Source organism: Mesorhizobium sp. M3A.F.Ca.ET.080.04.2.1 (assembly GCF_003952525.1).
GTDB lineage: Bacteria > Pseudomonadota > Alphaproteobacteria > Rhizobiales > Rhizobiaceae > Mesorhizobium.
The window spans coordinates 6,037,317-6,149,099 of record NZ_CP034451.1 but is presented as its reverse complement, the minus strand read 5'-3'; the positions used below and the strand labels follow the sequence as shown (position 1 = coordinate 6,149,099).

The following is a 111,783-nucleotide window of genomic DNA, read 5'->3' as shown; positions in this document are numbered from 1 at the left end:
AGTGGGAGAATGACAATGGCCAGCCAAGGAAAGATCCGCGCCGGCATGGGCGGCTGGACCTTCGAGCCCTGGGATACGTCTTTCTACCCGGAGAAGCTCGCCAAAGCCAAGCAACTGCATTATGCGAGCCGCCAGGTACCGACGATCGAAGTGAACGGCACCTTTTACTCCAGTTTCAAGGAGCCGACCTTCGTGAAGTGGGCGCAAGAGGCGCCTGATGGCTTCGTCTACTCTCTGAAGGGCAACCGCTTCGTCACCAACCGCCGCGTGCTCGGCGAGGCTGGCGAATCGATGATGCGTTTCCTCGGTTCGGGCGTTGCCGCGCTCGGCGAAAAGCTCGGGCCGATCCTGTGGCAGTTCGCGCCGACGAAGAAATTCGATGCGGATGATTTCGAGGCTTTCCTGAAATTGCTGCCGGAAAAGCAGGATGGTGTCGCGCTTCGCCACGCAGTCGAAGTCAGGCATGACAGCTTCGTGGTGCCGGAATTCCCCGCATTGGCGCGCAAGTACAATGCCGCGATCGTCTATGCCGACCATGCCAAATATCCGGCCATTGCCGACATCACCGGCGACTTCGTGTATGCGCGGCTGCAGACCGGCAGCGACGACAATCCGGACTGCTACACGCCGAGGGCTCTCGACGAATGGGCGGCACGCGTGAAAACCTGGGCTGAGGGCAAACAGCCGTCCGACCTGCCGCGCGTCGATTCCGAGACCGACGCGCCGGCGAAGCCGCGCGACGTGTTCGTCTACTTCATCACCGAAGGCAAGGTGCGTGCGCCCTTCGGCGCCATGGCACTAATGAAGCGGGTGACTTGAAGCGGCGAGCCTTCACTGCGCAACCGGAAGCCTTCTTGGGTGGACACACTTTGCGTAGCTCCGTCGGAACTTGCCGGGCAGCTGGACCGTTTTGCCTATTCGCCAGGGGCCGGTTTTCATAGCGGCTGGGCTTAGCAGAACGCTGCCAAGGGCCGCGGCATCGGGAGACCCGGAGAAAGCGAGGTGATATGACTGTCATCCTCATCGGGGCGGTGCTTACTGTCGCCGGGGTTGTGTATATGGCGGGTGCAGTCCTCTGGCGCGGGCAACTTAGCGATCCGGCACCTGCAGCTTCGGATCGCCCCAAGCCACCCCTCGCAACGCCTGGCCCAACGCTCGAGCCCCGACGGCGCGGCCTGCGCTTCCTCGGCCTTTCACAGAATTGGCCGGGCCTGCTGATGATGGCGATCGGCTTTGTGCTGCTATTGTCGGTAATGATCCTATAACGCAGGTTGCGAAGGTCGAGCTTCGACAAGGTGCCCAGCGCCGCCGACAAAGCGCTTGCGCTGCCAAAGAGCGCGGCCGTAACCGCGCGTTCGACCGTCGTCGCACCGACTGAGCCGCAGCTCTGGCTTCGGGGTCAGTGCCGTCCGAGCACCTCGTTGTAGGCGTCGAGGTCGACGTAAAAAACCTTGGTCATTTCCCCGATCAGTTCATGCTCTTCGTAGCCTTGCGACATCAGGATGCTGATCGCCGTCATGATGTCGACGCGTTCGGTGAGGCGTCGCTTCTGATAGTCCTCGACAAAACGTTCCATCGCCGTCCCCTGGCAAGTCGTGGTTGGACGCATTGACCGACAATCACTGTTTTGGAAGGCTAGGCAGGCTTGCTTGCGTGGAGCTTGCCGGCTGAGCGCACGCGCTCCCCCTCATTCGCGACTGGTACGGAAAGCGGCCGACTCACCAAGGCCGGGAAAAGACTAGCACGCGGCCCTCGACGCGCCAGAGTTTGCCCTCTCGCGCGGCCGGGACGATTTTCGTCTGTCTGCAAATTGATGCCCGGCCGGGTGCGGTCGTTCGCCGTGCTCCGGCCGGGCGCCTTCCCCTCGAAGGCAACGCTTGTGTCGGTCTGCCACTTGCGGCCGCCGATCGGTCCTTACGGATCGCCGCGTCATTGGGCGACAAGACCAATGCGCAATAAGCCTTGCAATCGACATGCCAAACCGCGGGCCGCCGCTTGGATGCCAGGATAATCCATATTTTCAATTGGTTACCGCTAAACCGCCAAGCAGCGGAGAACCCGGTCGCACCCAGATACTGACGAAACTTTGCGCAGGACTGCCTGGATTTCACCCAGTGACTCGGCTTGCCAAATATGGATCCGGGCTGCAGCAGCGGAACTCGGCGGCGGTTGCGATGCAACCGCAAAATAGGGCAAGGTCGCCGCGCAAACGAGCGACGTCATGATCCTGCGAATTGTCCTGAGCTTCCTGTTTTTCTTGTCTGCCGCGAGCGGCGCCCGCGCCGGCTTCGCCGAAGGCAAGATGCCGGACGGCGTTTACCATTGCGAAGTCTACCTGCTCGGCATGTTCCTCAACCTCGGCGACATCACCATCAAGGGCGATCTCTACAGCGGCCCGGTCAGCTTCGGCGGCGCACCGCAGGCTTACAATTACCAGATTAACCCCAACGGCGAGATCAGCTGGCTCGGTCCGCTCGGCGGCTACACCAGCGGCGGCAACTCGATTTCCTTGACGCAGGCGACGCTCGATGACCCGGCCGGCCCGTCCTTCGACATCATCATGAAGCAGCCCGACGGCGCCTTCACCGCCTCGACCTGCACCAAGAGATAGCTGAAGTCGTTTGCGCAGCGCTCGTCCGAGGGGTCAGCGCTTCATCAAACGCTCAACCGCTAGCTTTCCGCCGCCACTTCGAGTGCCAGCCGCGTCATGTCGGTGAACAGTGCCTGGCGTTCGGAATACTCGGTCTGCTCGCCGGTGACGACATGGTCGACCACCGTCAGCAGCGACAGGGCGCGCGCGCCAAACTGTGCCGAGATACGGTAGAGCGCGCTGGTTTCCATATCGACCGCCAGCGCGCCCAGAGTGCGTGCTTCGTCAAATCGGTCGCGGCCTTGCGGGTGATAGAATATGTCGCTGCACACCGTCAGCCCCGCGCTGCAGGTGATGCCGAGATCGGCAGCGCGCCGTACCGCCAGCGCATGCAGCGCCGGATCCGGCCCCGCCGGCTCGTAAAGCCCGAACACGTCTCCGCTGATCGGGCCTTCGGCGCGGACGGCGCCCGAAATGACGACGCCCCGCAGCGCCACGGCTTCGGCAAGGGCACCGCACGTGCCGGTGCGGATCAGCGTCTTCACGCCGTGATAGTCCAGCAGCTCGTGGGCGTAGATCAGGAAGGACGAACCGCCGATCCCGGTCGACTGGATGCTGACCGCCTTGCCGCGGAACCGGCCGGTGAAACCGAGAGCGCCGCGGCGGCGATTGACGCAGCGCGGCCTTTCCAGGAAGGTTTCGGCCATCCACTGCGCGCGCTCGGGATCGCCGGGCAGAAGCACCGTCTCGGCGAAATCCCCCCTCTCCGCGTCGTTGTGCGGCGTCACGCGCTACCACCCCCATGATTGGTCCCATTTACCATCATGACAGTCTCGCGCAACGCAAGCAACTTGTCAGGATTCCAGCACTTCCTTGACGATCGTCGCCAGTTGCTTCAGCGAGAACGGTTTCGGCAGGAAGCCGAAATGCGCGTCGGCCGGCAGGTTCTTGGCGAAGGCGTCCTCGGCATAGCCTGAAACGAAGACGAATTTGATGTCGTGCTGCCGCTTGCGCAATTCGCCGAGCAGCGTCGGCCCGTCCATTTCGGGCATCACCACGTCGGAGACGACGATGTCGACCTTGCCGCCAAGGGCTTCGAACACTTCCAGGGCCTCGACTCCGGAGGACGCTTCGTGGACGGTGTAGCCGCGCGAGGTCAGCGCCCGCACACCCCCCATGCGCACCGCGTCCTCATCCTCCACCAGAAGCACGGTGGCCGAGCCGGACAGATCCCTGGCCGCCTCGGGCGGCTTTGCCGGCGCCGCCGCGGCCGCAGCCTCGCCGGACTCGCTCGCCTTCTTCACCTCGGCGACATGACGCGGCAGGAATATCCGGAAGACCGAACCCTTGCCGACCTCGGAATCGCAATAGATGAAGCCGCCGGTCTGCTTGATGATGCCGTACACCATCGAGAGGCCGAGGCCTGTGCCTTTGCCGACCTCCTTGGTGGTGAAGAACGGTTCGAAGATCTTCTTCAGCACTTCGGGCGCAATGCCGCTGCCGGTATCCTCGACCTCAACCAGCACATAGTCGGCCGGCGTGAGCTCGCGATAGGGGAAGGACTTGCATTCGTCGCTCATGACGTTGCGGGTGCGCACCGTCAGGTCGCCCCCGCCAGGCATGGCGTCGCGCGCGTTGACGGCGAGGTTGACCACCACCTGCTCGAACTGGCCGATATCAACCTTGATTGGCCACAGGTCCCGGCCGTGGTCGATCTTGAGCTTTATGTCATTGCCCACGAGGCGCGCAAGCAGCATCCGCAGGTCCGCCAGAACATCGGTCAGGTTGAGCACTTCCGGCCGCAGCGTCTGCTTGCGCGAGAAGGCGAGCAATTGCCTGACCAGCGATGCCGCGCGGTTGGCGTTCTGCTTGATGTTCATGATGTCGGGGAAGGACGGATCCGACGGCCGGTGGTTGGTGAGCAGAAGATCGGATGCCATGATGATGGCGGTGAGCACATTGTTGAAATCGTGCGCGATGCCGCCGGCGAGCTGGCCGACCGCCTGCATCTTCTGGCTCTGCGCCATCTGGCCTTCGAGCGCCTTCTGCTCGGTCGTCTCGACGGCATAGACGATGGCCGATTCCTCCGCCCCCTCGCCGCCGGTACCGTCGGCGACGGCGTTGACGTAGAAGCGCACGTGCCTGTTCTCGTTGCCCGGCAGCACGGTATCGATCGGGTCTATGTCGGCTTGGCGCTGGCGCGCCTTCTCGAAGGCGACGGCGAAAGCGGGGCGGTCGCGTTCGTGGACGACAGTGTCCAGCCGCACCCGGCGGTCGACGGCATCGCGGTCGACGACGGAGGAGAACAGTGACAGGAACGGCGCGTTGGTACGCAGGATGCGGCCGCTGGCATCGACGCCGGCAATTGCCATCGGCGTCGAATTGAAGAAGCGGGTGAAGCGGACTTCCGATGCGCGCAGGTCCGCGGATGCGTCTTCGCCCTGGGTGCGGTTGAGCACGATGGTGCGGGTCGGGCCGTTGACGCCCTCGCGGCTCGCCGAAACGCGGTGCATGAAGCGGACCGGCAAGGCTTGACCGCTCATCGTCGTCAGGTCGAGGTCGATGACGGCATTGCGCGTCGTGCCGGGATCGGCCTTGACCGAACGGACCAGCGCCATACCGTCGCCGGCGACGACTTCCGGCAGCGTGATGGCTCCCGGAGTGAAGCTGGCAAGGTCGATGCCGAGCCATTCGGCAAGGGTGGCATTGATATAGGTGACGCGACCCTCCTGGTCGGCCGAGAAGAAACCGGCCGGCGCGTGATCCAGATGATCGATGGCTTTCTGCAGATCGAGGAAGAAGCGCTCCTGCTCGGCCCGCTCCTGCGAGATGTCGGCGAGCTGCCAGGCGAGCATCGGCAGGCGTTGGCCGGGCACGCTGAAGGCTCGCGCCCGGGCGCGATACCAGCGCGCCCCGGGCTCCGCGCCCGGCTTGATGGATTGCGCCAGCCGGAACTCACCATCGCCGGACTGGCCGTCGCGCAGGCCGGAAGCGAGCCGGTAGATGGTCATCGAGGCCTCGGGAACATCCGAGAGCAGGCCCTCTACGGTCTTCAGGTCGGTCGCCGATGCCGCCCCCGTCATGTCGGCATAGGCCCGGTTTGCATAGATGACGCGGCCCTTGGTGTCGGTGACCAGAAGTCCCTGTGACATCGAATCCACGAAGGCCTTCGACAGTTCGTCGCTGGTCGAGCGTGGCGCGATCTGCACGAAGCCGATGGCCGTGGCGAACAGGAAGCCGACGCCGATCATGGCGAGCACACCGAGCATCCCGAGCAGGAAGGGGTCGCCCAGACGCTCGCGGAAAAGTCCGAAGACGATGGCCGCACCGGTCAGGACGACGATGAAGACAATGAGCCTGGCGACAGCACCCGGACGCGTGTTCTGGTCGACGATTGGTACCGGATAGAAATCGCCGCGCGTTTCCTTGGCCATGTGCCCCCTGCTCGTGATTCCGATGCCCGACACCCGCGGACGGCCGGTTGAATCATATTCTCCTGTAGCGGAAAAGGCCCCGCCGGCAAATGTCAGATAAAAATGGGCAAGGGCCACGAATTCGTGTCTCAAACTGTTCACGAAGCGTGATGCCAACTTGCGGCGGCTAGTCCCAAAGGTCTACTGTCGCGTCACTTCAAGAGGCGATTGGGTGCACCGATGCTGCAGTGGCTGGATAGCGTGGCGGGTCCGGGTTATGTCGCTGCAATCCTGTGGACGTTTGCAGCGCTCATCCTGCTTATCGTCGTCCTGCTCGTCATAAAAGTCGTTCGCAACCTCACTTTTGGTACTTTCGTCGCCGGTGGCAGGAACCGCAAGACGCGCCTCGCCGTCATGGACGCCACCGCCGTCGACAGCCACCGCCGCTTGGTGCTGGTACGACGCGACGACATCGAACACCTGATCCTGATCGGCGGGCCGACGGATGTCGTCGTGGAGCGCGACATAAGGCTGGCCGCGCCGCGCCGCCCGGCGCTGACCGCCGATGGCGGGCAACAGCAGACGGCCGCGCAACGTCCACGCGCCCCTCAGCCGGCGCCGGCGCCAGCGAGGCAGCCACCGACAACGACCCCGGCTCCAGGTGCGGAGCCTGCGCGTCCCCGCTCTGCCAGCCCTGCGTCCGGGCCGGCGGCGCCAAGCCTGCCAAGCGCGAAAGTCATGCCCCTTCCCGCCTATGGCTCGAACGGCAGCGCCCGGCATGCTCCGCCGCCGCCCTCCAACGATTCGATCGACGATACGCTGATGCACGACCTGGAGGCGTCGCTGGAGGAGTCGCACCCCAAGCCGGCAAGCAACAAGCCGCCAGCGGCCAAGCCGTCGCTCGACGACGAGATGACCAAGCTGCTCGGCGAGCTTGCCAGTCACAAGCGCTGAACGGCCAGCGGTTCTCGGCGCTACAGGCAAACCGCCTCTTTGCACCTAAAACAAAAAATGGCCGGGAATCTCCGGCCATTCTTCAGTCCATGCCTGTCCGGCGCGTATCAGTCGTCGCGATAGACCTTCTCGCGGCGCTCGTGCCGCTCCTGCGCCTCGATCGACAGCGTTGCGATCGGGCGGGCGTCGAGCCGCTTCAGCGCGATCGGCTCGCCCGTCTCCTCGCAATAGCCGTAAGTGCCTTCGTCGATGCGCTGCAGCGCGGAATCGATTTTGGAGATCAGCTTGCGCTGGCGATCACGGGCACGCAGTTCGATGGCGCGGTCGGTTTCGGACGAGGCGCGATCGGCCAGATCGGGATGGTTGGCGTTTTCCTGCTGCAGGATTTCGAGAGTTTCGCGGGCTTCGCGGAGAATGTCGTTCTTCCAGGTTATAAGCTTTTGGCGGAAGTACGATTTTTGCCGTTCGTTCATGAACGGTTCGTCTTCGGAGGGTACGTAATCGGCGGTAACGATATCGCTCATTCGACTCACCCAACAACCCCAAATGTGGCGCCTATATATTCGCGGACAAGTCCCTGCACAAGCGCATTCGGCGACAGTTTCACGCATTTGTTAGTCTGAACGGCGCTACGCCCTTTGTTGAATGACCGGCGGCGAATTCATCCATGATTCGTTGTGGTTGGGGGGTGCCGGCCATTGTGCGCGGCGACTTTCTGGTGACTAATCGCGAAACGCTTGCCCATGCGCATGATGGGGGTCCGGTTGAGCAGACTTTATCTGTTTAGGCATGCAAAGGCCGGTTGGGCGCTGCCCGGGGTGCGCGACTTCGACCGTCCGCTCGACGAATCCGGTATCGCCGATGCCGAGGCGATGGGCGACGCCATGCGCACCCGCAACTACGTGCCCGATGTCACGCTTTGCTCCAATGCCAAGCGGGCCAGGCAGACGCTAGAAGGACTTGCGGGCCGGACCGACCTCGGCCGGGTGCTGTTCTTCGACACGCTCTACAGCGAGGACGCGGCTGGCTATCTCGACATCATCCGCAAGAACGGGAGCGCCGGCTCGCTTCTGGTGATCGGACACAACCCGATGACGGAAGACCTCGCCATCGCGGTTTCGGGCGACGGCGAGGAGGCCGCGCGCGGGCTGCTCAACTACGGTTTTCCTACCTCCGGCTTGGCCGTGGTGCGCTTTCCAGGCAATCTCGCCGAAGCAGACCGGGGCAGCGGCTTTCTCGAAGCCTTTCTGACGCCTGCCGATCTCTGAGGCCATTCCAAACGACGGCTCCAGCGCCTATATCGGGGCCTGACTATGGCAAATTCCAGGAAAACTGCGCAGCGGTTTTCCACCCGCAATTGCGTGAAAACAAATACTTGGAGCGTATCTGCGATCCTGGCCGCTCCAAGTCCAGGGATCTGTTTTTGGCATCATCGCTGACCACTCTTGCCGACGAGGCGAAAATTGCGCTCGACACGCTGTCGGGCCGTGCCGCGGGGCTCTTCTCTCCCTCGCTGCGCCTGGGCGTCACCGGGCTTTCCCGTGCCGGCAAAACCGTGTTCATCTCCGCGCTGGTCCACAACCTCATCCATGGCGGACGGCTGCCGCTGTTCGAGGCACAGAAGTCGGGCCGCATCGCCCGCGCCTTCCTCGAGCAACAGCCGGACGATGCCGTTCCCCGCTTCCAATACGAGGACCATGTCGCGGCTCTCGTCAAAGATCGCGTCTGGCCGGCCTCGACGCGCGCCATCTCCGAACTCAGGCTCACCATCGAGTATGAGTCGGCCTCCGGCTGGAATCGCCTGTTTTCGGCCGGAAAATTGTCGCTCGATATCGTCGACTATCCCGGCGAGTGGCTGCTCGATCTGCCGCTGCTCGGCAAATCCTTCGCCGAGTTTTCGCGTGAGGCGGTGGAACTGGCCACCCTTCCGGTCCGCGCCGACCTTTCGCAGGCCTGGCGCGAGCTGGCCTCGACGATCGACCCCGACGCCGATGCCGACGAGATGACAGCGCGCCGGCTTGCGGAGAGCTTCGCCGCTTACCTCAAGGCCTGCAAGCTCGACGAGCGTGCGCTGTCGACGCTTCCGCCCGGCCGTTTCCTGATGCCCGGCGATTTGGAAGGCTCGCCGGCGCTCACCTTCGCGCCGCTGATGAAGCTGTCCGATCGGCGGCCGCGTTCCGGATCGCTGCTGGCGATGATGGAGCGTCGCTACGAGGCTTACAAGACGCATGTCGTAAAGCCGTTCTTTCGCGAGCACATCACCCGCCTCGACCGACAGATCGTGCTGATCGACGCCCTGCAGGCGCTGAATGCCGGTCCCGCCGCGATGGCTGACCTCGAACGCGCGGTTACCGAAATCCTGTCCTGTTTCCGGCCTGGCCGGGGCAACTTCGTCACCGACCTGTTTTCAAGGCGCATCGACCGCATCCTGGTGGCGGCGACCAAGGCCGACCACCTGCATCACGAAAGCCATGACCGGCTGCAGGCGATCGTGCGCCGTTTGGCCGACCGGGCGGTGGCGCGCGCGAATTTCAGCGGCGCTGAAGTCGACGTAGCCGCCATGGCGGCGATACGCTCGACCGGAGAAGGAACGGTCAAGCAGGGGCGCGAAACACTCCCGGTAATCATCGGCACGCCGCTGAAAGGGGAAAAAATCAACGGCGAGATATTCGACGGGAAGACCGAAACCGCCATATTTCCAGGCGATTTGCCGGAGAAAGTCGACACGGTGTTCGACCTCTCCGGACCGCATGCCGAAAGCAACGAACCAGCGATTCGCTTCGTGCGCTTTCGGCCGCCAAAGCTGGAACGTACGGCCGAAGGCGCGACGCTTTCGCTGCCGCATATCCGTCTCGACCGCGCGCTGCAGTTTCTGATCGGAGATCATCTGGCATGACCGCGCCCCGCAAACCCGCGGCCTTCCGTATCGAGCCCGAGGCAGCACCAACACAGGCGCCGCCGCAGAAGCATCGCGCCGAGGAGCAGCCGGCACGCAGGCCGCGCACCGCCAGGCCGGATGTCGCGGTGGTCATTCCTTCCGAAACCGACGTGTTCGACGAGCCCGATATCCAGCAGGCCGCGCCACCGCCGGCAACTGGGCCAAGAAAACGGTCCCTGCTCGCTCGCCTGTTCTTCGGTGCCTTCGGCGTGCTGGTCTCGCTCGCGGTCGGCTTGTGGACCGACCGCCTCATCCGTGACTTGTTCGCACGCGCTGAATGGCTTGGATGGCTGGCGGCCGGCACGGCGGCTATCGCGCTTCTGTCGCTGCTCGTGATCCTTATTCGCGAATTCATGGCCATCGCGCGTCTCGCCGAGGTTGAGAAGCTGCAGAAGCGCGCCCTCGACGCCGTCGCGCGCGACGACCCCAAGGCTGCGCGCGCTTTGGTCGACGAACTCTCGGCCTTTGTGGCAGCGAAGCCCGAGACCGCGGCCGGCCGTCGCTCGCTTGCCGAATTGCGCGGCGAAATCATCGACGGCGGCAATCTGGTGCGGCTCGCCGAGACCGAGATTTTGGCGCCGCTCGACGCCCGCGCCAAGGTGATGATCCTCGAAGCCGCCAAGCGCGTGTCGCTTGTGACGGCTGTCAGCCCCCGCGCCCTCGTCGATGTCGCCTATGTCGTGTTCGAGGCGGGGCGATTGATACGGCGCCTGTCCGAACTCTATGGCGGCCGCCCTGGCACGCTCGGCTTCTTTCGGCTGGCGCGCGGCGTTCTGGCCCATCTCGCGGTCACGGGATCGATCGCCGTCGGCGACAGTTTCGTGCAGCAGATCGTCGGCCACGGGCTTGCAGCAAAACTCTCGGCAAAGCTTGGCGAAGGTGTCGTCAACGGCATGATGACGGCGCGCATCGGCATCGCGGCAATGGAGACGGCGCGTCCGCTGCCGTTCATCGCGGCGAAACGACCTGGGCTTGGCGATTTCGTTTCGGCGCTCACTTCATTTGCGTCGCGAAGGGACAGTCAGGTAGAGCCATAGGGTAAATGCGAAAACCGTCGACAGTGACGAAGCATTAACCAATCTTCTTCATGGTCGTTTCTGTTCCAAGAACAGACTCTGTCGTGCCGGGTGTCGTCCATGAAAAGCGTAATCTTGTCTTGCATCCTGCCCGCGATGGTTGCGCTCGCCGCGCCACTCGGCATAGCCGGAAAGGCTTTCGGGGCAGAGCCGGACAAGCAGTTTTTCCGCTCGGTCGAAGGCAAATGGGTCGGCCCGGGCGAGATCATCGCCGGCAAGTACAAGGGCACCAAATTCACCTGCAATTTCAACGGCTCGACGCCTGACGGCAAGGTCGGCATGACGCTCGACGGCGACTGTCGGGTCGGCGTCTTCACCCAAAAGATGTCGGCGACCGTCGAGCGCAGGGGCCGCGAAGGCTACAAGGGCAACTTCATGGGCGGCTCGTCCGGGAACGGGCTCGACATCATCGGCGGCAACGTCGTCGATCCGCAGAAGGTCGTCTTCACCATCAACCGCAATCAGTTGAATGGCGTCATGCAGGCCCGTATCCCCGGCGACAACTCGATGACCGTGACGGTGGCGGTACGCGTCAACAAGCAACTGGTCCCGGTCATCGGCATGAGCCTGAAGCGGGTCGATGCGATCGAAGTGGGTTCGATCGCGAAGAACTGACCCAAGTCGACGAGGCACAATAAAGGCGGCAGCCGTCGACTACCGCCTTCTTCAGTTCCAGAGAGCTGCGCTCAACCCTTGATGGCGGCAGTCACTTCGTCATAGGCCTTGCAGGCTTCATCGAGCGTCGTGGCGCCCTGGTATTTCGTGGTCACGGCCTGCACCTTGGCCGTAAGGTCGGCTGCCTTGGTCGGATCCTTGGTGATCGCTTCCTGAAGCGCTGCGGCCATGTCCTGCGCCTTCTTGGTGGCCATCTCCTGCGTGCATTCGGGTCCCTCCGAGCAGGCCGAGCCCGCAAGCGCCGCAACACCAACGACGACGAGCAAAAACTTCTTCATGTCAGTCATCTCCTCAAAAAAGCAACAACCTGATCGTCGCTGCCTCCAACGGCCGAAGCCGCAGGTCCCTTAGCCGCTGATTCTGGCAATACGCAACGAGACGATTGCATAAACTTGTGTAACGCCCGGCAATACAGCGGCGCCGCGGATTCTGCATTGTTCTGGCGCTACCGAGCCCCTGCCCTTGCTTCACGCTCCCGCGGCATGCAAGGAGTGATTCATGTGTGGACGGCCCCCGTTGAGCAAGAAGATTCTGACAATGGCAATACTGAAGCGGTCAGGTTCATTCATGTGTTCGGCCTGTTTTTGTGCGGCCTCAGGCCGCTGGCCATGATGGTGTCGGTGGATCGGGCCCTCATCAAGCTGCCGCGCTGCGATGCGCGTTGAATCACTCAGGTTCTCCCGATCCCCGGCTTGACCGGATCTGCATCACTGATGTCGTTCTCTCCTGCCCAAACTGGATGTCATTTCGCGCGACCGTCGTTACCCTCGAGCCATTGACGGCGTCGCGCGGTAGTTTTCCTCACGCGCCATCACCGCCCAGGCGATCCGCGCTACCTTGTTGGCGACAGCGACTGTGACCAGCCGTGCCGGCTTACGCTCGAGCAACTGGTTCGCCCAGGTACTGACGGTCGTCGCTTTTCGCCGCGTGTATCGGATGACCGCCGTGGCGCCGACGACGAGGAGATGCCGTAAATAGCGATCTCCCATCTTCGAGATTCCTCCCATTCTGTCTTTGCCACCGGAGGAATGTTGTTTTGGAACAAGGCCGAGCCAAGCAGCGAATTGACGACCGGAGCGGAAGACTTTTGCGTCGACGACGGTGGCAGCGAGGGCGGTCGCCGTGATGAAGCCGATTCCGGGAATGGTTGAAAGCCGCCGGCAGACCTGGTTCGTGCGATACCACGCCAGAAGCTCGATCTCGATCTTCCGGATTTGTGCGCCAAGCCCTTCGATCGTTCGGGCGAGGAGGATAAGAACCTGTCGCGCCATCGCGGGGAGCGGCCCATCGCCCTTGTCAAGAGCTTCGATTAGACCACGGACATGGGCCCGGCCCTTCGGTGCGACGACGCCATACTCGGCCAGATGCGCCCGCATCGCGCTGATTTGCGCTGTGCGCTGCCGAACCAAGAGGTGGCGAGCCCGATGAAGCATCAGAATGCTCTGGGCATCCGCCGATTTGACAGCCACGAACCGCATTGTCGGTCGCGTCACCGCCTCGCAGATCGCTTCCGCGTCGGCCGCATCGTTCTTGTTGCGCTTGACGTAGGCCTTTACGTAAGCCGGCGGCATCAACTTGACCACATGCCCGAGTGCAATCAGCTCCCGCGCCCAATGGTGCGCCGTCGCGCAGGCCTCCATGCCGATGAGGCACGGCTGCATATCGCGAAGCAACGGAATAAGCTGATCGCGCCGAACTTTTCGACGGAGCACCGCGTTTCCTGCATTATCGACGCCGTGAACTTGAAAGACGTTCTTGGCGATATCCAATCCGATCGTGATAACTTGCATGCGGACGGTTCCTTCCCTCTGATGGTCCTTTGACAACGCCATCTTGGCACATTGCGATGCCGCTGGGTCGGGGGCCGTCCACCCCATCAAGCTAACAAGGTGACGAGCATGGCGGCAGAAGGATCGGGCAGCGATCTCGTACAGGTTGTGGCGCTGCTCGCCGCCGGCGTGGTTGCCGTGCCGATCTTCAAGCGAATGGGGCTGGGCTCCATCCTGGGCTATCTCGCTGCCGGCGTGGTCATCGGCCCGTTCGGCCTTGGCGTCTTTGCAGAATCGGAGGCCATCCTGCACGTCGCCGAGCTAGGCGTCGTCATGTTCCTGTTCATCATCGGCCTCGAAATGCAGCCGTCGCGGCTCTGGGGCTTGCGGCGCGAGATCTTCGGCCTCGGCGCGCTGCAGGTCGGCGTCTGCGCCGTGCTCTTGACCGGGGTCGGCCTGGCCGGAGGCTTTCCGATCGCGCAGTCCTTCGTCGCCGGCGCCGGCTTCGTGCTGACCTCGACCGCAATCGTCATGCAACTGCTCGAGGAACGCGGCGAGATCGCCACACCCAAGGGCCAGCGCATCGTCTCGATCCTGTTGCTCGAAGACCTGATGATCGTGCCGTTGCTGGCGCTGGTTGCGTTCCTGGCGCCTGGCGGCGCCGAGACCAGCCTGTCCGAACGGCTCACCGAGGTCGGCATCGGCATCGCCGCGATCATCGGATTGGTCGTCGCCGGGCGCTATTTGCTCAACCCGCTCTTCCGTGTCCTGGCGGATGCCCGCGCCCGCGAAGTCATGACCGCCGCCGCGCTGCTGGTGGTCCTTGGATCGGCGCTGGCCATGCAGCTTTCCGGCCTGTCCATGGCGATGGGCGCCTTCCTCGCGGGCGTGCTCCTGTCGGAGTCGACCTTCCGCCATCAGCTCGAAGCTGACATCGAGCCGTTCCGCGGCATCCTGCTCGGCCTGTTCTTCCTCGCCGTCGGCATGTCGCTCGACCTCAACATCGTAGCGCAGAACTGGCGGCTGGTGGCCATCTACGTCGTCGCCTACATGGTGATGAAGGCGGCCGGCATCTACGTCGTCGCCCGCATGCTCAGGACCAGCCATCGCGAAGCGGTCGAACGGGCCGTCTTCATGGCGCAGGGCGGCGAGTTCGCCTTCGTCCTCTACTCCGCCGCGGCCGGCGTCGGCATCATCGACGGCAACGCCAATGCCACACTGACGGCCATCATCATCATCTCGATGGTGCTCACCCCATTGGCGATCGTGGCGCTGCGCTACCTCACGCCGCGCGACGAGCAGTCGTTGGAGGGCGTCGATATCGCCGATGGGCTGACCGGCAGCGTGCTGATCATCGGCTTCGGCCGTTTCGGCCAGATCGCCAGCCAGCCGCTGCTTTTGCGCGGCCTCGACGTCTCGATCATCGACAACGAGGTCGAGATGATCCAGGCGGCAGCCGACTTCGGCTTCAAGGTCTATTACGGCGACGGCACGCGGCTGGATATCCTGCATGCCGCAGGCGCCGGCAGGGCGCGTGCCGTGCTGATCTGCGTCGACAAGCCGGACGCCGCCGTGCGGATCGCGCAATTGATCAAGTCGGAATTCCCGTTCGTCACCCTGCTGGCGCGCGCCTTCGACCGCGGAACCGCGCTGCAGCTCATCCGCGCCGGTGTCGACTACCAGTTGCGCGAGACTTTCGAATCGGCGCTCGTCTTTGGCGGCTCGGCATTGGAAGCGCTGGGTGTCGACCCGGAAGAGGTCGCCGAGGTCATCGAGGATGTGCGCCGCCGCGACAGCGCCCGCTTCGAGATGCAACTCGCCGAAGGCGTCCGCGCCGGCCAGCGCTTCCTGAAGGGCAATACCGGCACGCCGATCCCGACGCCGCTCGCCCAGCCCCGCCGCACTGGCCAGGCGCTGAACGAAGAGACGGCCGGGATGCTCAACAAGGCAGAGACGAAGAGCTGAGGAGCTACGCATGGCAGAACGCGATACGAGAGCGCTATCGGTCACCCAATTCTGGCGCGATGCCGGCGAGAACGCCTGGTTCGAGAAGAACGATGCTTTCGACACCGGTTTCCGCAATCGGTTCCTCGATCTTCACCACGCCGCCGCCCGGCGCGAATGCGATGACTGGAGCGACTATGCCGAAGGCTCGCTGGCGCTGATGATTCTGCTCGATCAGTTTCCGCGCAACTGCTTCCGCGGTACCGGGCATATGTACGCGACGGATCCGCTCGCCCGGCATTTTGCCGACAAGGCGATAGCCGCCGGGCATGATCTGGAGCTCGAGGTGGCGCTGCGCGTCTTCCTGTACCTGCCCTTGGAGCATTCGGAACTGCTTGCCGATCAGGAGCGAGCCGTACAGTTCACCGCCGCCAGGGCACCAGACTATCTCAAATATGCGGAAGAGCACCGCGATATCATCCAGCGCTTCGGCCGCTTCCCGCACCGAAACCGGATGCTCGGCCGCGAGACGACGGCGGAAGAGAAGGCGTTTCTCGACGGCGGTGGTTTTTCGGGCTGACTTACCGGTGTCAGCCCAGCCACCACTCCCGGCCCGATGGCAGGCGCTCGATCCCTGAGGCATCGACGCCGGCGAGCCGCTCGGAAACACTCCTGCCTCCAGCGGCAAGGTCGGGCGCGATCTCGGCTAGTGGCGCCAGCACGAAGGCACGCTCCAGCATGCGCGGATGCGGGACCTCGAGCCCGGTTTCATGGATGATTCGATCGCCGAACATCAGGATGTCGATGTCGATCAGGCGCGGACCCCAGCGCTCCTCGCGCACCCGTTTCAGCCGCCTTTCGACATCGAGGCAAAGGTCGAGCAGGGCGCGCGGCGCAAGCGTCGTCTCGATCGCGGCCGCCGCATTGAGGAAGTCCGGTTGATCGAGCTTTCCCCAAGGCGGCGTGCGATAGAGCGACGAGACGGCCATCACGCGCGTCGCCTCATCGCCATCCAACATGCGCAACGCGGCAGCCATGGATTTCGCGGGGTCGCCGAGATTGCCGCCAAGGCTGAGATAGACCGTGTTACTCGGGCCAGACAACGGTCACCTCGACATAATCCAGGACGCCCGGCACCGGGGCGTTCGGCTTGCGCACCGTGATCTCGGCTTTCCTGATCTGCGGAAACCGCGCCGTCAGCGCTTTCGCCACTTCCAGCGCCAGCGACTCGATCAGGAAACGCCGGTGCCCGGTGACGATCTTCTCGATGACCGCAAAGGCGATGCCGTAATTGACGGTGTCCTCGATGGAGTCTTCCTCGAGCCGGCGGCCGGGCTCGACCGTGAGCTCGGCGTCGACATAAAAGCGCTGGCCGAGCGTCTCCTCCTCGTCCAGCACACCATGCCGGGCAAAGAAGGCGCAGTTCTTCATGCGGATGATGTACATCGTCAATGTCCGGGCGGGTCGATTTCTCTGGCCAACATAGCATCGACGACGGCCAGCGCGTCCACGTTGATTGCGACATCGTGGACCCGAAACAGGTCGGCACCCTTCAGCCGAAGGATGACGCTGGTGGCCGCGGTGCCTACCGCCCGCTGGGCGGGTTCCCGGCCCGTGACCGTCCCGATGAAACGCTTGCGAGACGTCCCGGCCATCAGCGGAAAGCCGAGCTCCCGAAGTGCGGAAAACCGCGCCATCAGATCGAGGTTCTCTTCTGCTGTCTCCTTGGCGAAGCCGAAGCCGGGGTCGAGCACGATCTGGCCATCGCCGACACCGCAGGCCCGCGCGATCTCCAGCGATCTTCGCAGGAACAGGAACTGGTCTTCGATCACGTCGGGCAGTTTCTGCCGCTCGCGCCCGGTGTGCATGATGACGAGCCCGGCACCGGTCTGCGCCGCGATGCGCGCGATGCCCTCTTCGCGCTGCAAGCCCCAGACGTCGTTGACGATATGCGCGCCGGCGGCGACGGCACGCCGGGCGGTGTCCTCGCGATAGGTATCGATCGAAATCAGCGCCTCGCCGGACGCGGCGAGCGCCTCGATGACCGGCAGCACGCGCGCCTGCTCCTCCTCGGCCGTCACCGGGGCAAAACCAGGCCGTGTCGACTCTCCGCCGACATCGATGATCGACGCGCCCTCCTCCACCATGCGGCGCGCTTGGGCTAGCGCGTTCTTCGGATCGATGAAGAGACCGCCATCGGAGAAGCTGTCAGGCGTCACGTTGAGGATTCCGACGATGACCGCTTTCGGGCCAAGGTCGAGATGGCGTCCATGCGCCAGCTGCCACCGCCTCGTCGTCATTGTCCATCAACCATTCATGATCCGCGGAAAATCCGTTGCGCTGGCAACGGCCGTAAAGCAAGGTGGACCAAGAGGCAACCTGATGAACCGATCCCTGCTCTGCGCCCTGGTGCTGACACTCGCCGCCATGCCGGCCGACGCGGCGAACCTGGTCAAGACGTACAGCTATTTCAGCGTCCGCGGCCGCACTCTGGACGACATCGCAAGCCAGCTGTCGAAAAACGGGCCCGAGGTGAAAAGCACCGGATCGCGACATCCCGGCGCGACCCAGATGGCGTTCACCACGCGCGTCAGCTACGCGCAGACGGCGAATTCCTGCCGGATCGCCAACGCACAGGTCACCATAAGGGTCAAGGTTATCCTTCCTGAGTGGCGACGCCCCCGTAGGGTACAGCCCGACGTCAGGCTGTTCTGGGATACGCTCTCGGCCGACATCAAGCGGCACGAGGAGCGCCATGTCGAGATCGCCAAGAACCATGCCCGGGAACTCGAGGATGCGTTGAAGGCGACTTATCCGCAGCGGACCTGCGATGCAGCAAAGGCCCAAGCCGCCCAAATCACTGCGAGTGTCCTAGCCAGGCACGATCGCGCCCAGGTCCAGTTCGATCGCGTCGAAGGCGTCAATTTCGAAAGCCGCATCCTGCGGCTGCTGCACTATCGCTTGCAGCGCATCCAGAGCGGCCGGTTGGCGCCGGACTGAACGAGGACAGGCAGGCCGGCGCAGGCCAAACATGCCCAAGCATAGTGCCAGATGTGAAAAACTTTCGAGTGGCGGTCGAAATCGGCCTAAATCGAACGACATAAGTCTGGTTCGCAAGCCCGCGAACGCAAGCACGGAACATTCATTTAGGCTGCACACACAGCGGGCCGACCGCCCAGGCCCGGCACTTCCTGGCGGAATGCGCACCAGCCTTGAAAGAACAAGCCATGGATCAGGCCATCGACAACCGCACCGCGATGGGAGCAACCGCCTCGCCGATGAGCGAGAGCGAGAAGAACGCCATTATCGGCGGCGTTCTTCTGTCGATGCTGCTGGCGGCGCTTGACCAGACAATCGTTGCCCCCGCTTTGCCGACGATCGCGCATGCGCTGGGACATGCCGAGTATCTGCCTTGGATCGTCACCGGCTATCTTCTGACGGCAACCGCGATGGCGCCGCTCTATGGCAAGATTTCCGACGTCTACGGACGCCGGCCGGTCATCTACGCGGCCGTGCTGATCTTCCTGCTGGGCTCGCTGGTCAGCGCGCTTGCCCCCAACATGCTGGTCCTGGTCATCGGCCGCGCGGTTCAGGGCGCCGGCGGCGGCGGCCTGTTCGCCCTGACGCAGACCGTGATCGGCGACCTCGTGCCGCCGCGGGAGCGGGCACGCTATGCAGCCTGGATCTCCGGCACCTGGGCAGTCGCGAGCGTCGCTGGCCCCCTGCTTGGCGGCGTCTTCGCGGAGCACCTGCACTGGTCGCTCATTTTCTGGATCAATCTGCCGATCGGCTTCCTCGCAATGGCGATCATCAACAAGCCGCTTAGGAAGCTGCCGATCGCCGCCAAGCACCACCGCATCGATGGGCTTGGCGCGGTATTGCTGGTCATTGCCACGGCGCTCCTGCTTCTGGCCCTCAACTGGGGCGGCAGCGCCTATCCCTGGCTCTCCGCCGAAATCCTTGGGCTGGTAGCCTGTTCGGCTGTGTTCTGGGCCTTTTTCGCGTGGCGCCTGCTCAGGGCGGTGGAACCGTTGATCTCGCTCGAGGTGCTAAGCAATCCGATCGTGCTCGCCGGCACGCTGTCGATGTTCCTGCTGCAGGCGGCAAACATCGGCGCCTCCGTCTACCTGCCGGTCTATCTGCAGTCGGTCGTCGGGCTTCCGAATCCGGCACGGCCATGCTCGGGCTCCTGCTTGGCACGGTCGCCGGCGCAACCTTCAGCGGCCGCATGATACCGCGCCTTGTCCATTACAAGCGCATTGCCATGTTCGGCATCGTGTTGGCCATCATCTGCATCGGGGTGCTCAGCGCCATTGCCCCACACGCCTCGCTGCTTGAGGTGGAGATCCTGACCACCCTCATCGGCTTGGGCAGCGGAACGACGTTTCCGGTCAGCACCGTGTCCGTCCAGAATGCCGTCGACCGGGCGCATCTTGGTGTCGCCACCGGCGTGCTGACTTTCCTGCGGTCGCTGGGCGGCGCACTTGGCGTCGCCATGCTTGGCGCCGTCGCGCTCGGCTACGGGCTGCCGCTCGCCGCCGAGGGCTCGCTCAGCCATATCGAGTTGACGTCGGCAATGCCCTTCGTGATGATCTTCCTGACGGCGGGCATCACGCTGGTGCTGGCGCTGGTCGCGCTGGCTTTGATGCCGGAAAAACCGCTTCGCGGCCACCCCGAGCAGGCGGCGCCGGCCCTCTCGGAATAGCGCCTGCGGCTTTGCCAGGCGCTAGTCGTGCACGCCGAGCTTCTTCTGCAGGCTTGTCGATGAGGTCGTGTACTGGAAGACGATGCGCTCGCCGGGGCTTACGATCCGCTTGGCCGCTTGCGCCATCAGGGCGACTTCGTGGAATCCGGACAGGATCAGCTTCAGCTTGCCCGGATACCAGTTGATGTCGCCGACGGCGAAGATGCCGGCAACCGAGGTCTGAAACTTGTCGGTGTCGACGGGGATCACGTTCTCATGCAGGTTGAGCCCCCATTCGGCGATCGGGCCGAGCTTCATGGTGAGACCGAAGAAGGGCAGCATGCGGGTGCACGGCACCTCGACATCGCCGTCCGGGCCTCCCTTGACGGTCGCTGACGAGAGCTGGCCATCCGCGCCCGTCAGGCCGCTCACCTGGCCGACACGGAATGACAGATGCTTCATCTCCTGCAGCGCGTACATCTTGTTGACGCTGTCGGGCGCCGCCCGGAATTCCGGACGCCGATGCACGAGGGTAACGCTCTTCGCGATCGGCTGCAGGTTGAGCGTCCAGTCGAGAGCGGAATCGCCACCGCCGACCACGACGAGATCGTGGCCCCGGAAATCCTCCATGCGCCTGACGGAATAGAAGACGCTCTTGCCTTCATAGTCCTCGATGCCCGGAATGGGGGGACGCTTGGGCTGGAACGAACCGCCGCCGGCGGCGATCACCACCACCTTGGCCTCGAACACCTCGTTCTCGTCCGTGGTGACGCGGAAGCTGCCGTCCTCGAGCTTTTCGAGGCTTGAGACCATCCGGTTGAAGGTGAACCCCGGCTTGAACGGATGTATCTGCTCGAGCAATTTGTCGACCAGACCCTGCGCCGTGATGATCGGCCAGCCGGGAATGTCGTAGATCGGCTTTTCCGGATAGAGTTCGGCGCATTGCCCGCCGGGACGGTCGAGAATATCGATCAGATGGCACTTCATGTCGAAGAGGCCAAGCTCGAACACGGCGAACAGGCCCACCGGCCCCGCCCCGACGATGAGTACGTCCGTCTTGATCGTATCGTTCATCAGTTCCGCCCCGTTTTGGGAATGGGATGGGACACTGCATGAGCGATGGGCTGCTGCCAAGCAGCGACGGGAAAAGAAAATCCGAAAGTCGGCTTAGCCCTGGCGTTCCGGCACGCGGACGACAAGCCCGTCGAGCGCGTCGCGCACCTTGATCTGGCAGGACAATCGCGAGTTCGGCTGGACGTCATAGGCAAAGTCCAGCATGTCCTCCTCCATCGCCTCCGGCTCGCCGACCTCCGCCGTCCAGGCGTCGTCGACATAGACATGGCACGTCGCGCAGGCGCAGGCGCCGCCGCATTCCGCTTCGATGCCGGGCACCGCGTGGCGGATCGCGTTTTCCATGACGGTCGAGCCGTTCTCGGCGTCCACGTCGAATTGAGTGCCGTCATTGGCGATGAAAGTCAGCTTGGTCATTTGTCACCTGAAGGAGTCGCAGCCGAGATAATCACTCCGCCGGACAAGTCAACTGCGGCGCGAAAGCGCCACCGAATGACGTTTTTCAGAAGGCGCGCTTTGCCTGGTCAGCGGCTGATGGCGGCGATGAACTCGCGCACTTCCTCGATCAGAGCGCCGAGCCTCTTGAGGACTCGGGCATCGTCGGGTTGCTTTTCGATCGCCTCGGCACATTCAGCAACGCCGAAGGCGCCAATGCCGCGCGCGGAGCCCTTCAGGCCATGCGCAAGCAGAATCCGATCCTTGGGATCGGCATCGAGGATCTTGTCGCGCACCGAAAGCGCCTGTTGCACGAACAGGGCCAGAACTTCCTGCTCGAGCGCGCGATCGTCCATTGTCTGCCGCGCCAGATGGGCTAAATCCACAGGCCGCGACCCTGCTGTCCCCGACGCATCGCCACCGGGCATGGAAAACGCAATACCAATCTCGCCACGCATGCTCGCTGCAACTCCAAAACTGCGCTCGGCCGCGGGAAAATAGGCGGATTCCCGTCGCCAGCGGGTTAACGCTTGCCCTGAAAAAATGTTGTCAGAGAGGCCACCAAATCACGCTTGCGTTAACCCTATATTTAAAGTTTTACGTATCGCCCGGAATGCATGTTTTCTTTACCCCCGTGTGTCATTACGATACGAGGGGTCCACTTTTCAGCCTCCTGCATGGGACCAGACAAGCCAGAATCAGGCCAAAACCATAAGTCCCGCGGCAGCTAGTACAGGGTAGCGAAGGCATGGCGAAGAAGCCAACGACGACGAAGTCTCTTGAGAGCGATGTAGCGGCAGAGCTTGAAAAGGCCCTGGACTTCGATTTCACCGACGACGGCGGTCTCGATATGGCGGCCTCGATGGAGGACCTGGAAGCGCAGATATCGCAGGCCGCGGATGAGCTCGCGCGCGAAGGACGCAACCAGAAGGCCGAGTCAGCTCAAATCCCTGCTTCGAAAGCGGCGTCTCAGGCCAAATCGGCAGAGTTGCGGCCGGTCGAATCGCGCAATGGCGCGCAGCCCACGGGCTTCACTCCGGCTCCCACGGGCTTCACCCCAGCCAATGACGACCGCCAGAAGGACTACCGCACGCTTTTGCACGGCCTCAACCGGCGTGCGTCAAGCACGGTGTACTGGGTCGTGGCGTTCATTTCGGTGGCCTGGATCGCCGGCGCCGGCGGACTCGCCAACCTGCTTTTCGGGTCGGACATCTGGAAGGTCCGCAGCTTCGACCAGCTCTTCGCTCGTCCTGAACTGATCGGCCTTGCGATTGCCGCGATCGTTCCGGTCATTCTGTTCTGGGCCTTTGCCGCGATGGTCCGGCGGGCCCAGGAAATGCGCATTGCCGCGCAATCCATGACCGAAGTGGCGTTCCGCCTGGCCGAGCCGGAAAACCTGGCCCAGGATCGCGTCATGATGATCGGCCAGGCCGTTCGCCGCGAGGTCGCGGCGATGGGCGAAGGCATCGAACGCACGCTGGCGCGTGCGGTGGAGCTCGAAACGCTGGTCCACAGCGAGGTCAACCAGCTCGAGCGTTCCTACTCCGAAAACGAGGTTCGCATCCGCTCGCTGGTCGATGGTCTCGGCAGCGAGCGCGAGGCCGTCGTCTCGCATGCCGAGCGCGTGCGCGCTTCCATCGCCGGCGCCCATGAAACGCTGCGCGACGAGATCGGCGCCGCCAGCGACATCATCCGTGACTCGATCCTCAATGCTTCGACCAAGCTGTCGATGACGATCAACAATTCCGGCGACACGCTGATCGATCGCATCAACGAAAGCTCGATGTCGATCTTCGATTCCGTCGAAACCCGGCTGGATACGATCACCGACCGCCTGTCGACCTCTGGCGAGGCCTTCGCCAGCCTCCTCGACACGCGCATCGCCAAGCTGACCGACACCACCGACGGCCTCACCCGCTCCTTGACGGACCTGCTCGACGACCGCACCAACGGCATGGTTTCCTTGCTTGGCGGCGCCGCGCGCACCCTGAACTCGGAGTTCGAGGCCAGCCTGAGCGGCATCGAGCGGACGCTGGCCGAACGCGGGCAGGCGCTGATCAGCGAATTCCAGACCCGCGCCGAAGCGCTGGATACGGGCACACAGAAGCTCAACGCCGCGCTCGAGGCCCGTGCCCGCCAGATCAACGAGACGCTGGTCGAGCGTGCGCGCGATATCGCCAACACCTTCGCGGAGAGCAAGGACTCGCTGTCGGCCATGATCGATCAGGGCAAGACCCAGATCGGCGCCGACATGGCCGATATCATCTCGTCGACCTCGTCCATGCTCGAGGCCCGCGCCACCGATTTCGCCGGACGCATGGAAGCCGCCCGCCACGTCGTGTCGCGTTCCTTCGACGCCGACCTCCAGCGGCTCGCCAGCGCCCGTGCCGGCATTGACGAGGCGATCGAGGACCACAGCCGCAAGCTCTCCGAAAGCAGCGACCGCATGGCCGCCACGCTGCAGGCGGACCTGGCAAAATTCGCCGAAAGCCGCGCCGATATCGACGCCGCCGTGGCCAACCAGGTGGAGAAGCTCGCCGAGGGCCGCAGCCTGGTGTCGCGCGCGCTGGAAGAGGATCTGCGCAAGGTCAACGAGTCGCACGCGGCCATCGACGCCTCGCTCGGCGCCCATCTCGAGCAGCTCGAAGAGGGTCGCAACCGTCTGTCCCAGGCTCTCAACGAAGACTCCGGCAGATTGGTCCAAGCCCGTACGATGATTGATGAAATGGTCGCCGGCCATGTCGGGAAACTGGCCGAAGGCCGCAGCATTCTGGCGCGCGCGCTGGAGGCTGATCTCGCCAAGTTGGCCGACAATCGCGCCAGCATCGATGGGCTGGTCGCAGGCCAGGTGGAGAAGATCGCCGAGGGCCGCGCGGTGCTGGCCAAGGCGCTCGAGACCGACATCGTTGGCATCAGAAAGCTGATCGAGACCCATTCAGCCAAGATCGCTGAGGATAGGGGTGAGTTGAGCCGCGCGCTGGAAGGCGACCTGAGCGGCATCCGCGACCTCATCGACAGCCACGCCGGCAAGCTCGCCGAGGATCGCAGCCTGCTGTCGCAGACGCTCGAATCCGACCTCGCCAAGCTCGCCGAAAGCCGCGCCAGCATCGACGGCCTCGTCGCCGGCCAGGTCGAGAAGCTCGCTGAAGGCCGCGATATCCTCAAGCGCGCCTTGGAGGCAGACCTCAACACGATCAGGGATACCATCGCAGGACACTCCGACAGGGTGCAGGAAGAGCGCGCGCAGCTGTCGAGGGCCCTCGAGGCCGACCTGCAGGTGGTCGGCGGCGCAATCGCCGACCACCAGAACAGGCTGGTCGAGGATCGGTCGGTGCTGACGAAGTCGCTCGAGGACGATCTGGCCAAGCTCGCCGAAAGCCGCTCCAGCATCGACGGCCTGGTCGCCGGGCAGGTCGAGAAGCTTGCCGAGGGCCGCGACATCCTCAAGCGAGCCTTGGAAGCGGACCTCAACACCATCCAGGGAGCCATTGTCGATCATTCGCAGAAGATCGCCGATCATCGCGCCGAGCTTTCCCGCGTCCTCGATGCCGATATGGCCAATGCGAGCGGCCTCATGCAGAGCCACGCAGACAGGCTTGTCGAGGACCGCGCGACGTTGTCCAAGGCCTTGGAGGACGACCTCGCCAAGCTGGCCGAAAGCCGCTCGAGCATAGACGGACTGGTCGCCGGGCAGGTCGAGAAGCTCGCCGAAGGCCGCGACATCCTCAAGCGCGCCCTCGAAGCAGACCTCGCCAAGCTGGCCGAAAGCCGCTCTAGCATCGACGGTCTCGTCGCCGGCCAGGTCGAAAAACTTGCCGAAGGTCGCGATATCCTCACCCGGGCGCTCGAAAACGACCTGCAGAAGCTCGCCGAGGGCCGCAGCGAAATCGACGGCATCATTGCCGGCCATGTCGGCAAGCTGTCGGAAGGCCGCGACCTCCTCGCCCGCGCTCTGGAGGACGATCTGGCCAAGCTCTCCGAGACCCGCCGGAACATCGACCATTCGGTGTCCGGCCACATCGACCAGATCGCCGCCAAGAGCAGCGACATCTCGGCGGCGATCGCCGCCGATGTCGAAAAGATCGAGCAGGCCTTCAGCCGCCAGACGGGCATCATCGAAGAGCGTGCCGGCACCATGGAGCGGGCCCTCTCGAACGGGGTGGACAATGTCCGCGGCGTTCTCGAAAAGACGGCCGTCTTCGTTGCCGGCGCCTTGCGCGACAAGGTCATGGAAATCACCAGCGCCCTGCATGAGCAGGCCGGTGCCGCCTTCAGCGATGCCGATCGCAAGATCGCCGAGCGCGCCGAGCAGACTTCCGCCGCCTTGCTTGCCAGGGCCGAGGATATTGCCCACGCCTTCGAGGAGGCGGACCGCCGCCTGCACGAGCGCGCCCAGGACACGTCCAGCATGCTCATGGCCCGCGCCGATGAAGCCTCCAACTCGCTGATGGCTCGCGCCGAGGAAACCGCCGACAAGCTGAATGCACGCGTCAGCGACATCGCCGGCACGTTCGACGCCGCCGACCAGAAGCTGGTTGCACGCGCGGTCGAAACCGCGCAGTCGCTGGCGGCACGCGCCGGCGACATCCTGCGCAACTTCGAAGGCGCCGACGAGCGGCTGAGCATGCGCATCACCGAGTCGGCCGAAGCGCTGGCCGCGCGCGCCGCCGATCTTGGCCGCATCTTCGACGCCGCCGACCAGCATCTGATCAATCGCATCGCCGAGGGTTCGGAAGCGCTCTCGTCGCGGGCGTCCGAGATTGCCCGCATCTTCGACGACGCCGATCAGCGGCTGGTGTCGCGGATCTCCGACAGCAGTTCGGCCATCGGCCAGCATACCGAAACCATTGTCGGAGCGTTCGCCACCACCGAGCAGCGCGTCGCCGACCGTGCCCGCCAGACCGGCCAGGAACTTGCCGTTCACGCCCGCGAGATCGAGCAGGCGCTGGCAGGCGCCGACGAGCGGCTGGCTTCGAGTGCAGCCGCGGTCGCCGCCCGCGTCGAGGAGCAGGTCGCGAGCGTCGAAAGCCGTCTCGCGTCCACAGCCGAGACAATGGGCAAGAAGCTCGACGAGCAGGTCTCCGGGGCCGAGGCGCAGCTTATCTCGCGCGCCAACGTCATCGCCGAAACCTTTACGGCGGTCGGACAGCATATCGGCCAGAGCACCAACGAGGCGGCAAAGACCATCGGCGCCAACACCCGCGAGCTCAACACCATGCTGGCCGCGCGCTCCGCCGAAATGTCCAAGATCCTCGACGAGAAGGCCCGGCCGCTGGTCGAGCGTTTCGCCCAGGGCGGCTCGGAGCTGCACAAGAGCATGGAAGAGGTCACGGCCCGCGCGACCGAGAAGCTGCGCAGCGAGAATGCGGCTCTCGTCAACGCGCTTGCCAGCCGCACGGCCGAGACGCTTTCGGCCGTCGAGGGCGCGCGCTCGACATTGGCAGACAGTGTGACCGACCTCATCGGCCGCATGTCCGACTCCAGCGCACAACTCGGTCAGTTGATCGAGCAGGCGGCAGCCAACCTCGGTCACGTCGAGGAACGTCTCACCGGCAGCACGCAGAGCTTCGCGGTGACGACCGAAAAGGCGGCGCAGACCTTCGCCAGTTCGGCGCGTCTCGTCGACACCAACACGACGCGGCTCACCGATCTGTCGTCGGCGACGTTGCGCGAGGTTGCCGCCATCGCGACCAAATTCGACGAGCACAGCCGGCTGCTGTCGAGCGCTTCGACCTTGTTGAGCTCGGCGCAGAGCAATCTCGAGCACACGCTCGAGCGGCAGTCCTCGCTGGAAGACCTTGCTGTCGGCCTGGTCAAGAAGTCGGAAGACCTCGAGAAGGTCATGCGCTCGTTCGAAGACCTCGTCGGCAAGACGATGCAGAACGCCGAGGGCCGCACGAGGGAGTCGGCGGAGAAGATCCGCACGGCAATCGCCGACGTCGTCGATTCGGCAACGCAACGCTTCGCCGACGCCACCGAGGAGATGCGGCGCACCGCCGGCTCGATCAAGAGTGAGCTGGACCTGACCCGCGCCGAACTCAAGAAGGGCGTCATCGAGATGCCCGAGGAAGCCAAGGAATCGACCTCGGCCATCCGCCGCGCCGTCGCCGAGCAGATCAGCGCGCTCAAGGAACTGTCTGACATCGTTGCGAAATCCGGCCGCAGCGGCAGCAGCGAAGGCGCCGAGCCGCGGAGCCTCCGTCCCGCCCCGCAGGCGCCTGTTGCCCGTCCCGCCGAGCAGTCGCTGCGCCGTCCGCCGGCGCCTCAGCCTCAGCCGGAGAGCCGGGCCCCGCAGGCACCGCTCGCCGAAGCAAGCCTGCGCGGCACGCTCGATCTCGAGCGCCCGGCGGAGGCGACCCGCCGCGATCCCAATGGAAAGACGGCGCAGGGCGGCTGGGTGCGTGATCTCCTGACCAATGCTTCGCGCGATGAAGAGCTGAAGCCGGCGGCGCCGGCGGAAGCGCCGCGTGCGGCTCCTGCCCAGCGCTCGCCATTGCACGTCATGGAGTCGCTCAACTCGCTGTCCGTCGACATCGCGCGCGCCATTGACCACGACGCCTCGATCGAGCTGTGGAACCGCTACAGGCGCGGCGAGCGCGACGTGTTCACCCGGCGCCTCTACACGCTGAAGGGCCAGCAGACCTTCGACGAGATCCGTCGCAAATACCAGGCCGAGGCGGAGTTCCGCGCCGCGGTCGACCGCTACTGCGACGATTTCGAGAAGCTGCTCAAGGACGTGTCGCGCAACGACCGCGACAACATCATGGCGCAGACCTATCTGACGTCGGACACCGGCAAGGTCTACACCATGCTTGCCCACGCCAGCGGCCGGCTGCAGTAGTCAGGCCGCGCCGAGAACAAAAAAGGCGGGCAAGTCCCGCCTTTTTGATGTCCTCGGCCGCACCTTCGGCTCGTCGGAGCGCTTGGGACGATTCCCGCTCAGATCACCGAATCCGTCCAGCGGACGATGTCCTTCGCCGCTTGGCCGAAGGCGCTGTCCAGCGCGCCGACATAGGCGGCGTTGCCGCTGCCGGATACCGGCGCGCTCGCGCTGAAGCTCTTGGCAGCGCGCACCTCGCCATTGCGATCGTTGAGGATACGCACGAACAGATCGACCTCGGCATGCTCGCCGCCATTGACGCGAACTTCGAAGGTTCGCACCTCGGCGATGATCCGATAGTCGATCGCCAGCCCCTCGCCCGGCTTGCCGACGCCGGCAAAGCTGCCGGACCGCTGGAAGGTTTCGGCGAGCCTGGCCTGCACGATGAGCGGCAGGCGGTCCGCCCATTGCGCGCCCTTGAGATACTGGATCGACAGATCGGATGGCCTGATCACGATGTTCTGGCTGTCCAGCGCCTTGAGCGCCGACGGCTGGGTGATCAGGATCTGGCGGCGGCTGTGGCCATGCGCGTCGACCATCGGCGCCGACAATTCGAATGTGTCGAGCGGCGCCGGCTTGCCGCCCAGCGCCGCGCAGCCGGCGACCGAGAGCGCAAGCAGCAGCGCGGCCGATTTCACTCCGCCCGATCTGACAGTCGACTTCACGCGAGATCCCCGTTGTCCCCGGATCGTAAGATCAACCCGCAATTGCGGCCCTTGTTCTTGCGGTGGGCGAAGGCCGAAGTCAACGCCGCACCCTGCCGTCATATTGCCGGACCTCGCCCTCGCCGCCCGTCAGGATCCGCTGCGGATTGCGGCTGAGGTCGGTCACTGCTTCCTCGATGCGGTTGATCGACCTGCGGCTGTCCTGGACCAGCGCCTCGACATTCTGCAGGCCCTGGCCGGAGAAGCGGGCCAGATTGTCGGTGATGGTGCCGAGCCGCGCGTTCAGCGTATCGGCGACCTCCTTGAACGATTTCAGCGTCGCCCTGGCGTCGGCCATCACGCCATTGGCCTCGCCGGAGCCAAGCAGGTTGTCGACCTTGACCAGGATGCCGTCGACGCGCACCGAAGCGTCGTTGAGTCGCTGCGCAAGCTGTTTGGCGTCCTTGATCGTCTGGTCGATATCGTCGGCCCGGTTGGCGAATTTGTTCGTCACCTTGGCGATGTCGGCGGCGGCCTGATTGGCGTTGTCGCTGGCCTTCTGGATGTTGGCCAATGCGGTGCGCACCTCCGCCGGATCGATGCCGTCCAGCACGCCATTGACCTTGTCAAGCGTGCCTTGCGTCTTCTGCGCGAAGTCGTTGATCGAGCCGACCGCCGTGTTGACGTTGTTGATGACGGTGTCGAACTGCTTCGAAGTCTCCTTCAGATTGCCGGTCACCGTGTTGACGTTGGCGACAATGCTCTTGATCTGGTCCTTGTCGACGGAATTGAGCAGCCCTTCGGCGGCCTTCAAAGTGCCGTCGAGCTTGCCCGAAACACCCTTCAGCTCGTCGGAGAGCGCGCTGACGCTGGACAGGAACTTGTCGATGCCGTCGGAATTCTTGGCCAGCGCGTCGGAGAAGGTCTGCACGTTCCGGACGGTCTGGGTCAGCGGACCGCGGACGTCCCTGGTAAAGCCTTCCAGCTCGGACAGCACCTTGTCGGCGCGCGTGAAGATATCCTGCGCCGTCTGCAACAGATTGGTCACGGCGGACGGGTTGGCGACGATCTCGGCGACCTTGCCTTCCTTTTCCGCCTGGTCGAGCAGCTTCACCTCCTTGGGATCGGCCCCCTTGAGCTCGATATTGGCCTGGCCGGTGAGGCCGGCGAGCCCGATATCGGCCTGTGTCGACTTGGTGATCGGCGTCATGCGGTCGATTTCGGTGTCGGCGATGGCGACCGTCGGGTTGTCGACGTCGATATAGACGCGCTTGACGTCGCCCACCTTGACGCCGTTGAAGAGCACGAAGCTGCCGCGGCCGAGGCCTGAAGCAGAACCCGGGATGCGCACGCGCAACAGCGTCGTCTCGCCCCTGTCGCCGATCGCGGCCGTCCAATAGACGAAGGCGAAGGCCGCAAGGATCGCGGCCAGCGTGAAGATGCCGACAATGATGTAGTTGGCTCTGGTTTCCATTGCCTCACTTATGGCTATGCGCGGGCCGCGAGATCAAGTTGGCGAGCACGTTTTCCGCGGAAATACGATTTCACCCACGGCTCCTCGCTCTTCAGCATGTCGTCGATCGTGCCTTCGACCAGCACCTTCTTCTTGCCGAGCACCGCCACGTGGTCGCAGGCGGTGAACAGCGTGTCGAGGTCGTGCGTGACCATGTAGACCGTCAGGTCCATCGTATCGCGCAGCTTGACCACCAGCTCGTCGAACTCGGCGGCGCTGATCGGATCGAGGCCGGATGTCGGTTCGTCGAGGAAGACGATATCGGGATCGAGCGCCAGCGCGCGCGCCAGTGCCGCGCGCTTGATCATGCCGCCGGAGAGCTCGGACGGAAACTTCTGCGCCGCGTCCGGCGGCAGGCCGACCAGCTCGATCTTGAGCATGGCGAGTTCGTCCATCAGCTTCTTCGGCAGGTCGAGATATTCGCGCATCGGCACCTGAACGTTCTCCAGCACCGTCAGCGCCGAAAACAGCGCGCCATGCTGGAACAGGACTCCGAGCCGCATGTCGATGCGCAGGCGATCGGCTTCGCTTGCCTTGTCGACGTCGACGTTGAACAGCTTGATCGTGCCTGACTGCTTGGGCATCAGGCCCAGAATGGTGCGCAGCAGCACAGACTTGCCGGCGCCCGAAGCACCGACGAACCCCAGGATCTCGCCGCGCTTGATGTCGAGCGACAGCTTGTCGAGGATGACCTTGTCGCCAAAGGCGACGGTCACGTCGCGCACGGAAAGCACGACTTCGCTGTCGTCCTTGTCCTGCGCTGGCTTGGGTCCGTTCGCGATCGCCATGTCAGAACTCGATCGCCGCATAGAACATGGCGAACAGCCCGTCGAGGATGATAACGACGAAGATCGACTTCACCACCGAGGCGGTGACGTGCTGGCCCAGCGATTCGGCGCTGCCGCCCACCTTCATGCCTTCGACCGAGGCGATGATGCCGATGATCATGGCCATGAAGGGTGCCTTGATCAGCCCGGCAAAAATCGTGCTGATGTCGATGGCGACACGCAGCCGGTCGAGGAATGCGGCCGGCGGAATATCGGAGTAGAGCCAGGCAGCAACGATGCCGCCGGCAAGGGCGGCGAAATTGGCGACGATCGTCAGACATGGCAGCGCGATCACCAATGCCACCAGCCGCGGAAAGACGAGCACGCCGATGGGGTTGAGCCCGATCACCTTCAGCGCGTCGACTTCCTCGCGCATTTTCATCGAGCCGATCTCGGCGGTGATGGCGCTTCCCGAGCGGCCCGCCAGCATGATCGCCGTCATCAGCACGCCGAGTTCGCGCAGGATCAGCACGCCGACGAGATCCACGACGAAAATGTCGGCCCCGAAATAGCTCAGCTGATAGGCGCCCTGCTGCGCCACGATGGCGCCGACGATGGCCGACATCAGCACCACCACGGGGATGGCGCCGACGCCCATGCGATCGATCTGGTTGAAGATGGCGGCCGGATTGACGGCATGGCCGCGGCCGAGCTTCATCTGCGCGCCCCGGATGGTGGCACCAAGGATGTTCATCGACGCGAAAAAGTCGTCGCGCATCTCGAAGACGCGTCGGCCGACCAGTTCCAGCGCGCGCAAGATGATGTTGGGCGGGCCGGCCGGGCCTGATTCGCGCTCGCGGCGGACCGCATCGCCAACCGCGCCGAGCAGGATCGAAGCGACTTCGCTCTGCCCCTGCAGGTGGACTTCGACACCCTTCTTCTCGAAGGCGCTGGCGAGACGGTCGATCAGCCAGGCGCCGGCGGTGTCGATCTTCTCGATCTTGGAAAGATCGAGGATCAGGCTTTTTGCGCCGCTGCGCTTCTCGACCTTGCGCATATCCGCGTCGATCAGCGCTACGGTGCGCGTGGTCCAGACGCCGGAGAACGCACAGCCGAGAACGCCGTCCTCCTCGCCCACGGCGACGCGCGGCTGGTGATTGGCTTCACCGGAGGCCGTGCGGCTTGCGTCGCGTTTGCGGATGTTCAACATGGCGTCCTGTTTAGCGTGGCGGAACTGGCGTGTCGATTTGCCGGCAGACCCGGGCCGCATAGCCGGAGAAGAAAAATATGGCGCGTGTCATTTCGGTCGAGCCGGAGCGCTTTCCCATCGCCGGCGCCTTCACCATCTCGCGCGGCTCGAAGACCGAGGCAGAGGTCATCACAGTCACAATCGCTCACGAAGGTCATATAGGGCGCGGCGAATGCGTCCCCTACAGGCGCTACGGCGAGACCATGGAAGGCGTGCGCGAGGCGATCGAGGCAATGCGTCCGCGCCTTGCAGGCGGGATGGACCGAGCCGCCCTGCTCACGGCCATGCCGGCCGGCGCCGCGCGCAACGCCATCGATTGCGCGCTGTGGGATCTGGAGGCCAAGCTGAGCGGCAGGCCAGTGGCAACCCGGATCTGCGCTGCCCAACCGCACGCGCTTGAAACTGCCTACACGCTCTCGCTCGGTGAGCCGGAAGCCATGGCCGCCCAGGCCCGCGCCAACGCCACGCGGCCTTTGCTCAAGGTCAAGATCGGCGGCGACAACGACTTGGCCCGCATTCGCGCGGTGACCGAGGCCGCTCCGCGGAGCCGGATCATTCTCGATGCCAATGAGGGCTGGACGGACGGCAACATCGAAGCCAATCTGGCCTTCGCCGCCCAACTCGGGATCGCGCTGATCGAGCAGCCTCTGCCCGCCGGCCGCGACGGCATCCTGCGCGAGATCGCTCATCCGGTGCCGATCTGCGCCGACGAAAGCGTGCATGAGGCAAAGGACCTCGATTCGCTGGTCGGCCTCTACGACGCGGTCAACATCAAGCTCGACAAGTCAGGCGGTCTGACGGAGGCGGTCAAGCTTAACGAACGCGCCCGTGAGCTGGGATTCGGCATCATGGTGGGCTGCATGGTCGGCACCTCGCTCGCCATGGCGCCGGCCGTCCTGCTTGCTCAGGACGCCGATTTCGTGGATCTCGACGGTCCGCTGCTGCTGGCCCGCGATCGCGAGCCAGGCCTGGTCTACCAGGGATCGCTGGTATCACCGCCGGACCGGGGACTGTGGGGCTGAACGCGCGGCAAGCCCGATCAGCGCAAGACCGGCAATCGCGATCGGGATCATCACCAGAAACCCGTCGACGCCGAGACGTTCATAGAGCGGCCCGGACGCGAGCGTCACCGCAGCCATGAAGAAGCCGTTGAAGAAATAGGCAATGCCTTGCGCGGCACCCGTACGTTCTTCGGACACCGTTTCTCCGATCATCTTCTGCAGGCCGATCAGCACCATCGCCACCGACACCGAATGCAGCGTCTGGACGCCGAAGAATCCGGCAACACCCAGTCCGAGCGGCCAGACCATCGGAAAGGCGATCCAGCGCAAGATGGCGCCGAAGCCCGCGATCATCATGACCCTGGTCACCGAGACGGAAGCGAAAATGCGGTTGAAGAACAGAAACATGCCGACTTCCGACACCACGCCCCAAGCCCAAAGCAGGCCAACGACCGAGTCGCCGATGCCGATCGACTTCCAATAGATCGACACAAAGCCGTAAAGGAATGCGTGGCTGGCGGTGATGATGCCGACGCCAAGGGTGAAATAGAGAAAATAGGCGTTGAACAGGCTCGGCGCCGAATGCTGCAGATCGGCCGCCGACAGCGGCGACGCCTTGCGTGGCCTTCCCATGCGCGGCGCCAACAAGCCCGCAATCAGCGCGGCCGCGAGCGCAACGAAGAGGATCGCCGGCACGGCTTTGGCTCCGGTTTGCGCGAGGATGAAGCCGCCCACGACATTGGCGCAGAGATAGGAGACGGAGCCCCATTTGCGCATGCCGGTGTATTTGGAGCCGAATCGGCGCACGCCGGACAGCGCCAGCGAATCGGCCATCGGCGAATGCGGCGTCCAGGCGATCGTCAAAAGCAGCGATATGGCCAGCACGATCGCGTAGGTGGCCGGCAGGAAATAGCCGGCCGAAATGATCATCGATGCCGCGACCAGCGCGATGTAGACGTTGGCACGGTCCTTCGCCCGGTCGGCAAAGGCGGTCAGCATGGGTGTCGTCACCACTCGCAGAAACATCGGCGCCGCCAGGATGACGGCGATCTGCTCGGCATGGAAACCCTTGGCCTGCAACCAGAGCGGAAAATAGGGCAGATGGATGCCAAGCGACACGAACAATGTCGCGAAGATCAGGCTCATGCGCAGTTCGAAATGGCTCGGTTTGACGAGTTGCTCGGGCGAAAGTGGCGGCAGCGACATGAATCGATCCAATTACGTTGCGTGGGACGGCCTGCAACGCGTTGCGTTCCCTAACATGAGGCAGCACACGGCGGAACTGCCTGGACCAACCGATCAGGCTGAAACTGTTGAGACGAATTCTCCGGCCCATCGCGGAAGGCGGCCGCGGCTCGCGTCGTGATCGACAATTGGAGGGGTCAGGCGGCCTTGGCCGCCCTGCCCTGGATGCCGACGATATCGACGGGCACGAGCACGTCCTTTCCGGCCGGCGCCTGCGGCTGCACATGCGCCCAGGTCAGGATCTCCATGCGGCCGTCGAAATGCTCGACCACCGCCGTGCAGCTTTCCACCCAGTCACCCGTGTTGATGTACTGGACCTCGCCATAGTTCTCGATCGCCGCGTGGTGGATGTGGCCGCAGATGACGCCGTCGACATGGGAGCGTCGCGCTTCCTCGGAGAGCACCGTCTGGAACGAGCCGATGAAGTTGACGGCCTTCTTGACCTTGACCTTGGCCCAGGACGAGAACGACCAGTAAGGCAGGCCGAGCATGTGGCGCAGCTTCGTCACGACCCGGTTGACCATCATCGCCGCGTCATAGGCGTAGTCGCCAAGATAGGCGAGCCAGCGCCGGTTGTGCACAATGGTGTCGAACTGGTCGCCATGGATGACGAGCATCCGCCTGCCGTCGGCGGTCACGTGGATGGCGCGGTCGGCAACGACGATGCCGCCGAAATGCACGCCCTGGAACTGGCGGGCGAACTCGTCATGGTTGCCGGCAATGTAGGTGATGCTGGCGCCCTTGCGCGCCTTGCGCAGCAGTTTTTGCACCACGTCATTGTGGCTCTGCGGCCAGTGCCAGTTGCGCCGCAGGCGCCAGCCATCGACGATATCGCCGACCAGATAGATGATGTCGGCCTCATGGTGGCGCAGGAAGTCGATCAGGAAGTCGGCCTTGGCCGCCTTGGAACCGAGATGCACGTCCGAAATGAACATGCTGCGGAAAGTGCGGGGCTCTGGACCGGACATCGCTTGTCACCGTTGCTTTCGCGACAGCCTATGCCCCGATTCATGCAACAACCGTATGACGGTTGCGATTGGTCCAGCCCAGGCGCTAGCCTGCCGGACCTATCAACGGAGAAAACCGCCATGGATCTCGGCATTCGCGGAAAGAAGGCCATCGTCTGCGCTTCCAGCAAGGGACTGGGGCGCGGCTGCGCGGTCGCGCTTGCGGAGGCAGGCTGTGATCTCGTCGTCAACGGCCGCAACGCCGAGCTTTTGGCCAAGACCGCACAGGACATTCGCGAAAGATTCGGGGTCGGAGTAATCGAAGTGGCAGGCGATGTCTCGAAACCGGAGGTGCAGAAGGCGCTGCTTGCCGCCTGTCCGGACCCCGACATCCTGGTCAACAACAATGGCGGCCCGCCGCTGCGCGATTTCCGCGAGCTTGACCGCGCCAAGATCCTCGAGGGCGTGACGCAGAACATGGTGACGCCGATCGAACTCATCCAGGCGGTGATCGACGGCATGGCCAAGCGCGGCTTCGGCCGCATCGTCAACATCACCTCGCTGTCGGTCTATGTGCCGATACCCGGCCTCGACCTGTCCTCGGGCGCCCGCGCCGGCCTGACATCGTTCCTCGCCGGCGTGGCGCGCACGGTGATCGACCGCAACGTCACGATCAACAGCCTGTTGCCCGGCAAGCTCGACACCGACCGGCTGCGCGGTCCGCACGAGGCCGGCACGCCGGAGGAGCCGGCCGCGGCCGCCGCGCGCAAGGCCCGCATCAGCGCCGATGTGCCGGCCAAACGCCTCGGCACGCCGGAAGAGTTCGGGCAGATCTGCGCCTTCCTCTGCTCGGTCCATGCCGGCTATCTCACCGGCCAGAACATTCCGGTCGACGGCGGCCTTTACGTCAGCGCCTTCTGATCGCGTGGACTACCCGGCAGCGTCACGGCCACAGAGTCTTCCTGTAACAATCTGAAATAACTTGGCATTTTGCGCTTCGGTAACACGAATGCCAAAATCGTGATTTGGCGTCGCGAAGAATCTTCGCCGCATGCTAAAAGGCTCGAACGCAGCAAGCACAGGGAGGGGCGCAATGGACGGCGAGAGCAAACAAACGGCCAGGTCGGATCTCGATGAGGCCGCGCTCTTCTTCCATAAGCATCCCACCCCGGGAAAACTGGAAATTCAGGCTACCAAGCCGCTCGGCAACCAGCGCGACCTGGCGCTCGCTTATTCGCCCGGCGTCGCCGCACCATGCCTTGAAATCCGTGACGATCCGGCAGCGGCTGCCGATTACACGGCGCGCGCCAATTTGGTCGGCGTGGTCTCCAACGGCTCCGCGGTTCTTGGCCTCGGCAATATCGGCCCGCTCGCCTCCAAGCCGGTGATGGAAGGCAAGGCCGTGCTGTTCAAGAAGTTTGCCGGCATCGATGTCTTCGACATCGAGATCGACGCGCCGGAAATCGAGCGCATGGTCGAGACGGTGGCAGCCCTCGAGCCGACCTTCGGCGGTATCAACCTCGAGGACATCAAGGCCCCGGAATGTTTCGAGGTCGAGGAGCAGTTAAAGGCGCGCATGCGCATTCCGGTCTTCCATGACGACCAGCATGGCACAGCGATCATCGTCGCCGCCGCGGTGCTGAACGGACTGGAATTCGCCGGCAAGAAGATCGCCGACATCAAGATCGTAACCTCCGGCGCGGGTGCTGCAGCGCTTGCCTGCCTCAACCTTTTGGTCTCGCTCGGCGCCAGGGTCGAAAACATCTGGGTCACCGATCGGTTCGGCGTCGCCCATAAGGGCCGCATCGAAGAGATGGATCGCTGGAAAGACCCCTATGTGAAGGACACGCCGGCGCGCACGCTGGCCGATGTCATTCCCGGTGCCGATGTCTTCCTGGGCCTCTCCGCCGCCGGCGTGCTGAAACCCGAACTCTTGCAGGACATGGCGCCGAAGCCGCTGATCCTGGCGCTTGCCAATCCGACTCCGGAAATCATGCCGGAAGTGGCAAGGGCGGCTCGGCCGGACGCCATGATCTGCACCGGGCGTTCCGACTTTCCCAATCAAGTCAATAACGTGCTCTGCTTTCCTTACATTTTCCGCGGCGCGCTCGACTGCGGCGCCAGCGCCATCAACGAGGAGATGAAGATGGCCGCCGTGCGGGCGATCGCCGCACTTGCGCGCGAAGAGCCGTCCGACGTTGCGGCGCGCGCCTATTCAGGCGAGACGCCGATCTTCGGCCCCGATTTCCTCATCCCCTCGCCCTTCGACCCACGCCTCATCCTGCGCATTGCGCCGGCGGTGGCCAAGGCCGCCTGCGAGACCGGCGTGGCAACGCGGCCGATCACCGATTTTGCCGCCTATATCGACAAGCTCAACCGCTTCGTCTTCCGCTCCGGGCTGGTGATGAAGCCGGTGTTCTCCTCGGCCAAGGCCTCGAGCGCCAAGCGCGTCATCTACGCCGACGGCGAAGACGAGCGCGTGCTGCGCGCCGCGCAGGTGGTGCTGGAAGAAGGCATTGCCGAGCCGATCCTGATCGGCCGTCCTGCTGTCGTCGACGTGCGGCTGAAGCGCTACGGGCTGCGGATCCGGCCGGGCGTCGACTTCGGCTTGATCAATCCGGAGGACGATCCGCGCTACCGCAACTATGTCGATCTCTTGATCGAACTCGCCGGACGGCGCGGCGTGACCACCGAGGCCGCTCGCACCATGGTGCGCACCGACAACACGGTGATCGCCGCCCTGGCGCTGAAGCGCGGCGACGCGGACGCCATGGTCTGCGGCCTCGAAGGCCGCTTCGAACGCCATCTGCGCAACGTGACGCTGATCATAGGGGCCCGCCCGGGCATCAAGGACCAGGATCTGTCGACACTGTCGATGCTGATTTCGCAGCGCGGCATCATCTTCCTCACCGACACCCACGTCTCGGTCGACCCGACGGCGGAGGAGATCGCCGAAATGACCGTGCTGGCGGCGGAGGAAATCCAGCGCTTCGGCATCGAGCCCAAAGCTGCGCTGCTGTCGCATTCGGATTTCGGCTCGCGCGATTCGCCGAGCGCACTGAAGATGCGCCAGGCGGCCATGATTCTTGCCCGCATCGCGCCCGAGTTGCAGTGCGACGGCGAGATGCATGCCGACTCGGCGCTGTCGGAGCACCTGCGCCAGCGCGTTTATCCGCATTCGCGTCTGAAGGGCGAAGCAAACCTGCTGGTGTTCCCGAACCTCGATTCCGCCAACATCACGCTGACGGCGCTGCGCGCCATGATGGATGCGCTGCATGTCGGGCCGATCCTGCTCGGCACCGACAAGCCGGCGCATATTCTGACGCCGTCGGTGACATCACGCGGCGTCGTCAACATGACGGCGCTGGCAGTCGTGGAGGCGGCGCACAAGGCCCAGGCTCTCGTGGATCTAAGCTGAGCGTCTCAAGCTGGCGCGAAGCGGAAATGCCCGGTCTGCCGGAAAGCGTATAGCGTGTCCTCCTCGCGGACGCCCTGCCCGATATTGTGAATGAGCAGCGCCCTTTCCGGCGCCGCCGGCGAGCGACTGGACGAGACAATGGCGATATGCGCCAGATTGCCGGGCAGCATCTGGGTGACGAGATCGCCGGGCCGGTAGTCGGCGGGATCCTCGCTGATGGGCAACGCCCCGCCGTCCGAAAAAGGCTGCAAGATTAGGGACCCGGCGATGATCTATGTTGCGGTCGGGCGATTTGAGGCCCCAATCTTTCGGATAGGCGGCGAAATTGGCCAGCATGTCCTCATGCACGAGCTTCTGCAGGTCGAGACCGAAGGCACGGCGATAGGCGCGAACCACGACATCCGTGCACACCCCACGGTCCTGCGCGACGTCGCCGCCGGGATAAGCCAGGCGGACATAGGTCGGATCATAGAGCCTGGTGACGCCGATCTGCTGACGCGCCGCATCGACCAATCTGGTCCGCCAATCCGACGCGGCGGGTGTCGCCTCAGCCATGGCGACGGGTGTCGCCAGGCACATAAGACCGAGTTGCAATGCGGTTCGACGGGTAAGGACAGCCACGCTTCGCCCTCGCTCGAGTGCCCTGATTGGAGAACTGGTCCAGTGCGAAAACGTCTTTTTTAGGCTCTCGACTCGGGCATAGTCGGTTAACCGAGGAAGCGTAGCTTCGGACGGAGAGGCAATCGGGGTTTCGAATGAGAGGCGCGGGGTTGAAGCTGAGCCGCGTTGCGACGCTGCTTGCCGCGCTCGCGGCGTCGGTGTTTGCGGTGACCGAGCCGCATGCCGCCTCCTCCATGTGCCGCCAGCTCGAAGCCGAACTCGCCGCCACGCGCGGCGGCGGTGGGGCCAGCCTGATCGCCAAATATGACGACGCCATCACGCGGCAGCGCGAGCAATTGGCAAAAGCACGAAGCCGCGCCAACGCTGCCAGCTGCGGCTTCACGCTGTTTGCGCGCAATGTCAGCCAATGCGCCGCGATCAATGCCTCGATCGAGCGCATGAGTGCCAATCTCGACGCTCTGCAGGCCAAACGTGAGCGGCTGGCCAGTGGTGGCTCGAGCCGTGATCGCCGCCGCATTCTGGCGGCTCTAGACGCCAATGGCTGCCGCGGCGCCGATGAGCTCGCGCAACGACGCATGCCGGCTGAAGAAGTTGCCCGCGACGACGGCAACCTGTTCGCACAGCTTTTTGGGCAACAGAACCGGGAGATCGGGACTCTCGATACGCCTGCAGAGCCCGGCATCCCCCCGGACGACCCCAGCGAGCGCTATACGCGCCGCGTCATCAACCAGCCGGAGGGCATGGACCTGCCGGGAGCGGATGACGAATTCCGTACGGTGTGTGTGCGCACCTGCGATGGCTATTTCTTCCCGATGTCGAACGCCGCCTCCTATGGCGACTTCGAGCGCGACCAGAAGAATTGCGAGTCGAGCTGCCCCGGCACCGACATGCGGGTCTTCTACACCCGCGGCATGAACCACGATCCCGGCTCGATGACCTCGACGGCGACCGGCCGCCCCTATAGCGAGCTGCCGACAGCCTATCTCTACAAGAGGGCCAATTTCTCGCGGCCGCCGGCCTGCGGCTGCAACGCAAAGCCCGAAAACTTCGCGATTGTTGGCGGCAACGCACCCAATCCGCAAGAGTCGCAGCCGGTAGGCGAGAGCCAATCCTTCATCCGGGTTCCGGCCACCAAGCCGGACCCGGCGGTCGATCGTGAAACCGCCGCCAACCAGCAAGGCGGGCTCGACCATGATACGATCAAGCGGCAGACCTCCAAGACGCCAGCCTCGGCGCTGCCGCCGGATCAGCGCAAGGTCAGGGTCGTCGGGCCAGCGTTCCTTCCCGACCCATCAGCGGCAATAGATCTGCAAGCTCCGGCCCGGAAGAGCGGCCAGTAAGGGCGAGCCTCAGCGGCATGAAGAGCGGCTTGCCCTTGCGGCCCGTGGATTCCCTGATCCTGCCGGTCCAGTCCTTCCACACGGTGCCGTTCCACGGCTCTTCCGGCAGAAGGTCGAAGGCCTGGTGGAGGAAATCGCGGTCCTCGCCGGTAAATTCGGCCCGCTCCTGCGGACCATCGCTGAGGATGCGCCACCAGACGACGGCGTCCGACAGGCGGTCGAGGTTGCCGCGCACCGCCATCCAGAAGGGCTCGGCCTTTTCGCCGGAAATGCCAAGCACGATCAGCCGGTCGCGCGCCTCCTCGAACGACATGTGATGCATGAGCGTCCGGTTGAGCACGAAGAGTTCGTCGGGATCGAACTTTGCCGCGGACTTCGACGTCGCGGCCGGGTCGAAATGCTCGGCGAGCTCATTGAGATCGTGCGCGGCCGTGACATTCTCCGACGTGCCGACCAGCACGGCAAGCGAGGCAACGGCCATCGGCTCGATACCGTCCTCGCGCAGGCTCTCGATCGACAGCGCGCCGGTGCGCTTCGACAGCCCCTCGCCCGTGGTCGTGGTCAACAGATTGTGGTGGCCGAAGGCTGGCGGCTCGGCGCCGAGCGCCTTGAAGAGAGCGATCTGCACGCCGGTGTTGGTGACATGATCGTCGCCGCGGATGACATGGGTGACGCCCATATCGATGTCGTCGACCACCGAAGGCAGCGTGTAGAGATAGGTGCCGTCCTCGCGCACCAGCACCGGGTCGGAGAGCGAGGCAAGATCGACCGTCTCGTCGCCGCGCACCACGTCGTTCCAGTGCACCTCGGTGCGTTCCGGCTGCAACGGGTCGCTGGTGAAATTCGGCAATAGAAAGCGCCAGTGCGGCCGGCGCCCGTCGGATTCGTATTCGGCGACCTGCTCCGGCGTCAGCGTCAGCGCCTCGCGGCCATAGACCGGCGGCAGCCCGCGCGTGCGGCGCACCTTGCGGCGGAGGTCCAGTTCCTCCGGCGTCTCGTAGCAGGCATAAAGCACACGCGCCGCCTTCAGCCGCTCTACCGCCGCATCGTAGATCTCGAAGCGCCGCGACTGATATTCGGTGACGTCCGGGAAAATGCCCAGCCAATGCAGGTCGTAGAGGATGGAATCGGCAAATTCCTGTTTCGAGCGGCCGATGTCGGTGTCATCGAAACGCTGGATGTAGCGGCCCTTGTTGTTCACGGCGAACAGCCAGTTGAACAGCGCGGTGCGCGCATTGCCGATATGGATACGGCCGGTCGGCGATGGGGCAAAACGGACGGTAACTGTCATGAGCGGGGCGTAGCGGATGCGTTTGAGCTTGACAAGACGCGCCCCCGCGCGAAGGCAACAGATAGTGCAAGCCAGCTAAAATGAAAAGGCAGGGTTGGTCGGCATCGCCCCAAGACGACTGACCAAGCCGGTCAAGGAAGCACGAATCCGAAGTCGCCAAGCCGCATCGCTGTCCCCGTTATCCACACATGTGACACACAACATGTTGGGGTCACAAAACCTACAAAAACGAATCCTTGACGGTTCAAAACGAGTCGCTCTTTATAGGCCATGCGCTCCTGTTGAGGGCGTGACCGGAGAGTTCAGAGGCCGGTCTTTTTTCCCGGATTTTGTGCGTTTGGCCCACATTTCCGCCTGTTCACGAGGCTGGCGGAAGCGTTGGGATTGTTGGGGCTTGGCTGGGCGAAAGGGAGAATTGTCGGCCTGGAAAAAATGATCTGTTAACACTATATTTAGTGTTTGCAGGCAGGCTGAACCCTAGATAGTGTGGACCTCCCTCTTCCGAGGGAATCGACAAAAAAGTTTCAGTTTTGAGGGACCCGCGGGTCGGCCGGCAACCTGGGTGAACGCCTGGAAGGGCGTTTGCTTGTCTGCATGGCGGCCCCGCGACGAGGAGAATGCCGGCGTCCCTGCGATGCCGGCAAATGGCGGACTGCGCTTATCGGCTTTGGGACAGCAATCCCACAGGAAAAGCGCTATATATAGACAAAAGGGATCGGACCAATGCGCATCGAGCGTCGCTTCACCAAACCAGAGCAGTCGGCCTATGCGGAGATCGAATTCCGCAAGGCGCTGTCGGAGATCAAGAATCCCGACGGCTCGGTGGTGTTTCGCCTCGACAACATCGATGTGCCGGCCCAGTTCAGCCAGGTCGCGGCCGACATCCTGGCGCAGAAGTACTTCCGCAAGGCCGGCGTGCCGGCGCGGCTGAAGAAGGTCGAGGAGAACGATGTCCCCTCCTTCCTGTGGCGCTCGGTTGCCGACGAGGCCGAACTCGCCAAGCTGCCGGAGGCTGAGCGCTATGGTTCCGAGACCGATGCCCGTCAGGTCTTCGACCGGCTGTCCGGCACCTGGACGTATTGGGGCTGGAAGGGCGGCTACTTCAAGTCGGAAGAGGACGCGCGCGCTTTCCGCGATGAACTCGCCTATATGCTGGCCACCCAGCGCGTCGCGCCGAACTCGCCGCAATGGTTCAACACCGGCCTGCACTGGGCCTATGGCATCGACGGTCCGAGCCAGGGCCATTTCTATGTCGACCCCTTCACCGGCAAGCTGACCAAGTCGAAGTCCGCCTACGAGCATCCGCAGCCGCATGCCTGCTTCATCCAGAGCGTGCAGGACGACCTCGTCAACGAGGGCGGCATTATGGATCTGTGGGTGCGTGAGGCGCGCCTGTTCAAATACGGCTCAGGCACCGGCTCGAACTTCTCGATGCTGCGCGGCGAAGGCGAGAAGCTTTCCGGCGGCGGCCGTTCGTCCGGCCTGATGAGCTTCCTCAAGATCGGCGACCGCGCGGCCGGCGCCATCAAGTCGGGCGGCACGACGCGCCGCGCCGCCAAGATGGTCATCGTCGACGCCGACCATCCCGATATCGAGGAATTCATCGATTGGAAGGTCAATGAGGAGCAGAAGGTTGCCTCGTTGGTGACCGGCTCGAAGATCGTCAAGAAGCATCTCGAAGCGATCATGAAGGCCTGCGTCAATTGTGAGGGCAATGACGGCGACTGTTTCGACCCGGCTTTGAACACCGCGCTGAAGCGCGAGATCAAGGCGGCCAAGAAGGACGCCGTACCGGAGAACTACATCTACCGCGTCATCCAGTTCGCCCGCCAGGGCTACACTTCGATGTCGTTCAAGACCTACGACACCGACTGGGATTCCGACGCCTACCTCACTGTCTCCGGCCAGAACTCCAACAACTCGGTGTCGCTGAAGGACAATTTCCTGCGCGCCGTCGAGGCCGATGGTGACTGGCAGCTCACCGCCCGCAAGGACGGCAAGGTGCTGAAGACGCTGAAGGCCAAGGAGCTGTGGGAAAAGATCGGCTACGCCGCCTGGGCGTCGGCCGATCCCGGCCTGCACTTCAACACGACGATGAACGACTGGCACACCTGCGCTTCCGCCGGTGCGATCCGGGCCTCCAATCCGTGCTCGGAATACATGTTCCTCGACGACACGGCCTGCAATCTCGCCTCGATCAACTTGCTGCCCTACCGCAAGGATGACGGGACGATCGACATCGCCGCCTTCGAGCACACCGTGCGGCTGTGGACCGTCGTGCTGGAAATCTCGGTGATGATGGCGCAGTTCCCGTCGAAGGAGATCGCCAAGCTCTCCTACGAATACCGCACGCTCGGCCTCGGCTACGCCAATATCGGCGGCCTGCTGATGACGTCCGGCATTCCCTATGACTCCGACGAGGGCCGCGCCATCTGCGCATCGCTCACCGCGATCATGACCGGCGTCGCCTATTCGACCTCGGCCGAGATGGCTTCCGAGCTCGGCGCCTTCCCGGACTATGACCGCAATGCGCAGAACATGCTGCGCGTCATGCGCAACCACCGCCGCGCCGCTTACGGAGACAAGGACGGCTACGAGAAGCTCGCCGTCAATCCGGTGCCGCTGATCGCCTCCGACCTCAAGCAGCAGGACCTGGCCGAGCATGCCCGCGCCGCCTGGGACCGCGCAATTGAGCTCGGCGAGGAGCACGGCTATCGCAACGCGCAGGCGACCGTGATCGCGCCGACCGGCACGATCGGCCTGGTCATGGATTGCGACACCACCGGCATCGAGCCCGACTTCGCGCTGGTGAAGTTCAAGAAGCTCGCCGGCGGCGGCTACTTCAAGATCATCAACCGCGCCGTGCCGGAAGCCCTGCGCACGCTCGGCTATTCCGAAAGCCAGATCGCCGAGATCGAGGCCTATGCGGTCGGCCACGGCAACCTCAACCAGGCGCCGGGCATCAACCCGTCCTCGCTCAAGGCCAAGGGCTTCACCGACGAGAAGATCGCGGCGCTGAACGCGGCGCTGAAGTCGGCCTTCGACATCAAGTTCGTGTTCAACCAGTGGACGCTCGGCGCCGACTGGGTGAAGGAGACGCTCGGCTTCACCGACGAGCAGCTCGGCGACTTCGCCTTCGAGATGCTGCCGGCCCTGGGCTTCTCCAGGAAGGACATCGACGCCGCCAACATCCATGTCTGCGGTGCCATGACGCTGGAAGGCGCGCCCTTCCTCAAGGCCGAACACCTCTCGGTGTTCGACTGCGCCAGCCCCTGCGGCAAGATCGGCAAGCGCTCGCTGTCGATCCAGAGCCACATCCTGATGATGGCTGCCGCGCAGCCCTTCATCTCGGGCGCCATTTCCAAGACCATCAACATGCCGAACGAGGCGACGGTCGAGGACGCCAAGAACGCCTACATGCTGTCCTGGAAGCTGGCGCTGAAGGCCAACGCGCTCTATCGCGACGGCTCGAAGCTGTCGCAGCCGCTCAATGCCTCGCTGCTCGCCGACGGCGATGAGGACGAGGACGAGGCGGTCGAGCAGCTGATCGCGGCGCCCGCCGCGCAGCGCGCCGTGCAGGTGACCGAAAAGATCGTCGAGCGCGTCATCGAGCGCCTCTACCGCGACCGCGAAAAACTGCCGAACCGCCGCAAGGGCTACACGCAGAAGGCGGTCGTCGGCGGCCACAAGGTGTATCTGCGCACCGGCGAGTTCGACGACGGCCGCCTCGGCGAGATCTTCATCGACATGCACAAGGAAGGCGCCGCCTTCCGCGCCATGATGAACAACTTCGCCATCGCCATCTCGCTCGGCCTGCAATATGGCGTGCCGCTCGACGAATATGTCGAGGCCTTCACCTTCACCAAGTTCGAGCCGGCCGGCATGGTGCAGGGCAACGACGCGATCAAGAACGCGACGTCGATCCTCGATTACGTGTTCCGCGAGCTTGCCGTCTCCTATCTCGGCCGCCACGACCTCGCCCATGTCGACCAGTCGGACTTCGACAAGACCTCGCTCGGCCGCGGCATCACCGAAGGCAAGGCGACACCCTTCTCCAAGGGCCTCTATCGCGGCGCCTCGCCGAGGCTGGTCGGTGCCAGCGAGCCGAAGGGTTTTGGCGGCGCGGCCCCGACGACCACCCCTGCCCGCGCAGCGCCCACCGCCTTCGCCGGCTCCAACGTGCTGGCGCTGAAGCCGGCGAGCGACGAGGCACTCGCCTACAAGCGCGACTATGAGGAGCGCGCCAGGGAACTGGCCGAGGAGATCGTCGAAGAGGAAGCCGCCGGCGCCGAAGCCCTCTTCACCGACGCCGCTGCCAACGAGGCGGCCGAGGCCAAGAAGCTCGCTGCCACCCGCCGCCAGCAGTCGCTGCTGCAAGGCTACACCGGCAACGAATGCTCCGAGTGCCACAACTTCACCATGGTGCGGAACGGCACCTGCGAGAAGTGCGATACATGTGGAAGCACGAGCGGGTGCAGCTGAGATCTAGATGCCACCTCGATTGACTGTTCGCGAGGTTATTCGTTTGCTGGAAGTCGATGGCTGGTACCTGGTTGCAACCAAGGGCAGCCATCGCCAATATAAGCATGAAATCAAAGCCGGTCGCGTCACCGTGGCCGGCAAGCCGTCTGAAGAGGTTGCCCCAGGAACATTGAACAGCATCCTCAAGCAGTCCGGTCTAAAGGAGCGCTGACATGCGTTACGCGGTGGTAATCGAGAAAGCCGGAAACAACTTTTCCGCTTATGTGCCGGACCTACCCGGCTGCATCGCCACCGGCGCGACAGTGCCTGAGGTGGAAAATGAAATTCGCGACGCAATACGCTTCCACATCGAAGGCCTGCGTGCCGACGGGCTCGATGTCCCAAAAGGCGTCAGTTTAGCGGAGTACGTGGAGGCGTAGGCACCATGGACCATGCCTCCATCGACGATGAGACGCGCTTGCTGGTCGCTATCCTCCAGGACACATCGCGATCGACCACATCACCATCGAAGTGAGCGATCACGACAAGAGCAGGCTCTTCTACGAACAGGCCTTTTCGCCGCTGGGCTATCGCCCGTCCTTCGGCAAGGAGAGCGTGTTCTGGGCCTTCGATGTCGGCAATGGCTGCCTGTTCGAGATCCAGAGCACCGACGAGAAGCCGCCGCTCACCCATCTGCATGTCGCCTTCCGGGCGAAGAGCAATCCGAGGTCGATGCGTTCCATCGGACAGCACTCGAGGCCGGTGCGAAAGACAATGGCGCGCCCGGCCCGCGTCCGAATTATGCGGAGAATTACTACGCCTGCCTCGTGCTCGATCCCGATGGCTACAACATCGAGGCGATGATCAACGAGGCGTAGCGGGCGACCCCTCCACTTCGTCATTCGAAGGAGCGAAGCGACGCGCGCAAACCCTAGGATCCATGCCGCTACATCAAGGCGTTGCGGCGGTTCCAGAATTCTGCGCTGTTGCGCCCTACGCAATGGTTACGCATGGATCCTTGGGTCAAAAGCCCGAGGATGACGACGGCGCGGGGAATGGCCCGCTCCTTCTCCCCTTGTAATGGGATAGGCGAGGAAGCGTTCTGCCGATTCTCATGGAACTCGAGACCGAGAACGCAGTTCACTAGTGCGTGGAATCGCAGGGACTTCAAATTTGACGGTCGCGAGGACCCGAAAGCGAATGAACGCGGTGCCGCCGAAGGAAATGGACGTCGTCCTGCAGCAGCTCCCGCTGAGGATCGGCGCCTATGTGCCCGACGATCTGCTGGAGGATTGGTTCGCGCCGGGAACGGGCATGCGTCCCGTCAGCGCGGCAGCGCTTGCCGCCGCCGCCAGCTACGCACGACGGTTCGAATGTGAGTTCAAATACTATCCCGAGAGGATGGAAGGAGTGTTCTGGAAATGGGTTCCTGCGATCTGATTTGGACATCTCCGTGGAGCGACGACGACACGCTTTAGCGGCGTCAGGTGAGGAGCATCGATGAAGGTTGCGGTGTTCGGCGGGACCGGGTTCCTCGGCCGCAGGATCGTCGAGCGGCTCCTGGACAAGGGCTTTGAAGTGCGGGCGGTGTCCCGTCACGCGCGGGCAGCGGTCGGCTCGGCAGCGAAGGCGTCCGACCAGGTCAAAGCGGATATTCTGGACAGATCATCGATCGGCCCCGCGATTGCCGGATCGGATGCGGTGGTGAACGCGGTTAGCCTCTATATCGAGCATGGCGACTTGACCTTCGAAAGAATGCACGTGGCGGCAGCAGCCGATTTGGCGAGCGCCGCGCGGGAAGCCGGGGTCAAGCGGCTCGCCCATATCTCTGGGATAGGCGCGGACCCGAGATCCCGATCGAGATACATCAAGGCACGCGGGCGCGGAGAAGACGCGGTCAGGAACTCGTTTCCCGACACGATCATTTTGCGCTCGGCCGTCATGATCGGGCCGGACGACGCTTTTCTCACGACGCTCATTCGACTGGTTCGGCTGCTGCCCATCTATCCGCTGTTCGGGCAGGGAGCAACGCGGCTTCAACCCGTCTATGTTGGCGACGTCGCTGAAGCGGTGAGCCGATTGCTCGCCGGTCCTATCCAGAATGCGCCTACGTTCGAGGTCGGCGGCCCTCGTATTTTGCGTTACAGCGAGTTGGTTCGCGAAATCGCCCGAATGTTCGGCGCTCGTCCGATCCTTGTGCCCATGCCGTTTGCCGCCTGGAGCGCCCTGGCTGGCGCGGCGGAATTTCTCCCGACGCCGGCCCTCACGCGCAACCAGGTCGATCTCATGCGTCGGGACAACGTGGCGACAGGCGGCATGCCGGGGCTGCCGGAACTCGGTATCGAGCCACGGGATATCGGGCAGGTCGTCCGAATGATTGAAGAACGCGACATCAAAGCAAGGGCTTGAAGCGCGCCGTCTGAATCCGTTCGTCGCGACGCGCTTCAATGCCACCGCTGCGCGCGGAACTCTTCTGCCGTCGGCCTGGGAAATGTCGGCTCCAGCGGCGGAAACTCAGGTGGCGCGTCCGGCGGGATGTCAGGAGGTCCCCTCCCCGGTCCCGGGATGGGATCGGGTGAAGGCGGAGGAACGCCTGGCGGTTCGCCGGGCGGGTTTTCCGGCGGAGCTGGAGGCTGGGACGGCTCGGGACCGGGATCGCCCGGCAACGGTTGGGGATTGTTCGGGTCAGGATTGTTCATTGCGGGCTCCCCAATGATACGGCCTGCCCGACGGGGAAAAGCCTTTGCGGCTCAGGCGGCATGTTCGTATGTGCCCACGAGTTCCGCTGCCTCGATGGCGTGACGCCGGGCCTCCTTCCAGATTTCCTTGACGCCGGTCTGGCCGGGAATGCCGAGGCTCGGCACGTCGAGAGCCGCCAGCCGGAAATGGTAGTGGTGAACTCCGTGCCCAGCCGGCGGGTCCGGGCCATCGTAGGAGGCGTGGCCGAAGTCGTTCTTCCCCTGCTGAAGCGCTTCGGTTCCCGGCTTTCCGTCTTCCCCTTCGGCGAGGTGCTCGACGTCGGGCGATATGTTGAACACCGCCCAGTGTCCGAACGTCCCGCGCGGTGCGTCGGGGTCGTCCACGACGAGAACCAAGCTTCTCGTCCCGTCAGGGATCCCAGACCATTTCAGAGGCGGAGAAATATTTTCGCCATCGCGCGTGAAACGTTCAGGGATCGGATCGCCGTCGGCGAACGCAGGACTGGTCAGTGTCAGTGGCATGTCAGTTCCTTCCGCTTTTGACGCCACTCCCCGGACCAGCTTCGACCGGAACCGGGTCCCGTTCCTTCCGGATGGACAACACGTGCGGTTTGGTCATCGCCTGATTTTGGGAGAGCGTCTGCCTCTAGCCGCACGACGTCCCTGGTCAGTCCAACGAATGCAGTGCCCGATCGTTCCGCCGCGCCAGCAAGTTGCCGCGGGCGTGCAATTGTCGTTGTCCTGTGGGGGTATCGCGAGGTGGGCGCATTGCCGCTCAAGCGTTGACCTACGTCAAAGCCACACTGTCCACGATTCTTATGATGCCTCGGGCTATCCGAAAGCGGGTCAATCCGCGTCGGCGACCATCTGCCGGCCGCCCCCGGCCCAGGCGCGCCACTGCCGCTCGTCGCCGCCGAACACGTTGAGGTCTATGCGGCCGCTTACGCCGTGCGACAGGCCGGAACCGGAGTACTGCCAGAACAGCCACCGGCGGCCCGGATAGACTTTTGACGGGTGTGCCGCGACCGCGCGCAGCCAGAACGGATAGTCGAGGAAGGCGCCGCGCAGATTGTCGCGATAGAAGTCGGGGCTGGTGTAGATGATGGGCCGCTGGCCGTAATGGCGCTCCAGCTTGTCCATGAACACCTGCATCTTCTCCAGCACCTTTTCGCGGGAGGGCCTGCGCTTGCAGGAGGACTCGCCGTTCCACTCGACGTCGATCACCGGCGGCAGCGCGCCCTGGACCCTTGGCACGTTGCGGATGAACCAGTCGGCCTGCTCGCCGGCGGTCCGGCACCAGTAGAAGAAGTGGTAGGCGCCGCGCTTCAAGCCGGCGGCATCGGCGCCGCGCCAGTTCTTCATGAACATCGGGTCGAGATGGTCGCCGCCGTCGGTCGCCTTGATATAGGCGAAGTTGGCGCCCTGGGCGCGTAGCTTGCCCCAGTTGATGTTGCCCTGCCAGCGCGAGACGTCGACGCCGTGCACGGCAAGATGGCGGGGCGAGGCACGGCCGAAATTGATCGGCTTGGCATCGCGGAACCGATAGCGGGTGACGGGGCCGGCCAGCATGGCGGGAGCCGCCCGCGACAGCCGCTTCGGCGGCGAGACCAGCGCTGCGGCCTCGACCTGCGGCTCGGCACTGTCCTGCTGGTCGAGCGCGGGGAACGCTGCCGCCTCTTCCTCGGCGAGGCCGAAGGGCCGCGGATTCTCCTCGTCGGAACCCACATTCCCGTCGGGCAACGGCGCCGGCGGTTCGAAGCGGGTGGCGCCTGTCATCGAGGCGGTCTCCACCGTGGTCTCGGTATCCCTCGTGGCGACGGCCCTGGTCACAGGCGCGCTTGGCCGCACCACGGAGCTCGTCGTTTCGTTGGAAGGCATCTGCAAGGCATCGACGCTCGACGTGGACGAGCAGCCGGCAAGGCAAAGCGAAGCGAGCACGAAACTGACGACGCCAAAAGTCCGCATCTTTGACCTGTACGCAAAACCAAACAGACCGAAGGCAGGAACGACGCCGCCGGAAGCCCCTTTCCTAATGAGAAATTACCAACAAAGTTTGAATCAAAATTTACTTTTGGCCCGTCGGCTCGATTCGCGGCCGTTCCCACCGCCTGAACACGCCGATCATCGGCCCGAGATTCCAGTAGTCGTCGTTGCGGCCGATGGCCGGCGCGTAGAGGCTCGATATGGTGCCGTCGAGGAAAAGTGCGTTCGGGCAGCCGAGCTCGTCGCGGAACAGGCGGGCGAATTCGTGGAATGTCACGACGTCGTTCGAGATGGCGAAGACCGCGACGCCGTCGGCGCGCACGCCCACCCCGTTGCGGATTTTTCGCGAGGCGCTGTCGGGCTGGAATTTCGGATGCAGCTTGCCGTCGATGACCAGCATCGGCCCTGACTGGGTGGCGTAATCCACCCGCGGCGGACGTTTCACAAAATCCCTGGTCGCGCGCACGCCGGCCTTGCCCCCGCTGAGATAGAAGATGCCGTTCGGCTGCATGGAGAAATTGCCTGAGCCGGAGCCGGTCTTCGCCGGCGTCACCTGCCGACCCTCTTCGACATAGAGACCGACCGGCGCAAGATTGGGATGGTACATGCCGGCATTGATGCCGAAGAGCATAGTGCGCCCGGCGGCCTGCTGGGCAGTGCGGAGGTTATGCAGCGACTGGTAGAGCTTGCCGTCTTCGTCCTTCCAGAACAGCTCGATCGAGAAATGCTTCGGATCGGTCTCGCAGACGAGATAGGTCGCGGTTTCGAAGCTGAGATTGCGGCAGGGCGGCAGCGCCGCCAGCCAATGGCCGGCACTCAAGCCCGCGCCGACCGCGGCCGGCAGCGCCGATTTCACCAGCGTCGCCAGCAAAGGCAGTGAGTGCAGAAGCGTTGCCAGATCCATCAGCGCACCCGAAGCTCATGCATGTCGCCCAGAAGTGTGCAGCGGTTCTGGGACAACGACATGCATCAAAAAAGACCTAAAAGCGCGTCGCCAGAATCCGATTCGGCTTGATGCGCTTTAAGGTTCAGGTGTCGATATAGCGGATTCGGAGCAAGCCTCTAACTGAGCCAGCCGACGGCGACACCGATCAGCAGCACAACGCCGAGCAGGCCGCGATAGACGACGAAGGGCCAGGCGGAAAAGCGCTCGAGCACCCGCATCAGCCCCCATATGGCGAAGAAGGCCGAGATCGAGGCGACGACGAGGCCGACGGCCAGGATCGACCAGCCATGCGCGTCGAGATGCGCCTTGTGCAGTTCCCACAGCTCCTTGAGGCCGGCGAGCGCGATCGCCGGCAGACCGAGCAGGAAGGAGAGCCGCGCCGCCTCCGGCCGGGCGTAGCCCAGCCCAAGCGCTGCCGTCAGTGTCGATCCCGAGCGCGAGACGCCGGGAATGAGGGCGCCGACCTGGGCAACGCCGACGAGCAGGGCGTCGAGCACGGAGACCTTGTTGAGGGTCAGCCTGTGGCTGGCATAGATTTCGGAGAGCGCCAGCAACACGGCCATGACGATGCAGGCCCAGCCGATCACGGCCAGCCCTCGCAGCGGTGAATTGCAGGCGTTGAGCACGCTGGAAAGCGCAAGGCCGGCGATAACGATCGGGATGGTTGCGAGCACGATGCCGATCGCCAGCCTGAACTGGCGGTTGGCAAAATCGCGCTGCGCAAGCGCCGCCAGCGATCCCATCGCAACATGCTTCACATCGCTCCAGAAATAGCTGACAACCGCGGCAAGCGCCGCAAGCTGCATGGCCGCCGAGAAGGCAGAGCCGGGATCCTGCCAGCCGAGCACGGCCGGCACGACGCGCATATGCGCCGTCGACGAGATCGGCAGCAGCTCGGTGATGCCTTGCACGATGCCGAGAAAAGCCACCTTGGCATAGCCCAGGCCGACAAAGCCGGTGTCCAGTCCCTGCGTGCAGACGTCGGTCATCCCAGTCCTTTTCCGGTCAAAGTGAATGGTCGTTCGAAAGCCCAGGGACAGGCTTAGCCGCGTCACACCGGAAATCCAATTCACGGATTTGTAAGGTGCCGCTGATCCTGCTTGACAAGGCGAGCAGTCATATTATTCTCCACTAATCTTACACTGTAAGGTGAACTGGAGGAGGATCATGCACAGCGCCGCCCTCTCGGACCTGCAGCCGCTCGTCCCGCCGCATCCACCGGAAATCGCGATCGAGGCGGTCCAGCGTGATATGAGCCGTGCCATCGAGCGCGCCGAGGTCAATGCCTGGCTCGACCTCTACGACGCCGCGCCCGCCGGTTTTGCCGCGCGGCATGGCCTCTCCATCGCGCGTGACGGCGATCTCGTCTGGACCACCTGCACGACGATCCCGTTCATCCATTTCAACTCCGTCAAGAACCTCGGGGTCGACGGTCCGGCCTGCGAGGACCAGGTCGACGCATTGCTTGCGCATTATCGTGCGGCCGGCATCTTGCGACCCTGGTTTTATACGAACCCGCACACCGAACCGTCGCGGCTGCGATGCTGGCTGGAAGCCCGCGGTCTGCAGCATCAGGGCGGCTGGGAACGCATCTTTCGCGATGGGACGCCGTTGCCCGTCGAACCGCTCTTCCCGGCTGAAAATGTTTCTGTCGAGGAGGTCACGCCGCCGACGGCGAGCGAATGGGCGTCTTTCATCGATGGCAAGTACAGGCTGCCCACCTCGCCTTGGCTCGTGGCGCTGGTTGGCCGCCAGGGCTGGCATCACTATATGCTGAAACGTGACGGCGCGGTCGCCGCCGTGCGCTCATTGTACATCGGCCCCGACGGTGCCGCCTGGAGCGGCATCGACGCGCCGGTGCCCGGCATCATGGCGCCGAGCTTCGATCTCGACGCGGTGCTTGGCGAGAGGATCGTTCGCGACGGCATCATCGCCGGCGCGAAACTGTTCGTCGCCGACATCGAAGCGCCGAGCCCCGACCGCGACGGACCGGCCTGTCGCAACTATGATCGGCTCGGCTTCAGAATTGCGTATTTTCGCGACCACTACAGCTACCTGCCGGCGCATTCGAGCTGACGGAGGGCAAGGCTTTAGCGGTACAGCCATTGCTTCAGGCAGCTCCTGGCCACGACATGCGCAGGGGGCACGACCGCTTGATCGATGCGCGAATCGTCGGCAGCCCTGTCGCGAGCCCTCTCCAGCAGCCTGCGAAGCTCCGCCGGCTTCACATGATCGCGTTCCATCACGAGTTGAATGATCGGGTCGTTCAAAAGCTCGTCCAGGGTGTTGATGCGCTCGCTCATCCGTCGCCTCCTCGATGCCTCCGCGTGAGCGCTTAGATAGGCAGGCAATGATGGCCCGCCAATGACGCTTTGCCGGCTATCTCGTGAATCGAAGATGAAATTTTTGTGCAGGCCTGCGGCGAAATGAGTCAGGCCGGCGGCGGCCCTGCGTGTTGCGGCAGGCCGTCGTCCAGCCGCACCCAGGGTTGCATGGAAGCGGTCCAGAAATGCATGTCGGGCTTGAACAGGGAGGGGTCGTCGAGCGAGCCGGAGGTGATGCCGAGGATGCCTTTGGAGTCGCGCCGCGAGAACATCGTCGTGCCGCAGGCCGGGCAAAAGCCGCGAAGGAGATCCGGCGAGGAATTGACCGTTGCCACCGGTCCCTCGATGGTCACGTCATCGATGCGGAACAGCAGTCGCGCGTTGAAGGCCGCACCGATCGCCTTCTGGCAGAGCCGGCAATGACAGATGCGCTCGTTGATCGGCGAGGCCTCCGCGCGATAGCGCACCGCGCCGCACAGGCATCCGCCCTGGTATTTCGTCATCGCAAACACTCGCTTCGTGAGAATGCCGGCACGGTAGCGGCCGGCGATACAGCGTCAATTGAAAAGCGTTGATGCGATGCGATCGCCTGCGTTGATGCAGACGGGACATGGCGACAAGGTCAACGCCGCCGTGCGTGGACGAAATAGGCGTCGATCGTCGTCTCGCCCAGCCATTTGGCGGCTTCGAGCCGATGCAGCCCTTCGATCAGAACATGCCGCTTGCCGTCATGGCGCACCTGGATCGGCATCTTCATGCCGTTCTCGAGAATGTCCTCGGCGAGTTGGCGCACGGTCTCGGGGTGCAGGGTCTTGCGCCGCGCCGCAGGCACGTAGATGTCGTCGACCTTGATCCTTTGCACGCGCAGCATCTCGGCTCCCGATACTGAACATCCCTCAGCATGAGATAATCCCTTTGCCGCCAATGGCCAAGCGCTGGCTGGCCCGATCGTTTCCATTTGACGCTTGGCCGGCCAATGGTCTCAATGACGGCATGTTGGTTTCAGGTGTCCATTGACGCGACTGCCCACCGAGTTTCCCGATTTCGGGCTGACGCCCGAGCAGCGCCGAGAGTCGGTGCGCGGCCACTATTACGAATGGCCGGGAATGGATGGCTCGAGCGGCGAGATCTGGTGCTATAGCGACCGTTTTTCCTATCGCCCAGGCGAGACGGTGAGCCTGCATGTCAGCTCGACGGCGTCGGATTTTAGCATCGTTGTCACCCGCGACGGCGGCGGCGAGACCAAGCTCCTCGCGAAGACCAGCTTGACGGCACGCTGGCAGGACACGCCGGACCAATGCTCGGTCGAGGGTTGCGGCTGGGAACCTTCCTTCGAATTCCGCATCGACGACGACTGGCCATCCGGCGCCTATCGCGTCACGGTCTCGGCCGTCGGACGCGGCGGCAAGCCGATCCGGAGCCATCACCTCTTCATCGTAGCACCCCTGCCCGGCCGCAAGCCCGGCCGCTTGCTGCAGGTGGCCGCGACCGGCACCTGGCTTGCCTACAACACCTGGGGCGGCTCCAACCACTACCAGGGCATCACCGGTCCGGACCGGGACCAATATGCCACGACGGTGTCGACGCAGCGCCCCTGGTGCCGCGGCTTCGTCGTGCTGCCCAAGGATGCGCCGCGCGTGCCGCTGGAAGTCGCGGTGCCGCCCAAGACCGTGCCGCGCTATCCACATATGGAATGGGCTTACGCCACCGGCCATTCGAAGAAATACGCCTCTTCAGGATGGGCGAGCTACGACAGCCATTTCTTCCGCTTCGCCGAGCGCGCCGGCTATGCAATCGATCTCGCCAGCCAGCACGAATTGCATTTCTCGCCTGAGATTCTCGACGGCTACGATTGCGTCGTCTTCGTCGGTCATGACGAATACTGGACCTGGGAGATGCGCGACGCGGTCGATGACTATGTCGAGTGCGGCGGTCATGCGGCGCGCTTTGCCGGCAATTTCATGTGGCAGACCAGGCTGGAGGACGAAGGCCGCCGCCAGGTCTGCTACAAGTACAAGGCCCGCGCCGAGGACCCGGCCTATCGCGGAAGCGATGTCAGACGCGCCACCAATTCCTGGGAGGCGCCGGAGATCGGCCGACCGGGCAGCGCCACATTCGGCCTCAATGCAACGCGAGGGGTCTATGCCGGCTGGGGCGGCTGTGCGCCGCGCGGCGCGCGCGGCTTCCCCGTCTACAGGCCGGAGCACTGGGCCTTCGCCGGCACCGGCATCTATTATGGCGACCTGCTGGGCGCCGACAGCCACGTCTATGGCTATGAGGTCGATGGGCTCGATTTCGAGATCCGCGGCGGCCTGCCCTACCCGACCGCCGCCAGCGGCGCGCCGGACGGTTTGCAGGTGCTGGCCGTCGGCATGGCGAGCCAGGTCGAGGAGAGCGCCGACATCCCGATCGAGGACCAGTTCCTCACCGACGAGGATGGCCGCTTCACTGCCGAGACTTTGTTCGGCGAGGCGAGCGACGCCAATCTCGACAAGGTAAAGCGCGGCAACGGCATGATCGTCAACTTCCCGCGCGGCAAGGGCGAGGTTTTCCATGCCGGAAGCTGCGAATGGGTCGCCGGCCTGCTGCGGCAAGACGCGATGGTCGAACGCGTAACGAAAAATGTCCTCGACCGCTATCTTGGCCTCGACAAGAGAGGTGAATGAGCGCCGTGCAGTCCGTTGAAACCAACCGCCGACCGAACCTTTTCCATTTTACCCGGCGGCCCCAGCCGACGGTCGACCGAGCCGAAGGCATCTACTTGTGGGACAAGATCGGCCGTCGCTACATCGACGGATCGAGCGGCGCAGTGAACGTCAATGTCGGTCACGCTAACCGCAACGTCATCGAGGCGATGAAGCGGCAGTTGGATCGCGTCAGCTTCGCCTACATCTTCCAGTTTGAGAATGAACCAGCGATCGAACTCGCCCGGGCGCTGGCCGACCGGCTGCCGAACGGGCTCGACCGCATCTATTTCGTGTCTGGCGGTTCTGAAGCGGTCGAGGCCTGCCTCAAGCTCGCGCGCCAATGGGCTGTGGCGACGGGCCAGGACAAACGCTGGAAAGTCATCGGGCGTATGCCCTCCTATCATGGCATCACGCTCGGCACGCTCGCCGTCACTGGCGATGACGTCCTCACCAAGACATTCGACCCGGTCGGCCGGCCCATGCCGTTGGTGCCGGCCCCCTATGCGCACCGCGACCTCGACAACCTGTCGATGGATCAGCGAGGCATCCGCTATGCGGACATGCTTGAGCAGAAAATCTTGGAGGAAGGGCCGCAAAGCGTGCTCGCTTTCATCATGGAGCCGATTGGCGGCGCCGCGACCGCGGCGCTCGTCCCGCCCGACAGTTATTTTCCGCGCATCCGCGAAATCTGCGATCGCTACGGCATCCTGCTTATCCATGACGAGGTGATGACCGGCATCGGACGCACCGGCAAATTCCTGGGCGGTGATCACTGGTCCTGCCGGCCGGATATCGTCGCGCTGTCGAAAGGGCTGAGCTCAGGCTATGCGCCACTCGGTGCGCTTGCGGCGACGCAGAGGATCGTCGGGCCGATCGTTGAAAAAGGCGGGTTCCTGCATGGCCATACCTATGGCGGCAACCCTGTCGCTTGCGCGGCCGGCGTTGCCGTCCTTGACGAAGTCGACCGCCTGGGCCTGATCGAGAATTCCGCCGCCATGGGCGAGGTGCTGAGGGGCGAGCTCGAAGCGCTGTCCGGCCGCTTTCCTTTCATAGCCGACGTGCGAGGCAAGGGTCTGTTCATGGGTGCGGAACTCTACGCCGACCCCGTGGCCAAGACGCCGCTCGCCCAAAGTCTCAACGCCAATTTGCGGCTCATCGATCTGGCGTTCGATCGCGGACTGATCATCTACTCACGGCGCGTGCGTGGCGGGCCGGTGAGCGACAATTTCATGGTTTGCCCGCCATTGATCACGACCCGCGACCAGATCGGTGAGATTATCGCCATCCTCTCCGACGCGCTGGAAGCACTTGCCATCGAACTTGATCTGCCAGTCAATCGCTGAGGCGCAAGGAAATGCCAGGAAAAGTCATCATCACCTGCGCGGTAACCGGTTCGGTGCACACGCCGTCGATGTCGCCGCATCTGCCGGTGACGCCGGACCAGATAGCGAAAGATGCGATCGCCGCCGCCGAGGCCGGCGCCTCGATCCTGCACCTGCATGCCCGCGACCCGAAGGACGGCCGCCCGACCGCCGATCCGGACGTATTCATGCAGTTCCTGCCGCGCATCAAGCAGGCGACAGCGGCGGTGATCAACATCACCACCGGCGGCTCGTCGCTGATGACGCTCGAACAGCGCCTGGCGGCCCCGTTGCGAGCGCAGCCCGAAATGTGTTCGCTCAACATGGGCTCGATGAATTTCGGTCTGTTTCCAATGCTGGAGCGGCCGCGTGAATGGCAGCACGAATGGGAGCCGAAGCTGCTCGAGGCGACGCGCGACGCGATCTTCAAGAACACTTTTGCCGACATGGAAATGATCCTGGAGAAGCTCGGCAAGGGCTGCGGCACGCGCTTCGAATTCGAGTGCTACGATGTCGGCCACCTCTATTCGCTGGCGCATCTGCGCGACCGCGGTCTGGTGTCAGGGCCGCTGTTCCTGCAGTTCGTGCTCGGCATTCTCGGCGGCATCGGCGCCGATCCGGACAACCTCATTCACATGAAGCGCATAGCCGACAAACTCTTCGGCGACACCTATCAGTTCTCGGTGCTGGCCGCCGGCCGTCATCAGATGCCGCTGATCTCGATCGCAGCCGCCATGGGCGGCAATGTTCGGGTCGGGCTGGAGGACAGCCTCTATGACGGAAGGCAATTGGCGAAATCGAACGCCGACCAGGTCCGCCGCATCCGCGGCATTTTGGAGGGCCTGTCGCTGGAGGTGGCCACGCCTGCCGAAGCGCGCGAAATGCTTGCGCTCAAGGGCGGCGACCGCGTGGCGTTTTGAGGATGGTTGAGATGACGGCGCCCAGCATCACCCCCCTCTGGTCTGCCGACCATCTTGAGGGGGAGATGTCCGGCAGACCAGAGGGGGGTGCCTGGGCGCCCTACCTATCGTGAGCAAAGCAGTTCTCCTCCGCCCGGGCCGCATCGATGACGTCGACACCATCCACACAGCCCTGCTCCGCATGAGCACCCATATCGGCGCACATCAGGAGATCAAATCCACGCCGGAAGACCTCAGCCGCTACGGCTTTGGCGACCAACCCGCCTTCTCGACCCTGATCGCAGAGGTACACGGCGAATTTGCAGGGCTCTGCCTGCATTTCCCGATCTTCTCGACCTGGATGGGGAGGCCCGGTGTCTATGTGCAGGACCTCTATGTCGAGGACCGCTTCCGTGGCCGGCGGATCGGCGAAAAACTGCTGCGGCGCGTGGCCAGGGAGTGCCGCGCCGCCGGCGGCGTCTATCTCAGGCTCTCCGTCGACACCGACAACGACACTGCCAAGGCCTTCTATGAGCGGTTGGGCATTGGCTGGGCGAACTATGAACAGGTTCACAAGATCGTCGGCGACGCGTTCTGCGCCTTTGCCGACGCGCCGGAGGAATGATGATGAAAGTATTCTATGCCGAGGAACAGAAGCATCACGACCCGAAGGCCTTTCTCTCCAGCGGCGCCCAGCAGCCAAATCCCGAGAAGCCGGAACGTATCGAAAGATTGTTGGCCGGTGCAAAAGCCGCTGGCCTGGCGATTGAACGTCCAAGAGACTTTGGCCTCGCCCCGATCGCCGCGGTGCATTCGCCCGAATACCTCGACTTTCTGGAGCACATTTTCGAGCGCTGGCAGCGCATCGAAGGCGCCTCGGCGGAGGTCATCCCGAACATCCACCCGATAGCCCGCAATGGCTCTTATCCGGCCTCTGCGGTCGGCCAGGCGGGCTATCACATGGCCGACACCGCCTGCCCGATCTCGGCAGAGACCTGGAACGCCGCGCTGTGGAGCGCCTGGAGCGCGGTGGAGGCGGCGGAAGCCGTGCTGGCGGGAGCACCTTCGGCCTATGCGCTCTGCCGTCCGCCGGGGCATCACGCCTTCGTTGATGTCGCCGGCGGCTTCTGCTTTATCAACAATTCGGCGGTCGCCGCGCAGGTGCTGCGCGGACAAGCGGCGCGTGTCGCGATCCTGGACGTCGACTTGCATCACGGCAACGGCACGCAAGGCATCTTCTACGCCAGGCCCGACGTGCTGACGGTCTCGCTGCATGCCGATCCGGTGCGCTTCTATCCCTTCTTCTGGGGCCACGCCGACGAGCGCGGCGAAGGCGCCGGCCTCGGCTACAATTTCAACCTGCCGCTGCCGCGCAAATCCGGCGACGCGGCATTCCTGGAAGCGCTGGCTGCGGCCTTCCAGCGCATCCGCGCCTTTGCGCCCGAAGCGCTGGTGGTGGCGCTCGGCCTGGATGCATTCGAGGGCGATCCGTTCGGCGGCCTTTCCGTGACCACGCCCGGCTTCTCGCGCATCGGCGAGGCGATTGCCGGGCTCGGTCTGCCGACGGTGATCGTCCAGGAAGGCGGCTACCTCTGCGATGCACTCGGCGAGAACCTTACTGCCTTCTTGACCGGCTTCGGCGGCAGGCGGAGCTGAGTCAGGAACGCTCCTGCCGCAGCATCGCGACAACGCGGTGCACGCTTTCCAGCGCCTCTTCGATCTCGGCCGCTGTGTTGTAATGCGCAATGCCGATGCGCACGACGCCCTGCTCGGCCGGGATGCCAAGCTGGTGAACGATCTCCCACGCATAATTGTGGCCTGACCACAGGAAGATGTTGTCGGCGTTCATCTGACGCACGATCGTCTCCGGCGCGATCCCTTCAACGGTGAAGGAAACTGTCGGCACCCGGTGGCCGACGCGTCCCGGGTCGGTGATGCCGCGGATGCTCAAGCCCTCGATTTCGGACAATCCTTCGATCAATTGCCGGACCAACCCATTCTCGTGAGCGATGGACAGTTCGAACGCCTTGGCGATCCGTTGCCGCCGCGAACCGCCCTCGCCGGCCGCCGCGCCGAGATCCGCGAAATAGTCCACCGCTGCGGTCAGCCCGGCCATCAGCTCGATCTGCGGCGTGCCGAGTTCGAACCGCTCCGGCAAGCCGTTGGAGGAGCAGCGGCATTTGTAGGGTTTCAGCGCATCGATCATGTCGCGGCGGCCCCACAATATGCCCAAATGCGGCCCGAAGAACTTGTAGGCCGAGCAGACCAGGAAATCGCAGCCGAGCGCCTGCACGTCGATCAACCCGTGCGGCGCGAACTGCACGGCATCGACGTAGACCAACGCGCCGGCCTGTCTGGCGACGGCCGTCAGCGCCTTGACGCGATTGATCGAGCCGGTGAGATTCGAGGCGTAGTTCAGCGCCACAAGCCGCGTCTTCTGCGAAACCAGCGCCTGCAAGGCGGCCTCCTCGATCTGCCAGCTCTGCTCGTCGAATGGCAGGAAGCGCACGACGAGGCCGAGATCCTCGGCAAGCTGCAGCCACGGCGAGACGTTGCCCTCATGATCCATGCGCGTGACGATGATCTCGTCACCCGTCTTCATGGTCCGGCCGAGCGTGCGCGACATGTGATAGGTGAGCGTCGTCATGTTGGCGCCGATGATGATTTCCTCGGCGCTGGCCGCACCGAGGAAATCGGCCATAGCCGCATGGGCGTCGTCGGCCACCTGTTGCGCCGCGATCGTCGTCTCGAAGAACCCGCCGAGATTGGCATTCGTCGTGAGCAGGCAGCGCGACACCGCATCGGCCACCGCCTGCGGCACCTGCGTGCCGGCAGGATTGTCGAGATAGATTCGGCGGCGGCCTTTGTCGGTCAGTGAAAGTGCCGGAAATTTGCCGCGCACGGCCTCGATCGGAAAGCTCGCCATAGACCTCCCCCTAAATTGCCGTTACGGGCAAGGATTGCCGACGCGCTGATGGATGGCGTCGACCGCTTTCTGCATATCCTCGGTCCAGGTCACCTCGACCGAGGACAGCGCCATATCGAGCTGCGCGACACTGGTGGCGCCGACGATGTTCGAGGTCACGAACGGCCGGCTCGCCACATAGGCGTTGGCGAACAGCGCCGGCTCCATTCCGAAGGAGCGCGCCAGCTCGCTGTATTCGAGCTGCGCTTCAGCCGCGTTCGGCGTCTCGTAACGCTGGCCGCGATTGAAGAGCTGCGAGCGCGAACCTGGCGGCCGCGCGCCGTGATCGTATTTGCCGGTCAGATAGCCCTGCGCCAGCGGAGAGTACGGAAGAAAGGCAATCTGCTCGCGCTCGCAGACCTCGGCCAGGTTAACCTCGAAGGTGCGGTTGACGAGATTGTAGGCGTTCTGCAGCGACGCCACGCGCGGCCCGACGCCCTTGTCGGACTCGGTGACGTAGCGCATGACGCCCCAGGAGCTCTCGTTCGACAAACCGAAGTGGCGAATCTTGCCGGCCTTGGCCAGCTCTTCGAAAACGGCGAGCGTCTCGGCAATCGGCGTCTCGCCTGCCGGAGCCTCTGCGGCATCGGCGCGTCGCGGCGCGCCGACCCGCGTGGGATTCGAGCCCCAGGGAATATCCCGGTCCGGCCAATGGATCTGGTAGAGATCGATGTAATCGGTGCCGAGCTTGGCAAGCGACTTGTCGATCGCATCGAAAATATCGCCGCGGACCAGCTTCGAAGGCCGTTCGCCGCGAAACCAGCTATTGGCCGTGCGACCGACCACTTTCGAGGCGATGACAACCTTGTCGCGGTTGCCCTTCGCCTTGATCCAGCTGCCGATGATCTTCTCGGTCCGCCCCTGCGTCTCTGCCTTGGGCGGGATCGGATAAAGCTCGGCCGTGTCGATGAAATTCACGCCGCGCGAGAAAGCCAGATCCATCTGCGCATGACCTTCCGCTTCGGTGTTTTGCTGACCCCAGGTCATCGAGCCCAGGCAGATTTGCGAAACAAGGAGATCGGTCCGACCGAGGCGGCGTTTGTGCATTGAATGTCTCCGGCGGGATGGTTTGCGCGACTGCGCTGGGAGGAAATCCAAGCATAAAGCAAAGGCCGGAGGTTCTCCAACCCCGCCGGCGCCGACTTTTGCGTGAACGCCGAGTGTCTTCTGCATGTCGCGCAAAAGTGTGCAGCGGTTTTGCGAGACGACGTGCATAGAGACAAATATCTAGCGCGTCGCCTGGATCCGTTTCAGCGCGATGTGCTTTAGCGCCGCGCTGCTGCCAAGGCTCGCCGCTTGGCCTCGTCGATCAGCATATTGGCCACCTGCATTCGGATCATGGCGCGCTGGCGCAGATGAGGGGCGACGCGGTCGGGATGGTTGGCGAAGGCGAAATTGCGCCGGATACGGCCAAAATCCGGAGCCTTGCCCGGACGGTCGAGGCCGAGCTCGCCAGCAATCGATTCGGGATCGATCGGCGGCAGTTGTTCTTCCGGCCGGTGCTCTTCTGCGGCGAGCGTCAGCCTTGCCTGATCGAGAAGCGCCCCGAATTCGGCGGCAAGATCAGCACCGGCCTCGCGATATTCGGCGGCAAAGCTCTCGCCGGAAACCTTGATGCGTCCGGAGTGAAGCTCATCCGCCACCGATAGATAGTCGAACGGAATAGACGGCCGGGCGCCCTCTTCCTCGCCCTTCTCGGAGGCGACGAACAGGTCGTCGAGCAACGAAGCGAAATCCCGCTTGCTCCCGGTGCCGATCTCAGCCTCCTTTGTCGCGGCCGCGTGCGCTGTCGGTTCGAGAGCTTAGGGCCGTCTCGTTAAGAATGCATGCCGCCGATATTAAGAATTGTCTTGCCCTGCGAGGCCAAGGGCACATGGTCAAAAGGGCCGGACTGCATCTGCTGCAGCCCGGCAGGGTCGCCAGGAGTGGCGAGGAAAAGCCGGCCCAATGCCAGCACCGTGGGCTACGTTCCAGCTTCCGTAAAAGTTTCAGAAAAAATTCGATTGTGACGAAAAAAAACCTCTGGGCATGGCAGCCATGCAATTGCTGCACTGCACAAACAACGCAAATCACCTATCCTTGGGCCGTGGAGGATCAACTAGGGGCCTGAGGAATGGGGTTCTTCACTGAAATGTTCGCCCGGCCGCGGCCGGCGGAGCAGCAGCGTTACCGCGCGGCACTCGCGCTTCTGCACGCGATGAGCAACGCCGATCGAGCCGATATCGGCATCAAGCCGGCGGATTTTCCGCGTATCGCTCGCGAAATGTCAGTGCGCTGAAAGCGCGCCGGAGCGGTTCCGGCAAGTGCCGCCCTGTCGGGCGGCATCGCGCAAAGTTTCGAGCAAAAGAGAGGTTCACGGCGACATCTGGGAACCGCCGATGTCCGCTCACCGGTTTCCAAGGAAGACCTGCTTACCGAGCGGAACGCCATTGTGCCGCAGGATGTCGTAAGCCGTCGTGATGTGGAAATAGAAATTCGGCATGGCCGCGTTGAGCAAGTAGTGCATGCCCTGCATCGTGACTTCCCGTCCGCCTAGCCGCAGTTTGATCGTCCGCTCTTCCGAGCCATCCAGGTCACCCGCCGAGAATGTCGCCAGATGATCGAGCGTCTTGGCGATGCGCGCCTGCAGGTCGGGGAAGTTGGCTTCATTGTCTTCGTATTTCGGCACCTCGCGGCCCGCAAGCCGCGACGGCGCGCCCTTGGCGTGATCGGTGGCGATCTGCACCTGCCGGATCAGCGCGAACATGTCCGGCGCAAGCCTTGCCGTCAGGAACACATGCGGGTCGATCTTTCGCTCGGTAGCGTTCTGCTCTGCCAGGGACAGGACATTGGACAGCGCCTTCAACCGCGCCGAAAAGACCGGCACGCATATGTCGTACATCGATATGGTCACGTGAGTATCTCTCCAGTCGGCCCCAGCGCCGCGGTCCATGAGCTAGCGCTTCGCGGCCCGATTCTTCAAGCAGCCCTTCCCGAAGCGTCACCGCATCGCCGCAATCGACGTGGTAGTGTTTTCGTTATCGAGCGGAGATTCCCGATGAGACGCGTCCCTCTGGCAGCGACTGCCCTGCTCTCCCTTGCCAGCATCGGCCAGTTGGCGAACGCCGCCGAGGCACCTTATCTCGACGACCGGTCGGACGCGGCAGCCGTCATCCGCTCGCTCTACAGCGCGATCAACCGGCATGAGTTCGCCCGCGCCTGGGGATATTACGGCGACACAAAGCCGGCCAAGGATTTCAACACTTTCGTCAAGGGTTATGACGGCACCGACACCGTCGAGGTCAAGACCGGTGCGGTATCGGATGAAGGTACCGCCGGCAGCATCTATTACAATGTTCCGGTTGCCATCCAGGCGACCGACAATAAGGGCGAGGCCAAGGTCTTCGCCGGCTGCTACACGCTGCGCCAGGTCAACACGCAGATCCAGGAGCCTCCCTTCCAGCCGATCTTCATCGACAAAGGCGCACTCAAGCCGTCGAGCGAGGACTTCGACCATGCTGTGCCGGCAAGCTGCGGGGACGGCCCACCGCCGCCGAAGAAGGATGAAGCACTAGAGCAGGCCAGGAAGGCCTTTGTCGCGACCTATGGCGACCAGTGCGACAAGCAGACGCCGGACGGCAAGCCGGTCGCCGAGCCCTCCGCCTACTCCATCCATTACAAGGACAAGGACGCGGGGGCCGACGAGCCGGAGCGCGAGACGCGGCTGTTCCGCTTCTTCTGCTCGATGGCCGCCTACAATGAGAGCGCGGTCTACTACATCTCTGACGATGTGTCCGGCGTCAGGCAGTTGCAGTTCGCCGCGCCGGAGCTCGACATCCGCTACGAGAACAACAACAGCGAGGGCAAGGTCGAGTCGATCCACATCATCGGCTTCCAGACTGACGATCAACTGGTCAATTCGGACTATGACGACAAGACCCAGACGATCACCGCGATGAGCAAATGGCGCGGGGTCGGCGATGCCTCGTCGAGTGGCACTTACCTGTTCCGCAACGGCAATTTCTCGCTGGTGCAGTATGACGTCGATGCGTCCTACGACGGCGAGATCAATCCCGAAACGGTTCTGGATTACAACACGCCGCCCTGAGCGACGCTGTCAGGCCTAAGGCGCCTTGGTCAGCATCCAGTTCAGCGTGCCGCGCCAATCGACCATGCGGATCGGCGTGCCATGCGTGCCGGTCTCGAAACGTACGAAGCGGGTCGGATAGGGATAGGCTTTCGATCTGGCGATGATGGAGCGGAAGAAGGCTTCCTGCTTCTCGATGGGAAACACCGGGTCCTTGCTGCCCTGGCCGAAGAAGACCGGGACGTGGCGCCTGAAGGCGGGGCTCACGAGGAAACTCTCGTCCCACAGCGAGCCGAGCAGCAACAGCCCGTTGATGCGCCGGCCGGTGTCGTTGCGGGCAGCAAGCTTCCAGCACAGCGATCCGCCCATCGAGCCGCAGGCGACGAAGATTTTGGCGCTGGGCGATTTCTCGGCATAGTGATCGATCAGCGCCGCCACCTGCGCTGCGCCCTTGTCGCCGAAATCGGAAAAATCCGGTGACAGATAGAGGCCGCTATTTTCCGCCATCAGATTTTTGATGCGGTTGAAATTGCCGCCGAAGGTGAAGTCGTCGACGCCCTGCTTGCGGCTGCCGCCCTGCCCGTGCAGGTAAAGCACGATGATGGCGGCGCCCTCGGTTTTGCCGACCGCCACATGCCGGACATCGCCGGCATCGGTCTTGAGCATCATATCCTGCTGCGTCTTGCGCACGCCGGGATCGGTATATTCCGCATGCACGCGCTTTTCCGGCACCTCGTCGCGCTGGTTGATATCGCGCATCTCGCGATAATCGAGCACCATGTAGGCGCCATTGTCGCCGGTCGACAGCGTCGCCGGATAGGCGAAAAGATCGTCCTTGAAAGGTTTCAACGAAAACGTGTCGGCGTTGGCGGCCGTGGAAAACAAGAAAAGCATTCCTGCGAGAACAGCGCGGCACGCCCCCCTCTGGCCAGAGGGGGGTAAGCACGGACGGGACGTCAAATGGAGAACCATAAGTCGAGCCATGCGAAATTTGGCTTCGGTTTGTCAATCCTGCAGGACGCCGCCCGCCCTTTCCAGCGCTTCGCGCGTGTCGACGTCGATCGAGGCGCCCTGCCCGATCTCGACATCGATGACGTCGAGCCCCTCGACCTCGACCAGATGGCGCGCGCCGGTATCGCCCTCGAGATGCGCGACCGCGGAAAACAGCGAACGCGGCAGCAGCACCGGATTGCCGCGCTTGCCCTGGTGCGCGGCGCGTACCACGGCGCGGCCGCCAGATTTGGCGAATGCGTCTATCAGGCTGTCGATATCCTTCGACGAAACCCCCGGCATGTCGCCAAGCACGATCATGGCACCGGCGGCGTCAGGCGCGACCCGCGCTATGCCCGCCTTCAACGACGAAGCCAAGCCATCGGCGAAATCCGGATTATCCACGAGCGTCAAGTCGAGACCGGCAAGCGCGGAACGTACGCGCTCCCGCTGGTGGCCCGTGACGACGATGGTGCTGACGGCCTTCGATCCCAGCGTCCGCTCGGCGGTACGGCGCACCAGCGGCTCGCCGTCGAACAGCGCCAGGAGCTTGTTCGGCCCACCCATGCGGCTGGAGCGCCCGGCGGCGAGAAGAACAATATCGACCCTCGGCTCCGATCCTGCCGATTGTGAGACCGGCAACGGCTCGCGCGGCTGCGGCCTTGTCGGGATTTCCATCAGCAATCCGCCGACGCCCATGCCGGCAATGTCGCGGGCCGTCACATCGAGCCCTGCGATCAGTCGGTCAAGCACCCAGTCGAAGCCATTCTCCTTGGGGCTCCGGGCGCACCCCGGAGCGCCGATGACGCGCTTGCCGGCTAGCGTGCCCAGCACCAGCAGATTACCGGGATCAACCGGCATGCCGGCGCGGACAACGGTTCCGCCGGCCTTCTCGATCGCGGCCGGCACGACATCGGCAAAATCGCTCATGGCCGAAGCGCCGAAGATCACCACCATGTCGTTGTCGCGCGCCAGCGCGGTCGCTGCTTCCGCCACCGGCGCGACCTCATGCGGCGTGCGGCGTTCCGCGGTCAGCCGGCCGCCGGAGCGCGCCAGCCGCGCGTCGGTGACGCGCAGCGTCTTGTCGAGCACGCTCGACTTGATGCCGGGCAGCACTGTCTGGATGACGCCGACATTGACCGGTCGATAGGCGTGGACGGCGAAGATTTCGCCGCCGGCGCAGATCTTCACCGCCGCATCGACCAGGCTCGCCGCGACGGCAAAAGGAATGATCTTCACCGTCGCCACCATCTGGCCCTTCTCGACCGGCGCATGCTGCGCCAGCGTCGCGATGGTGATTGCCGGATCGACTTCATTGATGGCGTCGATCATCTTGGGATCGACGGTGAAGACGCCGGCGGTTCCGGCATGCAGGTTGACCCGCCCCGTCGCTGCCGGCTTCACTTCGACGTTGCGGTGGTTCATCGCGGCGGCGATTTTTTCGGCTGCCGCATCCTCGCCGAGATCATCGGCGGACAGGACCGCGGCAACGACTTCCCTGACGCCGGCCGCCTTCAGCGCCGCGACATCGTTGCCGCTCAACCTGTGCGCCTTGCGCAAACGCCGCCCGCCAGCCGCCGTCGCGTGGGCAAGCACGGCGCCCTCCGCCTCATCGATCGGGACCGCACCGAACTTCACGCCACGGCGCCTTTCGCTTCCAGGCCGCGCGAGCGGAATGCACCGATCGTCTGCGCAAGGATGGCGACGGCGATCTCGCCCGGACTGGCGGCGCCGATGTCGAGCCCGATCGGCGCGTGGATGCGGGCGATCTGATCGGCGCCGGCGCCCAGTGCCAGCAGGCGCTCGACGCGCTTGGCATGGGTCTTTCGGCTGCCGAGCGCCCCGACATAGAAGCAGCCGGCATCGAGCGCTGCCTTCAGCGCGAAATCGTCGATCTTCGGATCATGCGTCACCGCGACAAGCGCGGTGTAGCTGTCGAGCGGCTCACGCTTCAGCACGTCCTGCGGCCATTCGGCATATAGTGCGACATCCGGGAAGCGCTCGGGCGTGGCAAAGGCCGTGCGCGGATCGATGATCTCGACCGGATAGCCGGCGATCCTGGCCATCGGCGCCAGCGCTTGGCTGATATGCACTGCGCCGATCACAACGAGGCGCGGCTGCGGCAGATGCGCATTGAGAAAGAAGCTGCGGCCTTCCACTTCGACGGATGCGGAATTGCCGGTGCGGAATGCCGTGGCGACCGCTGCCCCGAGATCGCCTGCCACGTGATCGCCCTCGCGCACGACGCGGTCGCGGCCGTCACCGAGATCGGTGACCAGCACCGCGGCACGCCGGGCGCGGCGTTCTTCGTTCAAGGTTTTCAGGACATAGGGGTCCATGAATGATCAGCCCAGCCGCTCGACATAGACCTTGATGCGGCCGCCGCAGGACAGGCCGACCTGCCAGGCGGTCTCGTCGGCGACCCCAAACTCCAACATTCTTGCCTTGCCCGAGCCGATGACGTCGATCGCCTCCGTCACCACCGCGCCCTCGACGCAACCGCCGGAGACGGAGCCGTGGAAATTGCCTTCGGCGTCGATGACCAGATGACTGCCGATCGGACGCGGCGCCGAGCCCCAGGTCTCGACCACGGTCGCGATGGCGACATCCTTGCCGTCCTTCATCCAGCCTTCCGCGATAATTAAGGGATCGCGGGCCTCATCGAGATAAATGCTCTTGGCCATCGTCGCTTCTCGCAAAATCTGTTTCTCTCGCCGCGCTCCCGGCAAACATATGGCTACTCCGCGCGCTTCCCGCCAGTTCTGAGCCAGCGGCGCGGGTCGACTGAAAAGGCCGGGCGCTGGTCGAGCGAAGCGCAGAGGTCTGCGAGCGCATCGAGATTGTGAACCGCTCGGAACTCGTCGACATGCGGCAGCATCGCCTTGACGCCCCGGGCGCCCGCCTCAGCGAGCGGTCGGCGACACACTCCGCGCCGGTCAAAAGGTCGAGCGTTTCGTCGATCGATTCCGGCGCGAGGCGCGGCGCGGTCATCTTGTCTCCGTGGATGCCGCCTGCCCGCTTCACAGAACGTGATAGCCGCGGTTGTGATAGATCAGCGGCCGCAAATTATCGCCGATGCGCAGACCTGTCACCTTGCCAAAAAGCACACGGTGGGTGGCGAGATCCTTGGTGTCGATGATCTCGCAATCGAAGACGGCAAGCGCCCCTTTCAGCGTCGGTGCGCCGGTCGAGATCACATCCCATTCGCCGAGGGCAAAGCGCTCTTCCGGCGGTAGGCCGGTCATGCCGGAAAAGCCGGCTGAAAGCGCCTCCTGGTCCGACGCAAGCGTGTTGAGGGCGAAGTTGCCGTTCTTGATGAAAGGCTCGTTCTTGGGGTTTTCGCGGTTGAGGCAGACCAACACGGTTGGCGGCGTGTCGGACACCGAGCAGGCCGCGATCACCGTCGCGCCCCGCCGGCCAGCGGGACCATCGGTGGTCACCACGTGAACATGGCCGGCAAAATGCGCCATCGCATCGCGATACGCCTGCGGCCCTATATCATTGATCTTCAGCACCTGATGACCACCTGTCAAAAACCAGCTCGTTATATATGGCGGCATATCGCATGCCACAAGCGAAGTGCTTGACCGCAATCCGCAAATTCGCGTGTTGCGCCCGGCTTAGCCAGCCTTTAGGTCTTTGCTGGAATAGTGTCGGACTATAGCTTCGGCACAGAGGAATTTTTCGCCCGAATGCGCCATATCACGACGACATTGGCCGCGCTGTTCTGGCTCTCGCTGGCCGCCAGCGCCCATGCCGACGGTCTGGTCGGCGTCGCGGCACCGCTCTCCGGTCCCTCCGCAGTCCTTGGCAAGCAGATCGAGAACGGCGCCAGCCCGGCGGCGCAGGCGAATGGCCTTGCCCTCAAGATCGTCGACGACGCTTGCACCGCCGATGGCGGGACAGCGGCCGCTCGGCAATTCGTGGACGCCAAGGTCGATGTCGTGGTCGGCTTTCTCTGCACCGAGGCGATCGAGGCAGCGCTTCCGATCCTCAAGGATGCCAATATCCCGGTCATCACGGTTGGGGTGCGCACCGAAAGCCTGACCGACAGGCGCGCCAAGACCGGCTGGCCGGTCTACCGGCTTGGCCCGCGCGGCGATGACGAACGCAATGCGGCGGCTACGATCCTCACCCGGCTCTGGAAGGACGATTTGTTCGCCATTGTCGATGACGGAACGATCTACGGCCGCGAGATGGCCGAGACATTGCGCGCAGCCGCGGAGCAGGCGGCGCTGAAGCCGGTCTTCGTCGACACGTTTCGGCCCCAACTGGACAACCAGATCGCGTTGATCGGGCGGCTGAAGAGGGCCGGCGCCACGAAGGTGTTCGCCGGGGGCGATGGCGACGACATCGCCATCATGGGCCGCGATGCCGGCTCTCTCAATGCAGGCATCACTTTTGCCGGCGGTGAAAATCTGCGCACGCCGCCGGGCGAGGTGCCTTTTGCTCCCGGCACGCTGATGATCGCGCCACCCGAATGGGCTGAGATCGCCGATCAGACGGTGGTGCAGGCCTTTGCTGCCAGCAAGATCGTTCCGGAAGGGTATACGCTGCCCGCTTATGCGGCGGTCGAGATCGCCAAGGCCGCACTCGCGGACGCGCAGAGCACCGGCAAAACGCTCGCCGAGACGTTGACCGGGCATGACTTCGAAACCGCGATCGGCACCATCCGCTTCGACGAAAAGGGCGACCTAACCCAGAACCCATTTCGCGTCTACCGCTTCGACGGCACGCATTTCGTGCCGCTGGAGGTGGAGTGATGTTCCGCGCCGGGCCGCGCAACCTGATCACCGACGTCGCCGGACTGAGCGTCGGCAATGCCGCCGATGCCCAGTTGAAATCAGGCGTCACGGTCGTCCTGTGCGATGAGCCGGCGGTGGCCGGAGTGCAGGTGCTGGGCGGCGCGCCGGGAACGCGCGAGACCGACCTGCTCGAACCGCACAACACCATCGAAACCGTCCACGCCATTGTGCTTTCGGGCGGTTCGGCCTTTGGCCTGGATGCGGCCTCAGGCGTTCAGGCTGCGTTGCGCGAAAGAAACATCGGCGTCGAGGTGGGCGGCTTTCGCGTGCCCATCGTGCCGGCAGCGATCCTGTTCGATCTCCGCAATGCCGGCGACAAGGATTGGGGCCGCTATCCACCCTACCGCGAACTCGGCTATGCGGCGGTGCAGGCGGCAGCGGTCGATTTCCCCATCGGCACGGCCGGCGCTGGAACCGGCGCGCTCACCTCTGGGCTTAAAGGCGGGCTCGGTTCGGCCTCCACGCTGCTCGACAGCGGCATCACCATCGGCGCGCTCGCCGCCGTCAACCCGATCGGCTCGGTGACGGTCGGGCGCAGCCGCCATTTCTGGGCCGCTCCCTTCGAGATCGGCGAGGAATTCGGCGCGCTGGGCTATCCCGATCCAATGCCGGAAGACGCCCGGCGCATCCTGTTGAAATTCCGCGACCGCCGTTTCGGGGCGCAGGCGGTGGAGGGTGGCAACACCACCATTGCCGTTATCGCAACGGACGCCGTGCTCTCCAAGTCAGCCGCCAAGCGGCTGGCGATCGCGGCGCATGACGGCTTCGTGCGTGCCATTTGGCCGACGCACACGCCGGCCGATGGCGATCTGGTCTTTGCGCTCGCCACCGGCCGCAGCGGCATCGAACTCAGCGCCGACGCCGCGATCGACCTCTATACGGCGGCGGGCGCCACCATGGCGCGCGCCATCGCCCGAGGCGTCTTTGCCGCGACACCCGCCGAAGGAGATATTTTCCCGGTTTGGTCGTCGCGCTAGTCTGGAGCCTTGAGGACGCCCATGGCGGCCTTGCGTCCGGAACTGCGGCAAGACGCTCCGAGAGCGCCGATCAGGTCGGATCGGATTTTTCCTCCTCGAAGGATACCGCGACATCCGAGTTCGCCGACAGCCGGACCTTTTGCCCATCGATCTCGGCCACCAGGCTCAGCGGAATGTAGTGGTGATGGCCCTTGTGGGAACCCATGCCGCTGTCGGCCTTGGTCAGCTTGATGCGCCGGCCATCGACCCTGTCGACGGTGCCGATATGGACGCCGTCGGCGCCGATTACTTCCATATGCTCGCGAATTTCGCTGGCGTCGGTCATGGTGGATCTCCCTTGACGTTGTCCACAACAACAGACGGCGAAGATATTGGATGCGTGCCTGAAGCGGCAGAATGACGTTTTCACCCTCCCGTACAGGGAAGTGATGAAATTGGGAGGTGAAACGCAGTCCGATGGGGCATCTCTGCCCTGCTTGCCGCCAGTCCGCTTGGGTTCGCAGCACCAATCGCGCCAGCATCTGGTTTGCGCCAGCGACGTTGAGCATTGGACCGGCCTCTGTTAGGACGCGGCCAAAACCTCTCCCAGGCAGGACCCGTACGATGATCCCTCGCTATTCCCGGCCCGAAATGGTCGCCATCTGGTCGCCCGAAACCCGCTTCCGCATCTGGTTCGAAATCGAGGCGCATGCCTGCGACGCGCTGGCCGAGTTGGGCGTCATCCCGAAAGAGGCCGCGAAAACCATCTGGGAAAAGGGCGGCGCCGCCAAATTCGACGTCGACAAGATCGACGAGATCGAACGCGTCACCAAGCACGACGTCATCGCCTTCCTCACCCACCTTGCCGAATTCGTCGGACCCGATGCCCGATTTATCCACCAGGGCATGACCTCCTCGGACGTGCTCGACACCTGCCTTGCCGTGCAGTTGACGCGCGCCAGCGACATCCTGATTGCCGATCTTGACGCATTGCTTGCGGCGCTGAAGCGCCGCGCCTTCGAGCATAAGAACACCGTCACCATCGGCCGCAGCCACGGCATCCATGCCGAGCCGACCACCTTCGGCGTCAAGCTGGCCTTGGCCTATGCCGAGTTCTCGCGCTGCCTGGAGCGGCTGGTGCATGCACGCCAAGATATCGCCACCTGTGCGATTTCCGGTGCCGTCGGCACCTTCGCCAACATCGATCCCTATGTCGAGGAGCATGTGGCGAAGAAGCTGGGACTGCAGCCGGAGCCGGTGTCGACCCAGGTTATCCCACGCGACCGCCACGCCATGTTCTTCGCCACGCTCGGCGTCATCGCCTCGTCGGTCGAACGCCTCGCCACTGAGATCCGCCATTTGCAGCGCACCGAGGTGCTGGAGGCGGAAGAATATTTCTCGCCGGGGCAGAAGGGCTCGTCGGCGATGCCGCACAAGCGGAATCCGGTGCTGACCGAGAATCTCACCGGTCTCGCCCGCATGGTGCGCTCCTTCGCCATGCCTGCCATGGAGAATGTGGCGCTCTGGCACGAACGCGACATCTCGCATTCCTCGGTCGAACGCATGATCGGGCCGGATGCGACGGTCACTCTCGACTTCGCGCTGTCGCGTCTCACCGGCGTCATCGACAAGCTGCTCGTCTATCCCGACAACATGCTGAAGAATATGAACAAGTTCCGCGGCCTGGTGCATTCGCAGCGCGTGCTTCTGGCATTGACACAGGCCGGCGTGTCACGCGAGGACGCTTATCGGCTGGTGCAGCGCAACGCCATGAAGGTGTGGGAACAGGGCGCTGATTTCCTTGAGGAACTGCTTGCCGACAAGGAAGTGACCGCGGCACTCCCCGAAGCCGATATCCGCGAGAAATTCGACCTCGGCTACCACACCAAGCATGTCGACACGATCTTCAAGCGGGTGTTTGGAGAGGCTTGACCTTTCCTTCTCCCCGTTCACAGGGAGAAGGTGCCCGAACGGTGGATAAGGGGCGGCGCTGGCCTCGGCTTGAAGTGGATCAAGCCTTGCCAGGCACCGTCCTGATCACCGTGCCCCACGGATCTTCCTGTGTCCTCTCGGCGTTCACATTGTCCGAACGCATTTCGACCCAGGCGAGCCCTGAGCGGAACGGATCGCGACGGCCGGCGCCGGCGCTGCGCCAGGCATTGGCACCGATATGATGGTGATAGTGCCCGGACGACAGGAACACCGCTTGGCCGCCATATTTGGCCACCGTGTCGAAACCGAACTCGTCATGCCACCAGGCCTCGGCGTCTTCTGGACGTCCGACGCGAAGATGAACATGGCCGACGATGGTGTTTTCCGGGGCGCCCTGCCAGCCGGCATCGCCTGCCGGCACGCTGGCAACAACCGCCGGCAGGTTCAGCCGCTCGGTCGACATGGCTATTCTGTCACCGTTCCATTTCCAGTCCTGCGGACGCCGGTCGGCATAGATTTCGATGCCGTTGCCCTCGGGATCGGTGAGATAAAGCGCCTCGCTGACCAGATGGTCGGATGCTCCTTCGATGGCGATCCGCTTGGCGGCGGCGTGGCTGATCCAGCGGCCGAGATCGGCGCGTGACGGCACCAGAAAGGCCGTGTGGAACAGACCGGCACTGTGCGGATCGTCGGGTTTCGCCGAGGCGTCCTGCTCCAGGACCAGCAGCGGACGATTGGCGGCGCCAAGCGTGATCGCGCCGTCGGCGCGGCCCAGCTCCTGCAGGCCGACAACGGCGCGGTAATAGGCGGCCAGACTTTCCGCGTCACGCGCCTTCAATCCGACCCGCGAGACGCTGACCGGTGTGGTCGCGGCAAAAGGCAATTCACTCATCGAACTCTCCATTGGGCTGCAGCCACTCCAATGGGAAGTGCGTAACCCGGTTTGTTGTCCTCGTCTTCTCCCTTCAGATCGTCCACTGCGATCGTTCACACAAGTCGGAAAGAATCGAACAGGTTGTTCACAATTGTGATGTGCCACCTCCGCCGTCATGGTTGCACGAGACAAGGCCGCTCGCTACATGCGCGCCATGAAAGTCAAGGATGCAGATATTCTCATCGTGCCGGGCTACACCAATTCCGGACCGGAGCACTGGCAGACGCGGTGGCAGTCGAAGCTGTCGACGGCGCGTCGCGTCGAGCAGGCCGAATGGACGAAGCCGGTGCGCGAGGATTGGACGGCGAGCGTGGCGAACGCCGTCAACGAGGCCGAGCGCCCGGTCGTGATCGTCGCCCATTCGCTTGGCGTGGCGGCGGCGGTGCAGGCCATTCCGCAGTTCAAGAAGCCGGTCGCCGGCGCCTTTTTCGTGGCGCCTCCGGACGTTGCCAATCCGGAGATCAGGCCGAGGCATCTGATGACCTTCGGCCCCTATCTGCGCGATCCCCTGCCCTTTCCGTCGATCGTGATCGCCAGCCGCAACGATCCGTTCTGCGCCTTCGAGGTTGCCGAAGACATTGCCGCCGCCTGGGGATCGCTGTTCATCGACGCCGGCGAGGCCGGCCACCTCAACCAGGATGCCGGCTTTGGCCCGTGGCCGGAAGGCTCGATGACGTTCGCCAAGTTCATGACCGAGCTCAAAGAACCTTGAGCGGGCGCAAGGCGCTCAGGAGCCGATCGAATCCCGCATGCTTTTCAAAAGCGTCTTGGCGCCGAGCGAAATCAGCGTGTGGTCGGAACCCATGGCGAGCAGCCGATAACCCATCGACACGACACGGCCGGCGACTGCCGGTTCAATGACGTAGATCGCCGCGTGCTTGCCGGCCTTGCGCGTGCGCTCGGCGATTGAAGCCACGGTTTCCATCATGCTTTCCAGTGTCGAATTGACGGTCGTGCCGCTCGACCAGGCGATCGAGAAATCCGACGGGCCGACAAAGATGCCGTCGATGCCGGGCGTGTCCAGGATGCCGTCGAGCGCCTCGAAGGCTGCGCGTGTCTCGACCATGGCGAAAGCCATGGTGCGCTGGTTGCTGTCGCGCAGCCATTCGGCATGGTCGCCTCTGCCATGGCGCGGGAAGGCATAGGTGGGTCCCCATGAACGCTCGCCCAGCGGCGGATATTTCATCGCCGCGGCGAACTGCCTGGCGTCGGCCACCGAATTCACCATCGGCGCGATCACAGCCTCGGCGCCGAAATCGAGCGCCCGGCTCGCCATGTCGAAGCGACCGACGGGAATGCGCACCAGCGCCGGCTTGTTCGCGGCGAGCACCGGCACCAGGCCGCGCAGCACGCTGTCTTCGTGGTGGCCGCCATGCTGCATGTCGAGGGTGACGGCATCAAAACCCTGCTTGGCGATGATCTCGACCGTCAGCGCGTCCGGAACTCCCGACCATGCGGTGAACAGGGTTTCATCGGCAGCCAGGCGGGACTTGAGCGACATCGGAACTTCCTTGTTGACGGCGCGCAGTTCATCCGGAAACGGCAGCAAAGGCAAAGAAAAACCGCCCGGCGAGGCCGGGCGGTCGATTGGTCCAGCTAGAGCATGATGCCGAAACCTGTGGAGCGGCTGTCGGGCGACATCATGCTCATCTCCAGCGTCAGCTGTTTTTGATCTGCTCGATCGCCTCCGCCATCAACTCGTCCATGGTGCGGCGGATCTGATGGTCCGACTGGTGGACGCCGGCTGCGTCGAAATCCGTGCGGATCTTGCGGAAGACATCGTGGTCGCCGGCTTCCTCGATGTCGGAAACGACGACCTGCTTGGCATAGGCCTCGGCGTCGGCGCCGCTCTTGCCCAGTTTTTCGGCGGCCCACAGGCCGAGCGCCTTGTTGCGGCGTGCCGAAGCCTTGAAGCGAAGCTCCTCGTCGAAGACGAACTTGCGCTCGAAGCCCTCTTCGCGGTCTTTCATGCTGCTCATGACGTCCCTCCGGTCAATCCGATCCGCTAGGCCTGCAATATGTGTGCTGACCCAGCACAAACCAAAAGGTCGCGACCCGGTCAATATGCTTGATCGAATGCTGCGCTGCGGCATTCGGTCCGGAAACTGGTTGATTGGCAGGATTTGCCGATTGAGCAAACATTACGATTGCGATAGACACCGGCATTGAACGCCACCGTCGCCACAACTAATTTAGGCAGACGGACAGGAACTGGTCGCTTGCCGCCTGCCCGCCAATCCAGAGAAAAAATCAGATGAAAAATCGCCGCCGCATTTATGAAGGCAAGGCCAAGATCCTCTATGAGGGCCCTGAGCCGGGTACGCTTATCCAGTTCTTCAAGGATGACGCCACCGCCTTCAACAAGAAGAAACATGAGGTGGTCGATGGCAAAGGTGTGCTCAACAACCGCATTTCCGAGCACATCTTCAACCATTTGAACCGTATGGGCATCCCGACCCATTTCATCCGCCGCCTCAACATGCGCGAGCAGTTGATCAAGGAAGTCGAGATCATCCCGCTCGAAGTGGTGGTGCGCAATGTCGCCGCCGGCTCGCTGGCCAAACGCCTCGGCATCGAGGAAGGCACGGTGCTGCCGCGCTCGATCATCGAATTCTATTACAAGGCGGACGCGCTCGACGACCCGATGGTTTCGGAAGAGCACATCACTGCCTTCGGCTGGGCAAGCCCGCAGGAAATCGACGACATCATGGCGCTGGCCATCCGCGTCAACGACTTCCTTTCCGGCCTGTTCCTGGGCGTCGGCATCCAGCTCGTCGATTTCAAGATCGAGTGCGGACGCCTGTTCGAGGGCGACATGATGCGCATCGTCGTGGCCGACGAGATCTCGCCGGATTCCTGCCGGCTGTGGGATGTCGCCACGCAGGACAAACTCGACAAGGACCGTTTCCGCCGCGACATGGGCGGCCTGGTCGAGGCCTATCAGGAAGTCGCCCGCCGCCTCGGCATCATGAACGAGAACGAGCCGCCGCGCCCCACCGGCCCGGTGCTCGTCGCCTCCTCCGAGCCGTCGAAGGGCACGAAGCACTGATTAGCGACCTGCCGCAACAGCAGGTCCGCCAGCACCACCGATCACTCAGGAGTACCGATGAAAGCCCGCATCACCGTCACTCTTAAGAACGGCGTTCTCGACCCGCAGGGCAAGGCGATCGAGCATGCGCTGTCGGGCCTGGGCTTCGACGGCGTCGGCCAGGTGCGCCAAGGCAAGGTCTTCGATGTCGAGCTTGCCGGCACCGACAAGGCCAAGGCCGAGGCCGACCTCAAGGCCATGTGCGACAAGCTTCTGGCCAACACGGTGATCGAGAATTACGCGGTGGAGATCGCCTGACCATGAAATCAGCCGTCGTCCTCCTGCCTGGCCTCAACCGCGACCGCGACATGATCGCGGCGCTGACCAAGATTTCCGGTCAGGCGCCGGTGACCGTCTGGCAGACCGACACCGAGATCCCGGACGTCGACCTGATTGCCATCCCCGGTGGCTTTTCCTTCGGCGACTATCTGCGCTGCGGCGCGATCGCCGCGCGCATGCCGGTGATGCGGGCGGTGGCCGAGAAGGCAGCCAAGGGCGTCACAGTGATCGGCGTCTGCAACGGCTTCCAGATCCTGGTCGAGGCCGGGCTGCTGCCCGGCGCCCTGATGCGCAATGCATCGCTGAAGTTCGTCTGCCGGCACGTCAAGCTCGAGATTGCCAACGCCAACACCATGTTCACGCGCCGCTACAAGCCCGGACAGATCATCCGCTCGCCGGTGGCGCATCACGACGGCAACTATTTCGCCGATGCCGAGACGCTCGCCCGCCTCGAAGGAGAAGGCCAGGTGGTGTTCCGCTATGCCGAAGGCACCAATCCCAACGGCTCGATCAACGACATCGCCGGCATCGTCAACGAGAACGGCAATGTGCTCGGCCTGATGCCGCATCCGGAGAACCTGATCGAGGCCGCGCATGGCGGCAGCGATGGCCGCGCGCTGTTCGAAAGCGCGCTCGGCGTCGCCGCTTGATCCTTTCAGACATTCCTTGCAGACCGCAGCGGCGAGGCCTGACCATGAGACTGACGATTGCTCGCCTTGCTCTGCTGGCCGCCGCCGGCGTTTCGCTGGCCTCCTGCCAGTCCGCTCCGAAGACCGCGCCGGTGTCGTCAGGCAAGAGCGCCTCGCTGCTTGCCATGGAGCAGGTGGCGATCGCCGCGCATAAATGCTGGATCGCCAGCAAGGATCCGGCCTTCAAGTCCTACCAGATGGCCAATGAACTCAATTCCTACAGCGGCACGCCGCGCTTCCTGCTGGTGCCGGCCAAGCATTACGGTGGCAAACCGCTGCTGGTCGTGCAGGCACAGGGCAATTCCAGCAAGGTCGACGTGTTCGGGCCGCTGATGGCCGAACCGCTGGGCGCCCGCATCGGCGCCGACATCGCCCGCTGGCAGGCCGGCAATCCATCCTGCGCCGCTGCCACGTGAGGCAGCGGAGAACGGCGGCGCCAGCGTCGCGATGCGGCGCCGGCCGCCACTGTTTTCTGGGGCTATTGCTGCTCGCCATGTTTGTCGATGACGGCATCGCCCGCCTGCGGTAGTGAGCCGCAGGCCCGGTCGGGATCGCCCGAAAGCGATCAATCCCAGAATGCCCTGATGCCTTCGCGATGCGCATCGCAGCGCGAGATGCCGATATCCTTGAGCTGCTCGTCCGTCATCTCCAGCAGCGCAAGGCGTCCGCGCCGGCGCTGCAGCATGCGGTCGATCTGCATGACGACGGAACGGAACACGAGCGCCACGCGACCTGCAAAACCGCGGCGGGCCAAGGGCTCGGTCTGCGCGCGCAGCGCCGGGCCAGCGTAGTCAATTGTCTCGATTGTATCCATTGCCGTCCTGCCTTGTCTCGATTGCACCCTGACAATCGCCCCTTCGATATGCATTGACTCATCAGCCGGTGCAATATAGAAAATTGTCACCATGACAAATTGGCTCCCCGATCTCTCCGTTGGCTCCGGCCCTCTGTATCAGCGCCTTGCTGACAGCATTGAGTCAGATATCGACAAGGGCGTCATCGATGCCGGTGCGAAACTGCCGCCGCAGCGCGATCTCGCCTACGACATCGGAACAACGGTCGGCACCATCGGCCGGGCCTACCAGCTGCTGCGCGAACGCGGACTGGTGAGCGGCGAGGTCGGGCGCGGCACCTATGTGCTCGCTCAAAGCGCCGGAGACTCGAAGCCGGACCTGGAGCCTGCCGTACACGGCACACGCCCCATCGATGCGCCGGCGGGCAAGCTGCGCTTCGACAGCACCGCCGCGCCCGATATCGGCCAGGACACGATCATCGCCGAGATGCTGGCGCGAACGGCGCGGGACCATCCGCATGAGATTTCGAGCTACACGAGGGATTTCCCCGAACGCTGGTTTGAGGCGGGCAGCCGCTGGCTGGCGCGCAATTCCTTCCGCCCCTCGCCGGATTCCATCGTGCCGACGCTCGGCACGCATGCGGCGGTGATGGCGGCGATCGCCGCGCTGACCATGCCGGGCGACTATGTCGTCTTCGAGCACCTCACCTATTCACAGATCGCGCGCAGCGCCGGGCTGATCGGACGGCGAACCGCATTGGTCTTATCGGACGATGAAGGCATCGACCCCGACGATTTCGAGCGGGTCTGCGCACAGAAGCACCCGAAGGTCATGTTCCTGATGCCGACGGCGAAGAACCCGACCCTGGTGACGATGCCGGCGGAGCGGCGCCAGGCGATCGCGCGCGTCGCCCGCGAATATAATGTCGTGCTGGTCGAGGACGATCTCTATGGCGACCTGACCGACGACCCGACGCCGCTGCTTGCCGAATATGCGCCGGAGCGCACGATCGTCGCCGGTGGCCTGTCGAAGTCGGTCGCGGCCGGCGTGCGCGGCGGCTGGCTGTCCTGCCCGCCGGCCTTTCGTCATCGCATCCGCGTCGCCCACAAGATGATGACCGGCGGGTTGCCCTTCCTGCTGGCCGAGGTCGGCTCGAGGCTGGTGATGTCCGGCGAGGCAAGCGATATCCGCATGCGCTGCGTCGCCGAGATCCAGACCCGCGTCGTCACTGTCCGCGAGATGCTCGCCGGGTTCGATTTCAGAACAAGGGACAATGTGCCGTTCGTCTGGCTGACCTTGCCCGACCCTTGGCTCTCCGGCACTTTCAAGAATGCCTGCCTGGCGCAGGGGGTGCTCCTCGACGATGAGGACGAGTTCAAGGCCGGCCGTTCCGAGCAGGTCTTCCACGGTGTTCGTTTCGGCGTATCGCAGCCCCGGCAGAACCAGGATGTGGCCGGCGGCGTCGCAGTCATTCGACGGCTGCTGGACGAGGGCCGCGCCGGCTACGACAGTTTTTCCTGAGCGCCCGGCGGGCGGACGGGCTGGCTTTCATCGGCGAGGCGGTTTCCGGCGTTTTTCGTGATCCGGAGGGGTGTATCGCGCGAAAGCTTGCGATAAGAGGAGACTCAAAAATCCCCTCTCCCACGGACATAAATCGCCGCTCATGACCATTTCCAATTCCGTGCCGATTACCCCGGAACTCGTCGCCGCGCATGGGCTGAAGCCGGACGAATACCAGCGCATCCTCGACCTGGTCGGACGCGAGCCGAGCTTCACCGAGCTCGGCATCTTCTCGGCGATGTGGAACGAGCACTGCTCCTACAAGTCGTCCAAGAAATGGCTGCGCACGCTGCCGACCAGCGGCCCGCAGGTGATCCAGGGGCCGGGCGAGAATGCCGGCGTGGTCGACATCGGTGACGGCGACTGCGTCGTCTTCAAGATGGAGAGCCACAACCACCCTTCCTATATTGAGCCATACCAGGGCGCGGCGACCGGCGTCGGCGGCATCCTGCGCGACGTCTTCACCATGGGCGCGCGGCCGATCGCGGCCATGAATGCGTTGCGCTTCGGCGCGCCGGATCATCCCAAGACCCGGCATCTGGTGGCCGGCGTCGTCTCCGGCGTCGGCGGCTACGGCAACTCCTTCGGCGTGCCGACGGTCGGCGGTGAGGTCAATTTCGACCCGCGCTACAACGGCAACATCCTGGTCAACGCCTTTGCCGCCGGCCTGGCCAAGACCAACGCCATCTTCCTGTCGCAGGCCAAGGGCGTCGGCTTGCCCGTGGTCTATCTCGGCGCCAAGACCGGACGCGACGGCGTCGGCGGCGCCACCATGGCTTCTGCCGAGTTCGACGACAAGATCGAGGAGAAGCGCCCGACCGTGCAGGTCGGCGACCCCTTCACCGAGAAATGCCTGCTGGAGGCCTGCCTCGAACTGATGGCTTCCGGCGCCGTCATCGCCATCCAGGACATGGGTGCCGCCGGCCTCACCTGCTCGGCGGTCGAGATGGGCGCCAAGGGCGATCTCGGCATCGAGCTCGATCTCGACAAGGTGCCGGTGCGCGAGGAGCGCATGAGCGCCTATGAGATGATGCTGTCGGAAAGTCAGGAGCGCATGCTGATGGTGCTGCGCCCCGAAAAGGAGAAGGAAGCCGAGGCGATCTTCCGCAAATGGGACCTCGACTTCGCCATTGTCGGCAGGACGACCGACGACCTTCGCTTTCGCGTGCTGCATCAGGGCGACGAGGCCGCCAATCTGCCGATCAAGGAACTTGGCGATCAGGCGCCGGAATATGACCGCCCGTGGGTCGAAGCGAAAAAGCCGTCGCCGCTGGCCGCCGGCGATGCGCCCAAGGCCGATGTCGCCGACGCGCTGCTCAAGCTGCTCGGCGGGCCGGATCTTTCCTCGCGCCGCTGGGTGTGGGAGCAGTACGACACGCTGATCCAGGGCAACTCGCTGCAGCTTCCCGGCGGCGATGCCGGCGTGGTCCGCGTCGAGGGCCATCCGACCAAGGCTCTCGCCTTCTCCTCCGACGTGACCCCGCGCTATTGCGAGGCCGATCCGTATGAAGGCGGCAAGCAGGCAGTGGCCGAATGCTGGCGCAATCTGACCGCCACCGGCGCCTTGCCGCTCGCGGCGACCGACAACCTCAATTTCGGCAATCCGGAACGCCCCGAGATCATGGGCCAGCTGGTCGGCGCGGTGAAAGGCATCGGCGATGCCTGCCGCGCGCTCGGCTTCCCGATCGTCTCCGGCAATGTCTCGCTCTACAACGAAACCAATGGTCGTGGCATTCTGCCGACGCCGACCATCGGCGGCGTCGGCCTGATCGCCGACTGGTCGAAGATGGCGCGCATCGGTTTTGCCGCCGAGGGCCAGATGATCGTGCTGGTCGGCGCTCCGTCGAGCTGGGGCAGCCATCTCGGCCAGTCCGTCTATATGCGCGACATTCATGGCCGTGCCGACGGCCCGCCGCCGCCGGTCGACCTCGCGCATGAAAAGCGCGTCGGCGACCATGTGCGCGCGCTGATCGCGTCCGGCGTGGTGACCGCGGCGCACGACGTTTCCGATGGCGGCCTGGCCGTGGCACTGGCCGAAATGGCGATGGCCTCCGGCATCGGCGCCACCGTCCCCGGGCTTAACGGCGCCGACCCGATCCCGGTCTGGTTCGGCGAGGATCAGGGGCGTTATCTCCTGACCCTCTCGATCGACCCGCAAGGCAGCGACTGGGAAAGGATCCGCGAGGAGCAGAGCAGGCTCGGCATCTTCGCGCCGTGGATCGGCACCACCGGCGGCAGCGCGCTGAAGCTCGGCGACACGCGTGCGATACCGGTCAGCGAATTGACCGCCGTCCACGAGGGCTGGTTCCCGCGCTTCATGGACCAGGCCATTTGAACAGCCTCGCCGCCCGGGCGCTGCTGGCAGTCGTCTTCTGGCCGTCGCTGTTCTTCTTCTGGTTTCTCGGCCCGTTCGTCTTCTTCCTGCTGTCGACGACCTCGAGCGAGGTGTGCCCGCGGCTGGAAACGCGGGCCGAGTTCCTTGCCGCTGCCAACGGCACGCTGCCGATGCTCGCTGTGCAGACCCTGATCTATGCGGTTCCGATCGTCTGCCTGCTGCTATGGGACCGGCTATCGCCAGACCCGGCGCGAGCAAGGCATGTCGCCACCTGCACCAAGCTGTTTGCAGTTGCCGCAGCGATCAGCGTGTTGTGGCAGTATGGCTCGTCGCTTGCCTGCGACGGCTACGGCCAGCCCTTCTTCTTGGCGCTGTGGCGGATGACAAGCTATCTTCCAACGGTCGGTCTGGCCATCAACATCCCACTCTATGTGCTGACCTTCAGCCTCGGCCGCTCATTTTCGACCCGCGACGATATCGGCGAGAACGGTGCGGTCCATCCTCGGCAGGACAACGCATAGAGCTCTGTGGACGCAACGGCTTCAATCCGGACCAGAAAGGTTCTAGGCTTGCTTACGACTCTTATCGTACGGGCTGCACTGCGCTCGAAAACAGGATTTTGACATGGCAATGGACGCGCACGACATCGAACGGCTGATCAAGGAAGGCATTCCCGACGCCAAGGTGACGATTCGCGATCTGGCCGGCGACGGCGACCACTACGCTGCCGAAGTGGTGGCGGAGAGCTTCCGCGGCAAAAGCCGGGTCCAGCAGCACCAGATGGTCTATGACGCCCTGAAGGGCAATATGGGCGGCGTTCTGCATGCGCTGGCCCTGCAGACCAGCGTTCCGGACTAGATGCATGTCGCCCAGAAGTCTGCAGCGGTTCTGGGACAACGACATGCATCGAAACAAAAAAGGCATTGCCACTTAAGGCTTGGCACAAATCGCGCCATCTCTTGCGCCATTACCGAGGCGTCGCGGCTAACGTCTTGTTTCGGCCAACCTATGGGTTTATCTGATGGGCATGCTTCGAGCCTGGTTGTCACAGGCGTGAAAGGATCGTCCATGAGCGGCATCAACGACTACATCGACAATGAAGTGAAGAGCAACGACGTCGTGCTCTTCATGAAAGGCACGCCCGGCTTCCCGCAGTGCGGTTTTTCGGGCCAGGTGGTGCAAATCCTCGACTATATCGGCGCCGACTACAAAGGTGTGAACGTCCTGGATTCGGCGGAACTGCGCCAAGGGATCAAGGACTATTCCAACTGGCCGACTATCCCGCAGCTCTACGTCAAGGGCGAGTTCGTCGGCGGTTGCGACATCGTGCGGGAGATGTTCCAGGCCGGCGAACTGCAGGATTTCCTGGTCGAAAAGGGCGTCAGCGTCAAAGGCGCCGCCTGATTTGAGTTCGCTCCGGCCGGCTTAGCCGGCCAAAGCATTCCTGGAGCAGTGCGCAGCGGCTTTCCGTCGGAATGGCGCCAACCAACTGCTGGAACGGTTCGGCCTTCATCGAAGCCGATCGTCCCAGCGCAAATTCCGAGGCCGCCCCCACCTCGTCACGATGGTTCCCGGACAGGGAACGAGCGAAGCTGCGCCGGCCTCCCGACGCATGTTCGTTTGAAGATCGGACTTTGCCGTGGACAAGCAGGTAGAAGCGCAGCAACGGGCAAGCAGCTTGCCTATTCCGCGCTGGGAATTCATTGCGCTCTGCGCAGCGCTTATGGCGCTCAACTCGCTGGCCATCGACATCATGCTGCCGGCTCTGCAGCAGATCGGCGCCTCGCTCGGGGTCGAGAACGAGAACCATCGCCAATATGTGATCACCGCTTATATTTTGGGCTTTGGCAGCGGGCAGCTTTTCTTCGGCCCGGTCTCCGACCGGTTCGGGCGCCGCGCGCCGCTTGTCGTTGGGCTGGTCATTTATGTGGCGGCCGCTGCCGCGGCTACGGTTGCGCCGAGCTTCGCCATTCTGCTCGCTTGCCGGCTCGTGCAGGGAATCGGCGCCGCGGCGACCCGCGTCATCGCGGTCTCGATCGTGCGCGATACATTCGAAGGCCGCCGCATGGCCGAAGTCATGTCGTTGATCTTCATGGTCTTCATGGCGATCCCGGTCGTCGCGCCCGGCATTGGCCAATTCATCATGCTGTTCGCCACCTGGCACTGGATCTTCGTCACCATGGCCGTCGGCGCGCTGATCGTCTCGGCGTGGTCGCTGCTGCGCTTGCCGGAAACGCTGCACCCGGAATACCGCCGCCCGCTAACGATGCAATCCATAGTCGGCGGGTTCCGTATCGTGCTCACCAACCGCATCGCGCTTTGCTATGCCTTCGCCAGCACCTTCATCTTCGGCGCGATGTTCGGGTTCATCAATTCGGCGCAGCAGATCTATCTCGACGTCTTCCATGTCGGCGAGTTGTTCCCGCTTATCTTCGCCGGCGTTGCCGGTGTGCTTGCCTTCTCGAACTTCCTCAACGCGCGGCTCGTCGGCAAGATCGGCATGCGCCGCCTCTCGCAAAGCGCGCTGCTGCTGTTTCTCACCATCAGCCTAGTCTGGCTCGTCGTCTCGCTGGAGATGCGGATGCCGCTCTGGCTGTTCGTCGGCTTCTTTGCCGCCGCCATGCTGCCGTTCGGCGGGCTTGGCGCGAATTTCAACGCTTTGGCCATGGAGCCGCTCGGCGAACTCGCCGGCACGGCCTCATCGATCCTCGGCTTCATGCAGACCTTTCTCGGCGGCATCCTCGGCACGCTGATCGGCCAGGCTTTCAACGGCACGGTCACGCCGCTGGCCGCCGGCTTCTGCACCGTCTCATTCGCCGCCCTGCTGATGATCCTTTTTGCCGAGCGCGGACGGCTGTTCCAACCGCACAACCCGCCAGTGTGATCTGGCGGTTTAGTCGGCCCAAAGTTCGCGGCGCAACTCGTCCCAGCTATTCCTGTCCGGCGCTACGAGCAGACCGCCGCCGACATGAGACGGCAAATAGGCGCTGCCGTCGATGCGGGCGGCGTAGCCGCCAGCTTCCTGGTGGATCAGGACGCCGGCAAGATGATCCCACGGCATCAGCTTGTTGTAGACGACGAAATGCGCATGGCCGCTCGCCAGCAGCCGATATTCGTGCGCCGCGCAACGATAGCCGAATTGCGACAGCGCCTTGGTCTGGTTGCGGGCGAGCCGCGAACGCTCCGGCTCCTTCAGATACTGCCAGGATACGGCGCCCGTCATCTGTGAGATCGCCACCGGTGCGGCGACACGCACCTTCTCCAGCGCGCCATGCGCATGACGGATATGGCTGCCCGCCCCCCTGGCGCCGATAAGCCAGTCCTTCCCGACCGGATCATGGATGATGCCGGCGACCGTCTCGCCCTTGACCACGACGCCCAGCATGACGCCGAACAGCGGCACGCCCGACGCAAAGTTGAAGGTGCCGTCGACCGGATCGATGACGAAGGCAAGAGCTGCCTCGCCGAGCCCGGCCAGCAAGGCTGGATTGTCCTCGCAGGCCTCTTCGCCGATCACCAGGGCATCGGGGTAGCGTTCGCGCAGCCGTGCGGTAATCAGCCTTTCGGCATTGACATCGGCCTCGGTCACGAGGTCGGCAGCCGACGTCTTCTGGCGGATATCGCCTTCGCCCAGCCGGCGGAAGCGCGGCATGATTTCGATCCTGGCGGCGTCGGCGAGGAGATCGGCCAGCCAGTCGATCGCTTCATCGTCAAATGTCATCGGAAATGCCTTGCCCTGTGGTGAAGCGCGCATCGAGCGCGGCGAAGTCGAAGATTTTTCGGTCGAGCAGATGCGACGGCCGCACATTCGTCATGGCGCGGATCATGGTGTCCTTCCGGCCGGGCATGCGCTTCTCGATATCGTCCAGCATCGCCTTCATGGCATTGCGCTGGAGACCTTCCTGGCTGCCGCAGAGGTCGCACGGAATGATCGGGAACTTCATCGCTCCGGCGAATTTCTCGAGATCGATCTCGGCGCAATAGGCGAGCGGGCGCAGAACCATGACGTCGCCCTCGTCGTTGATGAGCTTCGGCGGCATGGCGGCGAGACGCCCGCCATGGAAGAGGTTCATGAAAAGGTCTCGAGGATGTCCTCGCGATGGTGGCCGAGCACCAGCGCCGCGCAGCCCTCCTCGCGCGCGATGCGGTAGAGATGGCCGCGCCGCAGCCGTGAGCACAGCGAGCAATAGGTGCTGCCCTCGGGCAACTTGTCGGTCACCACCGAATAGGTGTCCTGATACTCGATGCGATGCGCGATGCCGTTGGCGTTCAGATAGTCCGGCAGGATGTGTTTTGGAAAATTGGGCTGGCCCTGGTCGAGATTGCAGGCGAGCAGTTCGACCGGCAGCAGCCCGCGCCATTTGAGGTCGAGCAGCAAGGCGAGCAGGCCGTAAGAATCCTTGCCGCCGGAGAGCGCCACCAGCCAGCGCTCGCCGGGCTTCACCATCGCGAAGTCTTCAATGGCCTGGCGCGTCAGTCTCAGCAGCCGCTTGCGCAGCTTGTTGAACTCGACCGAGGACGGCGCATCGCGAAACAGCGGATGGCAGCCGTCGCCGCCCATCGGCTCCAGGGATTTGGCGTCTGGCAGCATGTTCATGGCGCTGAGGCCCCACGGTTCTGTTGCGCACGGATTAGCGGACGCGGCCGACAAAGAAAAGGCCGCCTCGATGGGCGGCCTTCGATCGTGAGGCTGACGGCCTGCTATCAGCGCGAATAGAATTCAACGACCAGGTTCGGTTCCATCTGCACGGCAAACGGAACGTCCGACAGGCCGGGGACGCGGTTGTAGGTCGCGGTCATCTTGTTGTGGTCGGCTTCGATGTAGTCCGGCACGTCGCGCTCGGCCAGGCCGACGGACTCCAGCACGATGACGAGCTGCTTCGACTTCTCGCGCACCTCGATGACGTCGCCCGGCTTGCAGCGATACGAGCCGATGTTGACGCGCCTGCCGTTGACGTTCACGTGGCCGTGGTTGACGAACTGGCGGGCGGCGAAGATGGTCGGCACGAACTTGGCGCGATAGACGATCGCATCGAGGCGCGACTCGAGCAGGCCGATCAGGTTCTCGGAGGTGTCGCCCTTGCGGCGGTTGGCCTCTTCATAAACCTTGCGGAACTGCTTTTCCGAGACGTCGCCATAGTGGCCCTTCAGTTTCTGCTTGGCGCGCAGCTGCAGGCCGAAGTCGGAAAGCTTGCCCTTGCGGCGCTGGCCATGCTGGCCGGGGCCGTATTCACGCTTGTTGACCGGGGACTTCGGGCGGCCCCAGATGTTTTCGCCAAGACGGCGGTCGATCTTGTATTTCGCGGATTCGCGCTTGCTCATCGCATTCCCTTTCAAAACGATATACCCGGAAACCCCATGGCCCCGGGTGAAGGAAACGCGCCCTCCTCTGGCCTCCGTTTTCGAGACCTGACAGGGTTTTCCACGCAACGCGACGGAAGACCCACGGGACACGTCAATTCGAGCAAGACCACCGATAGGCTGGCGTCGGTCTCGCCCATGCAAAAGAAACCACCGGGCGTTGCCACCCGGTGTTGGCAGGGTCGTTAAACGGAGATTTGAGCGCTGTCAAGCTTCTGACTGGCGCAGCCGGCACCCATCCGGACGCGCCGATCATCCAAGCTTCTTGCGGCGGAGGACTGAAGGCCGCGCCTTTCGGGCCGCTCAGCTGTCCTTCTTCTTCGGCAGGTCCTTGCGCTTGGTTTCGGCGAACTCCTCGAGCTGCTTCTCGCTCATCGATTCATACATTTCGCGCGAAGCGCCTTTGAGCTCGCTCTTCTTGGTCTCGCCGCGCTTTGCCGAAAGCGCGGCGCCGGCAGCCTTCTGCTGGGCTTGCGATCTGGCGGGCATGGCGGTTTCTCCTCTTGCTTGAGGAGAATCAACGCGGCGCTGCCGGCGCAGTTCCAGGCTCAAGCCGCGGTCAGCCCAAAGCCTTGAATGAGACGCCTGATGGCGAAATCGGCCTTGCCGGAGGTGAAGACGGCGATGTCGGCCTCGTTCTCGCCCGACGCTGCGCCACTGGGATCGAGCAGCGACAGGGCGCGGCGCGCGATCGCTTCGGCCGGATCGATCCAGTCCACCGGCCAGGGCGCGGTCTTGCGCATGCGATTGGCAAGAAACGGATAATGCGTGCAGGCAAGCACCACGATATCGGTGCGCTGCCCGTCATGCTCGATGAAGCACGGCGCGATCTCGGCGCGCACGGCCTCCTCGTCGACAAAGCCCTCGCGCATGTAGATCTCGGCCAGTCCCGCCAGCCGGTCGCTGCCGACCAGGCGGACATGGCACTTCTGCGCCCATTTGCTGATCAGGTCACGCGTGTACTGGCGTTTCACCGTGCCGGGCGTCGCCAGCACTGAAACGAGGCCCGAACGAGTGCGCTCGGCCGCCGGTTTGATCGCCGGCACCGTGCCGACGAAGGGATGGCCGGGGAATTTCTCGCGCAGCGCTTCGATCACCAGGGTCGAGGCGGTGTTGCAGGCAATCACCGAGATCGATGGCCGGAAACGGTCGAGCAATTTGCCGAACAGCGAAAGAATGTGTTCCTTCAGCGCCGGCTCCTCCCAGGCGCCGTAGGGGAATGCCGCATCGTCGGCGACATAGATGAAACGGCGGTCGGGCATCAGCACGCGCGCCTCGCGCAGCACCGTCAGCCCGCCGACCCCGGAATCGAACATCAGGATCGGGCGCTGGCTTGATCGTTCGTTCATGTCATCGGGACCGCAAGAAGAGCCTGGCCGGTGATTGGCCACTGGCGCTTCTATCTGGAACGATCATGGTGTTGAAGTGACAAATGCCAGCAGCTTTTGCGCAGCTTTAGAGTCCCCGCTTGCCGAAACCCGCGGGCCGCGGCCGGCCCAACGGCTGTGCTGCAGGTGCCGGTCGCGCGGCCGGCGCGGCGTTGCGCGAGGTGGCGGGCGCGGCTGCGCTCATCGCCATCCGCTCAGCGCGCGTTGGCGCCGGCACCGAACCGTCGAAGTCGAAAACGGATGTCAGTTCCTCGATGTTGCTGCCGGCAACCGGCTTCGCCCAGAGGATCGTGGCCCAGAGGCCGAATATAGACAGACCGAGCAGGTTCAGACCGCCAGGCGTGCTTTCTGGATTGCCGAACTCGATGACCAGCAGCGTGCCCGCCTGCAGGAGCGCGTAGATGGCGGAAAGCACGAAATAGGCCCAGAAGATCCAGGCCGCCCCATTGGCGTCGCGGCTCCGGCGCCAAGCGACATTGCCTCGCGCCAGAACGATCGCGAGCGATACGACCAGAACGGCGCCCGCCATTCCTTGCCGCGACGGGCCCGGCGGCGAATTGATCAAGCCCTCAAAGCCGATCGTTGCGGAAATGCAGACGACAACCGCCACGATTTCCGCCACCGTCAAGGCGCAAGAGTAGAAAAAGAAGCGCAGGCGACCGATATTGGACGTAAACATCCAGCACCCCCAGTTTCCGGCATGCTGGATCAAACCGAATAAGATTCGGTTACTGGCGAGGGTCCAAGTTAAGCGGTGCTATTCTTTGTCCTGCGCCGGCTTGCTTCGCTGAGCCGCCGCGGGAAGCCGTCTCGGATCGTCCGCCGGAGAGCCGTCGCCGCGCGGCATGGCCGGCGAGAACCTATCGAGCGACGAGATGATGCCGCGCAGCACCTTCAACTCCGGCTCGGCGAACCCCGCCCGCGTCAGCACCGCGCGCAGATTGTCGACCATCTTCGGCTTCTTTTCTTCCGGGCGGAAATAACCGCGCGCCTCGAGCGCGCCTTCGAGATAGGCAAACAGGCTGTGCAGTTGTTCCTTGCTCGCCGGCACGAGTTCCGGTCCGGAGAAATTGGTCGCGGTCTCCTCAATGAGGCCGGACTTCATCCACTCATAGGACATCAAGAGCACGGCCTGCGCGATGTTGAGCGAGGAGAAGCCGGGATCGACGGGAAAGGTCACGATCTCGTCGGCCAGGCCGACTTCGTCATTGTAGAGACCGAAGCGCTCGCGGCCGAACAGGATACCGGTGCGCTGCCCCGCCGCGGCGCGGGCCCTCAGCGCCCTGCCAGCCTCCACCGGACCTCGCACCGGCTTGAAGCCGTCGCGCTCGCGTGCCGTAGTGGCAAAGACGAAGTTGAGGTCGGCGACGGCCGAGGCCAGGTCGTCGAATACCTTGGTGGTGTCGATGACATGGTCGGCACGGCTGGCGGCAGCGCGCGCCTTCTCGCTCGGCCAGCCGTCGCGCGGATTGACCAGCCGCAGCTCGGCAAGGCCGAAATTCGCCATGGCGCGCGCGACCATACCGATATTCTCGCCAAGCTGCGGCTCGACGAGGATGATTGCCGGCCCGGCGGCAGCGGTATTGGGTAGGTCTTCACTGGTGGACATAGCTGTCGGTAATCAGGATTTGCGGCGTTTCGGCGTCCCCTGCCACATCCGACCCGGAAAATGAAGCACTCACAAGAACGAGACTTGCCATAGTGCTGCGGATCGCGGTTTGCGCGCTCAAAAAGGCTTTGATATACGCTCCGCAACCCCGGCCGAAAGCCATGTGCGCGAGGCCGTTCAGATCCCCAGCAACGAGGCATTCTTTCATGGCGAAGATCAAGGTGGCGAACCCGGTCGTCGAGCTCGACGGCGACGAGATGACCCGCATCATCTGGCAGTTCATCAAGGACAAGCTGATCCACCCCTATCTCGACATCAAGCTGGACTACTACGACCTCGGCATCGAGCATCGCGACGCCACCAACGATCAGGTGACGGTCGACTCGGCAAACGCCATCAAGAAATACGGCGTCGGCGTAAAATGCGCGACGATCACGCCCGACGAGCAGCGTGTCGAGGAATTCAAGCTCAAGAAGATGTGGAAGTCGCCGAACGGCACGATCCGCAACATCCTCGGCGGGACCATCTTTCGCGAGCCGATTATCATGAAGAACGTGCCGCGCCTTGTGCCCGGCTGGACCAAGCCGATCATCGTCGGCCGTCATGCCTTCGGCGATCAGTACCGCGCCACCGACTTCCGCTTCCCCGGCAAGGGCAAGCTGACGATCAAGTTCGTCGGCGAGGACGGCCAGGTCATCGAGCACGACGTTTTCGACGCGCCCTCGTCCGGCGTTGCCATGGCCATGTACAATCTGGACGAATCGATCCGCGAGTTCGCCCGCGCTTCGCTCAACTATGGCCTGCTGCGCAACTATCCGGTTTACCTTTCGACCAAGAACACCATCCTCAAGGCCTATGACGGCCGCTTCAAGGACATCTTCCAGGAAGTCTACGAGCAGGAATTCGAGGCCGAGTTCAAGTCGAAGAAGCTCTGGTACGAGCACCGCCTGATCGACGACATGGTCGCCTCCAGCCTGAAGTGGTCGGGCGGCTATGTCTGGGCCTGCAAGAACTATGATGGCGACGTGCAGTCCGACACAGTGGCTCAAGGATTCGGCTCGCTCGGCCTGATGACCTCGGTGCTGATGACTCCGGACGGCAAGACGGTGGAAGCGGAGGCCGCTCACGGCACCGTCACCCGCCACTATCGCCAGCATCAGAAGGGCGAGGAGACCTCGACCAATTCGATCGCCTCGATCTTCGCCTGGACGCGCGGCCTCGCCCACCGCGCCAAGCTCGACGACAATGCCGAGTTGAAGCGCTTCGCCGAGACGCTGGAAAAGGTCTGCATCCAGACCGTCGAGGCCGGCTTCATGACCAAGGACCTGTCGCTGCTGATCGGCCCCGACCAGCCCTGGCTGTCGACCACCGGCTTCCTCGACAAGATCGACGAGAACTTGCAGAAGGCCATGGGGTGAGGAGCGGTGCGCGAAGCGTTTGAAAAGCCCCAAAATGGGCTTTTCAACCAACGAGCGCCCGGAGCCATAGCGGAGGGCCGGACCGCGTGGCAAAGTCCCGGCATACCGAAGGCTCCGAAAGGAGCCTTCACTTTTTGGTACGACCGCGAGGGAAGGGAGAGCTGATCGATGGCCAAGCCAACTCTCTACGGTGCCGACTACAGCGTCTATGTGCGCATCGCGCGGATGACGCTGGAGGAGAAGGGCGTCAACTACGAACTCGTGCCGCTCGATATCTTCGCGGCTGAAGGCATTCCCGCCTGGTATCTGGAGCATCACCCGTTCGGCCGCATCCCGGCTTTCGAACATGACGGTTTTCGGCTGTTCGAGACCGGTGCCATCGCGCGCTATGTCGACGAGGCCTTCGATGGTCCGGCTTTGCAGCCGGCTGACGCCCGCGGCCGCGCGAGGATGAACCAGATCATCGGCATGTTCGACGCCTACGGCTACCGCGCCATGGTCTGGGACGTTGCAGTGGAGCGGCTCGAAAGGGCGCCGCCGGATGAAGCGCTGATCGCCGGCGGTCTCGCTCAGGCTGAGACGGTGCTCAAAGTGTTGACATCTCTAAAGGCGAAAGGACCTTGGCTGCTCGGCGATCAGTTGACGCTGGCCGATCTGCACGCGGCGCCCGTCATCGCCTATTTTGTGAAGGCGACAGAAGGGAAGGACCTGCTCGCCCGCTTCGCCGAGATCCGCGACTGGTATGCGCGCATCGCCGCCCGCCCGAGCTTCGCGCACCGAAAAGGCCGAATAGGCATCAATCGGGAAGATAAATTTCGGCCTTCATGAAGGTCCTGGCGCGGCCCGTGATCAGCACACGGTCGCCGGCGAACTCGCACAGCAAATGGCCGCCGCGCTGCGAGCACTGGAATGCCGACAGCCAGGTCTTGCCAAGTTTCTCGAACCAATAAGGCACCAAAGTCGCGTGGATCGAGCCGGTCACCGGGTCCTCGGGAATGCCAGCGCCAGGGGCGAAATAGCGCGACACGAAATCATGTGTGTTCCCGCGCGCGGTCACGACCACGCCAAGCGGATGCAAGGCCGCAATCTTCATCAGGTCGGGAACGAAGGAGCGCACGGCTTCTTCGTCGGCAAGCTCGACGAACAGGTTCTCGAAATTGCGGAAACAGGCGACCGGCTGGGCGCAGACACTGTCATGCAGCGCTTGCAGCAGATCAGCCTCGACAGGCTCGGGTGAAAAGCCCGGCAGGTCGAGCTGATAGGCCTCTTGCCTGCGTGCAGCCCTGATCTCCCCCACGCGCGTCCCAAAAGCCATGTCGCCCTGCACCCTGTAGGCCTCGGCAAGCACATGCGCAGTCGCAAGCGTTGCGTGGCCGCAGAACTCGGCCTCGTGAATCGGCGTGAACCAGCGCAGATCCCACCTTTTGCCATTCGGCCGCGCAAAAGCCGTTTCGGCAAGGTTGTTCTCATTGGCAATCGCCTGCATGACGGCTTCGGGCAGCCAGTCCTCCAAGATGAGAACCGCCGCCGGATTGCCTTGGAATATCCGGTCGGCGAAGGCGTCGACCTGGTACATGGTCAGCGTTGGCACAGGCTTCTCCTAGTGGCTTCGACTTTTCAAGCTCTGGCTTGCCCAGCCTCAGAAGCCGATTTCCGGTCGGGTCACCATCAGCCAGAGAATGGCAAGCACCGCGCCAAAGGCTGGAAAACCGCAGGCAAACCAGATGCGGAAGAGGTGCTTTTCCTCGTCCGGCAACGGCGCTCCTTCACGCATCGCCTGTTGCGCCAGATCGCGCATGCGCATCTGGATCCAGACCACCGGCAGCCAGAAGGCGCCGGTGACGACATAAAGCAGCAACGAAAACACGATCCAGCCCTGCGTGAGGGGCCAGCCGATCTCGCGCGCCAGCAGAACGCCGGTGATCGGTTGGAATACGACTGCTGTTGCTGTGAAGATGGCGTCGGCAATCACGACGGTCCCGGCGACGCGAGCGACAATCTGGGGCTTGCCCGTCCGTTGTGCCATGAGCATGAAGAATGCGATGCCCGCACCAGTGCCGAACAGCACGGTGGCACCGATCACGTGCAGCCATCGCAATATATCGGCCCAGATGCTCATCGCTCTTCCAAAATCGCGAGGGCGACCAGGACGAGGCATAGCGCGGGCACGGCCTTCACCATTGCCCCGAGAGGATCAAGCCACAGGTCCGGCGCGAGCGCCGTCGCTGCCGCAAGATAAGACAAGGTGATGGCAATCATCGCCACCAACGCCGCGCGCGCGAAGGAACGCACGAGCACCGCGGCGCCGACCAGTATGTCGGCCACGCTTCCGACAAGCACCGCCCCCAGCGCGAGGGTTGGTGACAGGCCTCGCGAGACGAGAATGTCCGCGGCCGCATCGTGTCGAACGACCCCGACGATCCCGGAGGTCATCCAGAACATCGACACAACGGCAAACACGACCGGCTTCAGTAGCCAGAGGCGCGCGAACCATCGCTCCTGCACATGTGCGGGCATGGCCGCCAGCGTTGCTTCGAGCGCGCGGGGTGGATGGCCAGTAATCTCGGACCAGGTCTTGGCATCGCCGGTAATGCCTTTTTCGAGCGCTGCAAGTGCGGCACTGCGCAAGGGAGATCGCCACCCGAGCAGGCCAAGTCCATCGGCGACCGCGCCAGCGAACCGGCCGACTATCGCCGGCACCTCAACGACTGGCGCCTTGGGCAAGCCCAGCCAGGCACGGAATTCACGAAGGACCGCCGCAAGAGGTCTCGCCCGTTTCTCGACGAGATCGACTACCTGTGCGCGCGGCAGGCCGCCGGCGACGGCGCGGGATACTGCCTCGGCGACATCCGCCACCGATACCGTCTGGATTGGCCGATCAGCCAGCACGGCAGGCACAATGACGGGAGCCGCAGCAAGAGCACGCAACAAGGCCGTGCCGCCATAGGCGGCGGGTGCGATGACAAGACCCGGCCGCAGGATCGTCCAATCCAGGGACGATGAGGCAACGATGCGGTCGCCTTCCGCCTTGGTGCGGAAGAAGGCGTTGTCGGAATCGAGGTCTGCGCCGATCGCGGAAACCTGCACCAGCCGAGGCACACCGGCCTGCTCGCAAGCAGTGACCAGAGCGGCAACCGAACCCCGGTGGATCGCGTCCAGCTGGTCGCGGGGGCCATCCTGCAGAGCGCCGGCAGCGTTGACGACCGCTTCCACGTCGGCAAGCATAGGCATCCAATCCGTCGCGCAGAGCAGCCGCGACATATCGGCCGCGACCCAACGGACCTGCGGTTTTCGCCGCTGCGCCTGGCCGACGTCGCGACCGAGCCCGACAAGGTCGTGGCCGTCTTCGATCAATCGTTCAAGGACGGCTTCGCCTATCAGTCCGTAGCCGCCGAGAACAAGGATCTTCATCCGGCTTCAAGCGGCTTCGAGTGCAGCCCTCACCGCCGCGATCGCGTCGTCGGCCTTGGAGGCATCGGGGCCGCCGGCTTGGGCCATGTCGGGACGTCCGCCGCCGCCCTGCCCGCCAAGTGCAGCCGAGGCGACGCGAACGAGATCGATCGCGCTGAAGCGGTTGGTCAGGTCGTCGGTGACCGCAACCACCACGCTTGCCTTGTTGTCCTCGCCGGCGCCGACGAAGACGATGACACCGGAACCCAGTGTCTTCTTGCCGGCATCCGCCAGCGGCTTCAGGTCTTTCGGCGCGACGCCGCTGACCGCCTTGCCAAGGAAGCCGACGCCGGCCACCGTCTCGTTGGTGGCTGGAGCATCGGCTACGGCAGTGCCGCCGCCCAGCGCCAGCTTCTTGCGCGCCTCGCTCAATTCCTTCTCGAGCTTCTTGCGCTCCTCGAGCAGGGCTTCCACGCGCGCCGGCACATCGGCTGGCGAGATCTTCAGCGTCGCCGCCGCGGCCTTGAGGCGCCTGTCCTGCTCGTCGAGATGCCTGCGCGCGGCCTCGCCCGTCAGCGCCTCGATGCGGCGCACGCCGGCCGCGACGGCGCTATCCGACAGGATACGCACCAGGCCGATATCGCCGGTCGAGCGGACATGCGTGCCGCCGCAGAGCTCGACCGAGTACGGTCGGTTGGCCTTTGCGCCATGCAGGCCCGTGCCCATCGACACGACGCGCACCTCCTCTCCATACTTCTCGCCGAACAGCGCCATGGCGCCCTCGGCAATGGCGTCGTCGACCGACATCAGGCGCGTCGTCACCGGGCTGTTCTGCACGACAATCTCGTTCGCCATGCGTTCCACTTGCTCGAGGTCCTCGGACGGGATCGGCTTGTTGTGCGAAATGTCGAAGCGCAGCCGGTCGGGCGCGACCAGCGAGCCCTTTTGCGCCACATGGGTGCCCAGCACCTCGCGCAGCGCCTCATGGATCAGATGTGTCGCGGAATGGTTGGCCCGCAGCTTCGAGCGGCGCGCATGGTCGACCTTCAGCTCGACGGCGGCACCGGTCTTGACCGTGCCGTTCGCCACCTTGCCGAGATGGACGAACAGCCCGTCGGCTTTTCTCTGCGTGTCGGATACCTCGATGGAGAAGCCGTCGCCGGAGATCACGCCGGTGTCGCCCATCTGGCCGCCGGATTCGCCATAGAACGGCGTCTGGTTGACGACCACGGCGACCGCGTCGCCCTGGCCCGCGCTGTCGACGACCTTGCCGTCCTTGACCAGTGCCTGGATCAGGCCTTCCGCCTGCTCGGTCTCATAGCCGAGGAATTCGGTGGCGCCGGTTTGCTCCCGCACCGGGAACCACACCGTTTCGGTCGCGGCTTCGCCGGAACCCGCCCAATGCGCGCGCGCTTCCGCCTTCTGCCGCTCCATCGCAGCGGTGAAGCCGGCGAGATCGACCGAGATGTTGCGCTGGCGCAGCGCGTCCTGCGTAAGATCGAGCGGGAAGCCGTAAGTGTCGTAGAGCTTGAAGGCGGTCTCGCCGTCCAGCATGTCGCCGGCGCCGAGCGTCTCCGTCGCATCCGACAGAAGGCCGAGCCCGCGCACCAGCGTCTTGCGGAAGCGCGTCTCCTCGAGCTTCAACGTCTCAGTGATCAGCGCCTCGCCGCGGCTGAGCTCGGGATAGGCCTGGCCCATCTCGCGCACCAGCGCCGGAACCAGCTTCCACATAAGCGGCTCCTTGGCGCCGAGCAGCTGCGCATGGCGCATGGCGCGGCGCATGATGCGGCGAAGCACATAGCCGCGGCCCTCATTCGACGGCAGCACGCCGTCCGCGACCAGGAACGAAGTCGAGCGCACGTGATCCGCGATCACGCGGAACGAAGCGACGTTCTCCTGATTGTGACCGTGGCCGAGCACGGAGCATGTCGCATCGATCAGATGCCGGAACAGGTCGGTCTCGAAGACGCTGTCCACCCCCTGCAGGATGGAAGCCATGCGCTCCAGGCCCATGCCGGTGTCGATCGACGGCCGCGGCAGGTCGATGCGCTCTTCCTTCGTCACCTGCTCATACTGCATGAACACCAGGTTCCAGAATTCGAGGAACCGGTCGCCATCCTCTTCCGGGGTGCCGGGAGGACCGCCCCAGATATGCTCGCCGCGGTCGATGAAGATCTCCGAACACGGCCCGCAAGGCCCGGTGTCGCCCATCGCCCAGAAATTGTCCGACGTCGGGATGCGGATGATGCGATCGTCGGAGAAGCCGGCGATCTTCTTCCAGTAGCCGGCCGCCTCGTCATCGGTGTGATAGACGGTGACCAGCAGCTTGTCCTTGTTCAGCCCGAAATCCTTGGTGATCAGGTTCCAGGCAAGCTCGATCGCGCGCTCCTTGAAGTAGTCGCCGAACGAGAAATTGCCGAGCATCTCGAAGAAGGTGAGATGGCGCGCGGTGTAGCCGACATTGTCGAGGTCGTTGTGCTTGCCGCCGGCGCGCACGCTCTTCTGCGCCGTCGAGGCGCGCGAATAGGGCCGCTTCTCCAGCCCGGTGAAGACGTTCTTGAACTGCACCATGCCGGCGTTGGTGAACATCAACGTCGGGTCGTTGCGCGGCACCAGCGGGCTGGAGGCGACGATCTCGTGACCCTCCTTGCGGAAGTAGTCGAGGAATGTCGACCGGATGTCGTTCACGCCACTCATGGATACTGCCTTTTTCGCGAGAACCGCCGGACAGGCCGGCGGCAATATGGGCTCTGCACTGCAGAAGATAGATTGGCCTTTTAGCGGTAGCTCTTGACCCTGTCCAGAAACACGGATCGGGGCATGTCGCCCAAGGGTGAGCGGCGGTTTTGGGAAGACGACATGCACAAAACCAGGACGCAAAGCGCGTCGTCAGCGAAACGCGCTTTGGCCCAATTTTCCAACTGACGGCTCTTATCCGCGCCGCCCGCAAACGCAAACCGCCGGCACCAGGGCCGGCGGTTCGGAACACGGGATTACAGAACGCGATTACATAAGCACAGTTTAATACACCGGGATTGTGTCACCTACATGGCGCCGGCTTCGTCTCCGAAACCGTCGTCGCCACCTTCCGAGCCGCCATTCTCCAGGAATTTCTCGGCGATCAGCCCGGCATTTTGCCTCAGCGCGAGCTCGATCTCGCGCGCCGTGTCCGGATTGTCGCGCAGGAACAGTTTTGCGTTCTCGCGGCCCTGACCGAGACGCTGCGAATTGTAGGAGAACCAGGCGCCAGACTTCTCGACGACGCCAGCCTTGACGCCGAGATCGACGAGTTCGCCGGTCTTCGACACGCCCTCGCCATACATGATGTCGAACTCGACCACCTTGAAGGGCGGAGCCAGCTTGTTCTTGACCACCTTGACGCGGGTCTGGTTGCCGACGACCTCGTCGCGATCCTTGACCGAGCCGATGCGGCGGATGTCGAGGCGCACCGAGGCGTAGAATTTCAGCGCGTTGCCGCCCGTCGTCGTCTCCGGCGAACCGAACATGACGCCGATCTTCATGCGGATCTGGTTGATGAAGATGACCATGGTGTTGGAGCGCGAGATCGACGCGGTCAGCTTGCGCAGCGCCTGGCTCATCAGGCGGGCCTGAAGACCGGGAAGCGCATCGCCCATCTCGCCCTCGATTTCGGCGCGCGGCGTCAGCGCCGCGACCGAATCGACCACCAGCACGTCGATGGCGCCGGAACGCACCAGCGTGTCGCAGATCTCCAGCGCCTGCTCGCCCGTGTCGGGCTGCGAGATCAGGAGGTTTTCGAGATCGACGCCGAGCTTGCGGGCGTAGACGGGATCGAGCGCATGCTCGGCATCGACGAAGGCGCAGATGCCGCCCTTCTTCTGGGCTTCCGCAACCGTGTGCAGCGCCAGCGTCGTCTTGCCCGAGCTTTCCGGTCCGTAGATCTCGATGATGCGGCCGCGCGGCAGGCCGCCGACGCCGAGCGCGATGTCGAGGCCGAGCGAGCCGGTCGGCACGGTCTCGATCTCGACCACCTGCTCATTCTGGCCGAGCCGCATGATCGAGCCCTTGCCGAAAGCGCGCTCGATTTGCGACAGCGCCGCATCCAGAGCCTTTGATTTGTCCACTGCCTTATCCTCTACAAGCCGCAAAGTATTCTGAGCCATGATACATCACCCCTTGGTCGTCAATGAAGGCCGGACAATCCGTGATCCCTGCCGTTTTGTACCTTTTTTGTTCTCATTTGGCAAGGGGAGACAAATAGCTGAAAAACAATCAATATCTGGATTTGTTCTATCTTTGTCTCACTAAAGGTAGAGCGAACCAGGGCCATTGGTCAAAAGAGGCTTCCATATCCAGCGGCCCGAATCGCGCTCCCCGATTGCGGGGCGATGCGCCCAAACCTAGTGTGCGGACGCCAACAATCAACGAAGGCCATCTTAATCGCATGCCGACATCTCCAAGAATCCTGGCGCTGGGCGGCGCCCATATCGACCGGCGCGGCCAGGTCTCGGGCACTTACGTGCCCGCCGCCTCAAATCCCGGCATCATGCGCGAGGATGTCGGCGGCGGCGTTTTCAATGCGCTGCGCAGCGTGGTGAGGCGCGGCGTCTCGGCCTCGCTCATATCGGTGCGCGGCGGCGACGCGGCGGCGGAGACGGTGGCATCGGCGATCGCCGGAGCCGGCATCCTCGACCTCTCGGTGACATTCCTCGACCGCACAACGCCGAGCTACACGGCGCTGATCGACAGCGCGGGCGAGCTGATCGTCGGCTTTGCCGATATGGGCCTCTACGACCTCGCGTTTCCCAAGCAGCTCCGCCGCGCCAAGGTCCGCGAGGCGATCGCCGAGACGGACGCGATCCTGTGCGACGCAAACCTGCCGACGGCAGCACTCGAGCGTCTCGTGGCACTGACTGGCGACCGGCCGGTCTTTGCCATCGCCATCTCGCCGGCCAAGGTCGTGCGGCTGGAGCCGGTGCTCGGCAATTTGGCGCTTCTCTTCATGAACCGCCGCGAGGCCACGGCTCTCGCTCACGCCGAGCTGTCCGGGCATGACCTTGTCAAAGAGCTCAGGCGGACAGGGCTGAGAGCAGGTGTGGTAACGGCCGGCAGCGGCCCGGTTCTTGGCTTCGACCAGACGGGCGCCTTTGCCATCGACCCGCCGGCGCCGCGACGCATCGCCGATGTCACCGGCGCTGGCGATGCGCTTACCGGAGCCACGGTCGCCGCGATGTTGCGCGGCCTGCCCGTGCGGGCGGCCCTGCGGGAAGGTGTGGCTGCGGCAATGCTGGCCATCGAAAGCATGGACGCGGTGCCCTCCTTCACAGCGGCAAGCTTCGCCCAGGCGCTGGCCCTTGTGCCGGAGACGCGGGAAGTGGCATAGGGCCGCAAGCTCATTGTGCCGGAGCGTCTTGCTCCGGATCGGAGACAGACATGACGCCCGAAACAGCCCGCCCCTTCATCGACATTCACTCGCCAGTGGCCGAAGCGCTCGCCGCCGGGCGGCCTGTGGTGGCGCTGGAAAGCACCATCATCACGCATGGCATGCCCTACCCCGACAATGGCGCCATGGCAGCCAAGGTCGAGCAGATCATCGTGGACGGCGGCGCCGTTCCGGCGACGATCGCCGTGGTCAACGGCCGCATCAAGATCGGGCTGTCGGACGGCGAGCGTGAATCGCTCGCCATGACCGGCGGCGCCATGAAGCTCTCGCGCGCCGATATCGGCTTTGCCGTCGCCCAAGCGCGCACCGGCGGCACCACCGTGGCCGCCACGATGATCGCCGCTCACATGGCCGGCATAAGGGTGTTCGCCACCGGCGGCATCGGCGGCGTCCATAAGGGCGCGGAGAAGAGTTTTGATATTTCGGCCGATCTCGACGAACTGGCGCGCACGCCTGTTATCGTCGTCTCGGCCGGCGCCAAGGCGATCCTCGACATCGAAAAGACGTTGGAAGTGCTGGAAACGCGCGGCGTCCCGGTCATCGGCCATGGTTGCGAGATGATGCCGGCCTTTTGGTCGAGGCAATCGCCATTCCGTGCGCCTTTGACGCTTCACACAGCTGAAGACATCGCGCATTTCTACCGGACGCGCCAGGTCCTGGGCCTGGGCGGCGGCATCCTGGTCGCCAATCCGGTGCCGCAGAACGACGAAATCCCGGCGGCTGAGATGGACTTCTATATCCAGGCTGCCCAGAAGGCGGCCGAGGCGCTGAATGTCACCGGCAAGGCGGTGACGCCTTTCCTGCTGTCGAAGATCCTCGAACTGACCGGCGGCCGCAGCCTCAAGACCAACATCGCGCTGGTCGAGAACAATGCTCGGCTGGCGGCGGAGATTGCGAAGGCATTGTAGCCCTAGCCATTCGCCCGTCGCCCCGCCTCATAGGCGCGCCGCGCCCAGACGGCCATTTCATCGGGATCGTCGAAGGCGCTGTCGGGAGTGCTCCAATAGGGCATAGCCACCTCCTTGCCATGCCGCGAACCGGTATAGGTCCACCGGCTGCAGCCGGCGGCCTCGAAATCGGGGATGCTTTCTTCGTCTGCCTTGAGCATCAGCTCACCGCGAACGACGACCGCGACGATGACGCCGTCGCAATAGATGCCTTTGCCGCCGAACAGCTTTCGAATGCTGATCGGCCCCAGGCTTTCGAAAAGTTCCTCTATGCGTTCATTGTCCATGGGGCGATGATGTCACCTGCTTTCGGCCTTGTCATCGCCGCAGCCAAACCATGCTGACAGGTCGAGAGACGAGAAATTCTGGAGGATCCGCCATGCCTGTCCTGCTCAAAGGCTCCTGCCGCTGCGGCGCCGTCGAATTCGCGGTGGAAAGCCACACACCGGTGCCGTTCATGCTCTGCTATTGCTCGATCTGCCGCAAGCAGCAGGGCGGCGGCGGTTTTGCCATCAATCTCGGCGCCGATTACGAGACGATGAAGGTCAAGGGCAAACGCAGCCTCGGCGTCTATCGCGCCGAGATCGAGGACGATGAGCATCCGCATTGCGACGTCTCGACCGGCGAGCGCAATTTTTGCAGGAAATGCGGCGCGGCGCTCTGGCTCTACGACCCGACATGGCCGGACCTCGTCCACCCCTTCGCCTCGGCCATCGACAGCGATCTGCCGAAGCCGCCGGAAAAGGTGCATCTGATGCTGAAATACAAGGCGAACTGGGTCGAGCCGGTGATCGGGAGGCAAGACAAGGTGTTCGACGTCTATCCGGAGGAATCGATCGCCGACTGGCACAAGCGCACGGGCATGTGGGTGGATTAGCTCTCTTCTCCCCGTTTCACGAGGAGAAGATGCCAGCAGGCAGATGAGGGGCGGCGCAAACTTTGGAATGTGAAGACAGATAGGTCGGCGCTGCCCCTCATCCGACCCTTCACCTTCTCCCCGTAAACGGGGCGAAGGACGAACTCAGGAGGCCCGCGCCTCGGCTAGCGCCTTGAGATCAGCCGGTTTCAGCTCGACGGATTCGCCGCAACCGCAGGCCGAGCTCTGGTTCGGATTCTTGAAGGTAAAGCCGGTGCGCAGAGTCGTCTGTTCGAAATCCATCTCGGTGCCGAACAGGAAGAGCGCCGCCTCCGGCGCGACATAGACATGCGCGCCGTCGCGTTCGATGTGATCGTCCTTGGTGTTCGGCTCGGTCACCAGATCGACCGTGTATTCCATGCCGGCGCAGCCGCCCTTCTTGATGCCGAGGCGGATGCCATGCGCGTTGTCACGGGTGGCAACGATCTCGCGCACCCGCTCAGCGGCCTTTTCGGTCATCGTGATGACGGCGAAGCGTCCCATGTCATTCTCCACGTTCGCGCAGGTTCAAGGCCCGCGGAATGAGTCTGCCCTTAAGATGGTGAAATTTCAGCTTTGCTTCAAGCCAATGAATCTTGCCAGGCCGATAGCTCAATACCACCCGACCGCGACCTGCGCCTCTTCAGACATGCGCTCGGGTGTCCATGGCGGATCGAACACCATGCTGACCTCCACGCCCGAAACGCCTTCGACGGCGCCGACGGCGTTCTCCACCCAGCCCGGCATCTCGCCAGCCACCGGGCAGCCCGGCGCGGTCAGCGTCATGTCGATCTTGACCGAGCGGTCGTCCTCGATGTCGATCTTGTAGACCAGGCCGAGTTCATAGATGTCGGCCGGAATTTCCGGGTCATAGACCGTCTTCAGCGCCGACACGATGTCGTCGGTCAGCCGCGCCAATTCGTCGGCCGGGATAGCCGAGGCCGAAACGACGCCGTTCGCGGATTCCGGAGCGGTCTCTGCTGTGTTCACGTCTTCCATGCTCGTCACCCGAAGAACTTCCGCGCCTTCTCCAACGCATCGGCCAAAGCGTCGACTTCGGCCCTGGTATTATACATGCCGAAGGATGCCCTGCATGTGGAGGTCACGCCGAAGCGTTTCAACAGCGGCTGCGCGCAATGCGTGCCCGCGCGGACAGCCACACCTTGTCTATCGATCAGCATCGACACGTCATGGGCATGAATGCCCTGCAATTCGAACGAGATGATGGCGCCCTTGCCGGGCGCGTCGCCGAAGATGCGTAGCGAATTGATGGCGCGCAGCCGCTCATGCGCGTAGGTCTTGAGGTCCGCCTCGTGGGCGGCGATGCGCTCGCGGCCTACCTTTTCCATGTATTCGAGCGCCGCACCCAGGCCGATCGCCTGCACGATCGGCGGCGTGCCGGCCTCGAAACGATGCGGCGGCTCGTTGTAGGTGACGAGGTCCTCCGTCACCTCCTCGATCATCTCGCCGCCGCCCATGAAGGGCCGCATCTGGTCCAGCAGGTGCTTCTTGCCGTAGAGCACGCCGATGCCCGACGGGCCGTAGACCTTGTGCCCGGTGAAGACGAAGAAATCGCAGTCGAGGTCCTGCACGTCGATCGGCATATGCACGGCGCTCTGGCTGCCGTCGACCAGCACCGGAATGCCGCGCGCATGCGCGATGCGCACGATCTCCTTGATCGGCGTCACCGTGCCCAGCGCGTTGGACATGTGGGTGATGGCGACGAGCTTTGTGCGCGAGGTCAGCCGATTTTCGAATTCCTCGATGTGGAAAGCGCCGAGATCGTCGACCGGCACCCACACCAGCTTCGCGCCCTGCCGTTCGCGGATGAAATGCCAGGGCACGATGTTCGAGTGGTGCTCCATGATCGAGAGCACGATCTCGTCGCCCTCGCCGATCTTCGGCATGCCGTAGCCATAGGCGACCGTGTTGATCGCCGAGGTGGTGTTGGAGGTGAAGACGATGTTGTCGGTCCCCGGCGCGTTGAGGAAGCGGCGCACCGTCTCGCGCGCCTTCTCATAGGCGTCGGTCGCGGCATTCGACAGGAAATGCAGGCCGCGGTGAACGTTGGCGTATTCCTGGCTATAGGCGTGCTGGATCGTGTCGAGCACCGCCTGCGGCTTCTGCGCCGAGGCGCCGTTGTCGAGATAGACCAGCGGCTTGCCGTAGACCTGGCGCGACAGGATCGGGAAGTCGCGGCGGATCGCCTCGACGTCGTAGGGGGCGGTTTCGATCTTCTGGTCCATTTCGAAATCCTTGCCGGCCGGGGCCGCGATCCTCAACCCCTCACCCGTGCGTCAAAAACCAGCCGTCGAGCCGCGCCTCGAGCGCGTCGACCAGCGCCTCGTCGTCCAGTTCTTCGATCACCTCCGCCACGAATGCCTTCACCAGCAGGCCACGCGCGGTCTTCTCTTCGATGCCGCGCGCCATCAGGTAGAACAGATGGTTGTGGTTGATCTCGGTGACCGTGGCGCCATGGCCGCAGACGACGTCGTCAGCGAAAATCTCAAGTTCCGGCTTGGTCGAGAACTCGCCGTCGTCCGACAGAAGCAGCGTGTTGCAGGCCATCTTGGCGTTGGTCTTCTGCGCGTATTGATGCACGTTGATGCGGCCCTGGAACACGCCGCGCGCCTTGCCGGTCACAACGTTGCGGATCACTTCCGTCGAGGCGGTGTGCGGCACGGCATGGTCGAGCACCATCGTGGTGTCGGTATGCGTGTCGCCGGCGAGAAGATTGATGCCGCGCAGCTTGAAGTCGGCGCCTTCGCCGGTCGTCCTGACGACGACCTCCTGGCGCACCAGCTTGCCGCCCGCATTCATGATGAACAGCGTCAGCTTCGCATCCTTGCCGATATGCGCCTTGAACTGCGCCAGATGCGTAGCCGTGTCCGGCTGCTCCTGAACGATCAGCCAGGTCACCTCGGCGCCGTCGCCGACAACCAATTGGCTGACCGAACTGACAAGCGCGTCGCCGCCCTCGCCAGTCTGGCGCTCGACGATGGCGGCCTTGGCACCGGCGCCGACCCGCGTCAGCAGCCGCACATGCACCTGCCCGCCGGCCTGCAGGTTCTGCAGCTCGATCGGCTTTTCCAATTGGGTGCCTTCGGCGATGTCGACGAAATAGCCGTCGGCGACGAAGGCGGTGTTCAGCGCGCCGATCGCATCATCGCTGCCATAAGGATCAAGCCCGGGCGCGACGCTGCCATCGGTCAGCTTTTCCGACAGGCGCTGCACCGTGACGCCTTCGATCTCCGGCACCTTGGTGTTGGAAACCCCGTTCATCACCGGCAGCACCGCGGAGCCGTCGAGAACCGGCTCGAGCACCTTTGCAACGGCGTCGGCCTCGAAGCCAGGCACCGAGGTCAGCAAGCGGCGCAGATCCGTATAGTGCCAGGATTCGACGCGCCGGGTCGGCAGGCCGTGCTTGATCGCCTCGATCGCGTCGTCGCGCTTCAGCATCACCGCGCCGTCACCCGGCAGCAGCGATAGCCGCTCGCCGAAGGCATCGATCAGCGCCGTCTCGGCCAATGTGCGCTGGGGCTGTGCGTGCATGTTCATTGCTCTCGCCTCATTTGCGCCCATTTCACGCGGCTTGGCCGATCACGCCGGCATAGCCGTTGGCTTCAAGGTCGAGCGCCAGCGACTTGTCGCCCGACTTGATAACCTGGCCCCTGTAAAGCACATGCACGCTGTCCGGCACGATGTGCTCCAACAGCCGCTGGTAGTGGGTGATCACGACGATGGCCCGGTCGGGCGAGCGCAGCGCATTGACGCCGTCCGAGACGATCTTCAGCGCGTCGATGTCGAGGCCGGAATCGGTCTCGTCCAGCACGCAGAGTTTCGGCTCCAGCAGCTTCATCTGCAGGATCTCGGCGCGCTTCTTCTCGCCGCCGGAGAAGCCTACATTGAGCGGCCGCTTCAGCATGTTCATGTCCATGTTGAGTGAGGCGGCGGCATCCTTCACGCGCTTCAGGAAATCCGGGATCTTCAGCGGCTCCTGGTCGCGCGCCTTGCGCTGCTCGTTCATCGCCACTTTCAGGAATTCCATGGTCGCGACGCCCGGTATCTCCATCGGATACTGGAACGCGAGGAAGATGCCGGCGGTGGCGCGTTCGGCCGGATCCATTTCGAGGATCGACTGGCCGTTATAGAGGATGTCGCCTTCGGTGACCTCGTAGTCCTCGCGACCGGCGAGGATGTAGGACAGCGTCGACTTGCCCGAACCGTTCGGGCCCATGATGGCGGCGACCTCGCCGGCTTTGACCGTCAAGTTCAGGCCACGGATGATCTCGGTGCCGTCCTCGACGATGCGGGCATGCAAATTCTTGATCTCAAGCATATCTTTTTCCTGAATATCTTTTTGCGGTCAGCCGACCGAACCCTCAAGGCTGATGCCGATCAGCTTCTGCGCCTCGACAGCGAACTCCATCGGCAGCTGCTGGATGACGTCCTTGACGAAGCCGTTGACGATCAGCGCGATCGCCTCTTCCTCGGGAATGCCGCGCTGCATGACGTAGAACTTCTGGTCCTCGGAGATCTTCGACGTCGTCGCCTCGTGCTCGAACTTCGCCGTCGCGTTCTTGGCTTCCATGTAAGGCACGGTGTGCGCGCCGCACTGGTCGCCGATCAGCAGCGAGTCGCAATTGGTGAAGTTGCGGGCGTTGGTCGCCTTGCGGTGCGCCGAGACCTGGCCGCGATAGGTGTTCTGCGAGAAGCCGGCGGCGATGCCCTTGGAGATGATACGGCTCGACGTGTTCTTGCCGAGATGGATCATCTTGGTGCCGCTGTCGACCTGCTGATAGCCGTTCGACACTGCGATCGAATAGAACTCGCCGCTGGAATCGTCGCCGCGCAGGATGCAGCTCGGATATTTCCAGGTGATCGCCGAGCCGGTCTCGACCTGCGTCCAGGAGATCTTCGAACGATCGCCACGGCAGTCGCCGCGCTTGGTGACGAAATTGTAGATGCCGCCCTTGCCTTCGGCGTCGCCGGGGTACCAGTTCTGCACCGTCGAATATTTGATCTCGGCGTCGTCCAGCGCGATCAGTTCCACGACGGCCGCGTGCAGCTGGTTCTCGTCGCGCTGCGGCGCCGTGCAGCCTTCAAGGTAGGAGACATAGGCCCCCTCCTCGGCGATGATCAGCGTGCGCTCGAATTGGCCGGTGTTCTTCTCGTTGATGCGGAAATAGGTCGACAGCTCCATCGGGCAGCGCACGCCCTTCGGCACGAAGACGAAGGAGCCGTCGGTGAACACCGCCGAATTCAGCGTGGCGTAGAAATTGTCGGTGGTCGGCACGACCGAGCCCAGATATTTCTGAACCAGCTCAGGATGCTCGCGGATGGCTTCCGAGATCGAGCAGAATATGACGCCGGCCTCGGCCAGTTCCTTCTTGAAGGTGGTGACGACGGAAACGGAATCGAACACGGCGTCGACCGCCACGCGGCCCGACTTGTAGACGTTGTCGTTGGCTTCCTCCAGTTCCGAGGCGTCTTCCTTCTGCACGCCGGCGAGGATCTCCTGCTCCCTCAGTGGAATGCCGAGCTTCTCATAGACCTTCAGCAGTTCGGGATCGACCTCGTCCAGCGACTTCGGACCCGGCGTGCTCTTCGGCGCGGCGTAGTAGTGGATGTCCTGGAAGTCGATCTTCGGATAATTGACGCGCGCCCAGGTCGGCTCTTCCAGCGTCAGCCAGCGGCGATAGGCGTCCAGACGCCATTCCAGCATCCAGTCCGGCTCGTTCTTCTTTTCAGAGATCAGGCGAATAATATCTTCGCTCAGGCCCTTTGGGGCCTTGTCCATCTCGATCTCTGTCTGGAAACCGTATTTATACTGGTCGACGTCGATCTTTCGAACCCGATCGATCGTCTCCTGCACAGCAGGCATAAGCGTTCTCCATCCACGCCGGGGTCAAGGCCCGGCAGTTTTCAAACTATGGCACCGCAGGGCAACCGAGAGGCACCCGGGCGGAGTAAGCTCCATATAGTGCGTCTCCACCGGGAATTCACCCGGCCAGGCAGAAACGCACGGCTCTACCAGGCCACCAGGCCCGAATTCCTATTTCAGCGCCGGCATTTCGAGACCCGCAAATGGCCTCCATGCAACGCTTTGCCGCACTTCAGGCGGCCTTTTCCTTG

At 63.8% G+C, this 111,783-nt stretch carries 108 protein-coding genes and 5 pseudogenes (1 of these 113 cut by a window edge); 50 read left to right on the top strand and 63 right to left on the bottom strand.

Annotated elements, in window-relative coordinates; all coding sequences use genetic code 11:
* Positions 1-15 precede the first annotated feature (15 nt).
* Complete coding sequence (locus tag EJ074_RS29360; protein WP_095805959.1) at positions 16-819, top strand: DUF72 domain-containing protein; 804 nt, start codon at positions 16-18, stop codon at positions 817-819.
* 580 nt (positions 820-1,399) lie between these two features.
* Here the strand turns inward: EJ074_RS29360 and EJ074_RS29855 are convergent.
* Entirely contained in the window at positions 1,400-1,576 is a 177-nt protein-coding gene (locus tag EJ074_RS29855; RefSeq protein ID WP_095805961.1) for a hypothetical protein, read from the bottom strand.
* Positions 1,577-2,221: 645 nt separating this feature from the next.
* On the opposite strand from EJ074_RS29855, the gene EJ074_RS29350 reads away from it, so the two are divergent.
* Complete coding sequence (locus tag EJ074_RS29350) at positions 2,222-2,611, top strand: hypothetical protein (RefSeq protein WP_095805962.1); 390 nt, start codon at positions 2,222-2,224, stop codon at positions 2,609-2,611.
* Between the two features lie 59 nt (positions 2,612-2,670).
* On the opposite strand, the gene EJ074_RS29345 is transcribed toward EJ074_RS29350, so the two are convergent.
* Both EJ074_RS29345 and EJ074_RS29340 read right to left on the bottom strand, forming a co-directional pair.
* The gene (locus EJ074_RS29345; RefSeq protein WP_095805963.1) at positions 2,671-3,378 is read right to left on the bottom strand and encodes a DeoD-type purine-nucleoside phosphorylase; all 708 of its coding nucleotides are present in this window, start codon (positions 3,376-3,378) and stop codon (positions 2,671-2,673) included.
* A gap of 66 nt (positions 3,379-3,444) precedes the next feature.
* Positions 3,445-6,024, bottom strand: coding sequence for an ATP-binding protein (locus EJ074_RS29340; protein ID WP_095805964.1), 2,580 nt, complete (start codon positions 6,022-6,024; stop codon positions 3,445-3,447).
* Positions 6,025-6,243: 219 nt separating this feature from the next.
* Between EJ074_RS29340 and EJ074_RS29335 the strand changes: the two genes are divergently transcribed.
* Positions 6,244-6,957: a flagellar biosynthetic protein FliO gene (locus EJ074_RS29335; protein WP_095805965.1), complete on the top strand. Its 714-nt coding sequence runs from the start codon at positions 6,244-6,246 to the stop codon at positions 6,955-6,957.
* A 107-nt stretch (positions 6,958-7,064) separates the two neighbouring features.
* Here the strand turns inward: EJ074_RS29335 and dksA are convergent, their stop codons facing one another.
* The gene (dksA, locus tag EJ074_RS29330; protein ID WP_095805966.1) at positions 7,065-7,481 is read right to left on the bottom strand and encodes an RNA polymerase-binding protein DksA; all 417 of its coding nucleotides are present in this window, start codon (positions 7,479-7,481) and stop codon (positions 7,065-7,067) included.
* A 240-nt stretch (positions 7,482-7,721) separates the two neighbouring features.
* Here dksA and EJ074_RS29325 point away from each other — a divergent pair, with 240 nt between their 5' ends.
* From EJ074_RS29325 to EJ074_RS29310, 4 genes are all read left to right on the top strand, one after another.
* Complete coding sequence (locus tag EJ074_RS29325) at positions 7,722-8,225, top strand: histidine phosphatase family protein (protein ID WP_095806154.1); 504 nt, start codon at positions 7,722-7,724, stop codon at positions 8,223-8,225.
* 155 nt (positions 8,226-8,380) lie between these two features.
* Positions 8,381-9,853 carry a YcjX family protein gene (locus tag EJ074_RS29320; protein WP_095806155.1) on the top strand — a complete coding sequence of 491 codons (1,473 nt, stop codon included), beginning with the start codon at positions 8,381-8,383 and terminating at the stop codon, positions 9,851-9,853.
* Entirely contained in the window at positions 9,850-10,932 is a 1,083-nt protein-coding gene (locus EJ074_RS29315; protein WP_095805967.1) for a YcjF family protein, read from the top strand. Before EJ074_RS29320 ends, EJ074_RS29315 begins: the two co-directional genes overlap by 4 nt.
* Before the next feature lie 135 nt (positions 10,933-11,067).
* Positions 11,068-11,586, top strand: coding sequence for a hypothetical protein (locus EJ074_RS29310; RefSeq protein ID WP_245420349.1), 519 nt, complete (start codon positions 11,068-11,070; stop codon positions 11,584-11,586).
* 71 nt (positions 11,587-11,657) lie between these two features.
* Here EJ074_RS29310 and EJ074_RS29305 read toward each other — a convergent pair whose 3' ends face one another.
* The gene (locus EJ074_RS29305; RefSeq protein ID WP_095805969.1) at positions 11,658-11,924 is read right to left on the bottom strand and encodes a hypothetical protein; all 267 of its coding nucleotides are present in this window, start codon (positions 11,922-11,924) and stop codon (positions 11,658-11,660) included.
* 156 nt (positions 11,925-12,080) lie between these two features.
* Between EJ074_RS29305 and EJ074_RS29300 the strand changes: the two genes are divergently transcribed.
* Positions 12,081-12,311, top strand: a complete 231-nt coding sequence (locus EJ074_RS29300; protein ID WP_129553943.1) for a hypothetical protein — start codon at positions 12,081-12,083, stop codon at positions 12,309-12,311.
* Between the two features lie 96 nt (positions 12,312-12,407).
* On the opposite strand, the gene EJ074_RS29295 is transcribed toward EJ074_RS29300, so the two are convergent.
* Positions 12,408-13,436 carry an IS110 family transposase gene (locus EJ074_RS29295; RefSeq protein ID WP_127863028.1) on the bottom strand — a complete coding sequence of 343 codons (1,029 nt, stop codon included), beginning with the start codon at positions 13,434-13,436 and terminating at the stop codon, positions 12,408-12,410.
* A gap of 108 nt (positions 13,437-13,544) precedes the next feature.
* On the opposite strand from EJ074_RS29295, the gene EJ074_RS29290 reads away from it, so the two are divergent.
* Both EJ074_RS29290 and EJ074_RS29285 read left to right on the top strand, forming a co-directional pair.
* Positions 13,545-15,380: a monovalent cation:proton antiporter-2 (CPA2) family protein gene (locus EJ074_RS29290; RefSeq protein WP_095805970.1), complete on the top strand. Its 1,836-nt coding sequence runs from the start codon at positions 13,545-13,547 to the stop codon at positions 15,378-15,380.
* A gap of 10 nt (positions 15,381-15,390) precedes the next feature.
* Positions 15,391-15,939: a DUF924 family protein gene (locus EJ074_RS29285; RefSeq protein ID WP_095805971.1), complete on the top strand. Its 549-nt coding sequence runs from the start codon at positions 15,391-15,393 to the stop codon at positions 15,937-15,939.
* Positions 15,940-15,949: 10 nt separating this feature from the next.
* On the opposite strand, the gene folK is transcribed toward EJ074_RS29285, so the two are convergent.
* From folK to folP, 3 genes are read right to left on the bottom strand one after another with little or no spacing between them, the layout of a single operon-like run.
* Complete coding sequence (folK, locus tag EJ074_RS29280) at positions 15,950-16,462, bottom strand: 2-amino-4-hydroxy-6-hydroxymethyldihydropteridine diphosphokinase (protein WP_095805972.1); 513 nt, start codon at positions 16,460-16,462, stop codon at positions 15,950-15,952.
* Positions 16,446-16,805, bottom strand: coding sequence for a dihydroneopterin aldolase (folB, locus tag EJ074_RS29275; RefSeq protein WP_095805973.1), 360 nt, complete (start codon positions 16,803-16,805; stop codon positions 16,446-16,448). The genes folK and folB overlap by 17 nt, the downstream gene beginning before the upstream one ends.
* A gap of 2 nt (positions 16,806-16,807) precedes the next feature.
* Entirely contained in the window at positions 16,808-17,659 is an 852-nt protein-coding gene (folP, locus tag EJ074_RS29270) for a dihydropteroate synthase (RefSeq protein WP_095805974.1), read from the bottom strand.
* Between the two features lie 82 nt (positions 17,660-17,741).
* Here folP and EJ074_RS29265 point away from each other — a divergent pair, with 82 nt between their 5' ends.
* Together EJ074_RS29265 and EJ074_RS29260 are read left to right on the top strand one after the other, a co-directional pair.
* The gene (locus EJ074_RS29265; RefSeq protein ID WP_095806156.1) at positions 17,742-18,359 is read left to right on the top strand and encodes a DUF922 domain-containing protein; all 618 of its coding nucleotides are present in this window, start codon (positions 17,742-17,744) and stop codon (positions 18,357-18,359) included.
* 227 nt (positions 18,360-18,586) lie between these two features.
* Positions 18,587-20,064: pseudogene (locus EJ074_RS29260) on the top strand (MDR family MFS transporter).
* Positions 20,065-20,085: 21 nt separating this feature from the next.
* Here EJ074_RS29260 and EJ074_RS29255 read toward each other — a convergent pair.
* The 3 genes from EJ074_RS29255 to EJ074_RS29245 all read right to left on the bottom strand — a co-directional run bounded on the left by EJ074_RS29255 (position 20,086) and on the right by EJ074_RS29245 (position 22,007).
* A complete protein-coding gene (locus EJ074_RS29255; RefSeq protein WP_129553942.1) occupies positions 20,086-21,117 on the bottom strand; it encodes an NAD(P)/FAD-dependent oxidoreductase in 1,032 nt (343 codons plus the stop codon).
* Positions 21,118-21,210: 93 nt separating this feature from the next.
* Complete coding sequence (locus tag EJ074_RS29250) at positions 21,211-21,531, bottom strand: 2Fe-2S iron-sulfur cluster-binding protein (protein WP_095805977.1); 321 nt, start codon at positions 21,529-21,531, stop codon at positions 21,211-21,213.
* Between the two features lie 107 nt (positions 21,532-21,638).
* Positions 21,639-22,007 (bottom strand): Hpt domain-containing protein, encoded by a 369-nt coding sequence (locus EJ074_RS29245; RefSeq protein ID WP_095805978.1) that lies wholly within the window; start codon positions 22,005-22,007, stop codon positions 21,639-21,641.
* 290 nt (positions 22,008-22,297) lie between these two features.
* Here EJ074_RS29245 and EJ074_RS29240 point away from each other — a divergent pair, with 290 nt between their 5' ends.
* Positions 22,298-28,390, top strand: a complete 6,093-nt coding sequence (locus EJ074_RS29240) for a kinesin (RefSeq protein ID WP_095805979.1) — start codon at positions 22,298-22,300, stop codon at positions 28,388-28,390.
* A gap of 98 nt (positions 28,391-28,488) precedes the next feature.
* Here EJ074_RS29240 and EJ074_RS29235 read toward each other — a convergent pair whose 3' ends face one another.
* The 4 genes from EJ074_RS29235 to EJ074_RS29220 are packed head-to-tail and all read right to left on the bottom strand — an operon-like array spanning position 28,489 to position 32,563.
* Positions 28,489-29,196 carry an ABC-type transport auxiliary lipoprotein family protein gene (locus EJ074_RS29235; protein WP_095805980.1) on the bottom strand — a complete coding sequence of 236 codons (708 nt, stop codon included), beginning with the start codon at positions 29,194-29,196 and terminating at the stop codon, positions 28,489-28,491.
* Positions 29,174-30,547 carry an MlaD family protein gene (locus EJ074_RS29230; RefSeq protein WP_095805981.1) on the bottom strand — a complete coding sequence of 458 codons (1,374 nt, stop codon included), beginning with the start codon at positions 30,545-30,547 and terminating at the stop codon, positions 29,174-29,176. Before EJ074_RS29230 ends, EJ074_RS29235 begins: the two co-directional genes overlap by 23 nt.
* 14 nt (positions 30,548-30,561) lie before the next feature.
* The gene (locus EJ074_RS29225; protein WP_095805982.1) at positions 30,562-31,374 is read right to left on the bottom strand and encodes an ABC transporter ATP-binding protein; all 813 of its coding nucleotides are present in this window, start codon (positions 31,372-31,374) and stop codon (positions 30,562-30,564) included.
* 1 nt (position 31,375) lies between these two features.
* Positions 31,376-32,563 (bottom strand): ABC transporter permease, encoded by a 1,188-nt coding sequence (locus tag EJ074_RS29220; protein ID WP_095805983.1) that lies wholly within the window; start codon positions 32,561-32,563, stop codon positions 31,376-31,378.
* Positions 32,564-32,640: 77 nt separating this feature from the next.
* On the opposite strand from EJ074_RS29220, the gene dgcA reads away from it, so the two are divergent.
* Positions 32,641-33,624, top strand: a complete 984-nt coding sequence (gene dgcA, locus EJ074_RS29215; RefSeq protein ID WP_095805984.1) for an N-acetyl-D-Glu racemase DgcA — start codon at positions 32,641-32,643, stop codon at positions 33,622-33,624.
* Here dgcA and EJ074_RS29210 read toward each other — a convergent pair.
* Positions 33,595-34,809 (bottom strand): MFS transporter, encoded by a 1,215-nt coding sequence (locus EJ074_RS29210; RefSeq protein WP_095805985.1) that lies wholly within the window; start codon positions 34,807-34,809, stop codon positions 33,595-33,597. The two genes, dgcA and EJ074_RS29210, sit on opposite strands and share 30 nt — an antisense overlap.
* 176 nt (positions 34,810-34,985) lie before the next feature.
* A complete protein-coding gene (locus EJ074_RS29205) occupies positions 34,986-35,816 on the bottom strand; it encodes a UDP-2,3-diacylglucosamine diphosphatase (protein ID WP_095805986.1) in 831 nt (276 codons plus the stop codon).
* A 120-nt stretch (positions 35,817-35,936) separates the two neighbouring features.
* On the opposite strand from EJ074_RS29205, the gene EJ074_RS29200 reads away from it, so the two are divergent.
* Both EJ074_RS29200 and EJ074_RS29195 read left to right on the top strand, forming a co-directional pair.
* A complete protein-coding gene (locus EJ074_RS29200) occupies positions 35,937-36,716 on the top strand; it encodes an SDR family oxidoreductase (RefSeq protein WP_095805987.1) in 780 nt (259 codons plus the stop codon).
* A gap of 172 nt (positions 36,717-36,888) precedes the next feature.
* Positions 36,889-39,213 carry an NADP-dependent malic enzyme gene (locus EJ074_RS29195; protein ID WP_129553941.1) on the top strand — a complete coding sequence of 775 codons (2,325 nt, stop codon included), beginning with the start codon at positions 36,889-36,891 and terminating at the stop codon, positions 39,211-39,213.
* A 5-nt stretch (positions 39,214-39,218) separates the two neighbouring features.
* On the opposite strand, the pseudogene EJ074_RS29190 reads toward EJ074_RS29195, so the two are convergent.
* Positions 39,219-39,768: pseudogene (locus tag EJ074_RS29190) on the bottom strand (DUF1287 domain-containing protein).
* 200 nt (positions 39,769-39,968) lie between these two features.
* On the opposite strand from EJ074_RS29190, the gene EJ074_RS29185 reads away from it, so the two are divergent.
* Entirely contained in the window at positions 39,969-41,174 is a 1,206-nt protein-coding gene (locus tag EJ074_RS29185) for a DUF2865 domain-containing protein (RefSeq protein WP_095805990.1), read from the top strand.
* Here EJ074_RS29185 and gltX read toward each other — a convergent pair.
* On the bottom strand, positions 41,092-42,465 hold the full coding sequence (gene gltX / locus EJ074_RS29180) for a glutamate--tRNA ligase (protein ID WP_095805991.1): 1,374 nt from the start codon (positions 42,463-42,465) through the stop codon (positions 41,092-41,094). The genes EJ074_RS29185 and gltX overlap by 83 nt on opposite strands.
* A 723-nt stretch (positions 42,466-43,188) precedes the next feature.
* On the opposite strand from gltX, the gene EJ074_RS29175 reads away from it, so the two are divergent.
* The 6 genes and pseudogenes from EJ074_RS29175 (at position 43,189) to EJ074_RS29150 (ending at position 49,335) form a co-directional block, all read left to right on the top strand.
* Positions 43,189-46,947, top strand: coding sequence for a vitamin B12-dependent ribonucleotide reductase (locus EJ074_RS29175; protein WP_095805992.1), 3,759 nt, complete (start codon positions 43,189-43,191; stop codon positions 46,945-46,947).
* A 19-nt stretch (positions 46,948-46,966) separates the two neighbouring features.
* Positions 46,967-47,158, top strand: coding sequence for a type II toxin-antitoxin system HicA family toxin (locus EJ074_RS29170; RefSeq protein ID WP_165350123.1), 192 nt, complete (start codon positions 46,967-46,969; stop codon positions 47,156-47,158).
* Position 47,159: 1 nt separating this feature from the next.
* On the top strand, positions 47,160-47,366 hold the full coding sequence (locus EJ074_RS29165) for a type II toxin-antitoxin system HicB family antitoxin (RefSeq protein ID WP_095805994.1): 207 nt from the start codon (positions 47,160-47,162) through the stop codon (positions 47,364-47,366).
* A 70-nt stretch (positions 47,367-47,436) separates the two neighbouring features.
* Positions 47,437-47,804, top strand: a pseudogene (locus EJ074_RS30510) (VOC family protein).
* Between the two features lie 331 nt (positions 47,805-48,135).
* The gene (locus EJ074_RS29155; protein ID WP_095806157.1) at positions 48,136-48,366 is read left to right on the top strand and encodes a hypothetical protein; all 231 of its coding nucleotides are present in this window, start codon (positions 48,136-48,138) and stop codon (positions 48,364-48,366) included.
* Between the two features lie 60 nt (positions 48,367-48,426).
* Complete coding sequence (locus EJ074_RS29150; RefSeq protein WP_095805995.1) at positions 48,427-49,335, top strand: complex I NDUFA9 subunit family protein; 909 nt, start codon at positions 48,427-48,429, stop codon at positions 49,333-49,335.
* A 341-nt stretch (positions 49,336-49,676) separates the two neighbouring features.
* Here EJ074_RS29150 and EJ074_RS29145 read toward each other — a convergent pair whose 3' ends face one another.
* From EJ074_RS29145 to EJ074_RS29130, 4 genes are all read right to left on the bottom strand, one after another.
* A complete protein-coding gene (locus EJ074_RS29145) occupies positions 49,677-50,147 on the bottom strand; it encodes a YbhB/YbcL family Raf kinase inhibitor-like protein (protein ID WP_095805996.1) in 471 nt (156 codons plus the stop codon).
* A gap of 324 nt (positions 50,148-50,471) precedes the next feature.
* Entirely contained in the window at positions 50,472-51,590 is a 1,119-nt protein-coding gene (locus EJ074_RS29140; protein WP_095805997.1) for a GH25 family lysozyme, read from the bottom strand.
* 100 nt (positions 51,591-51,690) lie between these two features.
* Positions 51,691-52,512, bottom strand: a complete 822-nt coding sequence (locus tag EJ074_RS29135) for a phosphodiester glycosidase family protein (protein ID WP_095805998.1) — start codon at positions 52,510-52,512, stop codon at positions 51,691-51,693.
* 158 nt (positions 52,513-52,670) lie between these two features.
* The gene (locus EJ074_RS29130; RefSeq protein WP_095805999.1) at positions 52,671-53,543 is read right to left on the bottom strand and encodes an undecaprenyl-diphosphate phosphatase; all 873 of its coding nucleotides are present in this window, start codon (positions 53,541-53,543) and stop codon (positions 52,671-52,673) included.
* A gap of 178 nt (positions 53,544-53,721) precedes the next feature.
* On the opposite strand from EJ074_RS29130, the gene EJ074_RS29125 reads away from it, so the two are divergent.
* Complete coding sequence (locus EJ074_RS29125; protein WP_095806000.1) at positions 53,722-54,630, top strand: hypothetical protein; 909 nt, start codon at positions 53,722-53,724, stop codon at positions 54,628-54,630.
* A 14-nt stretch (positions 54,631-54,644) separates the two neighbouring features.
* On the opposite strand, the gene EJ074_RS29120 is transcribed toward EJ074_RS29125, so the two are convergent.
* From EJ074_RS29120 to EJ074_RS29110, 3 genes are all read right to left on the bottom strand, one after another.
* Positions 54,645-54,857 (bottom strand): hypothetical protein, encoded by a 213-nt coding sequence (locus EJ074_RS29120; protein WP_095806001.1) that lies wholly within the window; start codon positions 54,855-54,857, stop codon positions 54,645-54,647.
* A gap of 128 nt (positions 54,858-54,985) precedes the next feature.
* On the bottom strand, positions 54,986-55,381 hold the full coding sequence (locus tag EJ074_RS29115; RefSeq protein ID WP_095806002.1) for a GFA family protein: 396 nt from the start codon (positions 55,379-55,381) through the stop codon (positions 54,986-54,988).
* Between the two features lie 119 nt (positions 55,382-55,500).
* Positions 55,501-55,749 carry a ParB N-terminal domain-containing protein gene (locus EJ074_RS29110; protein ID WP_095806003.1) on the bottom strand — a complete coding sequence of 83 codons (249 nt, stop codon included), beginning with the start codon at positions 55,747-55,749 and terminating at the stop codon, positions 55,501-55,503.
* A gap of 142 nt (positions 55,750-55,891) precedes the next feature.
* On the opposite strand from EJ074_RS29110, the gene EJ074_RS29105 reads away from it, so the two are divergent.
* The 5 genes from EJ074_RS29105 to EJ074_RS29085 all read left to right on the top strand — a co-directional run bounded on the left by EJ074_RS29105 (position 55,892) and on the right by EJ074_RS29085 (position 61,481).
* Positions 55,892-57,544: a N,N-dimethylformamidase beta subunit family domain-containing protein gene (locus EJ074_RS29105; RefSeq protein WP_095806004.1), complete on the top strand. Its 1,653-nt coding sequence runs from the start codon at positions 55,892-55,894 to the stop codon at positions 57,542-57,544.
* Positions 57,541-58,908: an aspartate aminotransferase family protein gene (locus EJ074_RS29100; protein WP_095806005.1), complete on the top strand. Its 1,368-nt coding sequence runs from the start codon at positions 57,541-57,543 to the stop codon at positions 58,906-58,908. Before EJ074_RS29105 ends, EJ074_RS29100 begins: the two co-directional genes overlap by 4 nt.
* Before the next feature lie 11 nt (positions 58,909-58,919).
* Positions 58,920-59,846 carry a 3-keto-5-aminohexanoate cleavage protein gene (locus EJ074_RS29095; protein WP_095806006.1) on the top strand — a complete coding sequence of 309 codons (927 nt, stop codon included), beginning with the start codon at positions 58,920-58,922 and terminating at the stop codon, positions 59,844-59,846.
* Positions 59,847-60,027: 181 nt separating this feature from the next.
* Positions 60,028-60,450, top strand: a complete 423-nt coding sequence (locus tag EJ074_RS29090; RefSeq protein ID WP_095806158.1) for a GNAT family N-acetyltransferase — start codon at positions 60,028-60,030, stop codon at positions 60,448-60,450.
* Between the two features lie 2 nt (positions 60,451-60,452).
* Complete coding sequence (locus EJ074_RS29085; RefSeq protein WP_095806159.1) at positions 60,453-61,481, top strand: histone deacetylase family protein; 1,029 nt, start codon at positions 60,453-60,455, stop codon at positions 61,479-61,481.
* A 1-nt stretch (position 61,482) separates the two neighbouring features.
* On the opposite strand, the gene EJ074_RS29080 is transcribed toward EJ074_RS29085, so the two are convergent.
* The 3 genes from EJ074_RS29080 to EJ074_RS29070 form a co-directional block, all read right to left on the bottom strand.
* A complete protein-coding gene (locus tag EJ074_RS29080) occupies positions 61,483-62,751 on the bottom strand; it encodes a cysteine desulfurase-like protein (RefSeq protein WP_129553940.1) in 1,269 nt (422 codons plus the stop codon).
* Between the two features lie 21 nt (positions 62,752-62,772).
* Positions 62,773-63,837, bottom strand: a complete 1,065-nt coding sequence (locus EJ074_RS29075) for an aldo/keto reductase (protein ID WP_095806008.1) — start codon at positions 63,835-63,837, stop codon at positions 62,773-62,775.
* 218 nt (positions 63,838-64,055) lie between these two features.
* Positions 64,056-64,514, bottom strand: a complete 459-nt coding sequence (locus tag EJ074_RS29070; protein ID WP_095806009.1) for a hypothetical protein — start codon at positions 64,512-64,514, stop codon at positions 64,056-64,058.
* Between the two features lie 389 nt (positions 64,515-64,903).
* On the opposite strand from EJ074_RS29070, the gene EJ074_RS29065 reads away from it, so the two are divergent.
* Positions 64,904-65,068 carry a hypothetical protein gene (locus tag EJ074_RS29065; protein WP_095806010.1) on the top strand — a complete coding sequence of 55 codons (165 nt, stop codon included), beginning with the start codon at positions 64,904-64,906 and terminating at the stop codon, positions 65,066-65,068.
* Positions 65,069-65,176: 108 nt separating this feature from the next.
* Here EJ074_RS29065 and EJ074_RS29060 read toward each other — a convergent pair whose 3' ends face one another.
* Positions 65,177-65,683: a DUF1993 family protein gene (locus EJ074_RS29060; RefSeq protein ID WP_095806160.1), complete on the bottom strand. Its 507-nt coding sequence runs from the start codon at positions 65,681-65,683 to the stop codon at positions 65,177-65,179.
* A gap of 144 nt (positions 65,684-65,827) precedes the next feature.
* On the opposite strand from EJ074_RS29060, the gene EJ074_RS29055 reads away from it, so the two are divergent.
* Complete coding sequence (locus tag EJ074_RS29055) at positions 65,828-66,877, top strand: DUF1176 domain-containing protein (protein WP_095806011.1); 1,050 nt, start codon at positions 65,828-65,830, stop codon at positions 66,875-66,877.
* Positions 66,878-66,892: 15 nt separating this feature from the next.
* On the opposite strand, the gene EJ074_RS29050 is transcribed toward EJ074_RS29055, so the two are convergent.
* The 6 genes and pseudogenes from EJ074_RS29050 to EJ074_RS29025 form a co-directional block, all read right to left on the bottom strand.
* Positions 66,893-67,750, bottom strand: coding sequence for an alpha/beta hydrolase (locus tag EJ074_RS29050; RefSeq protein WP_095806012.1), 858 nt, complete (start codon positions 67,748-67,750; stop codon positions 66,893-66,895).
* Positions 67,751-67,861: 111 nt separating this feature from the next.
* Positions 67,862-69,484, bottom strand: coding sequence for a molybdopterin-binding/glycosyltransferase family 2 protein (locus tag EJ074_RS29045; protein WP_129553939.1), 1,623 nt, complete (start codon positions 69,482-69,484; stop codon positions 67,862-67,864).
* Positions 69,481-70,185, bottom strand: coding sequence for an XdhC family protein (locus EJ074_RS29040; protein ID WP_095806014.1), 705 nt, complete (start codon positions 70,183-70,185; stop codon positions 69,481-69,483). Before EJ074_RS29040 ends, EJ074_RS29045 begins: the two co-directional genes overlap by 4 nt.
* A 6-nt stretch (positions 70,186-70,191) precedes the next feature.
* Positions 70,192-70,530, bottom strand: a complete 339-nt coding sequence (locus EJ074_RS29035) for an XdhC family protein (RefSeq protein ID WP_095806015.1) — start codon at positions 70,528-70,530, stop codon at positions 70,192-70,194.
* 53 nt (positions 70,531-70,583) lie between these two features.
* Positions 70,584-70,751: pseudogene (locus EJ074_RS30505) on the bottom strand (VWA domain-containing protein); the annotation flags it as partial.
* A gap of 115 nt (positions 70,752-70,866) precedes the next feature.
* Positions 70,867-71,361 (bottom strand): flavin reductase, encoded by a 495-nt coding sequence (locus tag EJ074_RS29025; RefSeq protein WP_129553938.1) that lies wholly within the window; start codon positions 71,359-71,361, stop codon positions 70,867-70,869.
* A gap of 177 nt (positions 71,362-71,538) precedes the next feature.
* Here EJ074_RS29025 and EJ074_RS29020 point away from each other — a divergent pair, with 177 nt between their 5' ends.
* Both EJ074_RS29020 and EJ074_RS29015 read left to right on the top strand, forming a co-directional pair.
* A complete protein-coding gene (locus EJ074_RS29020) occupies positions 71,539-72,609 on the top strand; it encodes a branched-chain amino acid ABC transporter substrate-binding protein (RefSeq protein ID WP_095806016.1) in 1,071 nt (356 codons plus the stop codon).
* Positions 72,609-73,628: a P1 family peptidase gene (locus EJ074_RS29015; RefSeq protein ID WP_095806017.1), complete on the top strand. Its 1,020-nt coding sequence runs from the start codon at positions 72,609-72,611 to the stop codon at positions 73,626-73,628. The genes EJ074_RS29020 and EJ074_RS29015 overlap by 1 nt, the downstream gene beginning before the upstream one ends.
* A 70-nt stretch (positions 73,629-73,698) precedes the next feature.
* On the opposite strand, the gene EJ074_RS29010 is transcribed toward EJ074_RS29015, so the two are convergent.
* Entirely contained in the window at positions 73,699-73,953 is a 255-nt protein-coding gene (locus tag EJ074_RS29010; RefSeq protein ID WP_095806018.1) for a DUF2171 domain-containing protein, read from the bottom strand.
* 278 nt (positions 73,954-74,231) lie between these two features.
* On the opposite strand from EJ074_RS29010, the gene purB reads away from it, so the two are divergent.
* The gene (gene purB / locus EJ074_RS29005; protein WP_095806019.1) at positions 74,232-75,539 is read left to right on the top strand and encodes an adenylosuccinate lyase; all 1,308 of its coding nucleotides are present in this window, start codon (positions 74,232-74,234) and stop codon (positions 75,537-75,539) included.
* A 79-nt stretch (positions 75,540-75,618) separates the two neighbouring features.
* On the opposite strand, the gene EJ074_RS29000 is transcribed toward purB, so the two are convergent.
* On the bottom strand, positions 75,619-76,431 hold the full coding sequence (locus tag EJ074_RS29000) for a VOC family protein (RefSeq protein WP_095806162.1): 813 nt from the start codon (positions 76,429-76,431) through the stop codon (positions 75,619-75,621).
* Between the two features lie 196 nt (positions 76,432-76,627).
* Here EJ074_RS29000 and EJ074_RS28995 point away from each other — a divergent pair, with 196 nt between their 5' ends.
* A complete protein-coding gene (locus EJ074_RS28995) occupies positions 76,628-77,185 on the top strand; it encodes an alpha/beta hydrolase (protein ID WP_095806163.1) in 558 nt (185 codons plus the stop codon).
* Positions 77,186-77,200: 15 nt separating this feature from the next.
* Here the strand turns inward: EJ074_RS28995 and EJ074_RS28990 are convergent, their stop codons facing one another.
* Together EJ074_RS28990 and EJ074_RS28985 are read right to left on the bottom strand one after the other, a co-directional pair.
* On the bottom strand, positions 77,201-77,974 hold the full coding sequence (locus EJ074_RS28990) for an HpcH/HpaI aldolase/citrate lyase family protein (RefSeq protein WP_095806164.1): 774 nt from the start codon (positions 77,972-77,974) through the stop codon (positions 77,201-77,203).
* A gap of 157 nt (positions 77,975-78,131) precedes the next feature.
* Positions 78,132-78,452 (bottom strand): DUF1476 domain-containing protein, encoded by a 321-nt coding sequence (locus EJ074_RS28985; RefSeq protein WP_095806020.1) that lies wholly within the window; start codon positions 78,450-78,452, stop codon positions 78,132-78,134.
* A 275-nt stretch (positions 78,453-78,727) separates the two neighbouring features.
* On the opposite strand from EJ074_RS28985, the gene purC reads away from it, so the two are divergent.
* From purC to EJ074_RS28965, 4 genes are read left to right on the top strand one after another with little or no spacing between them, the layout of a single operon-like run.
* Positions 78,728-79,522 (top strand): phosphoribosylaminoimidazolesuccinocarboxamide synthase, encoded by a 795-nt coding sequence (gene purC / locus EJ074_RS28980; RefSeq protein ID WP_059185109.1) that lies wholly within the window; start codon positions 78,728-78,730, stop codon positions 79,520-79,522.
* A 57-nt stretch (positions 79,523-79,579) separates the two neighbouring features.
* Positions 79,580-79,819 (top strand): phosphoribosylformylglycinamidine synthase subunit PurS, encoded by a 240-nt coding sequence (gene purS, locus EJ074_RS28975; protein ID WP_095806021.1) that lies wholly within the window; start codon positions 79,580-79,582, stop codon positions 79,817-79,819.
* Positions 79,820-79,821: 2 nt separating this feature from the next.
* On the top strand, positions 79,822-80,490 hold the full coding sequence (gene purQ, locus EJ074_RS28970) for a phosphoribosylformylglycinamidine synthase subunit PurQ (RefSeq protein ID WP_095806022.1): 669 nt from the start codon (positions 79,822-79,824) through the stop codon (positions 80,488-80,490).
* A 44-nt stretch (positions 80,491-80,534) separates the two neighbouring features.
* A complete protein-coding gene (locus tag EJ074_RS28965) occupies positions 80,535-80,945 on the top strand; it encodes a hypothetical protein (protein ID WP_129553937.1) in 411 nt (136 codons plus the stop codon).
* Between the two features lie 149 nt (positions 80,946-81,094).
* On the opposite strand, the gene EJ074_RS28960 is transcribed toward EJ074_RS28965, so the two are convergent.
* Positions 81,095-81,343: a DUF1127 domain-containing protein gene (locus EJ074_RS28960; protein ID WP_095806024.1), complete on the bottom strand. Its 249-nt coding sequence runs from the start codon at positions 81,341-81,343 to the stop codon at positions 81,095-81,097.
* A 91-nt stretch (positions 81,344-81,434) separates the two neighbouring features.
* On the opposite strand from EJ074_RS28960, the gene EJ074_RS28955 reads away from it, so the two are divergent.
* From EJ074_RS28955 to EJ074_RS28930, 6 genes are all read left to right on the top strand, one after another.
* Entirely contained in the window at positions 81,435-82,844 is a 1,410-nt protein-coding gene (locus tag EJ074_RS28955) for a PLP-dependent aminotransferase family protein (protein ID WP_095806025.1), read from the top strand.
* 142 nt (positions 82,845-82,986) lie between these two features.
* Positions 82,987-85,218 carry a phosphoribosylformylglycinamidine synthase subunit PurL gene (gene purL, locus EJ074_RS28950; protein ID WP_129553936.1) on the top strand — a complete coding sequence of 744 codons (2,232 nt, stop codon included), beginning with the start codon at positions 82,987-82,989 and terminating at the stop codon, positions 85,216-85,218.
* A complete protein-coding gene (locus EJ074_RS28945; protein ID WP_095806027.1) occupies positions 85,215-85,739 on the top strand; it encodes a hypothetical protein in 525 nt (174 codons plus the stop codon). The genes purL and EJ074_RS28945 overlap by 4 nt, the downstream gene beginning before the upstream one ends.
* 103 nt (positions 85,740-85,842) lie before the next feature.
* On the top strand, positions 85,843-86,076 hold the full coding sequence (locus tag EJ074_RS28940; protein WP_023674714.1) for a BolA family transcriptional regulator: 234 nt from the start codon (positions 85,843-85,845) through the stop codon (positions 86,074-86,076).
* A gap of 210 nt (positions 86,077-86,286) precedes the next feature.
* Positions 86,287-86,622, top strand: a complete 336-nt coding sequence (gene grxD, locus EJ074_RS28935) for a Grx4 family monothiol glutaredoxin (protein WP_095806028.1) — start codon at positions 86,287-86,289, stop codon at positions 86,620-86,622.
* 280 nt (positions 86,623-86,902) lie between these two features.
* On the top strand, positions 86,903-88,102 hold the full coding sequence (locus EJ074_RS28930; protein WP_165350121.1) for a multidrug effflux MFS transporter: 1,200 nt from the start codon (positions 86,903-86,905) through the stop codon (positions 88,100-88,102).
* 9 nt (positions 88,103-88,111) lie between these two features.
* Here EJ074_RS28930 and EJ074_RS28925 read toward each other — a convergent pair whose 3' ends face one another.
* The 8 genes and pseudogenes from EJ074_RS28925 to EJ074_RS28890 all read right to left on the bottom strand — a co-directional run bounded on the left by EJ074_RS28925 (position 88,112) and on the right by EJ074_RS28890 (position 93,796).
* A complete protein-coding gene (locus EJ074_RS28925) occupies positions 88,112-88,939 on the bottom strand; it encodes an inositol monophosphatase family protein (RefSeq protein WP_095806030.1) in 828 nt (275 codons plus the stop codon).
* Positions 88,929-89,815 (bottom strand): annotated as a pseudogene (gene ttcA / locus EJ074_RS28920) (tRNA 2-thiocytidine(32) synthetase TtcA). The gene EJ074_RS28925 and the pseudogene ttcA overlap by 11 nt, the downstream one beginning before the upstream one ends.
* A gap of 107 nt (positions 89,816-89,922) precedes the next feature.
* Positions 89,923-90,540, bottom strand: coding sequence for a 30S ribosomal protein S4 (gene rpsD, locus EJ074_RS28915; protein WP_095806032.1), 618 nt, complete (start codon positions 90,538-90,540; stop codon positions 89,923-89,925).
* A 342-nt stretch (positions 90,541-90,882) separates the two neighbouring features.
* Positions 90,883-91,068: a DUF3008 family protein gene (locus EJ074_RS28910; RefSeq protein WP_095806033.1), complete on the bottom strand. Its 186-nt coding sequence runs from the start codon at positions 91,066-91,068 to the stop codon at positions 90,883-90,885.
* 59 nt (positions 91,069-91,127) lie between these two features.
* Complete coding sequence (murI, locus tag EJ074_RS28905; RefSeq protein ID WP_129553935.1) at positions 91,128-91,928, bottom strand: glutamate racemase; 801 nt, start codon at positions 91,926-91,928, stop codon at positions 91,128-91,130.
* A gap of 106 nt (positions 91,929-92,034) precedes the next feature.
* Positions 92,035-92,646, bottom strand: coding sequence for a hypothetical protein (locus EJ074_RS28900; protein ID WP_095806035.1), 612 nt, complete (start codon positions 92,644-92,646; stop codon positions 92,035-92,037).
* A 78-nt stretch (positions 92,647-92,724) separates the two neighbouring features.
* Complete coding sequence (locus tag EJ074_RS28895) at positions 92,725-93,576, bottom strand: RNA methyltransferase (RefSeq protein WP_095806036.1); 852 nt, start codon at positions 93,574-93,576, stop codon at positions 92,725-92,727.
* The gene (locus tag EJ074_RS28890) at positions 93,563-93,796 is read right to left on the bottom strand and encodes a hypothetical protein (RefSeq protein WP_129553934.1); all 234 of its coding nucleotides are present in this window, start codon (positions 93,794-93,796) and stop codon (positions 93,563-93,565) included. The genes EJ074_RS28895 and EJ074_RS28890 overlap by 14 nt, the downstream gene beginning before the upstream one ends.
* Between EJ074_RS28890 and EJ074_RS28885 the strand changes: the two genes are divergently transcribed.
* On the top strand, positions 93,783-94,994 hold the full coding sequence (locus tag EJ074_RS28885) for an NADP-dependent isocitrate dehydrogenase (RefSeq protein WP_095806038.1): 1,212 nt from the start codon (positions 93,783-93,785) through the stop codon (positions 94,992-94,994). The two genes, EJ074_RS28890 and EJ074_RS28885, sit on opposite strands and share 14 nt — an antisense overlap.
* A gap of 168 nt (positions 94,995-95,162) precedes the next feature.
* Positions 95,163-95,822 (top strand): glutathione S-transferase family protein, encoded by a 660-nt coding sequence (locus tag EJ074_RS28880; RefSeq protein WP_095806039.1) that lies wholly within the window; start codon positions 95,163-95,165, stop codon positions 95,820-95,822.
* On the opposite strand, the gene EJ074_RS28875 is transcribed toward EJ074_RS28880, so the two are convergent.
* From EJ074_RS28875 to recA, 5 genes are all read right to left on the bottom strand, one after another.
* A complete protein-coding gene (locus tag EJ074_RS28875; protein WP_245454759.1) occupies positions 95,791-96,585 on the bottom strand; it encodes a PhzF family phenazine biosynthesis protein in 795 nt (264 codons plus the stop codon). The genes EJ074_RS28880 and EJ074_RS28875 overlap by 32 nt on opposite strands.
* A 48-nt stretch (positions 96,586-96,633) precedes the next feature.
* The gene (locus tag EJ074_RS28870; protein WP_095806040.1) at positions 96,634-97,113 is read right to left on the bottom strand and encodes a DUF2269 domain-containing protein; all 480 of its coding nucleotides are present in this window, start codon (positions 97,111-97,113) and stop codon (positions 96,634-96,636) included.
* A complete protein-coding gene (locus tag EJ074_RS28865; RefSeq protein WP_129553933.1) occupies positions 97,110-98,405 on the bottom strand; it encodes an SDR family oxidoreductase in 1,296 nt (431 codons plus the stop codon). Before EJ074_RS28865 ends, EJ074_RS28870 begins: the two co-directional genes overlap by 4 nt.
* A gap of 6 nt (positions 98,406-98,411) precedes the next feature.
* Positions 98,412-101,081 (bottom strand): alanine--tRNA ligase, encoded by a 2,670-nt coding sequence (gene alaS, locus EJ074_RS28860; protein ID WP_129553932.1) that lies wholly within the window; start codon positions 101,079-101,081, stop codon positions 98,412-98,414.
* Positions 101,082-101,428: 347 nt separating this feature from the next.
* On the bottom strand, positions 101,429-102,526 hold the full coding sequence (gene recA / locus EJ074_RS28855; RefSeq protein WP_095806043.1) for a recombinase RecA: 1,098 nt from the start codon (positions 102,524-102,526) through the stop codon (positions 101,429-101,431).
* Positions 102,527-102,807: 281 nt separating this feature from the next.
* Between recA and EJ074_RS28850 the strand changes: the two genes are divergently transcribed.
* Both EJ074_RS28850 and EJ074_RS28845 read left to right on the top strand, forming a co-directional pair.
* Entirely contained in the window at positions 102,808-103,746 is a 939-nt protein-coding gene (locus EJ074_RS28850; RefSeq protein ID WP_095806044.1) for a carbohydrate kinase family protein, read from the top strand.
* Positions 103,747-103,796: 50 nt separating this feature from the next.
* Entirely contained in the window at positions 103,797-104,714 is a 918-nt protein-coding gene (locus tag EJ074_RS28845) for a pseudouridine-5'-phosphate glycosidase (protein ID WP_095806045.1), read from the top strand.
* 2 nt (positions 104,715-104,716) lie between these two features.
* Here EJ074_RS28845 and EJ074_RS28840 read toward each other — a convergent pair whose 3' ends face one another.
* Positions 104,717-105,040, bottom strand: a complete 324-nt coding sequence (locus tag EJ074_RS28840; protein ID WP_095806046.1) for a TfoX/Sxy family protein — start codon at positions 105,038-105,040, stop codon at positions 104,717-104,719.
* A 92-nt stretch (positions 105,041-105,132) separates the two neighbouring features.
* Between EJ074_RS28840 and EJ074_RS28835 the strand changes: the two genes are divergently transcribed.
* On the top strand, positions 105,133-105,630 hold the full coding sequence (locus EJ074_RS28835) for a GFA family protein (RefSeq protein ID WP_095806047.1): 498 nt from the start codon (positions 105,133-105,135) through the stop codon (positions 105,628-105,630).
* 144 nt (positions 105,631-105,774) lie between these two features.
* Here the strand turns inward: EJ074_RS28835 and sufA are convergent, their stop codons facing one another.
* The 7 genes from sufA to EJ074_RS28800 all read right to left on the bottom strand — a co-directional run.
* Positions 105,775-106,152: a Fe-S cluster assembly scaffold SufA gene (sufA, locus tag EJ074_RS28830; RefSeq protein ID WP_095806166.1), complete on the bottom strand. Its 378-nt coding sequence runs from the start codon at positions 106,150-106,152 to the stop codon at positions 105,775-105,777.
* Between the two features lie 108 nt (positions 106,153-106,260).
* The gene (locus EJ074_RS28825; RefSeq protein ID WP_095806048.1) at positions 106,261-106,647 is read right to left on the bottom strand and encodes an SUF system Fe-S cluster assembly protein; all 387 of its coding nucleotides are present in this window, start codon (positions 106,645-106,647) and stop codon (positions 106,261-106,263) included.
* A 5-nt stretch (positions 106,648-106,652) separates the two neighbouring features.
* Positions 106,653-107,894, bottom strand: a complete 1,242-nt coding sequence (locus EJ074_RS28820; RefSeq protein WP_095806167.1) for a cysteine desulfurase — start codon at positions 107,892-107,894, stop codon at positions 106,653-106,655.
* Between the two features lie 40 nt (positions 107,895-107,934).
* On the bottom strand, positions 107,935-109,206 hold the full coding sequence (sufD, locus tag EJ074_RS28815; protein WP_095806168.1) for a Fe-S cluster assembly protein SufD: 1,272 nt from the start codon (positions 109,204-109,206) through the stop codon (positions 107,935-107,937).
* Between the two features lie 25 nt (positions 109,207-109,231).
* On the bottom strand, positions 109,232-109,987 hold the full coding sequence (sufC, locus tag EJ074_RS28810) for a Fe-S cluster assembly ATPase SufC (protein WP_095806049.1): 756 nt from the start codon (positions 109,985-109,987) through the stop codon (positions 109,232-109,234).
* A 27-nt stretch (positions 109,988-110,014) separates the two neighbouring features.
* On the bottom strand, positions 110,015-111,532 hold the full coding sequence (gene sufB, locus EJ074_RS28805; RefSeq protein ID WP_095806050.1) for a Fe-S cluster assembly protein SufB: 1,518 nt from the start codon (positions 111,530-111,532) through the stop codon (positions 110,015-110,017).
* A 232-nt stretch (positions 111,533-111,764) separates the two neighbouring features.
* Positions 111,765-111,783: the end of a cysteine desulfurase family protein gene (locus EJ074_RS28800; RefSeq protein ID WP_095806169.1), read on the bottom strand. Its footprint extends 1,160 nt past the window's final position; the window shows 19 of its 1,179 coding nt (coding positions 1,161-1,179); its start codon lies off the right edge, out of view — the gene reads right to left on this strand; the stop codon is at positions 111,765-111,767.

Bases quoted from the DNA above. Each gene is read 5' to 3' on its own strand.
- purL (WP_129553936.1), top strand. From the start codon at position 82,987: ATGACCATTTCCAATTCCGTGCCGATTACCCCGGAACTCGTCGCCGCG.
- purC (WP_059185109.1), top strand. From the start codon at position 78,728: ATGAAAAATCGCCGCCGCATTTATGAAGGCAAGGCCAAGATCCTCTAT.
- EJ074_RS28940 (WP_023674714.1), top strand. From the start codon at position 85,843: ATGGCAATGGACGCGCACGACATCGAACGGCTGATCAAGGAAGGCATT.
- EJ074_RS29115 (WP_095806002.1), bottom strand. From the start codon at position 55,381: ATGACGAAATACCAGGGCGGATGCCTGTGCGGCGCGGTGCGCTATCGC.
- EJ074_RS28820 (WP_095806167.1), bottom strand. From the start codon at position 107,894: ATGGACCAGAAGATCGAAACCGCCCCCTACGACGTCGAGGCGATCCGC.
- sufD (WP_095806168.1), bottom strand. From the start codon at position 109,206: ATGAACATGCACGCACAGCCCCAGCGCACATTGGCCGAGACGGCGCTG.
- EJ074_RS28955 (WP_095806025.1), top strand. From the start codon at position 81,435: ATGACAAATTGGCTCCCCGATCTCTCCGTTGGCTCCGGCCCTCTGTAT.
- EJ074_RS29020 (WP_095806016.1), top strand. From the start codon at position 71,539: ATGCGCCATATCACGACGACATTGGCCGCGCTGTTCTGGCTCTCGCTG.
- dksA (WP_095805966.1), bottom strand. From the start codon at position 7,481: ATGAGCGATATCGTTACCGCCGATTACGTACCCTCCGAAGACGAACCG.
- EJ074_RS29225 (WP_095805982.1), bottom strand. From the start codon at position 31,374: ATGGCGATCGCGAACGGACCCAAGCCAGCGCAGGACAAGGACGACAGC.
- EJ074_RS29150 (WP_095805995.1), top strand. From the start codon at position 48,427: ATGAAGGTTGCGGTGTTCGGCGGGACCGGGTTCCTCGGCCGCAGGATC.
- EJ074_RS28865 (WP_129553933.1), bottom strand. From the start codon at position 98,405: ATGAAGATCCTTGTTCTCGGCGGCTACGGACTGATAGGCGAAGCCGTC.
- sufC (WP_095806049.1), bottom strand. From the start codon at position 109,987: ATGCTTGAGATCAAGAATTTGCATGCCCGCATCGTCGAGGACGGCACC.
- EJ074_RS28895 (WP_095806036.1), bottom strand. From the start codon at position 93,576: ATGTCCACCAGTGAAGACCTACCCAATACCGCTGCCGCCGGGCCGGCA.
- EJ074_RS29855 (WP_095805961.1), bottom strand. From the start codon at position 1,576: ATGGAACGTTTTGTCGAGGACTATCAGAAGCGACGCCTCACCGAACGC.
- EJ074_RS29085 (WP_095806159.1), top strand. From the start codon at position 60,453: ATGAAAGTATTCTATGCCGAGGAACAGAAGCATCACGACCCGAAGGCC.
- EJ074_RS28995 (WP_095806163.1), top strand. From the start codon at position 76,628: ATGAAAGTCAAGGATGCAGATATTCTCATCGTGCCGGGCTACACCAAT.
- EJ074_RS29095 (WP_095806006.1), top strand. From the start codon at position 58,920: ATGCCAGGAAAAGTCATCATCACCTGCGCGGTAACCGGTTCGGTGCAC.
- EJ074_RS29195 (WP_129553941.1), top strand. From the start codon at position 36,889: ATGGACGGCGAGAGCAAACAAACGGCCAGGTCGGATCTCGATGAGGCC.
- EJ074_RS28925 (WP_095806030.1), bottom strand. From the start codon at position 88,939: ATGACATTTGACGATGAAGCGATCGACTGGCTGGCCGATCTCCTCGCC.
- EJ074_RS29315 (WP_095805967.1), top strand. From the start codon at position 9,850: ATGACCGCGCCCCGCAAACCCGCGGCCTTCCGTATCGAGCCCGAGGCA.
- EJ074_RS28880 (WP_095806039.1), top strand. From the start codon at position 95,163: ATGGCCAAGCCAACTCTCTACGGTGCCGACTACAGCGTCTATGTGCGC.
- EJ074_RS29110 (WP_095806003.1), bottom strand. From the start codon at position 55,749: ATGCTGCGCGTGCAAAGGATCAAGGTCGACGACATCTACGTGCCTGCG.
- EJ074_RS29040 (WP_095806014.1), bottom strand. From the start codon at position 70,185: ATGGACCCCTATGTCCTGAAAACCTTGAACGAAGAACGCCGCGCCCGG.
- murI (WP_129553935.1), bottom strand. From the start codon at position 91,928: ATGAACGAACGATCAAGCCAGCGCCCGATCCTGATGTTCGATTCCGGG.
- EJ074_RS29175 (WP_095805992.1), top strand. From the start codon at position 43,189: ATGCGCATCGAGCGTCGCTTCACCAAACCAGAGCAGTCGGCCTATGCG.
- EJ074_RS28835 (WP_095806047.1), top strand. From the start codon at position 105,133: ATGCCTGTCCTGCTCAAAGGCTCCTGCCGCTGCGGCGCCGTCGAATTC.
- EJ074_RS29065 (WP_095806010.1), top strand. From the start codon at position 64,904: ATGGGGTTCTTCACTGAAATGTTCGCCCGGCCGCGGCCGGCGGAGCAG.
- EJ074_RS28825 (WP_095806048.1), bottom strand. From the start codon at position 106,647: ATGGAAGACGTGAACACAGCAGAGACCGCTCCGGAATCCGCGAACGGC.
- alaS (WP_129553932.1), bottom strand. From the start codon at position 101,081: ATGAGTGGCGTGAACGACATCCGGTCGACATTCCTCGACTACTTCCGC.
- EJ074_RS29015 (WP_095806017.1), top strand. From the start codon at position 72,609: ATGTTCCGCGCCGGGCCGCGCAACCTGATCACCGACGTCGCCGGACTG.
- EJ074_RS29010 (WP_095806018.1), bottom strand. From the start codon at position 73,953: ATGACCGACGCCAGCGAAATTCGCGAGCATATGGAAGTAATCGGCGCC.
- EJ074_RS29135 (WP_095805998.1), bottom strand. From the start codon at position 52,512: ATGGATCTGGCAACGCTTCTGCACTCACTGCCTTTGCTGGCGACGCTG.
- grxD (WP_095806028.1), top strand. From the start codon at position 86,287: ATGAGCGGCATCAACGACTACATCGACAATGAAGTGAAGAGCAACGAC.
- EJ074_RS28960 (WP_095806024.1), bottom strand. From the start codon at position 81,343: ATGGATACAATCGAGACAATTGACTACGCTGGCCCGGCGCTGCGCGCG.
- EJ074_RS29200 (WP_095805987.1), top strand. From the start codon at position 35,937: ATGGATCTCGGCATTCGCGGAAAGAAGGCCATCGTCTGCGCTTCCAGC.
- EJ074_RS29165 (WP_095805994.1), top strand. From the start codon at position 47,160: ATGCGTTACGCGGTGGTAATCGAGAAAGCCGGAAACAACTTTTCCGCT.
- EJ074_RS29120 (WP_095806001.1), bottom strand. From the start codon at position 54,857: ATGAGCGAGCGCATCAACACCCTGGACGAGCTTTTGAACGACCCGATC.
- EJ074_RS29080 (WP_129553940.1), bottom strand. From the start codon at position 62,751: ATGGCGAGCTTTCCGATCGAGGCCGTGCGCGGCAAATTTCCGGCACTT.
- EJ074_RS29050 (WP_095806012.1), bottom strand. From the start codon at position 67,750: ATGCTTTTCTTGTTTTCCACGGCCGCCAACGCCGACACGTTTTCGTTG.
- gltX (WP_095805991.1), bottom strand. From the start codon at position 42,465: ATGACAGTTACCGTCCGTTTTGCCCCATCGCCGACCGGCCGTATCCAT.
- purB (WP_095806019.1), top strand. From the start codon at position 74,232: ATGATCCCTCGCTATTCCCGGCCCGAAATGGTCGCCATCTGGTCGCCC.
- sufB (WP_095806050.1), bottom strand. From the start codon at position 111,532: ATGCCTGCTGTGCAGGAGACGATCGATCGGGTTCGAAAGATCGACGTC.
- EJ074_RS29145 (WP_095805996.1), bottom strand. From the start codon at position 50,147: ATGCCACTGACACTGACCAGTCCTGCGTTCGCCGACGGCGATCCGATC.
- rpsD (WP_095806032.1), bottom strand. From the start codon at position 90,540: ATGAGCAAGCGCGAATCCGCGAAATACAAGATCGACCGCCGTCTTGGC.
- EJ074_RS29075 (WP_095806008.1), bottom strand. From the start codon at position 63,837: ATGCACAAACGCCGCCTCGGTCGGACCGATCTCCTTGTTTCGCAAATC.
- EJ074_RS29245 (WP_095805978.1), bottom strand. From the start codon at position 22,007: ATGCGTGGCGAGATTGGTATTGCGTTTTCCATGCCCGGTGGCGATGCG.
- EJ074_RS29035 (WP_095806015.1), bottom strand. From the start codon at position 70,530: ATGGCCAAGAGCATTTATCTCGATGAGGCCCGCGATCCCTTAATTATC.
- EJ074_RS29100 (WP_095806005.1), top strand. From the start codon at position 57,541: ATGAGCGCCGTGCAGTCCGTTGAAACCAACCGCCGACCGAACCTTTTC.
- sufA (WP_095806166.1), bottom strand. From the start codon at position 106,152: ATGGGACGCTTCGCCGTCATCACGATGACCGAAAAGGCCGCTGAGCGG.
- EJ074_RS29210 (WP_095805985.1), bottom strand. From the start codon at position 34,809: ATGTCGCTGCCGCCACTTTCGCCCGAGCAACTCGTCAAACCGAGCCAT.
- EJ074_RS29285 (WP_095805971.1), top strand. From the start codon at position 15,391: ATGGCAGAACGCGATACGAGAGCGCTATCGGTCACCCAATTCTGGCGC.
- EJ074_RS29310 (WP_245420349.1), top strand. From the start codon at position 11,068: ATGGTTGCGCTCGCCGCGCCACTCGGCATAGCCGGAAAGGCTTTCGGG.
- EJ074_RS29205 (WP_095805986.1), bottom strand. From the start codon at position 35,816: ATGTCCGGTCCAGAGCCCCGCACTTTCCGCAGCATGTTCATTTCGGAC.
- EJ074_RS29130 (WP_095805999.1), bottom strand. From the start codon at position 53,543: ATGACCGACGTCTGCACGCAGGGACTGGACACCGGCTTTGTCGGCCTG.
- EJ074_RS29185 (WP_095805990.1), top strand. From the start codon at position 39,969: ATGAGAGGCGCGGGGTTGAAGCTGAGCCGCGTTGCGACGCTGCTTGCC.
- EJ074_RS28985 (WP_095806020.1), bottom strand. From the start codon at position 78,452: ATGAGCAGCATGAAAGACCGCGAAGAGGGCTTCGAGCGCAAGTTCGTC.
- EJ074_RS29125 (WP_095806000.1), top strand. From the start codon at position 53,722: ATGCACAGCGCCGCCCTCTCGGACCTGCAGCCGCTCGTCCCGCCGCAT.
- EJ074_RS29235 (WP_095805980.1), bottom strand. From the start codon at position 29,196: ATGACGGCAGGGTGCGGCGTTGACTTCGGCCTTCGCCCACCGCAAGAA.
- EJ074_RS29340 (WP_095805964.1), bottom strand. From the start codon at position 6,024: ATGGCCAAGGAAACGCGCGGCGATTTCTATCCGGTACCAATCGTCGAC.
- EJ074_RS29090 (WP_095806158.1), top strand. From the start codon at position 60,028: ATGAGCACCCATATCGGCGCACATCAGGAGATCAAATCCACGCCGGAA.
- EJ074_RS28965 (WP_129553937.1), top strand. From the start codon at position 80,535: ATGAGACTGACGATTGCTCGCCTTGCTCTGCTGGCCGCCGCCGGCGTT.
- EJ074_RS29055 (WP_095806011.1), top strand. From the start codon at position 65,828: ATGAGACGCGTCCCTCTGGCAGCGACTGCCCTGCTCTCCCTTGCCAGC.
- EJ074_RS29250 (WP_095805977.1), bottom strand. From the start codon at position 21,531: ATGACCAAGCTGACTTTCATCGCCAATGACGGCACTCAATTCGACGTG.
- EJ074_RS28870 (WP_095806040.1), bottom strand. From the start codon at position 97,113: ATGAGCATCTGGGCCGATATATTGCGATGGCTGCACGTGATCGGTGCC.
- EJ074_RS28885 (WP_095806038.1), top strand. From the start codon at position 93,783: ATGGCGAAGATCAAGGTGGCGAACCCGGTCGTCGAGCTCGACGGCGAC.
- EJ074_RS29140 (WP_095805997.1), bottom strand. From the start codon at position 51,590: ATGCGGACTTTTGGCGTCGTCAGTTTCGTGCTCGCTTCGCTTTGCCTT.
- EJ074_RS29230 (WP_095805981.1), bottom strand. From the start codon at position 30,547: ATGGAAACCAGAGCCAACTACATCATTGTCGGCATCTTCACGCTGGCC.
- dgcA (WP_095805984.1), top strand. From the start codon at position 32,641: ATGGCGCGTGTCATTTCGGTCGAGCCGGAGCGCTTTCCCATCGCCGGC.
- EJ074_RS29360 (WP_095805959.1), top strand. From the start codon at position 16: ATGGCCAGCCAAGGAAAGATCCGCGCCGGCATGGGCGGCTGGACCTTC.
- EJ074_RS29305 (WP_095805969.1), bottom strand. From the start codon at position 11,924: ATGAAGAAGTTTTTGCTCGTCGTCGTTGGTGTTGCGGCGCTTGCGGGC.
- folP (WP_095805974.1), bottom strand. From the start codon at position 17,659: ATGACGACGAGGCGGTGGCAGCTGGCGCATGGACGCCATCTCGACCTT.
- EJ074_RS29290 (WP_095805970.1), top strand. From the start codon at position 13,545: ATGGCGGCAGAAGGATCGGGCAGCGATCTCGTACAGGTTGTGGCGCTG.
- EJ074_RS29255 (WP_129553942.1), bottom strand. From the start codon at position 21,117: ATGAACGATACGATCAAGACGGACGTACTCATCGTCGGGGCGGGGCCG.
- EJ074_RS29240 (WP_095805979.1), top strand. From the start codon at position 22,298: ATGGCGAAGAAGCCAACGACGACGAAGTCTCTTGAGAGCGATGTAGCG.
- EJ074_RS29000 (WP_095806162.1), bottom strand. From the start codon at position 76,431: ATGAGTGAATTGCCTTTTGCCGCGACCACACCGGTCAGCGTCTCGCGG.
- folB (WP_095805973.1), bottom strand. From the start codon at position 16,805: ATGTACATCATCCGCATGAAGAACTGCGCCTTCTTTGCCCGGCATGGT.
- EJ074_RS29335 (WP_095805965.1), top strand. From the start codon at position 6,244: ATGCTGCAGTGGCTGGATAGCGTGGCGGGTCCGGGTTATGTCGCTGCA.
- purS (WP_095806021.1), top strand. From the start codon at position 79,580: ATGAAAGCCCGCATCACCGTCACTCTTAAGAACGGCGTTCTCGACCCG.
- EJ074_RS29350 (WP_095805962.1), top strand. From the start codon at position 2,222: ATGATCCTGCGAATTGTCCTGAGCTTCCTGTTTTTCTTGTCTGCCGCG.
- recA (WP_095806043.1), bottom strand. From the start codon at position 102,526: ATGGCTCAGAATACTTTGCGGCTTGTAGAGGATAAGGCAGTGGACAAA.
- EJ074_RS28900 (WP_095806035.1), bottom strand. From the start codon at position 92,646: ATGTTTACGTCCAATATCGGTCGCCTGCGCTTCTTTTTCTACTCTTGC.
- EJ074_RS28850 (WP_095806044.1), top strand. From the start codon at position 102,808: ATGCCGACATCTCCAAGAATCCTGGCGCTGGGCGGCGCCCATATCGAC.
- EJ074_RS28840 (WP_095806046.1), bottom strand. From the start codon at position 105,040: ATGGACAATGAACGCATAGAGGAACTTTTCGAAAGCCTGGGGCCGATC.
- EJ074_RS29295 (WP_127863028.1), bottom strand. From the start codon at position 13,436: ATGCAAGTTATCACGATCGGATTGGATATCGCCAAGAACGTCTTTCAA.
- EJ074_RS28910 (WP_095806033.1), bottom strand. From the start codon at position 91,068: ATGCCCGCCAGATCGCAAGCCCAGCAGAAGGCTGCCGGCGCCGCGCTT.
- EJ074_RS28845 (WP_095806045.1), top strand. From the start codon at position 103,797: ATGACGCCCGAAACAGCCCGCCCCTTCATCGACATTCACTCGCCAGTG.
- EJ074_RS28990 (WP_095806164.1), bottom strand. From the start codon at position 77,974: ATGTCGCTCAAGTCCCGCCTGGCTGCCGATGAAACCCTGTTCACCGCA.
- EJ074_RS29265 (WP_095806156.1), top strand. From the start codon at position 17,742: ATGAACCGATCCCTGCTCTGCGCCCTGGTGCTGACACTCGCCGCCATG.
- purQ (WP_095806022.1), top strand. From the start codon at position 79,822: ATGAAATCAGCCGTCGTCCTCCTGCCTGGCCTCAACCGCGACCGCGAC.
- EJ074_RS29220 (WP_095805983.1), bottom strand. From the start codon at position 32,563: ATGTTGAACATCCGCAAACGCGACGCAAGCCGCACGGCCTCCGGTGAA.